Annotated in this window: 97 protein-coding genes, 9 tRNA genes and 3 rRNA genes (1 of these 109 only partly in view); 63 read left to right on the top strand and 46 right to left on the bottom strand. The window is 42.8% G+C overall.

Annotated elements, in window-relative coordinates:
- From def to PQR79_RS19650, 3 genes are all read right to left on the bottom strand, one after another.
- Nucleotides 1–394 carry the 5' portion of a peptide deformylase gene (gene def, locus PQR79_RS19640; protein WP_238107661.1) on the bottom strand. The gene continues 119 nt to the left of window position 1, outside the view, so the window shows 394 of its 513 coding nt (coding positions 1–394); the start codon lies at nucleotides 392–394; its stop codon lies off the left edge, out of view.
- A gap of 89 nt (nucleotides 395–483) precedes the next feature.
- Nucleotides 484–696: a SlyX family protein gene (locus PQR79_RS19645; RefSeq protein ID WP_238107660.1), complete on the bottom strand. Its 213-nt coding sequence runs from the start codon at nucleotides 694–696 to the stop codon at nucleotides 484–486.
- A 27-nt stretch (nucleotides 697–723) separates the two neighbouring features.
- Nucleotides 724–1689, bottom strand: coding sequence for a WD40 repeat domain-containing protein (locus tag PQR79_RS19650; RefSeq protein WP_238107659.1), 966 nt, complete (start codon nucleotides 1687–1689; stop codon nucleotides 724–726).
- Between the two features lie 167 nt (nucleotides 1690–1856).
- Between PQR79_RS19650 and fkpA the strand changes: the two genes are divergently transcribed.
- Nucleotides 1857–2612: an FKBP-type peptidyl-prolyl cis-trans isomerase gene (fkpA, locus tag PQR79_RS19655; protein WP_238107658.1), complete on the top strand. Its 756-nt coding sequence runs from the start codon at nucleotides 1857–1859 to the stop codon at nucleotides 2610–2612.
- Nucleotides 2613–2783: 171 nt separating this feature from the next.
- Here the strand turns inward: fkpA and PQR79_RS19660 are convergent, their stop codons facing one another.
- Nucleotides 2784–3749: a zinc transporter ZntB gene (locus tag PQR79_RS19660; protein ID WP_238107657.1), complete on the bottom strand. Its 966-nt coding sequence runs from the start codon at nucleotides 3747–3749 to the stop codon at nucleotides 2784–2786.
- 199 nt (nucleotides 3750–3948) lie between these two features.
- Here PQR79_RS19660 and PQR79_RS19665 point away from each other — a divergent pair, with 199 nt between their 5' ends.
- The gene (locus tag PQR79_RS19665; protein ID WP_238107656.1) at nucleotides 3949–4320 is read left to right on the top strand and encodes a YacL family protein; all 372 of its coding nucleotides are present in this window, start codon (nucleotides 3949–3951) and stop codon (nucleotides 4318–4320) included.
- Nucleotides 4321–4381: 61 nt separating this feature from the next.
- Here PQR79_RS19665 and PQR79_RS19670 read toward each other — a convergent pair whose 3' ends face one another.
- Both PQR79_RS19670 and narQ read right to left on the bottom strand, forming a co-directional pair.
- On the bottom strand, nucleotides 4382–5011 hold the full coding sequence (locus tag PQR79_RS19670; protein WP_238107655.1) for a response regulator: 630 nt from the start codon (nucleotides 5009–5011) through the stop codon (nucleotides 4382–4384).
- On the bottom strand, nucleotides 5004–6719 hold the full coding sequence (narQ, locus tag PQR79_RS19675; RefSeq protein ID WP_238107654.1) for a nitrate/nitrite two-component system sensor histidine kinase NarQ: 1716 nt from the start codon (nucleotides 6717–6719) through the stop codon (nucleotides 5004–5006). Before narQ ends, PQR79_RS19670 begins: the two co-directional genes overlap by 8 nt.
- Nucleotides 6720–7000: 281 nt before the next feature.
- Between narQ and nrfA the strand changes: the two genes are divergently transcribed.
- The 5 genes from nrfA (at nucleotide 7001) to PQR79_RS19700 (ending at nucleotide 12335) form a co-directional block, all read left to right on the top strand.
- A complete protein-coding gene (nrfA, locus tag PQR79_RS19680) occupies nucleotides 7001–8395 on the top strand; it encodes an ammonia-forming nitrite reductase cytochrome c552 subunit (RefSeq protein WP_372940756.1) in 1395 nt (464 codons plus the stop codon).
- A gap of 347 nt (nucleotides 8396–8742) precedes the next feature.
- Nucleotides 8743–9081 carry a P-II family nitrogen regulator gene (locus PQR79_RS19685; protein ID WP_238107652.1) on the top strand — a complete coding sequence of 113 codons (339 nt, stop codon included), beginning with the start codon at nucleotides 8743–8745 and terminating at the stop codon, nucleotides 9079–9081.
- 10 nt (nucleotides 9082–9091) lie between these two features.
- Nucleotides 9092–10342, top strand: a complete 1251-nt coding sequence (locus PQR79_RS19690) for an ammonium transporter (protein ID WP_188918098.1) — start codon at nucleotides 9092–9094, stop codon at nucleotides 10340–10342.
- A 380-nt stretch (nucleotides 10343–10722) separates the two neighbouring features.
- Nucleotides 10723–10998, top strand: coding sequence for a hypothetical protein (locus tag PQR79_RS19695; RefSeq protein WP_274408630.1), 276 nt, complete (start codon nucleotides 10723–10725; stop codon nucleotides 10996–10998).
- Nucleotides 10999–11114: 116 nt separating this feature from the next.
- Complete coding sequence (locus tag PQR79_RS19700; protein WP_238107650.1) at nucleotides 11115–12335, top strand: tetratricopeptide repeat protein; 1221 nt, start codon at nucleotides 11115–11117, stop codon at nucleotides 12333–12335.
- Between the two features lie 232 nt (nucleotides 12336–12567).
- On the opposite strand, the gene PQR79_RS19705 is transcribed toward PQR79_RS19700, so the two are convergent.
- Entirely contained in the window at nucleotides 12568–13431 is an 864-nt protein-coding gene (locus PQR79_RS19705) for a transporter substrate-binding domain-containing protein (RefSeq protein WP_238107649.1), read from the bottom strand.
- A 391-nt stretch (nucleotides 13432–13822) separates the two neighbouring features.
- Between PQR79_RS19705 and aroG the strand changes: the two genes are divergently transcribed.
- Entirely contained in the window at nucleotides 13823–14878 is a 1056-nt protein-coding gene (gene aroG, locus PQR79_RS19710) for a 3-deoxy-7-phosphoheptulonate synthase AroG (RefSeq protein WP_238107648.1), read from the top strand.
- Nucleotides 14879–14915: 37 nt separating this feature from the next.
- Here aroG and PQR79_RS19715 read toward each other — a convergent pair whose 3' ends face one another.
- A complete protein-coding gene (locus tag PQR79_RS19715; RefSeq protein ID WP_238107647.1) occupies nucleotides 14916–15092 on the bottom strand; it encodes a hypothetical protein in 177 nt (58 codons plus the stop codon).
- Between the two features lie 350 nt (nucleotides 15093–15442).
- Here PQR79_RS19715 and PQR79_RS19720 point away from each other — a divergent pair, with 350 nt between their 5' ends.
- Together PQR79_RS19720 and PQR79_RS19725 are read left to right on the top strand one after the other, a co-directional pair.
- Nucleotides 15443–17236, top strand: coding sequence for an ABCB family ABC transporter ATP-binding protein/permease (locus tag PQR79_RS19720; protein WP_238107646.1), 1794 nt, complete (start codon nucleotides 15443–15445; stop codon nucleotides 17234–17236).
- A 263-nt stretch (nucleotides 17237–17499) separates the two neighbouring features.
- On the top strand, nucleotides 17500–17718 hold the full coding sequence (locus PQR79_RS19725; RefSeq protein ID WP_238107645.1) for a hypothetical protein: 219 nt from the start codon (nucleotides 17500–17502) through the stop codon (nucleotides 17716–17718).
- Between the two features lie 761 nt (nucleotides 17719–18479).
- Here PQR79_RS19725 and PQR79_RS19730 read toward each other — a convergent pair.
- Nucleotides 18480–19967, bottom strand: a complete 1488-nt coding sequence (locus tag PQR79_RS19730; protein WP_238107709.1) for an FMN-binding glutamate synthase family protein — start codon at nucleotides 19965–19967, stop codon at nucleotides 18480–18482.
- 194 nt (nucleotides 19968–20161) lie between these two features.
- Between PQR79_RS19730 and PQR79_RS19735 the strand changes: the two genes are divergently transcribed.
- The 6 genes from PQR79_RS19735 (at nucleotide 20162) to PQR79_RS19760 (ending at nucleotide 26703) form a co-directional block, all read left to right on the top strand.
- Nucleotides 20162–20761, top strand: coding sequence for a DUF5610 domain-containing protein (locus tag PQR79_RS19735; protein ID WP_238107643.1), 600 nt, complete (start codon nucleotides 20162–20164; stop codon nucleotides 20759–20761).
- A gap of 133 nt (nucleotides 20762–20894) precedes the next feature.
- Nucleotides 20895–21644, top strand: a complete 750-nt coding sequence (locus PQR79_RS19740; RefSeq protein WP_238107642.1) for a ferredoxin--NADP reductase — start codon at nucleotides 20895–20897, stop codon at nucleotides 21642–21644.
- A gap of 190 nt (nucleotides 21645–21834) precedes the next feature.
- Nucleotides 21835–22842, top strand: a complete 1008-nt coding sequence (locus PQR79_RS19745) for a Fe(3+) ABC transporter substrate-binding protein (RefSeq protein ID WP_238107641.1) — start codon at nucleotides 21835–21837, stop codon at nucleotides 22840–22842.
- Between the two features lie 73 nt (nucleotides 22843–22915).
- Complete coding sequence (locus tag PQR79_RS19750) at nucleotides 22916–24547, top strand: ABC transporter permease (protein ID WP_238107640.1); 1632 nt, start codon at nucleotides 22916–22918, stop codon at nucleotides 24545–24547.
- Nucleotide 24548: 1 nt separating this feature from the next.
- The gene (locus PQR79_RS19755; protein ID WP_238107639.1) at nucleotides 24549–25583 is read left to right on the top strand and encodes an ABC transporter ATP-binding protein; all 1035 of its coding nucleotides are present in this window, start codon (nucleotides 24549–24551) and stop codon (nucleotides 25581–25583) included.
- Between the two features lie 181 nt (nucleotides 25584–25764).
- Nucleotides 25765–26703, top strand: coding sequence for a Dyp-type peroxidase (locus tag PQR79_RS19760; RefSeq protein WP_238107638.1), 939 nt, complete (start codon nucleotides 25765–25767; stop codon nucleotides 26701–26703).
- Nucleotides 26704–26768: 65 nt separating this feature from the next.
- Here PQR79_RS19760 and argR read toward each other — a convergent pair whose 3' ends face one another.
- Nucleotides 26769–27239 carry a transcriptional regulator ArgR gene (gene argR, locus PQR79_RS19765; RefSeq protein WP_238107637.1) on the bottom strand — a complete coding sequence of 157 codons (471 nt, stop codon included), beginning with the start codon at nucleotides 27237–27239 and terminating at the stop codon, nucleotides 26769–26771.
- 224 nt (nucleotides 27240–27463) lie between these two features.
- The gene (locus PQR79_RS19770; RefSeq protein ID WP_238107636.1) at nucleotides 27464–27880 is read right to left on the bottom strand and encodes an META domain-containing protein; all 417 of its coding nucleotides are present in this window, start codon (nucleotides 27878–27880) and stop codon (nucleotides 27464–27466) included.
- Nucleotides 27881–28002: 122 nt separating this feature from the next.
- Between PQR79_RS19770 and PQR79_RS19775 the strand changes: the two genes are divergently transcribed.
- Genes PQR79_RS19775 through PQR79_RS19785 form a run of 3 tightly spaced genes read left to right on the top strand, consistent with a single transcriptional unit; the run spans nucleotide 28003 to nucleotide 29150 of the window.
- Nucleotides 28003–28221 carry a hypothetical protein gene (locus PQR79_RS19775; protein ID WP_238107635.1) on the top strand — a complete coding sequence of 73 codons (219 nt, stop codon included), beginning with the start codon at nucleotides 28003–28005 and terminating at the stop codon, nucleotides 28219–28221.
- A gap of 3 nt (nucleotides 28222–28224) precedes the next feature.
- Nucleotides 28225–28791: a GNAT family N-acetyltransferase gene (locus PQR79_RS19780; protein WP_238107634.1), complete on the top strand. Its 567-nt coding sequence runs from the start codon at nucleotides 28225–28227 to the stop codon at nucleotides 28789–28791.
- Complete coding sequence (locus PQR79_RS19785) at nucleotides 28788–29150, top strand: hypothetical protein (protein WP_238107633.1); 363 nt, start codon at nucleotides 28788–28790, stop codon at nucleotides 29148–29150. Before PQR79_RS19780 ends, PQR79_RS19785 begins: the two co-directional genes overlap by 4 nt.
- 16 nt (nucleotides 29151–29166) lie before the next feature.
- On the opposite strand, the gene PQR79_RS19790 is transcribed toward PQR79_RS19785, so the two are convergent.
- Both PQR79_RS19790 and metK read right to left on the bottom strand, forming a co-directional pair.
- Entirely contained in the window at nucleotides 29167–29745 is a 579-nt protein-coding gene (locus tag PQR79_RS19790) for a hypothetical protein (protein ID WP_238107632.1), read from the bottom strand.
- Between the two features lie 68 nt (nucleotides 29746–29813).
- Entirely contained in the window at nucleotides 29814–30965 is a 1152-nt protein-coding gene (metK, locus tag PQR79_RS19795) for a methionine adenosyltransferase (RefSeq protein ID WP_238107631.1), read from the bottom strand.
- A 540-nt stretch (nucleotides 30966–31505) separates the two neighbouring features.
- On the opposite strand from metK, the gene tkt reads away from it, so the two are divergent.
- The 9 genes from tkt (at nucleotide 31506) to PQR79_RS19840 (ending at nucleotide 42724) form a co-directional block, all read left to right on the top strand.
- Nucleotides 31506–33500, top strand: coding sequence for a transketolase (gene tkt / locus PQR79_RS19800; RefSeq protein WP_238107630.1), 1995 nt, complete (start codon nucleotides 31506–31508; stop codon nucleotides 33498–33500).
- Between the two features lie 185 nt (nucleotides 33501–33685).
- Nucleotides 33686–34705, top strand: a complete 1020-nt coding sequence (epd, locus tag PQR79_RS19805) for an erythrose-4-phosphate dehydrogenase (protein ID WP_238107629.1) — start codon at nucleotides 33686–33688, stop codon at nucleotides 34703–34705.
- A gap of 80 nt (nucleotides 34706–34785) precedes the next feature.
- Nucleotides 34786–35961, top strand: coding sequence for a phosphoglycerate kinase (locus PQR79_RS19810; RefSeq protein WP_238107628.1), 1176 nt, complete (start codon nucleotides 34786–34788; stop codon nucleotides 35959–35961).
- A 147-nt stretch (nucleotides 35962–36108) separates the two neighbouring features.
- On the top strand, nucleotides 36109–37173 hold the full coding sequence (gene fba, locus PQR79_RS19815) for a class II fructose-bisphosphate aldolase (RefSeq protein WP_160053528.1): 1065 nt from the start codon (nucleotides 36109–36111) through the stop codon (nucleotides 37171–37173).
- A 186-nt stretch (nucleotides 37174–37359) separates the two neighbouring features.
- Nucleotides 37360–38700 (top strand): MATE family efflux transporter, encoded by a 1341-nt coding sequence (locus tag PQR79_RS19820; protein WP_238107627.1) that lies wholly within the window; start codon nucleotides 37360–37362, stop codon nucleotides 38698–38700.
- A gap of 136 nt (nucleotides 38701–38836) precedes the next feature.
- Nucleotides 38837–39577 (top strand): DUF481 domain-containing protein, encoded by a 741-nt coding sequence (locus PQR79_RS19825; RefSeq protein WP_238107626.1) that lies wholly within the window; start codon nucleotides 38837–38839, stop codon nucleotides 39575–39577.
- 337 nt (nucleotides 39578–39914) lie between these two features.
- Nucleotides 39915–40619 (top strand): hypothetical protein, encoded by a 705-nt coding sequence (locus tag PQR79_RS19830; RefSeq protein ID WP_238107625.1) that lies wholly within the window; start codon nucleotides 39915–39917, stop codon nucleotides 40617–40619.
- Complete coding sequence (locus tag PQR79_RS19835) at nucleotides 40612–41205, top strand: hypothetical protein (protein WP_238107624.1); 594 nt, start codon at nucleotides 40612–40614, stop codon at nucleotides 41203–41205. Before PQR79_RS19830 ends, PQR79_RS19835 begins: the two co-directional genes overlap by 8 nt.
- Nucleotides 41206–41272: 67 nt before the next feature.
- Nucleotides 41273–42724 (top strand): hypothetical protein, encoded by a 1452-nt coding sequence (locus PQR79_RS19840; protein WP_238107623.1) that lies wholly within the window; start codon nucleotides 41273–41275, stop codon nucleotides 42722–42724.
- Between the two features lie 34 nt (nucleotides 42725–42758).
- On the opposite strand, the gene PQR79_RS19845 is transcribed toward PQR79_RS19840, so the two are convergent.
- The 6 genes from PQR79_RS19845 to PQR79_RS19870 form a co-directional block, all read right to left on the bottom strand.
- Nucleotides 42759–45005 (bottom strand): PAS domain-containing protein, encoded by a 2247-nt coding sequence (locus tag PQR79_RS19845; protein ID WP_238107622.1) that lies wholly within the window; start codon nucleotides 45003–45005, stop codon nucleotides 42759–42761.
- Nucleotides 45006–45074: 69 nt separating this feature from the next.
- Entirely contained in the window at nucleotides 45075–45683 is a 609-nt protein-coding gene (locus PQR79_RS19850) for a TatD family nuclease-associated radical SAM protein (RefSeq protein WP_238107621.1), read from the bottom strand.
- Nucleotides 45684–45819: 136 nt separating this feature from the next.
- Nucleotides 45820–48972 (bottom strand): efflux RND transporter permease subunit, encoded by a 3153-nt coding sequence (locus tag PQR79_RS19855; protein WP_238107620.1) that lies wholly within the window; start codon nucleotides 48970–48972, stop codon nucleotides 45820–45822.
- Nucleotides 48973–48974: 2 nt separating this feature from the next.
- Nucleotides 48975–50168 carry an efflux RND transporter periplasmic adaptor subunit gene (locus tag PQR79_RS19860; protein ID WP_238107619.1) on the bottom strand — a complete coding sequence of 398 codons (1194 nt, stop codon included), beginning with the start codon at nucleotides 50166–50168 and terminating at the stop codon, nucleotides 48975–48977.
- A 429-nt stretch (nucleotides 50169–50597) separates the two neighbouring features.
- Nucleotides 50598–51818: an ATP-dependent RNA helicase SrmB gene (gene srmB, locus PQR79_RS19865; RefSeq protein WP_238107618.1), complete on the bottom strand. Its 1221-nt coding sequence runs from the start codon at nucleotides 51816–51818 to the stop codon at nucleotides 50598–50600.
- Nucleotides 51819–51871: 53 nt separating this feature from the next.
- Nucleotides 51872–52600, bottom strand: a complete 729-nt coding sequence (locus tag PQR79_RS19870; protein ID WP_238107617.1) for a tRNA1(Val) (adenine(37)-N6)-methyltransferase — start codon at nucleotides 52598–52600, stop codon at nucleotides 51872–51874.
- A gap of 774 nt (nucleotides 52601–53374) precedes the next feature.
- On the opposite strand from PQR79_RS19870, the gene brnQ reads away from it, so the two are divergent.
- The 4 genes from brnQ (at nucleotide 53375) to recJ (ending at nucleotide 58484) form a co-directional block, all read left to right on the top strand.
- Nucleotides 53375–54700 carry a branched-chain amino acid transport system II carrier protein gene (gene brnQ, locus PQR79_RS19880; RefSeq protein ID WP_238107616.1) on the top strand — a complete coding sequence of 442 codons (1326 nt, stop codon included), beginning with the start codon at nucleotides 53375–53377 and terminating at the stop codon, nucleotides 54698–54700.
- Nucleotides 54701–54767: 67 nt separating this feature from the next.
- Complete coding sequence (xerD, locus tag PQR79_RS19885) at nucleotides 54768–55721, top strand: site-specific tyrosine recombinase XerD (protein ID WP_238107615.1); 954 nt, start codon at nucleotides 54768–54770, stop codon at nucleotides 55719–55721.
- 124 nt (nucleotides 55722–55845) lie between these two features.
- Entirely contained in the window at nucleotides 55846–56574 is a 729-nt protein-coding gene (gene dsbC / locus PQR79_RS19890; protein ID WP_238107614.1) for a bifunctional protein-disulfide isomerase/oxidoreductase DsbC, read from the top strand.
- A 185-nt stretch (nucleotides 56575–56759) separates the two neighbouring features.
- On the top strand, nucleotides 56760–58484 hold the full coding sequence (gene recJ, locus PQR79_RS19895) for a single-stranded-DNA-specific exonuclease RecJ (RefSeq protein ID WP_238107613.1): 1725 nt from the start codon (nucleotides 56760–56762) through the stop codon (nucleotides 58482–58484).
- Nucleotides 58485–58864: 380 nt separating this feature from the next.
- Here the strand turns inward: recJ and PQR79_RS19900 are convergent.
- Both PQR79_RS19900 and PQR79_RS19905 read right to left on the bottom strand, forming a co-directional pair.
- Nucleotides 58865–58940: transfer RNA gene (locus PQR79_RS19900), tRNA-Phe, on the bottom strand.
- Between the two features lie 437 nt (nucleotides 58941–59377).
- The gene (locus PQR79_RS19905) at nucleotides 59378–60139 is read right to left on the bottom strand and encodes an outer membrane protein assembly factor BamD (RefSeq protein WP_238107612.1); all 762 of its coding nucleotides are present in this window, start codon (nucleotides 60137–60139) and stop codon (nucleotides 59378–59380) included.
- 123 nt (nucleotides 60140–60262) lie between these two features.
- On the opposite strand from PQR79_RS19905, the gene rluD reads away from it, so the two are divergent.
- The 3 genes from rluD to clpB all read left to right on the top strand — a co-directional run bounded on the left by rluD (nucleotide 60263) and on the right by clpB (nucleotide 64703).
- The gene (gene rluD, locus PQR79_RS19910) at nucleotides 60263–61237 is read left to right on the top strand and encodes a 23S rRNA pseudouridine(1911/1915/1917) synthase RluD (protein WP_238107611.1); all 975 of its coding nucleotides are present in this window, start codon (nucleotides 60263–60265) and stop codon (nucleotides 61235–61237) included.
- The gene (gene pgeF, locus PQR79_RS19915) at nucleotides 61237–61977 is read left to right on the top strand and encodes a peptidoglycan editing factor PgeF (RefSeq protein ID WP_238107610.1); all 741 of its coding nucleotides are present in this window, start codon (nucleotides 61237–61239) and stop codon (nucleotides 61975–61977) included. Before rluD ends, pgeF begins: the two co-directional genes overlap by 1 nt.
- 152 nt (nucleotides 61978–62129) lie before the next feature.
- Nucleotides 62130–64703: an ATP-dependent chaperone ClpB gene (gene clpB, locus PQR79_RS19920; RefSeq protein WP_238107609.1), complete on the top strand. Its 2574-nt coding sequence runs from the start codon at nucleotides 62130–62132 to the stop codon at nucleotides 64701–64703.
- A gap of 250 nt (nucleotides 64704–64953) precedes the next feature.
- On the opposite strand, the gene PQR79_RS19925 is transcribed toward clpB, so the two are convergent.
- Complete coding sequence (locus PQR79_RS19925) at nucleotides 64954–65394, bottom strand: DUF4124 domain-containing protein (RefSeq protein WP_274408632.1); 441 nt, start codon at nucleotides 65392–65394, stop codon at nucleotides 64954–64956.
- A gap of 98 nt (nucleotides 65395–65492) precedes the next feature.
- Between PQR79_RS19925 and pssA the strand changes: the two genes are divergently transcribed.
- The 9 genes from pssA (at nucleotide 65493) to PQR79_RS19970 (ending at nucleotide 75855) form a co-directional block, all read left to right on the top strand.
- Nucleotides 65493–66341: a CDP-diacylglycerol--serine O-phosphatidyltransferase gene (pssA, locus tag PQR79_RS19930; protein ID WP_238107607.1), complete on the top strand. Its 849-nt coding sequence runs from the start codon at nucleotides 65493–65495 to the stop codon at nucleotides 66339–66341.
- 927 nt (nucleotides 66342–67268) lie between these two features.
- Nucleotides 67269–68811, top strand: a 16S ribosomal RNA gene (locus PQR79_RS19935).
- Nucleotides 68812–69360: 549 nt separating this feature from the next.
- Nucleotides 69361–72254 (top strand): 23S ribosomal RNA (locus tag PQR79_RS19940).
- Nucleotides 72255–72392: 138 nt separating this feature from the next.
- Nucleotides 72393–72508: ribosomal RNA gene (rrf, locus tag PQR79_RS19945) — 5S ribosomal RNA — on the top strand.
- Together the 16S, 23S and 5S rRNA genes form the textbook arrangement of a ribosomal RNA operon.
- Before the next feature lie 936 nt (nucleotides 72509–73444).
- Nucleotides 73445–73521: transfer RNA gene (locus PQR79_RS19950), tRNA-Trp, on the top strand.
- A gap of 511 nt (nucleotides 73522–74032) precedes the next feature.
- Nucleotides 74033–74341: an ArsR/SmtB family transcription factor gene (locus PQR79_RS19955; RefSeq protein WP_238107234.1), complete on the top strand. Its 309-nt coding sequence runs from the start codon at nucleotides 74033–74035 to the stop codon at nucleotides 74339–74341.
- Nucleotides 74342–74411: 70 nt separating this feature from the next.
- Nucleotides 74412–74657 carry a thioredoxin family protein gene (locus PQR79_RS19960; RefSeq protein WP_238107235.1) on the top strand — a complete coding sequence of 82 codons (246 nt, stop codon included), beginning with the start codon at nucleotides 74412–74414 and terminating at the stop codon, nucleotides 74655–74657.
- A gap of 15 nt (nucleotides 74658–74672) precedes the next feature.
- Nucleotides 74673–75161, top strand: a complete 489-nt coding sequence (locus PQR79_RS19965) for a nitrophenyl compound nitroreductase subunit ArsF family protein (RefSeq protein WP_238107236.1) — start codon at nucleotides 74673–74675, stop codon at nucleotides 75159–75161.
- Nucleotides 75154–75855, top strand: a complete 702-nt coding sequence (locus PQR79_RS19970) for an aromatic aminobenezylarsenical efflux permease ArsG family transporter (protein WP_238107237.1) — start codon at nucleotides 75154–75156, stop codon at nucleotides 75853–75855. Before PQR79_RS19965 ends, PQR79_RS19970 begins: the two co-directional genes overlap by 8 nt.
- 82 nt (nucleotides 75856–75937) lie before the next feature.
- Here the strand turns inward: PQR79_RS19970 and PQR79_RS19975 are convergent, their stop codons facing one another.
- Entirely contained in the window at nucleotides 75938–77221 is a 1284-nt protein-coding gene (locus PQR79_RS19975) for an arsenic transporter (RefSeq protein ID WP_238107238.1), read from the bottom strand.
- A gap of 677 nt (nucleotides 77222–77898) precedes the next feature.
- Between PQR79_RS19975 and PQR79_RS19980 the strand changes: the two genes are divergently transcribed.
- The 3 genes from PQR79_RS19980 to rimI all read left to right on the top strand — a co-directional run bounded on the left by PQR79_RS19980 (nucleotide 77899) and on the right by rimI (nucleotide 79817).
- Nucleotides 77899–78897, top strand: coding sequence for a permease (locus PQR79_RS19980; protein ID WP_238107275.1), 999 nt, complete (start codon nucleotides 77899–77901; stop codon nucleotides 78895–78897).
- A gap of 106 nt (nucleotides 78898–79003) precedes the next feature.
- Nucleotides 79004–79375 carry a DNA polymerase III subunit psi gene (locus tag PQR79_RS19985; RefSeq protein ID WP_238107239.1) on the top strand — a complete coding sequence of 124 codons (372 nt, stop codon included), beginning with the start codon at nucleotides 79004–79006 and terminating at the stop codon, nucleotides 79373–79375.
- Nucleotides 79362–79817: a ribosomal protein S18-alanine N-acetyltransferase gene (gene rimI, locus PQR79_RS19990; RefSeq protein ID WP_238107240.1), complete on the top strand. Its 456-nt coding sequence runs from the start codon at nucleotides 79362–79364 to the stop codon at nucleotides 79815–79817. Before PQR79_RS19985 ends, rimI begins: the two co-directional genes overlap by 14 nt.
- A gap of 87 nt (nucleotides 79818–79904) precedes the next feature.
- Here the strand turns inward: rimI and lipA are convergent, their stop codons facing one another.
- From lipA to leuS, 14 genes are all read right to left on the bottom strand, one after another.
- Nucleotides 79905–80870, bottom strand: coding sequence for a lipoyl synthase (gene lipA, locus PQR79_RS19995; protein WP_238107241.1), 966 nt, complete (start codon nucleotides 80868–80870; stop codon nucleotides 79905–79907).
- A complete protein-coding gene (gene lipB / locus PQR79_RS20000) occupies nucleotides 80870–81520 on the bottom strand; it encodes a lipoyl(octanoyl) transferase LipB (RefSeq protein ID WP_238107242.1) in 651 nt (216 codons plus the stop codon). Before lipB ends, lipA begins: the two co-directional genes overlap by 1 nt.
- Before the next feature lie 83 nt (nucleotides 81521–81603).
- Nucleotides 81604–81870, bottom strand: a complete 267-nt coding sequence (gene ybeD, locus PQR79_RS20005; RefSeq protein ID WP_238107243.1) for a DUF493 family protein YbeD — start codon at nucleotides 81868–81870, stop codon at nucleotides 81604–81606.
- A gap of 136 nt (nucleotides 81871–82006) precedes the next feature.
- Complete coding sequence (locus PQR79_RS20010) at nucleotides 82007–83218, bottom strand: serine hydrolase (RefSeq protein WP_238107244.1); 1212 nt, start codon at nucleotides 83216–83218, stop codon at nucleotides 82007–82009.
- A 127-nt stretch (nucleotides 83219–83345) separates the two neighbouring features.
- On the bottom strand, nucleotides 83346–84164 hold the full coding sequence (locus PQR79_RS20015) for a septal ring lytic transglycosylase RlpA family protein (protein ID WP_274408634.1): 819 nt from the start codon (nucleotides 84162–84164) through the stop codon (nucleotides 83346–83348).
- Nucleotides 84165–84174: 10 nt separating this feature from the next.
- Nucleotides 84175–85167, bottom strand: a complete 993-nt coding sequence (gene mltB / locus PQR79_RS20020; RefSeq protein ID WP_238107245.1) for a lytic murein transglycosylase B — start codon at nucleotides 85165–85167, stop codon at nucleotides 84175–84177.
- Between the two features lie 14 nt (nucleotides 85168–85181).
- A complete protein-coding gene (gene rodA / locus PQR79_RS20025) occupies nucleotides 85182–86303 on the bottom strand; it encodes a rod shape-determining protein RodA (protein WP_238107246.1) in 1122 nt (373 codons plus the stop codon).
- Nucleotides 86285–88141 (bottom strand): penicillin-binding protein 2, encoded by a 1857-nt coding sequence (gene mrdA / locus PQR79_RS20030; RefSeq protein ID WP_238107247.1) that lies wholly within the window; start codon nucleotides 88139–88141, stop codon nucleotides 86285–86287. The genes rodA and mrdA overlap by 19 nt, the downstream gene beginning before the upstream one ends.
- 127 nt (nucleotides 88142–88268) lie before the next feature.
- Entirely contained in the window at nucleotides 88269–88739 is a 471-nt protein-coding gene (rlmH, locus tag PQR79_RS20035; RefSeq protein WP_238107248.1) for a 23S rRNA (pseudouridine(1915)-N(3))-methyltransferase RlmH, read from the bottom strand.
- On the bottom strand, nucleotides 88739–89068 hold the full coding sequence (gene rsfS / locus PQR79_RS20040) for a ribosome silencing factor (protein WP_188919691.1): 330 nt from the start codon (nucleotides 89066–89068) through the stop codon (nucleotides 88739–88741). The genes rlmH and rsfS overlap by 1 nt, the downstream gene beginning before the upstream one ends.
- Before the next feature lie 88 nt (nucleotides 89069–89156).
- The gene (gene nadD, locus PQR79_RS20045; RefSeq protein ID WP_238107249.1) at nucleotides 89157–89792 is read right to left on the bottom strand and encodes a nicotinate-nucleotide adenylyltransferase; all 636 of its coding nucleotides are present in this window, start codon (nucleotides 89790–89792) and stop codon (nucleotides 89157–89159) included.
- 16 nt (nucleotides 89793–89808) lie between these two features.
- A complete protein-coding gene (holA, locus tag PQR79_RS20050; protein ID WP_238107250.1) occupies nucleotides 89809–90843 on the bottom strand; it encodes a DNA polymerase III subunit delta in 1035 nt (344 codons plus the stop codon).
- A complete protein-coding gene (locus tag PQR79_RS20055; protein WP_238107251.1) occupies nucleotides 90843–91337 on the bottom strand; it encodes an LPS-assembly lipoprotein LptE in 495 nt (164 codons plus the stop codon). Before PQR79_RS20055 ends, holA begins: the two co-directional genes overlap by 1 nt.
- A gap of 145 nt (nucleotides 91338–91482) precedes the next feature.
- The gene (gene leuS / locus PQR79_RS20060; RefSeq protein ID WP_238107252.1) at nucleotides 91483–94074 is read right to left on the bottom strand and encodes a leucine--tRNA ligase; all 2592 of its coding nucleotides are present in this window, start codon (nucleotides 94072–94074) and stop codon (nucleotides 91483–91485) included.
- Between the two features lie 120 nt (nucleotides 94075–94194).
- On the opposite strand from leuS, the gene PQR79_RS20065 reads away from it, so the two are divergent.
- A complete protein-coding gene (locus PQR79_RS20065) occupies nucleotides 94195–94695 on the top strand; it encodes a zinc ribbon-containing protein (RefSeq protein WP_238107253.1) in 501 nt (166 codons plus the stop codon).
- A gap of 15 nt (nucleotides 94696–94710) precedes the next feature.
- On the opposite strand, the gene PQR79_RS20070 is transcribed toward PQR79_RS20065, so the two are convergent.
- From PQR79_RS20070 to miaB, 6 genes are all read right to left on the bottom strand, one after another.
- A complete protein-coding gene (locus PQR79_RS20070) occupies nucleotides 94711–95001 on the bottom strand; it encodes a DUF6482 family protein (RefSeq protein WP_238107254.1) in 291 nt (96 codons plus the stop codon).
- 142 nt (nucleotides 95002–95143) lie between these two features.
- The gene (gene lnt / locus PQR79_RS20075) at nucleotides 95144–96706 is read right to left on the bottom strand and encodes an apolipoprotein N-acyltransferase (protein WP_238107255.1); all 1563 of its coding nucleotides are present in this window, start codon (nucleotides 96704–96706) and stop codon (nucleotides 95144–95146) included.
- Between the two features lie 3 nt (nucleotides 96707–96709).
- Nucleotides 96710–97588, bottom strand: a complete 879-nt coding sequence (gene corC, locus PQR79_RS20080; RefSeq protein WP_238107256.1) for a CNNM family magnesium/cobalt transport protein CorC — start codon at nucleotides 97586–97588, stop codon at nucleotides 96710–96712.
- Between the two features lie 45 nt (nucleotides 97589–97633).
- Complete coding sequence (ybeY, locus tag PQR79_RS20085; RefSeq protein WP_238107257.1) at nucleotides 97634–98101, bottom strand: rRNA maturation RNase YbeY; 468 nt, start codon at nucleotides 98099–98101, stop codon at nucleotides 97634–97636.
- Complete coding sequence (locus PQR79_RS20090; RefSeq protein ID WP_238107258.1) at nucleotides 98098–99162, bottom strand: PhoH family protein; 1065 nt, start codon at nucleotides 99160–99162, stop codon at nucleotides 98098–98100. The genes ybeY and PQR79_RS20090 overlap by 4 nt, the downstream gene beginning before the upstream one ends.
- A gap of 161 nt (nucleotides 99163–99323) precedes the next feature.
- Nucleotides 99324–100748: a tRNA (N6-isopentenyl adenosine(37)-C2)-methylthiotransferase MiaB gene (gene miaB, locus PQR79_RS20095; RefSeq protein WP_238107259.1), complete on the bottom strand. Its 1425-nt coding sequence runs from the start codon at nucleotides 100746–100748 to the stop codon at nucleotides 99324–99326.
- Between the two features lie 430 nt (nucleotides 100749–101178).
- Here miaB and PQR79_RS20100 point away from each other — a divergent pair, with 430 nt between their 5' ends.
- The 11 genes from PQR79_RS20100 (at nucleotide 101179) to PQR79_RS20150 (ending at nucleotide 106807) form a co-directional block, all read left to right on the top strand.
- Nucleotides 101179–102396: an FAD-dependent monooxygenase gene (locus PQR79_RS20100; RefSeq protein ID WP_238107260.1), complete on the top strand. Its 1218-nt coding sequence runs from the start codon at nucleotides 101179–101181 to the stop codon at nucleotides 102394–102396.
- Between the two features lie 151 nt (nucleotides 102397–102547).
- Nucleotides 102548–103135 (top strand): aminoacyl-tRNA hydrolase, encoded by a 588-nt coding sequence (gene pth, locus PQR79_RS20105; RefSeq protein ID WP_238107261.1) that lies wholly within the window; start codon nucleotides 102548–102550, stop codon nucleotides 103133–103135.
- A 78-nt stretch (nucleotides 103136–103213) separates the two neighbouring features.
- Nucleotides 103214–104305, top strand: a complete 1092-nt coding sequence (gene ychF / locus PQR79_RS20110; protein WP_238107262.1) for a redox-regulated ATPase YchF — start codon at nucleotides 103214–103216, stop codon at nucleotides 104303–104305.
- Nucleotides 104306–104507: 202 nt separating this feature from the next.
- Nucleotides 104508–104584, top strand: a tRNA-Met gene (locus tag PQR79_RS20115).
- A gap of 43 nt (nucleotides 104585–104627) precedes the next feature.
- Nucleotides 104628–104712, top strand: a tRNA-Leu gene (locus PQR79_RS20120).
- 45 nt (nucleotides 104713–104757) lie between these two features.
- Nucleotides 104758–104832: transfer RNA gene (locus PQR79_RS20125), tRNA-Gln, on the top strand.
- 24 nt (nucleotides 104833–104856) lie between these two features.
- A tRNA-Gln gene (locus PQR79_RS20130) sits at nucleotides 104857–104931 on the top strand.
- Nucleotides 104932–104936: 5 nt separating this feature from the next.
- Nucleotides 104937–105013: transfer RNA gene (locus tag PQR79_RS20135), tRNA-Met, on the top strand.
- A gap of 106 nt (nucleotides 105014–105119) precedes the next feature.
- Nucleotides 105120–105204: transfer RNA gene (locus tag PQR79_RS20140), tRNA-Leu, on the top strand.
- Nucleotides 105205–105258: 54 nt separating this feature from the next.
- A tRNA-Gln gene (locus PQR79_RS20145) sits at nucleotides 105259–105333 on the top strand.
- A gap of 448 nt (nucleotides 105334–105781) precedes the next feature.
- Entirely contained in the window at nucleotides 105782–106807 is a 1026-nt protein-coding gene (locus PQR79_RS20150; RefSeq protein WP_238107263.1) for a patatin-like phospholipase family protein, read from the top strand.
- Nucleotides 106808–106869: 62 nt separating this feature from the next.
- Here PQR79_RS20150 and PQR79_RS20155 read toward each other — a convergent pair whose 3' ends face one another.
- From PQR79_RS20155 to lolB, 3 genes are all read right to left on the bottom strand, one after another.
- Nucleotides 106870–107817, bottom strand: coding sequence for a ribose-phosphate pyrophosphokinase (locus tag PQR79_RS20155; RefSeq protein WP_188926474.1), 948 nt, complete (start codon nucleotides 107815–107817; stop codon nucleotides 106870–106872).
- Between the two features lie 91 nt (nucleotides 107818–107908).
- Nucleotides 107909–108781 (bottom strand): 4-(cytidine 5'-diphospho)-2-C-methyl-D-erythritol kinase, encoded by an 873-nt coding sequence (ispE, locus tag PQR79_RS20160; RefSeq protein WP_238107264.1) that lies wholly within the window; start codon nucleotides 108779–108781, stop codon nucleotides 107909–107911.
- 42 nt (nucleotides 108782–108823) lie between these two features.
- A complete protein-coding gene (gene lolB / locus PQR79_RS20165) occupies nucleotides 108824–109435 on the bottom strand; it encodes a lipoprotein insertase outer membrane protein LolB (RefSeq protein WP_274408529.1) in 612 nt (203 codons plus the stop codon).
- 236 nt (nucleotides 109436–109671) lie between these two features.
- On the opposite strand from lolB, the gene hemA reads away from it, so the two are divergent.
- The 4 genes from hemA to PQR79_RS20185 all read left to right on the top strand — a co-directional run.
- Nucleotides 109672–110922, top strand: a complete 1251-nt coding sequence (hemA, locus tag PQR79_RS20170; RefSeq protein WP_238107265.1) for a glutamyl-tRNA reductase — start codon at nucleotides 109672–109674, stop codon at nucleotides 110920–110922.
- A 14-nt stretch (nucleotides 110923–110936) separates the two neighbouring features.
- Nucleotides 110937–112022 (top strand): peptide chain release factor 1, encoded by a 1086-nt coding sequence (gene prfA, locus PQR79_RS20175; protein ID WP_188919643.1) that lies wholly within the window; start codon nucleotides 110937–110939, stop codon nucleotides 112020–112022.
- A 9-nt stretch (nucleotides 112023–112031) separates the two neighbouring features.
- Nucleotides 112032–112886, top strand: a complete 855-nt coding sequence (gene prmC, locus PQR79_RS20180; protein ID WP_238107266.1) for a peptide chain release factor N(5)-glutamine methyltransferase — start codon at nucleotides 112032–112034, stop codon at nucleotides 112884–112886.
- Between the two features lie 110 nt (nucleotides 112887–112996).
- Nucleotides 112997–113296, top strand: a 300-nt coding sequence (locus PQR79_RS20185; RefSeq protein WP_274408636.1) for a SirB2 family protein, incomplete at its 3' end; no start/stop codon positions are given.

Genomic DNA, 113296 nt, shown 5'->3' on the forward strand with positions numbered 1-113296 from the left:
GTTGTTGAAACTCGCCATTAAGTGATTGGTACTGCACTTCAATTTGTTGGTGGCGCAAAATCGATAAGCGCTGCCCAGGAATCGATAAGCAGCCCTCTATCCCGGCCTCTGTAGCGGCAGATACGGACAAAATTTTGGGGTTAATCACCACTGTTGGCGCCATCGAAGGGGCGTCAGGGTATCGTTCATTTGGGTTCGAGGCCATTATAAACATGGCTGCTCGACTAAACACTTGTGTTGCAGCAATACCGACACCGTTAGCCTGTTGCATTGTGGATAACATATTATGGGCTAACGAGGCTAATATATCATCAAACACCGTCACAGGCTCCGCTGTCAGCGTGAGAATATCATCGCCTGTTGTGGCTATGGTGAGGTGTTGAGTCGATTGCATGTGCACCTGCTACGTTAAGAATAAAATGATGGTCAATATTGCAAATTCATCTGTTAACCAACCCTTATTGCAACAAAGCTAAGTAAGACTTAGTAGTGCGGAGGTGGCGTTTCTTCTGCTTGCGAAGCCATATTACTTGGCTCCATTGCCTGTAATTTATTAACCATTAATATCATTTGCTGTTGTTGCCTGGCAACTAAAGCATTGAGCTTTATCACTTCTTGGTTAAGTTCTTCAATAGTGATGTCTTGGAACGAAAGTTTCATTTCAAGATCGTCTATCTTCTGTAACACCTGCTCCATTTGGGCCTCTATTTGTCTCTGTTATTACTACCAATATTCAATTAACCCTTGGCTACTTATACTGACGACAGTGCCTTGGGGTGTCATTGCGGCAGAGTATACTACAGCGCCCCTGTTTTGGGAGTTTTTACTGAGTTGAACTTGCCAATGTCCCGTTTGTTTGCCTGAATTAACTTGCCATAAAAAGATCTCTTTTGACGGCGTGCCTGTGAGTAAGTGTGTATCGTTTTTGACAAAACGAGCTGCCGAAAAGTTCATTTGACGACGTTTTATATCGAGTTGGCTAAGCGAGTCGCCCGAGTTTGAGTTCCACAGGTATGCATTGCCGGTGATGTCACCTGCAAAACTTAAGCTACCGGTGTTGTTAATTAATACCTTGGTGATCCTTGAGTCCATTTGCCACTGCTGCATTGGCTGACCTGTTTGGCTATTCCACAATATGACTTTACCATCATTCCCTCCACTAAGAGCCGTTTCACCGTCGGCGGTAATTGATACGCTATTCACCTTTTCTTGATGACCTAAAAACTGAATTAAGCGATTTTTTTGTGGTGATAATGACATTACCGAACCATCAACAAGGCCCACTAATGTTTGGCCATTATTGGCGATAGCAACACTTTGCGCATAAGAAGGCAGAGACCACCAACCGACTGAGCTACCGTCATCTAAACGCCAAATCGCTAATGAGTCACTGCTCATCGTCGCGGCAAAGGTATTGTTAGCCGATATTGCTGTGTCAATGACGTTACTGGTGTTTTCTTGTTTACCTTGAAGCCATTGGTAAGAGATGCTCGGGCCGGTTAAATCCCAAACTTGCACACCATTGTTGGCTGTGCTGACGAGAGCAATTGTGCCATCGTCAGATAAGCTGGCACTGTAACTGGCATCTGTGGTGAGTACCATTATCTTATCGGCGGTTGGCTGACAAGCTGATAACAACGCCATACAAAGCAAAATTGACCAAAAAAACAGCATTGGAAGCCGTGTCATGAACTTGCCCCTTGAATTATTGTCGTAAACCCTGTGATATAAGGTCGACCCAATGGTATAACCCCATTAACTAGTATAAAGTGGCAAACGAACATGACCACTAAAACATCTCATAGATTGAATGTATTAGGTTATTGTAACCACTAAAGGATGCTGAGGAAGCTTTAATGAAATCTATTTACAAATTATCGTTAGTTGCATTAGCTGTTGTTGGATTGACTGCATGTAACCAAGAACAAGACGTAGCACAAAAGAAAGTCGAGCTAACAACAGACGCTCAAAAAGAAGCATACAGCGTGGGTGGTTCAATTGGTAAGTACATGTCTGGTCACATTAAAGAGCAAGAAGAATTAGGCTTTACTGTTGACCGTACCATGGTTATCAAAGGCTTTAGCGATGGTTTAGGCGAAGAAATGCAGTTGACCGAAGAAGAAATGCAAACTGTATTACAAAACCTAGATAAAAAATTAAACGACAAGCGTTTAGAGCAAGCTGAAGCATTAGCGGCTAAAGCGGTTGCTGAAGGCAAAAAATTCTTAGAAGAAAACAAAGCTAAAGAAGGTGTAACGACCACTGAGTCAGGCTTACAGTACGAAGTGCTTGAAGCGGGTGACGGTGAGAAGCCTGCGGCAGAAGACACTGTAGAAGTTCATTATCGCGGTACGTTAATTGACGGTACGGAGTTTGACAGTTCATACGCTCGTGGTGAAACCGCTAAGTTCCCACTAAATCGCGTTATTCCTGGCTGGACAGAAGGCGTACAGCTTATGCCTGTCGGTGCTAAGTATAAGTTTGTTATCCCTTCAGAGCTTGCATATGGTGAACGCGATACTGGGACGATCCCAGCTAATTCAACATTGGTTTTTGAAGTAGAACTCGTGTCTGTTGAAAAAGCCGCTGCAGCTGAAACTGAAACAAAATAATCAGCTAGCTTGATTTCGGTGTTAACGCCCGAAATACAGAGTGAATAGCAAAAAAGGACGCATCGCGTCCTTTTTTATTACTTATCCAGAGTTCAGATTACTTATTTGCAACTGTAGAGGCAGTTAAGCTCAGCGTTGTTAACGAAACTGACTGTAATCAATATCAACCAATTACAGCCACTTTAAGCGATAAAATAGATACATTTGCAATGCAATTAGGGCAATAAGACCACCACAGAATGCCGCAAATGCCCAGTTGGTTTCAGCACCTGGAATGCCGCCGATATTGACGCCCAGTAAGCCAGTTAAAAAACCAAGCGGTAAAAAGACTGCTGAGATTAATGATAAAAAATACAGTCTTTGGTTCACTTGTTCAGACTGTTGAGATTGCAATTCTTCTTGGGTCACACTGGCTCGGTCACGAATGGCATCTAAATCTTCAATGACGCGTATTAAGGTTTCATGAATTTCGCGCAAGCGTAGTTTATCGTTATCGTCAAATAGCTCGCTGGTTTCATGTAACATCCGCGAAAATGCTTCGCGTTGCGGTGCGAGGTAACGACGTAATACCACCGTTTGCCTGCGCAGTTCAGCAATGTCTGTACGTAGGCTTTTGTTTACTTGGGTGACAACGCGCTCTTCTAACTCATCGAGCTGTTCTTCTAGTTTACCAATAAATTCAACTTTTCGTTGGGTTAAGCGCTCACAGATGGCCATGATAAAGGCTGCAGTGTCGATTGGCCCCTTACCTTGAGTAATCGCATCGGCAATATCGACAACCGATTGCAATTGACGTTCGCAGGTCGATACGATTTTATGCTCTTCAGCATATATGCGTATTGCGACCATATCTTCAGGATCTGAATTCGGGTTTAAGTTGACTCCGCGCAGCGCTAACAGCACCCCCTTACTTGAGTTAACCACTCGTGGGCGAGTGTCTGTGGCCAACAAAGTATCTGTTTCAACACGATCGAGACCTGAATTAAGGATCCATTTACGGGCTTTAGGTTCACGGTAGCGAAGGTGAAGCCACAGTAGGCCATCTTGTGGCTGCCACTGCGCAACTTGTTCTTCGGTAAGCGACTGGCCAGCATTTGGTCCAGTGAGTAGTAAGCTATAAATAAAACCAGTATTCATTGTTTATTATTCCAAGTGTTCGCTATGTCAGCAATTTGCGCTAATGTTGAGTGCTGAACTAAGTTTATAACGTTTATCGCTGATAAACCGTATAAAGCGATTATTTATAGACTAAAAATGTCAATTGGATTAGATAACAAGCAGCAGGTTTGAATTTCATCGGTTAAAATAGAACTAACGCTAATTACAGAGCAATATTATGGAATATCAATTTCGTCGCAACCGCCTAGAAGGGACGGTTTTTGCAGAGTTTAGTATGGATCATGAAGTACTTGGTCGCTGGTTTGCTGAAGAGCTTGGTGATGATAACAGCCGTGCTAACCATATCCTTACACAAATATTGTTAATCAAAAGCGGTAGCACCAATCACTGGCGGCATATCGGTGCCGACTTAACCATTGATATCGACACCGAGCAAGTGCGAGTTTTTGCCAACGTTATCGATTTTGAAGAAGAGCATGAATTAGATGATGCAATGAACTTGTATGACGCGGAGTCAGAGTCCTACTGCGGTTTAGAAGATTTTGAATCGGTATTGCAAAGTTGGTTAGCGTTTATTAATCAGAAATAATATTTACCCCACACTCAATTGGTGTGGGGCATCAAGTCATACTAAAACTAGCCTGTAAGCGTTATTGGTTTAAATAACGGACGGCCATTTCGGTACGCGACTTCGCATTGGCTTTACGCAGTAAGTTTTTAACGTGCACTTTTACGGTACCTTCACTGATGTGCAAGTCATCTGAAATCATTCGATTACTCTTGCCTTCCGCCAACTCTTGTAATATCTGTAGCTCACGTGGGGTGAGGTTTTCAATCCAGGTGTTATCATCGGTGGCATTTTTTAACTCGTAAAGATAGGCTTCAACTTCGTTGCTGATAACACGGTGCCCTAACATGGCTTTTTTAAGCTGTTCGAGTAATAAATCTGGCTCAGTGTCTTTGAGTAAATAGCCATCAGCACCTGCGCGCAGTAATCTAACGACATCTTGCTTAGCATCGGAAACGGTTAAAATTACTATTCTCGCGGTAACCCCTTCTTGGCGCATCGCATTCAGCGTGTCTAAGCCTGACATGCCTTTCATGTTCAAATCGAGAAGGATGATGTCTGGCTCGTCATCAGCTACAGCAGTGAGGGCTTCTAAACCTGTGCCAGTTTCACCAAAAAGTAAAAAATCGCTGTCTGAGGTGATCAGTTGGCAAATACCTCGGCGTAACAAGGGATGATCATCTACAACAAGTACGGAATACGGCTTACCCATTTAAAGGCTCCTGTTGAGGTGGAAAGCTAAGTGTAACGGTGGTGCCGCCATGCAGATTACTGTCAAATGTCACGACGCCATGTAATTTATTGGCTCGCTCATGCATGATGCCGATGCCAAAATGTTGATCGCGCTCTTGTAAATGTGACACACCAATACCGTCATCGCATATTGCTATCGTTATCATAGCACTATTTTTTAACTGGCAATCTACCACTATATGGGCAGGCTTAGCATGTTTGATTGCGTTAAGTGTTGCTTCGCGGATCAATTGTAAAATGTGAATATGTTGCTTAGCTTCTAATAAGTGTGCTGACAACTTGTAATTGAGTTTAATATCAACGTCGCTTTGCTGACGAAGCTGATCAAGCATGACTTCAATCGCTTGATTCAAATTGGGTTCTTTTATGGTTAATCTGAACGTGGATAATAACTCGCGTAATTGCACATAGGCAGTACTTACTCCTTCATTTATCTCCACTAACTGTCCGTCCACTTCAGGACTGCGACAGCTCTTATGTAGGCTTTTTTTGAGCAAACTGACCTGGATTTTTAAAAATGACAATAATTGGCCAATTGAATCATGCAGTTCCCGAGCAATCACTGCACGTTCTTCCATCAATGCCAGCTGTTGACGCTGCTCTGTGGCATTATGAATCGTAATAGAACGGGTGAGCATCATGGCAAAGTTTTCAAATAACTGCCGATTCAGTTGTTTATCGGAAATAACATCTAAGTAACCTAATTGAGTCTGTTCAATGATCAATGGGAATTGAACCGAGCTGATGTTGTTTTCTTCGGGCCAACCGTCTTCTGCTTTGATGACATCGTGAGAGTCATCTTCATGCTTAATAACGAGCCTGATAAAGTCTAAATCTTCATAATATTTCAATTGATTTATAGCAGATTGTAGCGCTTTGTAATCTAGTTTGTCAGCATGCAACATCACAAGGTTATCGTATAAAAACTTAAGTTCATTATTTGCTCGAGTTAATGCATGGGTTTTATCGTTAACTTGTCCTTCTAAATCTTCATATAAATCGGCCAATTCAGAGGCGGTTTTTTGTAATGCGTTACCCAGTGAGGTGAGCTCAATATAATCCGTTTTAGGCACCTTAACTTTAAAGTTACCTTTTGAAATGGTTGCTGCGCTGTCCATTAATAATTGCAGCGGTCTTACAACGCGTTTTCGGGTAAACACAACGGCCAGAACGGCTATAGCTAATAAAATCACTAATCCAATAATCTGAATAATAACCAATAACTTAAGTTTGAATGCCGCAAAAAGTTCCATTTTTAATACTAGCGTATCAATGGTATCAACAAAGTCTTTTAATGACGCCGAATACAGGCGAGCATTGCCCGCTTCGACATAGGCCCGCATGACTTGCCACTTATCAATGACGAGTAAATATTGCTCAGTTAATTCTTGTGGACTATACCAAGCTAATGTTCGTTTTAACGGTTCAGAATTAAGGGTGTTTTCAAACTCGATGATTTTTTCTTGAGCATTAATACTGCCAGCATTTGTAAATAACAGTAGGCGATAACTTTGCATGCGCATTGAACCTGAAGCATTAATGCCTTTGGCATCATCTAGGCTAAAGGTTAAGTTAACAATAGAAAACATCGCTAGGCTTGATGACAGTAGAATGAGAACTAGCATTAAGCCTAAAATGGTTGAGGTAAGACTGCCTCGTGTAAACATAAAGCCCTACTTTGCATGAAATTTATTAAAAAGATTAGGATAAGACAAAAGTATGGTTTCATCCCCTGTCCAATAGTGTGTTCTACATTAGGTGTACCTGCATTACATTAGCCAGTTAACGGAACTGTGAGATACATCCTGTTTACATGTTGATCTGGCGCAAACTTTCTTCGCTATACCCCATTGGAGGTATGTCTAAATTTCAGATTAATAGCTACTTTTGACCTTGGAGATGTCGTGGTTATTAAATTAAATATAATGTAACACGGAGATAAAGGGTGATGAAGATGAACGCAAAATCAATTGCACTCAGTGCCGTTATCGCTGCAAGCTTTATGGCTGCTGGCGCAATGGCGAGTGATAAAACTGAGCCTCGTAATGAGGTATATAAAGATAAATTCTCAAATCAATACAACAGCTGGCATGCAACAGCAGAAAGCGAAGAAGTTGTTGATATGCTGGAGCAAGTACCTAGCTTAGTCGTTTTGTGGGCTGGTTACGGTTTCGCAAAAGACTATAACGCACCGCGTGGCCATATGTATGCTGTTACAGACGTAACCAATACATTACGTACAGGCGCACCAAAGAATGCTGAAGACGGCCCAATGCCAATGGCATGTTGGAGCTGTAAAAGCCCTGATGTACCTCGTGTCATTGAAGAGCAAGGCGAAGATGGCTACTTCACAGGTAAATGGGCTAAAGGAGGCCCAGAAATCGTTAACGCACTTGGTTGTAGCGATTGTCACGTAAAAGGTTCACCAAAATTACGTATGTCTCGTCCATTCGCTGAACGTGCAATGACAACATTAAATAACCCATTTGATAAAGCTTCTCGTCAAGACAAGCAGTCTATGGTGTGTGCTCAATGTCACGTTGAATACTACTTCGAGAAAACAGAAGACCGTAAAGGCTTTGTTAAATTCCCTTGGGATATGGGTACTACCGTTGAACAAATGGAAGCGTACTACGACAGCATGGAGTTCTCTGACTGGACTCACGCAGTGTCTAAAACACCTATGCTAAAAGCACAACACCCAGGTTATGAAACTTGGCAGTTAGGTGTACACGGTCAAAACAATGTAAGTTGTGTTGATTGCCATATGCCTAAAGTGACTAATGACAAAGGCCGTAAATATACCGATCATAAAGTGGGTAATCCATTTGATCGCTTTGAAGAAACCTGTGCAACTTGTCATACTCAAAGCAAAGAGTTCTTGGTTGATTTAACGCATAAACGTAAAGCGAAGGTTCAAGAGCTTAAAGCTCGTGCTGAAGCGCAATTAGTGAAAGCTCACTTCGAAGCAAAAGCTGCTTGGGATGCGGGTGCAACTGAAGCTGAAATGAAGCCTATCCTTATGGATATTCGTCATTCACAATGGCGTTGGGACTATGCGACTGCATCACATGGTGTAACTGCTCATGCTCCTGATGAGGCATTACGTATTTTAGGTACTTCAGTTGATAAAGCTGCAGATGCTCGTGTTAAGTTAGCTCAGTTGTTAGCAACTAAAGGTGTTAAGCAACCAATCGCTTACCCAGACACATCAACTAAAGCTAAAGCGCAAGCAGCATTGGGCATGGATATGAAAACCATGAATGCTGAAAAAGCTGAATTCAAGAAAACACTGGTTCCTCAGTGGAAAGAAGAAGCTAAAAAGCGTGAAGCGACTTACTAAGTAACTTGCTACATTAAACAACTTATGTGTGAACCATAAGCTGTTATCTCCAATAAACCGTCCTTTTTAAGGGCGGTTTTTTAATTCAACCTTGCGCACAAACCTTCATCTGCTATCCATTCTAAAAGTGTCTATAACGGCGATTTCTCTTTGTTCATAATGCGCACCAAAATGGGGCGCTATGATTTTTACGCTGCACTTTGTTGGTGCTTTTGTAAGCAGCTAAATTGGCGGGAATTATTTAAATTTCATATTAAACAGTACCTTATAAAACTGGCCTGATGATTGAATTAGTTAGTTCAACAAATCAATAACAACTACATTTTTTCACACTTTTGGAGGTCGGGATGAAACTCGTCAGCGCTATCATCAAGCCATTTAAATTGGATGATGTCCGTGAAGCAATAGCAAGCATGGGCATTGAAGGTATGACCGTTACTGAGGTTAAAGGATTTGGTCGTCAAAAAGGACACACTGAGCTTTATCGCGGTGCAGAATACCAAGTCGATTTTTTACCTAAAGTAAAACTTGAAATTGCCACCAAAGCAGAAAATTTGGAAATGCTCCTTGAAGCGATTACCAAAGCCGCTCATACCGGCAAAATTGGTGATGGCAAAATCTTTGTGACAGATTTAGAACAAGCAGTCCGCATCCGTACGGGTGAGCTTGATAACGAAGCATTATAAGGGGGCGATTATGGAAGAGTTAACAAAATTAGGGCTTACAGTAACTGAATTACGCTTTGCATTAGATACTTTTTACTTTCTAATTTCAGGCGCATTGGTGATGTGGATGGCGGCAGGTTTTGCAATGTTAGAAGCAGGGCTTGTGCGTTCAAAAAACACGACAGAAATTTTAACTAAAAACGTGTGCTTATATTCAATCGCTTGTGCGATGTTCTTATTAGTTGGCTACAATATTATGTATGTAGACAATGCTGAAGGTGGCTTCATTCCTTCGTTTGGTTCGTTAATTGGCTCACAAGCTGATGGTGCTGACCATGCATTAGAATCTGACTTCTTCTTCCAGGTTGTGTTTGTTGCAACGGCGATGTCAATTGTTTCGGGTGCGGTAGCTGAGCGTATGAAGCTTTGGGCATTCTTAGCGTTTTCTGTTGTGATGACTGCGGTAATTTACCCCGTTGAAGGTTACTGGACTTGGGGCGGTGGATTCTTATCAGAAGCAGGTTTCTTTGACTTTGCTGGTAGCGGAATTGTGCACATGGCTGGTGCAGCTGCAGCAATCTCTGGTGTATTACTGTTGGGTGCTCGTAAAGGTAAATATGGCGCAAACGGTCAAGTACAACCAATCCCAGGTTCAAACTTACCAATGGCAACACTAGGTATGTTCATTTTATGGATGGGGTGGTTCGGCTTTAACGGTGGTTCTCAGTTATTAGTGTCAGATGCTGAAAACGCAACTGCAGTGGCTAAAATCTTTGTAAACACTAACTCAGCAGCGGCCTTTGGTGCTATCTCTGCACTAATCGTATGTAAGGTTGTATGGGGTAAAGCTGACTTAACCATGATTTTAAACGGTGCATTAGCAGGTCTTGTTGCTATTACTGCTGACCCATTATCACCTTCATTCTTAATGGCTGCTGTGATTGGCTTAATTGCTGGTGGCGTGGTTATCTTCTCAATTATAGCCTTTGACCGTGTTAAAATTGATGACCCAGTGGGTGCGATTTCAGTGCATGGAGTTGCGGGTTTCCTAGGGTTAATGTTAGTGCCTTTATCAAATGCTGACGCTAGCTTTGGTAGCCAGTTATATGGCGCTGCGGTTATCTTCATCTGGGTATTTGCTGCATCATTACTTGTATGGTTTGTATTGAAAATGACCATGGGTATTCGTGTAACAGAAGAAGAAGAATACAACGGTATGGATGTGTCTGATTGTGGTGTTGATGCTTATCCTGAGTTTGTGAGTGTTAAATCTGCCGGATAACTCATTTTTACGATACGTTAAAAACAGAACCTTTGGGTTCTGTTTTTTTTTGCTGTTTGAGCCTGTATTCTGTTTAAGTTACCCCTCTTCATTTGTGCTAAGTGCTGTGGGTGTAGATTTACTGCTGCCATCTCAAGCAAAGTCTATGGAGCTTGAATAGGATTTTGGCAAAATGCGCATTACTGTGCTGATAAATTCGCCCTTCGGGGGGGCGTCACAAACCCCATTACGGCTTCAAATGACTTTGATGTAGAATGACTACAGCTGCAGTCATTTTCATTGTACTGGGTCTAGTGACGCAGCCTAAAATAGATCACATTCTAATAAGGATTGGTATGACACATCGTTTGGGATTGATCATTTTGATTATGGGGCTATTTATGAGCTCTGTAACTGAAGCTGGCACCGTTGTTGTGCGTAAATCATCGCAGCCGTTTGATGCGTTTGCTGTGCGCGACGAATTGCAGCAACAGCATGAGTGGCAGGAGCTTTTTCGTCAGCAACAACAAATATCCATTTTGCAATCTTTACCCCTAACCTGTATTGCTGTCAAAGGGGCTTTTTTGTACTTCAATTGCGGTCAGCATCATTATCGCCCTTATCAATATCAACACCAGCAGTTATTTATTGAGATCGACTCGACTCAAGGACATTAGCTATGTTGGCCTATTTTAGCCCTGTTTAATCACTCCCCCAAGCGGTGCATTTGTGGCTGAAAACCAGTCTATTGACTACGCTTTAAGGTAGCTTAATTCTATCTGAGGCTTGAATCATGTTGGCTTATCACCCAAGCAGGATCGCAAGTAAGGCATTATGCCTATCCCAAAAAGGACTTCAATTAACGGTTAAATTATTATTTATTAGCGTATTAATCTGCCTTTGTGCTTGTCAATCAACACAATCTAATGTGCAACGTATTGATATTAACACCCTGTTTTACGATGATTACTTTACCCCAGTATCAACCATTGATACCGATGATATATATCAACTACCTGAAACATTTGTTGCCAAGTTTAGACGTCAATATTTGGCTGAACATACACTGAGAAGCCAAAATATACTGCCCAATGAATGGTTAGCACAATACATAGGTGCCGCCGAGGGTGGTTTTGAATATCGTGACCATTACACTCGATCCGCTAGAGAAACTGTCGTTAATCGCCAGGGGAACTGTATGTCTTTGGTGGTGCTGTCTGCAGCTTTAGCTGAGGTATTAAACGTGCCGGTTGAGTTTTATGATATTGACGTCGAACCCATTTGGGATCGCCGTGGTGGCTTTTTTTTGGTCAATGGTCATGTCAATTTAAACTTGATGCCTCCTGAAGATAGTAAAACCGTATTGCTTAGGGGCTCAAAAATGCTTGTGGATTTTTTACCTGAACGTTCAGTGAGGGCTTATCAAAGTAAGCGGGTTAATAAGCGGCAATTATCAGCAATGTATTTTAACAATATTGCCGCAGAAGCCTTGGTTAAAAACGACTATAACCAAGCGTATGCCTTAGTTAAAAAAGCGATTATGTTAAACCCTGAATTTGTTGCAGCGATAAACACTTTGGCGGTGATTTATCGTCATAAAGGGTATGAAACAGAAGCAGAACAAGCCTATCGAGCTGCATTACAAGTCAATCCGCAAGATTTATCAACCTTATATAATTTAGCGCTAATTTTAGGTGAGCAAGATCGGTTAACTGAGTGGGCTGAAGTGCATAAAGTATTAGAGTTGGCCAGAATTAATAACCCTTTTTATTACTTTGATATGGCGCAGCAAGCGTATTTTGATCGACAGTATCAAGATGCTCTTATGTGGTATAAGCGTGCAGTTGAAAAAGCAGACTACCGCCATGAGTTTTATTTTGGTTTATCGAGAGCGTATTGGGCAACGGGTGAACAGAGGCTTGCAGAAAAAAACCTTAAGCGAGCGTTAGCACTGAGTGATGTGGATAATAAACAGCGTTATCAAAGCAAGTTACAAGCCATGCGCCAATATTAGCCAAGGTTATCAGTGCGCTAACAGTGACTTCGCATGAGTTTAATTATAAAAATGCTCAATAGGTGGCTCTTTTGCGTTGAGCTTAATATGTACGCTGATAAATTCGCCTAAAATAGATCACATTCTAATAAGGATTGGTATTATATGTGACGCTTCTTAACCATGACAAACAGACACTAATATTGCTGCATATCAGGGTTTACGTTGAGGTATTATCTTGTTTCGTGAGGGATTATTTGGTTAAGCGGTTGGCTTGTTGTGCAGGTTGATAGCTGTTTTGTTCAGCTAAACTAAGAATTTCTTGATAATGGTACGATTGCTTTAAAGTCGTAATGGCTTGGTCTAGGACTGCGGCGGTGTGTTTGTCGTGACAGGCTATCTTTCTTTCTGCTGGGGCAAACAAGGCGACTTCTGTCACAGCTTGGCTTGTATCGAGCTTTTTTTGCAATAAATGGCGGTAATACTCAAAAATACGTCTCTCAAGTACTACCGATTGAATATGGCCATTAAATAGCATTACAACTTGGCTTTTTTGATTGGATATTTCACTGTAAAGCGGGTTTTGCACGGATATTTCGCTAAATTCTTCACCAAGGTACTTGGCAGCATTTTGAAACCCTAACATCGAGATGGATTTAAGATCTTCAATTTTGTGAATATTTAGCTTGTTTTTAGTCAGATAAAATACGCTATTTTGATATTCAATTAAGCTTTGAGTATAAAACATCCCTTCAACATGGTCAGGTGTATTAATCATGCAATCAATTCTCTTGGTACTCACCAAGCGTTGAGCGCGTAGATTAGGAGCGTGAACAAGTTCTGTCATCGCAATATCACTTAGTTCAAGCGCTGTGACTAATAGCTCATATTGTACGCCTTGAGATTTATTGGCAAAAAAATACGGTGCAATACTATTGCTGGTTGAAAAGCTGATTTGGGTGATATTGGGCAATGAAGCTTGTTGTAGGGTTTGGGCGTGATGTTCGACTAAGATATGAGGGAGTTCAGACGGATCGCTAATGATGTCATCTGCCGTAGTGGTTAGACAGATAAATAAGTTAAGCGTAACTAGCAAAAAAATGATGCTGTATTTCAAACGTTAGATTTCCTATTGTGTTGTCCTTGTCTGTTATCGTCGATGTTTATCAGGTAGATAAGTTTTGCATATACCGATCATTACTGGGTTTGATACGGTGTGATAACCTATTCCTTGTCCAGTGCGAAAACGCATTTTGATTTACATCAGTATGGTTCATCAAATGTCTTGCATCAAGTGCACTTTTATTTTAGGTGGTAACCTCCCATTTTATATCGGCATAGTTGAGTAATACTTGATTGATTTGTCGATTGATACTGGTTAAATTGAACTTTCGTGTTCATTTTCCTGATGTACTCTACTCATTTTTATATCACTTTTATGAATTAACCCATTTATTTCAATCTATTGAATAAGCGATATTATAGATTTTGCCGGAGTTGTAACCACTATGTATTATCAAAATGACGATATTCGTATCGATGAAATAAAAGAATTGCTACCACCTATTGCAATTCTTGAGCGATTTCCGGCTAGCGAGAATGCATCTGCGACCGTATATAACGCCCGTAATAACATCCATAATATTCTAGCTGGCAAAGATGACCGTTTATTAGTGATCATTGGTCCGTGTTCAATTCATGACCCTTTGGCTGCACTAGAGTATGGTGAGCGTTTAAATGTTTTACGTGAGCAGTATAAAGATCAGCTTGAAATTGTTATGCGTGTTTATTTTGAAAAGCCGCGAACAACAGTGGGCTGGAAAGGCTTAATTAACGATCCATACATGGACAATAGCTATCAATTAAACGATGGTTTACGCACTGCACGTAAATTATTGGTCGATTTAAATGAGTTTGGTATGCCAACCGCGGGTGAGTTTTTAGATATGATCACACCACAATATGTTGCCGATATGATGTGCTGGGGCGCCATTGGTGCACGTACAACAGAATCTCAGGTGCATCGAGAGCTGTCTTCAGGGCTCTCTTGTCCGGTTGGTTTTAAAAATGGTACTGATGGTACGATTAAAGTGGCGATTGATGCGATTGGTGCGGCTAATGCACCTCATCATTTTCTTTCGGTGACTAAGTTTGGTCATTCGGCGATTGTGTCAACGAAAGGTAATCCAGATTGCCATATCATTCTAAGAGGCGGTCGAGAGCCCAATTACAGTGCTGCGCATGTTGAAGATATTTCAGCGCAACTGAAAAAGTCAGGCCTTGCAGATAACATTATGATTGATTTTAGCCATGCCAATAGCAGCAAGGACTATAAAAAACAAATGTTAGTGGCTAAAGACGTTGCTGAACAAATATCTGCTGGCAACCAAGCCATTTTTGGGGTGATGGTTGAAAGTCATTTGGTTGAAGGTCGCCAAGACTTAGTTGATGGTGTTGAATTATGTTACGGCCAAAGTATCACTGATGCCTGTATTGGCTGGGACGATACGGAGCAGTTATTGGCCACGTTGAATCAAAGTGTGGTTAATCGTCGCAAAGGTTAATTAATACGTGCGAACAAAATAAGGCGCTAAATGCGCCTTATTTTTTTTCCTGCTGTGCTAAATATTCGTTTGCTTTTGCTAAGCTGCCAAATGCAGATATGAGATTGTTGCGGCCTTTGTCTTGTAATTCAGGGTTCCCTGATTCAATCATCATCCATACCCAAGTTTGTATTAATTGTAATGGTGGGTATTGAACTTTCGTGCTATCCAACATAAAGCATCCTTTAAACGGGTAAATCGTTGTTTGTGAATTACCCAAACAGTCGTTTATTTATTCCTGAAGAGTATCAAATAATATCTGTAGAAATAACTCTATTTAGACTTTAAAAGCTAAAAATGACCAAAAAAAAATAAAAAGTAGTATAAAAGTGTATGCTATTTTTTGTTTTGTAAGTCTAAAGTTTTACTTGTCATAAGATTAAAGAATAAAAATATTGAGATGATTCAGTGCTTATTCCAGTAGATTGTGACGTAAGTCTGATAAGAAAATGCTTTATAATAAGACAATACTGATTAACCTCATGATCATATTGCCACGTTAAGCGGCCTAACATTGGAGTAACGATGAGACCTTCTGCGTATTTTGAAGGCCCTGTAGGGAAACTGAACTGGCATGTTTTACAATTATTGTGGCCATATCTAATTGAGTTCAAAGGTCGAGTTTTGTTGGCAATGTTATGTTTGGTTATCGCTAAACTCGCCAGTGTCGGCTTGCCATTTATTCTAAAAGATCTTGTGGATACCTTGGACACGTTAAGCGTTGAACAAGCTCTCGCAGTGCCATTTGGGTTGGTGATTGCTTATGGTGCAATACGCTTTCTTAATGTCATCATTGGTGAAGTACGCGATACGTTGTTTGGCCGTGTAACAGAGCGTGCTATTCGTCGTCTTGGCTTGGCTGTGTTTGAACATTTACATCGCTTAGATCTTGATTTTCATCTTGATCGTAGAACCGGTGGTTTGTCGCGAGACATTGAACGCGGTACTAGTGGTGTGAGTTTTTTAATGCGTTTTATGGTGTTCAATATTGTGCCGACGCTGCTCGAGATAACACTGGTTATTGGGATTTTCTTTTTTAACTACGGCATTCAATTTGCGCTGATTACGTTTGTCTCAGTGATTGCTTATATCGGATATTCGATCAGAGCAACTGAATGGCGTACCGGTTTTGTGCGTGATGCAGCAAAAGCGGACTCGCTTGCCAATACCCGTGCCATTGACAGTCTTTTAAATTATGAAACCGTAAAATATTTTAATAATGAGTCTTATGAGTCACAACGCTACGATAATGCACTGGCTCAATGGGAAGTGGCTAAACGTAAAAACCGTTTGTCACTCCTAGCGCTAAACGGCGGGCAGGCGCTCATTATTGCTATTGCTATGACAGCGATGATGGCATTAGCTGCTCACGAGGTTTCATTAGGTATGATGACCATTGGTGATTTTGTATTAATTAACGCTTTTATGATGCAGTTATTTATTCCACTCAATTTTTTAGGGTTTGTCTACCGTGAAATCCGAGGCGCTTTGGCTAATATTGAACGTATGTTCGACATTATGGCTAATGTGCCACAAGTCGAAGACCAAGCAGGTGCTTCAACCATTAGCCCAAGTATAGGGGCAATAAAGTTTAATAATGTCAGCTTTCACTATGATCAAAGACCAATTCTAAAGCAGGTGAGTTTTGAGGTTCCAGCGGGTAAAAAAATAGCCGTGGTTGGAGACAGTGGTGCAGGTAAATCGACCATCATTAAACTTTTGTTTCGTTTTTACGATGTCAAAAGTGGTTCAATTACCATTGATGGTATCGATATTCGACAATTGACCCAATTAGCGTTACGCCAAGCGATTGCTGTAGTGCCGCAAGATACGGTGTTATTTAACGATTCAATCTATGAAAACATTCGCTATGGCCGGCCTGATGCAACAGAAGATGAAATTAAACAAGCCACTGAATTAGCACATTTGAGTGATTTTATTGATTCATTACCCGATAAAGGTAATACCAAGGTGGGTGAACGCGGGTTGAAACTTTCTGGCGGAGAAAAACAACGGGTTGCAATTGCCCGTGCGGTGTTAAAAGGCGCACCGATTTTAGTGTTCGATGAAGCAACATCATCATTAGACTCTCGCTCTGAACAAGCGATTTTAAGTGCTTTGCGCGATGCAGCAAAAGGGCATACGAGTTTGGTCGTTGCGCATAGGTTATCGACCATTATTGATGCCGACCAAATTGTGGTGCTCAGTAAGGGTTGTATTGTCGAGCATGGAACTCACAGCAGTTTATTGGCTCAACAAGGGTTATATGCTCGGTTATGGCATATTCAACATGAGCAGAGCGACCCACTCAGCCAATAATTTCTTAATTATCAAACTAGCTTTTGATGTGTTTTATATGTTTATTGTTACAATTATAACAAATGATTATTTTGACGATCTACAATAAGGTCGCTAATCTATAGCGCTGCGAGTTGTTAAATAAGGCATGTACACTTATATTGCTACTCGACACCTAGGCTTAAATCTGAACTAGTTGGTTATCCCACCGCTTAAATCCAAGCTGAGATTCATGTAAATATTGATCAATCTTTAAGGTACAAAATGATGTATGGAGGTGACTTATGCATAATATTACGTTGATAGCGGCGTTAGAAGGCACCCGACATCAGGTGAAGACAGATTGGTTTGCTATTATGGCAATGTTAAAGCAACGCAATATGTCCGATGATGCCATCAGTATTGTGTATAACGATTTATGTGCGGGGTTAAGGGTAACGACTCGAGGTTTAACATTGGCCAAAATGACAGAAGAACCTCAAGATCAAACCATTTTAAAGTAATTAACTTGCTTAATACCAATCGTTTTGTAGGTGTTTATGAATCGATGCTGATCATATGTGAAATCAATGATGCATTAAAAACTAACGAATTCAAAATAGAGTGGAGTTAACGTTGTATGGGCTGGTAGTAGGCAAAGTGCAATTTATAGACAAACTAAAGTGTAGCTATGTAGCAATAGCTAAAGTAGGACCACCTGAAGTTTAAACTATTTTTTTCTCCAGCCAATACATACCATCTTGATCAACGCTGCAGGCGAAGGATCGAGAGTTAAACGTTTGATTTTTCCGTGCTCAAAACAGACTAACTCGCCTTCGATCTCAATCATGCGATCGCAGTTTCGACAACTAATACTTAAGCTTTTTTCGTTAACGGGGATGTTATCCGCTTCAGTCTTTAACATATAACCCTTAATCCACATTTGTTCCTAAATCACATCAAAGTCATTTAATGTGATATATGTCATATTCCATTCTACACCTTATTCATGATTTCAGCAAAGCGATCCTGAGAGATTCATGACTATATTCACTATCTCTTTCGTCTAGGTTAATTTGATTATGGCTAATCGAAAAGTGGTAGGAGTGATCTGTCGATGAGCCAGTCAGTGGTAAATAAAGAATATTAATTACTAACTTTTTCAACGGTCTTGTTCGCATTGGCAAACAAAGTCATATTTAATGCACTGGAGACTATCGTATTGATAAGCTCCATTTATCGCCTCATCATTAATAGGTATAAACTCTTATCTATACTCACTTTTTTATTCCATATGTCGATAATGTTTATCTAATGTCACAGCCACTCCGGTACTTTGAACAATACGAGCGTGATGACGTGTTAGATATCTAGGGTCGACAACACCGCATGAGTGAGCAATCATGGTTAAATCGTAATGTAAAAAGTGGTTATAATTTGCAACACGAGCCGATTTATTTTTAGGATCCAGGCCTTTTTGCAAGCGAGTGTTGTGGGTTGTTATGCCAGTGGGACAAGTATCTTTATTGCATTGCAGGGATTGAATGCAGCCTAAAGCAAACATGTTACCTCTAGCTGAAGCAATAAAGTCAGCTCCCGTGGCCAATGCCCAAGCAACATTAGATGGCATGACTAACTTACCGGTTGCGATGATTTTAATACGCTGTTTTAAACCGCGCTCGTTCAATAAATCAACCAACAATGGCAAGCTTTGTTTTAATGGTAAGCCGACATTATCCATCAATGCTTGAGGCGCAGCACCTGTGCCGCCGTCTGAGCTATCGAGAGTAAAAAAGTCAGGCGCAGACTCGATTCCACGTCGCTCTATTTCATCACATAATTCGCTTACCCAGGTAATGTCACCTAAAACGGCTTTAATGCCTGTGGGCTTACCGGTGATATCGCGAACTTGGTTTATCATGTCGAGGATATCGCTTACACCTTTAAATTCAACATGACCATTAGGGCTAATGGAATCCTGCCCGAGAGGAATACCTCTAATGGCGGCAATTTCTTCAGTGACTTTAACCGCAGGTAAAATTCCGCCTTTACCGGGTTTTGCACCTTGGCTTAATTTTATTTCAAACATTTTGACTTCAGGATGGGCTGCTATGTCTGTCAACTTTTGCGAGTCTAGATGGCCTTGTTCATTGCGCACCCCGTACTTTGCCGTGCCGATTTGAAACACTAAATCACAATGCCCTTTTAAATGGTACGGGCTCAGCCCACCTTCACCGGTATTTAACCAACAACCAGCTTTCGCGGCGCCATGTGATAATGCCGTTATTGCTGGGCGTGATAACGCCCCAAAACTCATAGCAGAAATATGACAAATCTTCTCAGTACTATAGGGGTGTTGGCAGTTGGGACCAACTGTTACTGCTATCGGCTGATGTTGTTCATGATCACTAATGGGGAAGGCCGAGTTCATAAACATAACTGTGCCAGGCTTGTCTAATACCTGGGTTGAGCCAAAAGCGATAGTACGATCAACATTTTTGGCTGCACGATATACCCAACTACGTTCGGCGCGGTTGAAAGGTAATTCTTCGCGGTCTTGAGAGAAAAAATATTGTCTAAAAAATTCACCTTGTTTTTCAAATAAATATCGAAAGCGGCCAATAACAGGGTAGTTGTGGCGAACGGCCTGCTTAGTTTGAAGTTTGTCGGCGATGTACATGTAAATAACGGCAATAAGCAATAGCCAAAACAGCACTAAAAATAAACCTGAAAACAAGTCTATCCCCCACATAAACCAATGTTGTTGTCCCATGCTACGGTCCTTAATAAGCGTATCTATTTCTACAATATTAGTCGTGATGAGTTTGAGCAAGTTAAATTGATGATATTAATCAGTAGACTAAATTGACTTACCACGGCATGGCCTAAAAAGATCATCACAGCACTTTAGAAATTACCAAACTGGTCGATAATTAAGCTATCGGTCATTGCACGTGAGCCAAAGTTATGGATATTAAGACAACCAATAGCACGAGTGTCACCACTCAAAGTAGCACTCAAAACACAATCAATCAGCAAGCGACAAAAAGCAATGCAGCAGAACCTAAATTGACCAACAACCAACTTAGCCGCCAAATGATGAATAACTCGATTTTAGCTGCCCAAGAAGAAGTGAGTATTGCCGCAGGAGATAAATCGATGGCATTGCTTTATCGTGCTGCGATTGAAGCCATCAATGAGGAGCTTGCCCCAACCATGGGGGAAAATGCGGTCCAAAAAAACGCTGAAGAAGGTATTGATTACTCGCCTGAAGCTACCGCCGAGCGCATAGTCAGTTTTGCTACTCAATTTTTTTCGGTTCATCAGCAGCAAAATCAATCGATGGGATTTGAAGAGCAGGTCAGTAGTTTTATGGTTAAGATTGGTGATGCCATTGACCAAGGCTTTAAAGAAGCCAGTGACATTTTGTCTGGATTGAAAGTATTAGAAGGCGACATTGCAGATGGTGTAGACCAAACCTATGAATTGATTCAGCAAAAACTGGCGCAGTTTGCACAAGATAGGTTAGAGGCTAATGCCGCTAAAACAGAGACCAAAGAGGCTTAACCTTACGTCATGATATTGATGACTTTATCTAGACGTTGCAGTAGATATCATAAATAAACTTAGACTATTAATTAAGCAAATATCTGTATAGATTGGTATTATTATTTATCGCCAATCTAAAAGGATAACCGCCATGTGGATTAACGGTACTGTACTCAAACGCATTGATTGGAATGACAAATTATTTTCTTTGCGTATCAAAGCTGACATTGAACCTTTTATAGCAGGGCAATTTATAAAGCTAAGCCAAAAACGTGACGATAAGCGTGTAGCCCGAGCTTATTCCCTCGTTAACCCACCCGGCACTGATTATGTTGAAGTGCTCGCTGTGGCGGTTGAAGAGGGGCAACTTTCTCCCGTTCTACAAAGTCTAACTCCTGGTGATACAGTCGAAATTACCCCCAAAGCCATCGGGTTTATGACACTAGATGAAATCCCTCAAGGCGCCTTACAAGGCAAACATTTGTGGTTTTTAGCGACAGGAACGGCTGTCGGGCCGTTTATTTCTATGTTGGCCACAGATGAGCCTTGGGAGCGGTTCGAAAAAGTGGTGCTTGTTTATGGTGTTAGACTCGCCGAGGATTTAGCTTATCTTGATACCATTAAGCAGCTTCAGCACACATACCCACAACAATTTATTTTTATCCCTATCGTGACCCGTGAAGACTTTCCTGATGCATTATCTTGCAGGATCCCCGATGGAATAACCAGTGGTCTAATAGAGCAAAAAGCGGGTTTAGATATTAATGCAGAACACTCACAAGTGATGATTTGTGGTAATCCAGGGATGATTAGTGACGCGCAAGCCGCATTAATCGAAAAGGGGCTGAATAAAAACTTACGTCGTGTTCCAGGGCAAATCACCGTTGAAAAGTATTGGTAATTTTCATTTTTAACCAATGAATCTCAGTATTAAAGCTAGATTATTTTACAATCTGTTGACTAAAACGTCGAAAAGATCAAACAACACTTGCTCAATATGTGACGTTTATTTATCATTGTATGTAATTGATAATCGTTATCACTTACATTCTAAAGGGCTTATTTAAGCTTGTTAACAGGAGAGTGCCACAATGAAATTGCTCAATAACGTCGTATTGTTAGGGTTAGCCGGTATGACATTTTCTGCCACAGCAGCCGATCCACTGACCGTTTATTCTTATCGCCAAGCATTTTTAGTTGAGCCCATCCTAGCAAAGTTTACTGAACAAACCGGCGTTGACGTCAATGTGGTGTTTGCTAAAGATGGCATCGCAGAGCGTATAGCACGTGAAGGTCGCTTATCTCCTGCCGATGTCGTATTAACCTCAGATTTTTCGCGTTTAATGGAATTAGTTGAAAAAGATTTGGTTAGCCCAGTTAATAGCCCTGCTATTGATGAAAATATCCCTGCGCAATATCGCTCACCTAATCACGATTGGTACGCATTAACCATGCGAGTACGTAATGTATATTCTTCAAAAGAGCGTACTGGCAAAATAGATATTGATTATCAAGATTTAGCTTCAGAGCAATACAAAGGCAAAATTTGTACTCGTAGTGGTAAGCATCCTTATAATATTGCACTTGTTGCATCGATGATTGCCCATGATGGCGAGGCCAAAACTAAAACTTGGCTAGAAGGCGTTAAAGCTAATTTAGCCCGTAAACCGCAAGGTAATGACCGCGATCAAGTGTTGGCGATTAAAGAAGGCTTATGCGACATCGCCATAGGTAATAGCTACTATTACGGTAAAATGATGATGGATAAAAACCAAAAGAGTTGGGCAGAAGCGGTTTATATTAACTTTCCAAATCAGCAAAACCGAGGCGCGCATATCAACGTATCAGGTATGGCGTTAGCAAAGCATGCACCTAATAAAGATAACGCCATTAAATTGATGGAGTTTTTAACTTCGAATGTTGCCCAAGGTATGTATGCTGAAGTGAATATGGAATATCCAGTGAAAGCGGATGTTGCGCCATCTAAGCTTGTGGCATCGTGGGGCGACTTTAAAGCCGACTCATTGCCTGTTTATAAATTAGCAGAAAACCACCAAGCAGCAATTAAGTTATTAGATGAAGTAAAATTTGATCTGTAATTAAGTGCAGTTTTTTTAAGTATCAGCGCGTTGTTAAATGATAATAACGCGCTGAATCAATTCGGTAGACTTTATGATATTAGGCTTAACCAGAAGCTGGTCGCTTATTGGTTATTTGATTACTGCAGTATTATTGTTACCGCTACTTGCTCTTATTGTTCAGGCTACTCAGCCAGACGAGGCGGTATTCTCCCATCTGTTTAACACGGTATTACCTACCTATATTTACAATAGCTTGCAGTTAATGTTACTCGTTGGAGGTGGTTCACTGGTTATTGCCCTCCCAGCAGCTTGGTTTATTGCCCGTTGTGAGTTTCCTGGGCGGCGTTATTTTCAATGGTTATTGTTATTACCCCTCGCCATGCCAGCTTATATTGTTGCTTATGTTTATACCGATATGCTTGATTATGCAGGCCCTGTGCAGCGTGCAATGCGAGCATGGTTTGAGTGGCAAACACCGCATGATTATTACTTCCCCGCTATTCGCAGTATTGGCTGTGCAGCGATTGTGTTGTCGTTGGTATTATTTCCGTATATCTACCTGCTGGCTCGCACTGCATTTATGGAGCAATCGTCTCACTTTTTACATGCCTCTAAAGTGATGGGCTGTGGGCCTTGGCGGAGCTTTTGGCGATTAGCATTACCCATGGCGCGTCCTGCGCTTGCTGTTGGGGTTGCGTTAGTGGCAATGGAGACCGCTGCCGACTTTGCCACGGTAAGTTATTTTGCGGTACCGACGTTAACCACGGCGGTTTACGACACATGGTTAGGTTATGGTAGTTTAACCGCTGCGGCTAAGTTGTCGGCCATTATGCTATTGGTGGTATTTAGCATGGTTGGGGTTGAGCGTTTTGCTCGGCGTAAACAGCAATTATTTCAAAAACAGTCGAAAATGAGTGAAGCCGATAGATACCAATTAGCGCCAGCCAAAGCATGGGCTGCGTGGAGCTATTGTATGGGTTTAATAGCGATATCATTTTTACTGCCTTTTGTTGTGCTGTGCACATACGCGGTTGACTACTTTAGTGAAAGTTGGGATGACCGTTTTTTGCAGTACAGTATTAATAGTTTATATATAGCGGCTATTGTGAGCTTTATCTGTGTGGCTCTGGCGGTTGTGTTAATGTTTGTTAGACGCGTGAGCCCGCGCCGAAGCGATCAGCTTGCCTCACGATTGAGTAGCACAGGCTATGCATTGCCTGGCACGGTTTTAGCTATAGGTGTATTGGTTCCGCTGACTTATGCTGACTTTGCTATTAATGACTTAATGGCGTGGTTTGGCGCTAAAGGCCCTGGGCTATTGTTTACAGGTAGCGTATTTGCGTTAATCTTCGCATTTTGCGTGCGCTTTATTGCGATTGCCATTGGTAGTCTAGAGAGCAGTTATAAACGTATTTCACCATCACTTGATATGGCAAGTATCACGTTAGGCCAATCACCTCGACAGTTGTTACGCAATGTCCATCTTCCATTATTGCGTAAAGGCATGTTTACTGGCGCATTATTAGTGTTTATTGAAAGCATGAAAGAATTACCTGCAGCATTGTTGCTTCGCCCTATTGGGTTTGAAAACCTCGCCACGAATGTCTTTCAATTTGTCTCAGATGAGAAACTAGAGCATGGCGCTTTAGCCGCAATTGTTATTGTGTTGGTTGGGCTAGTACCATTGATTTATTTGAACCGTTCGTTGGAGCAATCACGCTAACATGTCTACTTTATCTATTCAGAATGTCACCAGTGATTACCAAGGACAGGTGATTTTAAAGCAGTTAGATTTAACCCTACAGCAAGGCGAAATCGTCGCGTTATTAGGTCCCAGTGGTTGTGGGAAAACCACATTGTTAAAAGCGATAGCGGGGTTACAGGCCATCAGTGAAGGCAGTATAAGCATTAATGGTCAGGTGCTCAGCGGTAATGGGGTTTTCGTTGCCAGTGAGCAACGAGGCGTGGGAATGATTTTTCAAGATTATGCTTTATTCCCTCATTTAACGGTTGCTGAGAATATTTTATTTGGGGTTAAAGGCTTAAATAAGCCTGAGCGCCAAACAAGATTAGAGGACATGCTTGAACTGGTTAAGTTAACTGGGCTTGGGGAGCGCTATCCTCATGAACTCTCTGGTGGGCAACAACAACGAGTGTCTATTGCGCGGTCTTTGGCATATGAGCCTGAACTTATGTTACTTGACGAGCCTTTTTCCAATATTGATGCTCAAGTGAGGCATGAGATGATGCTAGAAATTCGCGCCATTTTAAAACAGCGCAATGTCAGTGCTGTGTTTGTCACTCACAGTAAAGACGAAGCCTTTGTATTTGCCGATCAATTAGCATTGTTTGAGCAAGGCCGAATCGTGCAACATGGTGCTGCAGAAATCTTATATTCACATCCAAACAGCCACTACGTTGCCGACTTTTTGGGTACTACAAATTACCTGGATGTGACGGTAACTGCAGAAAAACAAGTGGATTCACTTCTAGGGAATGTCATTAGCACGACATCCTTACCTTATGCTATCGGTTCTCAAGGGCAGTTATTATTAAGGCCACAGCAAATTCTGCTACAAGCTGATGACAATGGTGACGCTGAAATTATCGACAGGCGCTTTTTAGGATCGGTTTGCCATTATCATATTATGCAACATGGGGTGTTTTTGGAAGTAAACAGCCCAATGATGAATTTTAGTATAGGGCAACGAGTTAAGTTAATTATTCCGCAGCATTCATTGGTGGTTTTTAGTGAATAATTATCATTTTAGTTGATGATAATTTACCATCATATGCAGTTATTGATTTAAATGTGAGAGTACATCAAGTAATTTGTTTGTAATTAAGCTAAAGTGATTTGGCTTATCAAATCAAACATGATCAAATTGTTAAGTTATAAGCATTTAGGCCGACAAACAGTATTAAGGTGGATGAGTTAATATGGGTAACCAAGTTATGCCTCGTGAACAATTAGGGATTTGCGCGGAAGGTAATTTACACAGTGTATATTTAATGTTTAATGCCATCGATGGCGTAGAAAAACAGTTACGCCCTTCAATTGCCAATGTGGCGCAATACATTTATGAACTCACGGACCAATATGCCGACAGTGCTTTTAACGGATTTGTGGGAATTGGCGCTAATTTTTGGGACACATTTTATCCTCAAGCCCGCCCAGCATTGCTTAAACCGTTTCCTTCAATGAATGAAGGCAATCGTGATGCCCCCGCAATGGAATACGACCTTTTTGTCCATATTCGTTGCGATCGTTATGATATTTTGCACTTAGTGGCTAATGAAATTAACCAAATGTTTGAAGATTTGGTCGAACTTGTTGATGAAGAACGTGGCTTCCGCTTTATGGATAGCCGAGATTTAACCGGTTTTGTTGATGGCACTGAAAACCCTAAAGGGCGTCATCGTCAGGAAGTGGCATTAGTCGGTAGTGAAGATGCAGAGTTTACTTCAGGCAGTTATGTTCACGTACAAAAGTACAAGCATAATTTGAGTAAATGGCACCGTTTGCCACTTAAAAAGCAAGAAGATATATATGGCCGTACCAAGGTTGACGATATTGAATATGCCTCAGACGATAAACCGCTTACAAGCCATACCAAACGGGTAAATTTAAAAGATGACCAAGGTAATTCGCTTGAGATTTTACGCCAAAGCATGCCTTATGGTTCGGTAAAAGAGCAAGGGTTAGTGTTTATTTCAGTGTGTCGTACACCAGAGCATTTTGAGAAAATGTTACATAGCATGGTTCATGGTGATGCTCATGGTAATCACGACCACTTAATGCTGTTCACTAAAGCCCTTACTGGGTCTTCATTCTTTGTGCCATCACTTGATTTTTTAACTCAATTTGATGATGCATAGGGCTCGATTATACAATAAAAAAGCAATGCCATGGCATTGCTTTTTTATTCAGTCTACTTGTTTTTTTATTCGCTATAGTTAAATAATGATTTAACAGTTTCTAGTGTATCATCAATGGTTTTGATACTAGCTGGGCAGATAAAAATAGTATCATCGCCTGCAATTGTACCTAAAATACCTTCTGGTTTACCTATTGAATCAAGTAAACGGGCAATCAATTGTGCTGCACCTGGGCTTGTACGTACCACAATCATAGCTTGGTTGTGATCGACGTCTAGTACTAGGTTTTTCAATGGGCTGCCAGCAGTAGGCACCCCTAATTCAGCTGGAAGGCAATATACCATCTCTTGCTTGGCATTGCGGGTACGAACCGCGCCAAATTTACTAAGCATGCGCGACACTTTAGATTGATTAATATTACCGAATCCTTCGGTTTGTAGCGCATTAACAATCTCGCTTTGGCTTCCAAAACGCTCTTCTTTTAGAATCGCTTTAAAGGTTTTTACGAGCTCATCCTGATTTTTTGTCGCTGGCATAGTGAAAATTCATCTTATCGTTGTTATATAAAAAATTTATAATTGTTATTCAAAAAACGAGTTCATTTTGAATAGATTGCCTGATTAAGTCAACAACGAATCAGATTTCTTGAATAAAAATTCATTTCAAAAGTGGAACTTTATGCTGACACTTTAAATCTTGCCGTGGACGTATTGTAAAGCAGGCTGGCCGACTTACCTCATGGTTTGGATGATTTGTTTCGTTAGCCAGTGTGTTTGGTCAATCGCAGCAATGTATCACCGTTGGCAGACATTAAGTTAAGCTTACCATCTGAAATATCAACGTGTTTTACTAATGAGATTGCTTGCATTAATTTAGCTTCTTGCGCCATAAGAGCATCAATACAGGCTTTCATGGTTGCGCCTTGCGTAGCAATTTGTAATCGACTGCCTTGTTGAACATAATGCCCAAAAAATTGATTACAACTATTATTGCCGCTTAATTGACCATTTTGAGAAAAGACAATATTGGCAGGACTGTTGTAAATGGCCGGTGTATCGACGACAACGTCAACATTCCATGTGCCAAGTAACTGTTCCTGAGTGACGATTTGGGGTTGAGTTTGACAGGCGCTAAGGCCTGAAAGCAATCCTATGGCACAAAGAATAGGCTTTATCATACGGCGAATACTCCTATAATAAAAAATAGCGATTATTCTACTACTGCTAGGGGGTATTTAGGCGGATAATGGTCATTTTTATTGGTTTAATTAACACGATTTAACCTGTGATGAGTATTCATATGATCAAACTGCTAAAAGTACTGCATTTTATTGGCATCCTTATGTTATTAGCTGGGGGGTACTTGTATTTGCAGACTGATTTCACTCAGCAAGTGAGCGGTATGTTAATGGTCGCATCCCTGATAGGGATTGGCACGCTAATTATGTCACCTTTGCCTGTCGCACTGGTGTTTGAGTGGGCGCGAAAACAATCGACATCAGATAAGCCAGAGGAGTAGCTATTGTTATTCACTATCCGAAAAGGTGCATTAATTGACGCCGCAGCTATTGTGCAATTAGAGCGTAAGCATATTAATGACGAGCTGAGTAAGCCTGTTGCAGCGTTGCATGCGCATTCGTTTACGCTTAACGAGGTCAAAACGTTAATTAATCATCACTGGCTGGCGGTTGCAGAGGACCAAGGGGAAATTATTGGTTATGTCATCGCGACTAAATGGGCGTTTTTTTCCTCTCAACCCTTATATCGTCATATTATTCAAAAGATTAAGTTTTCTGATTTAGATGGCTGCGCATTATCGACCACAAACACCTGCCAATATGGGCCTGTTTGGGTTCATCCGTCTTTTCGAGGCAAAGGTGTGTTTGAAGCCTTAGTCAATGAACTTAAGCATCAGGTAAAAGGGACTTATCCGTTTATGGTTACGTTTATTTCGGCTGATAATGTACGTTCACTTGTTGCCCACAAAAACAAAGCGGCTATGTATCTGCTTGAAGATTTTACATTTGAACAGCGTGATTATCAGTTACTGGTTACTCACACTGATCAATCTGCTGAGGCAAATTCATGAGCATGAATTTTGAAACTCTGTTTAGTCCCTATTTAACCTTGCGGTTGGCGGCTTTTGATAATATGAAGTTAATTGCAGCGGTGCTAAGCGAGGCTGGTGAAGTTTATCAATGCGTAGAGGCTAATCTGTTAGTAGACACTTTCAGTGAGCAGCGGAATCGAGGCTATTTTGTGCAATGGGGTGATCGTTGGTTATCTTGTGGGTTAACTCACTCTTATGCATCGCCGATTGTATTAATGACGAAAATTGATCTTGAGCAGATTGATGTGGCCTCGGTGACTTTGATAACTGTGCCTGTGATGTCAATGCAGCAAGTGGGTTTTATGTGTATTGAAAGCGCCCACTTTGATCATTGTTAAGTTAATTACGTTCGCTTTAGAGGGTGCGGCATAGTTGCATTATAACTAAGGGGCGTTTATCACTATGGTAACGCTGATACAGTTGGAGAATATCTGCGGGGATTTGATTGGTTTGCTGTGGTGTAACTAAATTAAATTGCTGCTTTTGGTACAAGGGCTGTAGTGTTGCTTCTGTAAATAAAAAGCACTTTCTATCTATTAAATAAGGATTTATAAAGGCGAGCAAGTCGTTGGCGATACCTTTCGCGCGAGAGTCTGGCTCAACGAGCATGCCGTTGAGCAGTTGAAATTGCCCTACAGGTTTGATTCTGACTGCTGCAATAATGTTAGCGGGTAAATTTAATATCTTGTTTGTGCCAGTTAAGGTTTGTCTTGTACGCACTTGTGGTGTTGATGGTGACTTATTGTCAACCAAAGCCGGAGTATGATATTGCCAAATGACTGCAACAGACTCTTTCACGGATACCCTTGCATAGGGCATATGTTGACGGTAAAAAAGCTTTAGCGCTGACCACTGTTTTATTTGAGCTAGGCTGTCAGTACAACCTGTACTTCCACTCAATAGGTGGGTATCTATCCAGTCAGCTTTAATCATAACTATTTACTGTATTTCTATTAACAAAAAACCGCCTTAAGGCGGTTTTTTTGGTAATGCAGGGTTAATTATAAACCGGCATCTGCACGTAATATTTCTGCTTTGTCTGTCGCTTCCCAAGGGAAGATATCACGACCAAAGTGACCGTAAGCTGCAGTTTGTTGATAGATAGGGCGCGCCAAATCTAACATTGCAGTTAAGCCATATGGACGCAATTCGAAGTGTTGACGTACTAACTTAATCAAGACTTCTTCAGACACTTTACCAGTGCCGAAGGTTTCGATGCTGATAGATGTTGGCTCTGCAACACCAATAGCGTAAGACACTTGCAGCTCACAACGATCAGCAAGACCCGCTGCAACAATGTTTTTAGCAACATAACGTGCTGCATAAGCTGCGCTACGGTCAACTTTTGATGGGTCTTTACCAGAGAAAGCACCACCACCATGACGTGCCATGCCGCCGTATGTGTCAACGATGATTTTACGACCAGTTAGGCCACAATCGCCAACCGGACCACCAATCACGAAGCGACCTGTAGGGTTAATAAAGTATTTCGTGTCTTTATTTAACCACTGAGCAGGTAATACTGGCTTGATGATGGTTTCCATTACCGCTTCAATCAAATCAGATTGAGTGACGTCTTCACGGTGTTGAGTTGATAACACAATGGCATCAATACCGATAATTTTGCCTTCATCGTAAGCAAAAGTAACTTGGCTTTTTGCATCTGGGCGTAACCAAGGTAATGTGCCATCTTTACGCACTTCAGACTGACGCTTCACTAATTTGTGAGCATAAGTAATCGGTGCTGGCATTAATACGTCAGTTTCATTGCTGGCATAACCAAACATTAAGCCCTGGTCGCCTGCGCCCTGTTCTGCAGGATCGCTTCGGTCAACACCTTGGTTAATGTCTGGCGATTGCTTACCAATGGCGTTTAATACTGCACATGAGTCTGCATCAAACCCCATATCTGAATGGGTATAGCCAATTTCACGCACGGTTTTACGGGTAATTTCTTCAATATCGACCCAAGCAGAAGTGGTGACTTCGCCGCCCACTAATACCATGCCTGTTTTGACATATGTTTCGCACGCAACACGAGCTTTAGGATCTTGCTCAAGGATTGCGTCTAATACCGCATCAGAAATCTGATCGGCGATTTTATCTGGATGACCTTCTGAGACCGACTCAGAGGTAAACAAGTGCTTTGCCATAATTGGAAAATCTCGTTGGTTGCATTTGAATATACGTCTAGACGTCTATTTTAATCGAAATCGAAATCGATAACACCCCCCTAATACGAATTTAACCTAAGAATTGTGCAATACATCAGCAATATAATTTACCCAGTGGGGTTTAGTGATGAGTAAAAATAGGTTAATTGATTGAATTATAGTTAATTAATGAGTGTGTTGATTGCTTTTGCTGTCTGTAGGATGGTCAATGTGGGGGAATATTTTTTGCTAATAATGTGATTTTAGTAGTGAAAATAAACGGCCTATTTAATCGAATATCCTCAATAAATCATGTCAGTGTCAACAAATCATTACTGCCCACAGAGCAAGATATCGACAGTCGATTTATTGCAAAGCTCAGTTAAATCGGTAGGGACATGCAAACCCGCGTACAACAAAGATCATCGTCAGAGCACATAAAAAACAACTGGAGAAATTTTAATTTGCGTCCCATCGCCTAGTAGGGGAAAATGCCTATCCACAATTGCCGTTAGATCTCACAAACAAGCAGGAGAGAGCATGTCTTCTCGTAAAGTACTCGCTAATGCCATTCGCGCCCTAAGTATGGACGCGGTTCAAAAAGCTAACTCTGGTCACCCTGGTGCACCAATGGGGATGGCTGATATCGCAGAAGTGCTATGGAACGATTTTCTAAAGCATAACCCGACTAACCCAAACTGGGCTGATCGCGATCGTTTCATTTTATCAAACGGTCACGGTTCAATGCTTATTTACTCTTTACTGCATTTATCTGGTTATGAATTACCTATTGAAGAGCTAAAGCAATTCCGTCAGTTACACTCTAAAACACCTGGCCACCCAGAGTTTGGTTATACTCCTGGTGTTGAAACCACAACGGGTCCTTTAGGCGCTGGTATTAGTAACGCTGTAGGTATGGCGATTGCTGAAAAAACCTTAGCAGCCCAGTTTAACCGCCCAGGCTTTGATATTGTTGACCACTACACTTATTGTTTCTTGGGTGATGGCTGCTTAATGGAAGGTATTTCTCACGAAGCCTGTTCATTAGCGGGTACCTTAGGTCTAGGTAAGTTAGTGGCATTTTGGGATGACAACGGTATTTCTATTGATGGTCATGTTGAAGGTTGGTTCACAGACGATACACCTAAGCGTTTTGAATCATACGGCTGGCATGTGATTGCGGGTGTTGACGGTCATAACCCTGAAGCGATCCGTGCCGCAATTGAAGAAGCTAAGTCAGTGACTGACAAGCCATCAATGATTTGCTGCAAAACCATTATTGGTTTTGGTTCACCAAATAAGTCTGGCAGTCATGATTGTCACGGCGCACCATTAGGTGATGCTGAAATTGCTGCAGCACGCGAATTTTTAAACTGGCCACATGCACCGTTTGATATTCCGTCTGACGTTTATGCTGGTTGGGATGCTAAACAAAAAGGTGTGGCTAACGAAGCTTCATGGAATGATAAGTTTGCTGCATACCAAGCTGCGTTCCCAGAGCTTGCTGCTGAATATGATCGCCGTGTATTAAAAGGTGATTTACCTGCCGATTTTGAAGCCAAGGCACAAGCGTATATTCAAGAGTGTCAAGATAAAGCGGAAGGTATTGCCAGCCGTAAAGCATCACAAAATGCTATTGGTTTCTTTGGCGCGATGTTACCAGAGTTATTAGGCGGCAGTGCTGACTTAGCCGGTTCAAACTTAACGCTGTGGTCTGGTTCAAAAGGGATTCAAGATGATCCTGCTGGTAACTACATTTATTACGGTGTTCGTGAGTTTGGCATGAGCGGCATTATGAACGGCGCATCTTTGCATGGTGGTTTTATTAACTATGGCGCGACCTTCATGATGTTCATGGAATATGCACGTAATGCGGTACGTATGTCAGCATTAATGGGTATCCAAAATATTTTCGTTTATACCCATGACTCTATCGGTCAAGGTGAAGATGGTCCTACTCATCAACCTGTTGAGCAACTTGCAAACTTACGTCTAACGCCAAATATGGCAGTATGGCGTCCATGTGATGCGGCTGAAACCGCAGTGTCGTGGAAGGCGGCTATTGAGCGTCGTAATGCACCCACGTCATTAATCTTTAGCCGTCAAGGTCTTAAAGCTCAAGCGCGTACCGCTGAGCAATTAGCTAACGTAGCTAAAGGTGGTTATGTATTGTCTGATTGTGAAGGCACTGCAGAGGTGATTTTGATTGCTACCGGCAGTGAAGTGCAATTAGCGATGGACTCAGCAGCAGAGCTCACTAAGCTTGGTCAAAAAGTGCGTGTGGTTTCAATGCCATCGACAACTGAATTTGACAAGCAAGATGCAGCTTATAAAGAGTCTGTATTACCAAAAGCGGTCACTAAACGCGTGGCGATTGAAGCGGCTCATACTGATTTTTGGTATAAGTATGTTGGTTTTGAAGGCGGCGTTGTGGGTATGACGACCTTTGGTGAGTCTGCTCCTGGTGGTGATTTGCTTAAACATTTCGGCTTCACTGTTGATAATGTAGTAAAAACTGTCCAGTCTTTAGGATAATCGCTTGCCATTAAACACTTATCTATTAAGTGTTTAATCTGTATAATAACGACCTGCAATGCAATTGTAGGTCGTTTTTTTATGTTTGCAATTTCACAAAAATAATATGCTAAGTCACTCATGTTTAGGCTTTTTATATAACTGACTTAATAACATGTGCTTAGGTTAATTACTCTGGACCCTAAATGATTCGAGTTGCAATTAATGGATATGGTCGAATTGGCCGCTCAATTCTTCGTGCATTGTACGAGTCGGGTAAACGCCAGCAAATTCAGATTGTCGCGATTAATGAACTCGCAAAACCTGAAGCCATTTGTCACCTTACGCAATACGACACCACCCACGGACGTTTTAAGCACACCGTCCGCCTCGATGGTGACAAGCTGTTGATTGGCGATGACAATATCCAATTATTTAATCAAGCAGAGGCGAGCTTATTGCCTTGGCGCGATCTTGATATTGATATTGTATATGAGGCCACTGGTAGCTTAATTGACCGTCAAGCTTGCGAAGCGCACATTCAAGCTGGCGCAAAACAAGTGTTGATTAGTCACCCATCGTCAGCTGATGTGGATGGCACTATTGTTTATGGTGTTAATCATGATTTGCTGCGCCCAGAACACACTGTCATTTCAAATGCATCGTGTACAACCAATTGTATCGTGCCGGTTATCGATGTACTTGATCGGCATTTTGGGGTTAAAAGCGGCGCTATAACCACTATCCATTCGGCAATGAACGATCAACAGGTGATTGACGCTTACCATGATGATTTACGTCGTACGCGAGCTGCAGGGCAATCTATTATCCCTGTAGACACCAAATTAGCCCGTGGTATCGAACGTATTTTGCCTCACATGCAAGATAAATTTGAAGCGATCTCAGTAAGGGTTCCCACCATTAATGTGACCGCAATCGACTTATCTGTCACTCTTGATAAAAAAGTCGATATTGAACAGATAAACAAAGTATTAGAACTTGCTTCAAACGGCAGTTTTAATGGTATTTTAGGCTATACTGACGAGCCGTTAGTGTCGTGTGACTTTAACCACGATCCGCGCTCAAGTATTGTCGATGGCACTCAGACTCGGGTCAGCGCAGGCCATTTGGTCAAATTATTATTATGGTGCGACAACGAATGGGGTTTTGCTAATCGAATGCTCGATACCAGTTTAGCAATGATCCAAGCTAAACAAGTGCAATAGCTATCAATCAATTTATCTGTAATGGGTATTAAACCGGTTACATCAAAGTTTTGTTTTTAACTTAAAAGGAAAGGCTAATTATGGCAATTATTAACATGACAGATTTAGATCTACAAAATAAGCGCGTGCTTATTCGTGAAGATTTAAACGTACCTGTCAGTGACGGTGTGGTGACCAGTGATGCGCGTTTACGTGCGTCTTTGCCAACCATTCAACTCGCACTACAAAAAGGCGCCGCCGTGATGGTGATGTCGCATTTAGGTCGCCCGACAGAAGGCGAATTTAATGCTGAGTATTCAATGCAACCCGTGGTCGACTATTTAGCAAAAGCATTAGATTGCCCAGTGCGTTTAGTCAGTGACTATCTAGATGGTGTCGATGTTAACGTTGGTGAAGTAGTGGTGTTTGAAAACGTCCGTTTTAACCTTGGTGAAGGTAAAAACGATGACACATTAGCCAAGAAAATGGCGGCATTATGTGACGTATACGTTATGGATGCCTTTGGTACTGCGCACCGCGCTCAAGCATCGACCCACGGTGTCGGTGTGTATGCTCCTGTTGCGTGTGCGGGCCCTTTACTCGCGCAAGAATTAGATGCATTAGGCAAAGCGTTGGATAACCCTGCTCGCCCAATGGTGGCCATTGTCGGTGGGTCAAAAGTATCAACTAAGCTAACCGTGCTTGAAAGTTTATCAACGAAAGTAGATCAACTGGTAGTGGGTGGTGGTATTGCTAATACCTTTATTGCTGCTGCCGGCCATAACGTTGGTAAATCGCTGTTTGAAGCTGATTTAGTTGAAGAAGCAAAGCGTCTTGTGGCTAATGCGCAAAGCCGTGGTGGCGACATTCCGGTACCAACGGATGTGGTCGTTGCCAGTGAGTTTAGTCCAACGGCCGCGGCAACACTTAAGTCAGTGACTGATGTGACAGACGGCGATATGATTTTTGATATCGGTCCAGATAGCGCAGAAGCGTTGGCAAAAATTATTGAGCAAGCCGGCACCATCGTCTGGAATGGGCCAGTAGGTGTATTCGAGTTTGATCAATTTGGTGAAGGCACTAAACGTATCGCGCAAGCGATTGCTGAGTCAAAAGCATTTTCTATTGCGGGCGGCGGTGACACGCTAGCAGCGGTAGATAAATATAACATTGCTGACAAAGTGTCTTACATCTCTACTGGTGGTGGTGCTTTCCTTGAGTTTTTAGAAGGTAAAGAATTACCCGCAGTGGCAATGCTTGAAAAACGTGGCGCCTAAGTTCACGTCTTAAGTTATTGTAACTACAATATAATTATTATAAAAATGCGCTGTTGTTGCCTAAAGGAAATGGGTAGTAGCAGCGTTAAAAATCCGTCCAAACGATAGCGACCTAGGTGAGCAATCACCCTATTAATGGAGAACAAAATGGCTCTTATCTCTCTACGACAACTGCTTGATCATGCTGCTGAGCATGGTTATGGCGTCCCTGCATTTAACGTAAACAACCTTGAACAAATGCGTGCCATTATGCAAGCGGCTGAAGCGACTGACAGTCCTGTGATTGTGCAAGCATCTGCCGGTGCGCGTAAATATGCTCGCCCACAGTTTTTAAAGTACCTGATGGCCGCTGCCCTTGAGCAGTATCCTGATATTCCTGTGTGTATTCACCAGGATCACGGTACCGATCCTGATATTTGTCAGCGTTCAATTCAGTTAGGCATGTCATCTGTGATGATGGATGGCTCGTTAATGGCTGATGGTAAAACTCCGGCATCTTACGAATACAACGTCGATGTCACTCGCCGTACCGTTGCATTTGCTCATGCATGTGGTGTGTCAGTTGAAGGCGAAATCGGTTGTTTAGGCAGTTTAGAAACAGGCCAAGCAGGCGAAGAAGATGGTGTGGGTGCATCTGGTATTTTAAGCATGGATCAAATGCTTACAACACCAGAAGAAGCCGCTCGTTTTGTTGCTGACACTCATGTAGATGCGTTAGCGATTGCGATTGGTACTAGCCATGGCGCATACAAGTTTAGCCGTAAACCTACTGGTGATGTGTTACGAATTGACCGTATTAAAGAAATTCATGCGCGTATTCCAAACACTCATTTGGTTATGCACGGTTCTTCATCTGTACCACAAGAGTGGCTGCAAATCATTAACCAATACGGTGGCGAAATTCCAGAAACTTACGGTGTGCCATTAGAAGAAATCGTCGAAGGTATCAAGCACGGTGTGCGTAAAGTGAATATCGACACCGATTTACGCTTAGCGTCAACCGGTGCTATCCGTAAGTTCTTAGCTGAACATCCTGCTGAATTTGATCCACGTAAATTCCTAAAAGCATCGATGGAAGCAATGGCAGACATTTGTACTACTCGTTACGAAGCATTTGGCTGTGCGGGTATGGCGTCTAAAATTAAGCCTAAGTCTCTGCAAGCGATGTATAAAGCGTATCAATCTGGTGAGCTTGATCCAAAAATCATGTAAACCAAATTAGCGAATATTGTTATTCAATGGTCCACTGAATTCAGTGGACCATTTTTTTGTAAATAAATTACGAAAAAATGTTGTTTTTTTAAACGTCATCACGCATGATCTGCGCCCTAAAAATGTCATAGTTTATTGCTATAACCCTATCTAGAACGCAATTTTAATTTCACAGTAGAACTCGCAATGCATTCAAGTTCAGACAAGCCTTTATCCTTATTTTCATTAACTTGGCCACTATTTGTTGATTTTGCGCTGCATTTTTTAACCGCAGCCATTAACACGTTTATGATCAGCCATGTGTCATATCAAGGTGTCGCCGCTTTATCGGTCGGCAATATGGTATTTGAACTGGCGATTACGTTATTTAGTTTCGTCAGTATTGGTGCAAGTGTGGTGATCACTCAGTATTTAGGCTCGCAAAATAAATCAGCTGCCAGTGCAGTGGTTTATTCGTCTATTGGGTTTAACTTTTTGGTGGGGTTGGCGGCGGCTGCCGGTATTTTATTCGGTGCTAGCACCATTTTGAGTTTAATGAATTTGCCTGCTGAATTAATGGCTGATGGTAAATTGTATCTAAACATTGTGGGTTTGTGTCTTATCCCTGAAGCCATGGCAATGTGCTTAGCGGCAGGTATGCGTGCTCATGGGTACACTCAGCAGGCTATGTGGGTCACATTGTCGATGAATATCATCACCTTTGTCGGTAACTTATTATTACTGTATGGCTGGTTTGGTATACCACAAATGGGCGTTGCTGGTGTCGCCATTAGCACTGTTGCGGGGCGATTAGTCGGTATGACAATGATGGCAGTGTTGTTTGTACGCTATACCGGTATAGAGATACATATACCAAGCATATTGCGTCCAGAGACAAAGATGCTTAAAAAAGTATTCCATATTGGTTTACCTGCAGCAGGTGAAAACCTGTCGTGGATGCTGCAATTTATGGTGGTTACATCGTTTGTCGGTTTAATGGGCGATAAGGCTCTTGCTGCGCAGTCATTATATTTCCAAATTTGTATGTTTATCTTGTTGTTTGGCCTCTCTATTGGCATTGGGAACGAGATTATTATTGGCCACATGGTTGGCGCTAAAAAGCTTAAAGCGGCAGAACATCAAATGTACCGTGCCTTAAAGTTAGGTTTGATGGTGACTACGGTTGTTGCATTATTTGCTGCTGTTTTAGGCCCAAACTTGGTCGCTTGGTTTACTGATGAAACCGACATTGCCTTATTAGTCGGCCAGTTATTCATACTCACTTTATTGATGGAGCCTGGGCGCACGTTCAATCTTATTGTGATTAATGCCTTAAGAGCCAGTGGTGATGCTAAGTTCCCATTTTTTATGGGCTTGTTTTCTATGTGGTGTATTGCCGTGCCTGGCGCATATGTATTAGGAATTCATTACGAACTTGGGTTGATAGGCATTTGGGCTGCACTCGCATTGGATGAGTGGGTTAGAGGGTTAGCGATGCTATGGCGCTGGCGAAGTGGCCGTTGGCAATCGAAAAGCTTAATTGCTTGATGAACATGTAAATTGTTTCATATTGATTGAGATCACATTTTTTTCAATTTAACATCGAAAGTGGTAATATGCCTGAAAATTTAGACAAGATAGCCATCTAAACGATTTTTAAGTCGTAAATAAAGGACGAAATGACATGAAGAAACTGCTACTTACCGCAGCTATTACACTCGCCATGCCATTTGCAGCACATGCTGGAAGTGATTTTGTTGAAGGCGATGCCACATTTGCTGGCGAAGCTGAGTTAGGCGCTACGTTAACAACCGGTAATACTGATACCTCTTCGTTAAAAGCACGTTTAGCCTTAAAGCAAGAACTAGGCAACTGGGAAAACCAGTATGTGTTAGAAGGGTTATATAAAGAAGATACCGAAGAAGTCACTGCTAAACGCTACTTTTTAGGTGTACAGGGCGATTATCAAATTAATGATATTAGCTACCTGTTTGCTAACACTAACTATGAAGTCGATCCATTCACTGGTTATGATTTTACCTCTACAACCTCAGCGGGTTACGGTTATCGTTTTATCGATACCGAAAGAATGTCTTTAAAAGCTGAGGCTGGTCCTGGTTATATTTATCAGCAGCTTGACGATGAAACCGCACTAGCTGAAGGTTATGACAGTGATGACAGCGTCGTGGTTCACGCCGTGGTCGACTTTCAAACTAAAGTCGGTGAATCATCTAAGTTCCAGCAAAAATTTGTGGCTGACTGGGGTGAAAAATTAGATGGACGCTCTGAAACCTCGTTAACTGCTAATATTATTGGGGCATTAGCGATGAAGTTTGCTGTGATTGTTCGTTATAATAGTGATCCGCTTGATGACAAGAAAAGCACTGATACAGAAACCAACATGACATTGCTTTATTCATTTTAAGTCAATGTCATCCCGAAAAAGCTGGCTTAGCCAGCTTTTTTTATGTCCGTGTTTCGAGAGAGTAGAGACGTTGTGCGTGTCATTACGATTTTTACCTGCAGACATAGCGAAGAGCATGGATGTAGTTGGCATTATTCGCTTTGTTATGGTTCAGTGATACATAGCTCATAAAACCGTCATATTCGAGGGGCTGTTCACGTAATAACAATCTTATTAGCTTGTTTTTATGGCATTTATTCGAATTCGCATAGGTTTAGGAGTATACTTTTTTTATCAGTAGCGACGCTGAGACAGTACCATGCAAATAGGATGTTGTTGGTTTGATAAAGAGCGACGTTTGTTAACTGATCAGGCAAAATCGACTCAGTGGCATTTGAACGATCATGAATATTGGGTGCTAGAGCAATTAGTTCTGCATCGGGGCCAAGTTGTGCCATTAACTACGCTTCAAACCGTAGTGCTTGACAGCGGTGCCCATCAATTACCACATAACGAGCTTGTCAGCATTATTTATCATATTATTGATTACTTATGCGCCAAACATTCTAACCTTGTAGAATACATCCCACAGCAAGGTGTCATTCTTTATCCCGCCACGCAGGGTAAACATACCAAAATACTCGACTTACCTAACCGCTTACTGTCTTGGGGGCAGTATGGGATTATTATTGTGGCATTATTGGTCGTGCTACTGTTTGTGCTATCGAACCTTAATCCCCCATTATTTGCCAAAGCCGACGTTATAAGACAAGTGCTCACAGCAAATGGGCAGATGGTGCAATTATCAGTATTTGATAATCAATCGCCACAAGATGCTATTTTGCATGCCGACTGCTTATCGAATCAACTACAAATGTGTCATGAGGTTCGCTGGAACGCTATTAGCGCCGCGATTTCTACTGATCGCCATTATGTTAGCTTTATTTTGAGCCAGTCGGAGACGCAATCATTACAGTTTAAAAACATTAAATTAGCTGTAGATGATATGCATTCGCCATTTATCACTCAAGAATGGCTTCATAAGGTGCTTATTTGTGGCTAATAGGATAGGAGTGAAGTGGCGAAAAAGAGCGCGGCGATTATTGCAATCAAAGCGGGGCAAGTTGTTGTTTGTATTAACGTGGGTGTTTGTCTTATTTGCCTTAACTCATGTGCTTGAATATTTTGTTCCTCCGCATCAACAATGGCATTTGTCTTGTCGTGCCGATGGCTATTTTGACCCGCAACAAGCTCAGATAACGTCCTCAGTTGTTAGTGAATTATTGTTAACCTTCACACTTGAATATCAAGATGCTGCCTTACGTTACCATTTGGGTAATGAGTCATTACCGGCCGAATCGATTGTGCTGCAAGGAAATGTGGTAAAGGTCGATTTTGGCGCCTTAAATTACGCATTACAAATGCAACTAAAAAGTAAAAAGTTAAATAATGACAGTATGTTACTTGACTATTTGTTAAATGAATTAGCGGTAGGTGAATCACAACTCCTTGAGGGTGATTTATTGCCATTGCAGGTGCAAATCCTTAATGCTAATGATGATCAATTGCGGGCAACCTTAACGTTTATACCCAGTAACAGCATATGGTCTTGTGAGATAATCCCGGCAGTTCTGCCTCAGCCACATTGAATAAATTCATCTTTAGGTTACTATCGATAACATCGATGAAACTTTAAATGGTATGTAAGTTAAAACAGTGGCAAAAGTTAAAGTAAAACAAGAAGAAGCGTTATCAATTAAATTTAGCCATCAAATGGCTCCAGGGGATCAGCGTACATTTGATTTGTACTTCTATTTGCCTACAGAGATGGGGATCGGTTCACACACCCTCGATGAAGAAGAATATTATCATAGCGGTATTTTAGGCCGTCGTTCATATTACTCTAAAGGTTTGCACCTGCCGCTGGTTCAATCACGTTTCATTAGTTTAAACAAACGGACCATGGAAGAGTTTCGTTTATATCTTAATTTATTTGCCTATCAATTTGCCGTCGCCATTGAGACTGATGGTAAAGAGCTTCGCCAAAAAAGTGATGCCAGTGAGTTTTATTTGGCATTAGACGAACTGTGTGATGTGGTGTTGCAATTACTTAAAAAATTTCGTCGTAATGAACCGAGCGATCCAAAGTGGAAGTCGTATTTTGAGCACGCAGATAATTACCTTTCGTGGTTTTGTGAGCAGCAATTACTTAAAATATTAGCTCATTCGCCTCGCAGCTCAGACTTTAGTGAGGTAAAAGATAAAGCTTTGGATTTATGTCGTAGCGAAAACTATTATCGCGAACAAGTGTGTAAATACAATTCGATGCAAACCCAGCAAGATGCGAATCGGATATCGAATAAAATGTTGTTGCTGCGACGCCTTATCCAACAAGGCGTGGTATTAAAAGAAGAGCTAAAACCACTTGGTGTTGGGCTAAAAAAGTTTGTAACAGGCCTTGCAACCGGTTTGGTGATGCTTGTCGTGTCGGCATTAATTATTAAAGCCCAGGGCTTTTTTAATGGCCTAACCCTGACCCTAGTCCTTACATTGGCGGTAATTTACGGATTCAGGGAAATCTTTAAAGAAGACTTTCGTAACGCAATGTGGCGTTTTATTCAACGCGGGCGTCCACGTTGGAGCCGTATTTTACGTGACACAAGCACACAAGCTATTGTTGCTAAACAACTGGTTTGGCTTGAGTTTATGCGTTCGCAAGACATTCCAGATACCGTGTCTGAAATCATGAAGCATCGAAATAGCCAAAACAAGGTCGACTCGACAGTGTTGCATTACCGTATTGCGACTAAAGTGGCGAATAAACCCTTTGAGGCCGGATATTCTGAAATTCAAGAGCAAGTTAACTTTAGCTTAGTGCCATTTGCTCGTCATTTAGAACGTGGCAAAGCCAAAATCTACAAAGAGTCTGACGGTAATATCAGTAATGAATCTGTTGAGCGTCGCTATCAAGTCAATCTTGTTGCAGTGTTACGAGATGGCAAGCAACAGCCAGAGTATGCTCGCTTTAAAGTCACGATGAATCGCTCAAGTATTGTAGAAATTACCGAAAGTAAATTGCCTGATAACATCCAGCCTTTTACATCTGAAGCTGACAGCAATTTAAGCGAAGAGACTCAAGTCGTTGATCACCAACAGGTCGACCCCTGATCCAATTAACCATAGACCAAGGTTCGGCTTATGGTTAATTGAGGTGGTCGGTATAGGTTGGCCGGGTAAACGCTTGGCAAATGCTTTGGTCCACGGACTGCTTAGCACGCTTTAGCGCAATTTCAGCATTAGCCAGGTATTGCTCTAAACTTTGTGGTGACATGTACCCTGCAATCCCAATATTTATCCCTTCAGCCAGTTGGTTTTCGGTTAAGCGGTGCATCACATTCATTGCGTATTGATATGCATTGGTGGCATTGGTATCTGGTAATAAAACAACCAATTTACCGAGTTGCCACTGGGCAATTTGATAGTTAAGCGGTAATTCGATTAACAACTGCAATTCAATGTCTTTTTGGCGTTTTTCTAACTGGCTCATGTTGCCCATGTTACTGAAAATACCTTCGGGGTTAATGTCCATGACTAATAAACTCGATTGAATTTTAGTTTGTTCGTTGAGGTTATTAAAGTGATGTTCTAACTCCGTTAGTCGCAAAACAATGGCGCTACTGTGGCCAAACACATTACTGCTATTGTGTACTGCTACCGTGGGGGCAGTCTCTTCAAAAGTACAAATTAAGTACTCAATATCACCATCAAATGTAAGTTGTCCTGCCAAGGTTGTTTTTAGGCACTGATTATAACGGCTTTGGGTAAACGGCATGATTTGCGCAGTCCATTCACCCTGTAAGCTAATTTGGGCGCAAATGTTTTGCCACTGGTTTTTAAGCTCATCGCCCAATAAATCGGTGATCGGGATATCGGTTTCACCATTGAGCGCCATCAGGTGATCGAACTGACTATTGCATTTAATCAATTTTCCGTTTGAGTCTGTTAATGCTGTGGCGACGGCGCTGTCGCTCAATAGTTGGTACAAATATGCTTGGCGTTGGCTGTCATATAGAATGGTAATATCTTCAAAGGTAACCAACCAATATGACTCTTTGCTATTGGGGCATAACTCACTTCTTATATGGGCTTGTAACGTGCTATTAACACTTTCAATGTTCACTTCTCCTCGCCATTGTTGGTGGTGTGCTAATGCTTCTTTAATTTGTTTAAAGCGATCGTTATCGAGCTGCAATACTCGCTGGAAATTACGGTCGGTTAAGGTATCAACCGACAAGGCAAGCGCTTTTGCTGCTTTAGGGTTGGCGCTGCTTATTCGGCCGCTGTCATTCACTATCAAACAGCTTATTTCACTGTTAAATAACCCTTGGCTTAACTGTAAACTATTGAGTTTAGCTCGGCGCTCAAGCACAAACAGATGTCTTAATACGATTAAGGCCGATGCCAGTAGAGCGATTAACGCGCCAGCAATCAAAATCACCATACGCCATTCGAGGTAACGGGCGGCAATATCATCGTGACGGATATACGACAATAAAAAGTATTCTCTTTTGGTTTCGTATTGGCTGGTCAGCTCAACTTTTAAATAAACAAAGGTGGCATCGTTACTGTAAAACTGGCCAAAATTGTTCATTGCCATTTCTTTCCATAAATCTGGATAGGTTTGCTTAAGACTAGACCCTAATGAGTCAGGCATATTGCTTAAAGGCTCAGGTTGATTTGCTCCTGCGTACAAAAATCCTTGAGTGTCGAGTAACAACATGGGGGAGTTTTGATTAAAAAATGCAGGCTTAATTGATTCAAGTAATTTGGTGATTGAGTTGTAAGTGACTAAGTAACCTTTGATGCTTTGGTCGGGGTTTTCTATCCAAGACAATTGATAAAAGTAGGGTTCAAGCAGGCCATCTATTGGTGTGAATGACATGGGCGATGTGTAAATATCGCGGCCACCCATATTGCGGCTAGAACCTAGCAGTGTGGCTGGCAGTTGCATGTTGTCGAAACTGTCTGTGGTTGAAAAGCGTAAGTTTCCTTGTGGATCGTACAGAGACAAGCCTAGTAGCTCAGGAATATTCTGTGTGAGCGAGCTCCAACTGTCGATGACTTTACGTTGTTGTACTTTTGAAGGTTGTTGCAAATACTGCCTAAGTAATTCGGCTTTAGAAAAGGTTTGAGTTCTAAATTGTAGGAACGCGACTTTATCCGAGGCCAACGAGGCAACAGTTTGTAGTTCACTGTAGCGTTGATCTGCCCAGTCTTCTTGTAAACGGCGCTCACCTAAATTCACAACCATGTTGGTGATTATAAACACCGCAATGAGCAGAATAATTAATTGGCTGAGCAGCGATAAAATGTGCTGCTGTGACCATCGCGCTGCTTGTGATGAAATTAATAACGGATTAGAAGAGCTTACTACTTTGCGTTTAAACATTGAGTTACTTTTTTAGCATTCACTTATCAGCAATACTAGCATGAAGGTGCAGAAGGAAGCATGTCTAGTTTAGCCAATCTTATCTAATTCTCGTTGCTTAAATTGAGTGCCGTATTGTTCAGCAATTGTGCGGCAACGGTCTATATTAACGTTTTCCAAACCGTTTATGGCCGTGACCTGTACTTGCGCAATATATTTCGGTGCTAACTCAATAAATTTAAGCAGCGCTTCGTACGAGTTTGCGAGCTTAGGGCGGCAGTGTTGTAAATAACCTTCTGGAGTGTCGGCATTGAGTGAAATCGATAAGCTGTCTACACACTGGCTTAACTCCGGCAGGATATTACGGCGATGAAAATGATTGCCTAATCCGTCGGTATTGACTCTTACTTTACCGCCACGGGCTTTAATTTCTTTTGCGACTTGTAATAAACAGTTCAAATTTAATGTTGATTCGCCAAAGCCACAAAAAACGTACTCTTCAATTTGTGTGACATCGCCTAATAACGGAATGATGTCTTCTGCGGTGATGGGTTTACTTAATGATAAGTCGTATTCATGCACCTGTTTTGAACCATTGTGTTTTGGACAAAATTGGCATCGTAAAGTACATCTAGCGGTAATGTTGAGATAACGATGATGACCAATATCGTAAATTAAGGTGGGCTTTGTTGTACTCATAATAATTGCGGTGATTAGATTAACATTGGCATATTGTAACGAAATAAGCGTAGTTGCTTTGTTGTTTGGCTCGCATAAAGCATAAAAAAGCAGAGCGAATATTGCTCTGCTTTTTTGCTCGTTGGCTTAAGTGGTGTTAATGCTGATCTTCTGAAGCCAATGGTTCTGCAGTCGTTTTAGGTTGCCACCACCAAATAAAGAATCGTCTTAATACACGTTTAAAATCATCTAAAATAATGTACAAAATCGGTACTAAAATCAGGGTCACCACGGTTGAGAATAAAATACCAAACGCGAGCGATGTTGCCATTGGGATAACAATTTTAGCCTGTAAACTGCGTTCCATGATAATGGGCACTAAGCCAACAAAGGTTGTTAACGAGGTTAAAATAATCGCTCTAAATCGGTAACAGCCCGAGTCAATCGCCGATTGCATTAACGACTTGCCTTGTTCACGTGCGCGGTTAACAAAGTCGACTAAAATCAGTGAGTCGTTTACCACGACGCCTGCTAACGCCACAATGCCGCATAAACTCAAGATACTCATTGATAACCCAAGAATAAAGTGACCGAACAAGGCGCCAATCATGCCAAATGGAATAACCGACATAATGATTAATGGCTGGGTGTACGACTTAAGCGGAATCGCCATTAAGGCGTAGATGGTGAACATGGCAAAGAAAAAGCCTTGTGCCAAACCTAGCATTGCATTTTGCTCATCTAAGCTGCCGCCATCTAACGCTGAAGCTACTTTAGGGTATTGTGCGGTTAATTCGGGTAAGAAGTCTTGTTGAATTTCTGCCACCACTTTTGATGGTTCAACATTGTTTTTATTTACATTGGCGCTGATGGTAATTGCTCTGCGGCCATCAACTCGAGTAATTGAGGCGTAAGACTCACCTAGCTCGATTTCTGCCACGGTAGAAAATGGTACCGCTACACCTGAGGGGGTGCGGATGAGCATGTTTTCAAGGTCGCCAATAGTACGGCGCTGATCAAGCGGGTAACGTACCATGACTTTAACTTCTTCTTTATTACGCAAGATCCGTTGAGCTTCATAACCATAAAAGCCATACCGCACCTGGCGTGCTAAGTCTGACAATGTTAGCCCTTGTGCTTCAGCTTCTGGGCGGATGTTTAACCGTATCTCATGTGAGCCAGATGAGAAGTTATCGGTAATATCAAACACACCTTCGTAAGTCGCTAATTTAGATTTAAGCGCTTTGGATGCCTCAGACAGTTGGGCTAAATCACTAGAGGTTAAGCGGAACGATAAATCTCCACCGGCATCGTTGGTGCTGGCATTAATCGTTAATTTTTTAACCGATAGCAGTTCTGGCAATTGCTTGCGCCACTCTTGTGCAATAGAAACGCCGTCGACTTCGCGGTCTTCACCTTTTGTCAGCTCGGTAAATACAAAGGCACTGCTGCGCGAGCTAAGCTCAATATAGCTGTGTTTCACCATTGGGTAACCGTATTGGTCTTCAAGTTTGGTGTTCATTTTGTATAACGCATCTTCAACTTGTTGAAGCACTTTTAAGGTGTTTTCTTCTGAGCTGCCTTCTTCCATTTCAAGCTGAACTTGAATAAAGTCTGACGGAATATCAGGGAAAAATACCCAACGCACTTTACCGCTTTGTACGAGCGCCAGCGATAAAATTAATACACCAATAAATACCGCCACCACGCTGTAACGCACTTTAATGCAGCGTTCTAAAAAGTGACGATATTTGTTGTGAATAAAGTGCTGTAACCATTCGTTCAACGCAAATTTTATTTTTGAAAATAGATGGGTAGGGGCGGTCCTTTTTTTGATTTTCATGTGGGCTAAATGCGCCGGTAGAATCAGCTTTGATTCCACTAGCGAAAATGCTAAACATAAAATCACGACCATGCCGATGGATTTCCAGATAACCCCCATAGGACCCGATACCATAATCATCGGGATAAAGGCGGCAATAGTGGTCAAAACCCCAAAAGTGGCTGGCATTGCTACATTTTGCACCCCTTTAATCACATTGTTTAGGGAGTGGCCATTTTCTTCGAGTTCAGTGTAAGCACTTTCGCCGATGACAATGGCATCGTCGACCACTATCCCCAGCACCAGAATAAAGGCGAATAAGGTCAACATGTTGATAGACATATTGAAAGGCTCAATAGGCATTAATAGCATGGTGCCCAAAAAGCATACCGGTAACCCCAACATGACCCAAAATGCGAGTTTAAGGTCTAAAAACAAGGCTAAAATAATAAATACCAACAGTGCGCCATAAAACATGTTTGACAACATCATGTTTAAACGGCCTTGCAGGTAGTGTGTTAAGTCACCCCAAGTATCCAGTTCAATGTTACTTGGTAGGGTGAGTTTGCGCTTGGCGACATAGTCTTTAACTTGAGAGGCTATATCTAAAGCATTTTGGTCATCAATACTGGCTATTTCTATCACTGCTGCCGGTTTGCCATTAAAACGGGTGTATTCTAAACGCTCTTCAAAATCATCATTAATGGTCGCCACTTGTGGCAACATTATACGACTACCGTCTGCTCGAGTTGTCACTACTATTTTGGCAAAGTCATCGGCATTGTAGGCCTGACCTTTGGTGCGCAATAAAATATCGCCATCTTGAGCTCGAATCGCGCCGCCGGGTAAGTCGATAGATGAGTTCTGTACGGCTAATGCAACTTGGGTAAAGGTGATGCCATACTCACGCAGCTTATCTTCAGAAAGTTCAATGCCAATTTCGTAATCGCGCACACCATTCACTGTTGCACGTGTGACTGCAGGCAAATCGGTAATATCATCACGGATTGCTTTAGCCATTTCTTTCATGTCATGTAGATTCATATCTCCATAGACAGACACCCAAATCACGCTGTTTTCAGGTTTTATTTGGTAAATGTTGGGTTTTTCAATGTTGTCAGGGAAGGTCGCAATCGCATCGACCCGCAGTTTTGCTTCGTCGAGCACTTGCTGTACATCGTAGCCGTCTTCAACTTCAATGGTTACTGAGCCAACGCTGTCACTGGCAACTGATGTGACCTTGTCAATGCCGCTGATGTCTTGAATCGCTTCTTCGATTTTGATGTTAATCCCTTCTTCAATTTCTTGTGGCGCTGCACCGGGGTATGCCACATTGATATTGATTAGGTTTAATTCAAAAGTAGGAAACACTTCTTTATTAATGATAAACGTACTAAATAAACCGCCGATAAGCAGTGCTGCCATGAGTAAGTTTGCCGCGACACTGTTGCGGGCAAACCAGGCAATTATTCCTTTATTGGTATCCATAATTATTCACCTGCTGTCGTAGCAGCTTCTGGGGGCGTATCTGTGCTAGTGGGTTCTTCACCCAATATTTTCACTTTTTGCCCTGAGCTTAAGCTGTTGACACTGGTCGTTGATACTCGCTCATTGGCTTTAAAACTGCCTTTGATGTAAAGCGTATCAACGTCTGAGCGGATAATATTGACCTGACGCATTTCGATGATGTTGTCTTGGGTCACCACTGCCACTTGGCCGTTACGGACAACATGGCGTGGCAATGTGACAACATCATTAACGGTGCGACCAGTGATAACAGCGTTAACAAAGCTGCCGTATTTAAGCGGTAATTGATTTGAGGTGTTGGTGTTACGAAGATAAGGGTCGCGAATTTCGGCCACCAGATACACCATGCGAGTTTGTTCATCAATCACGTTTTCGCTACGTACAATCGAGCCTTGCCATGTGGCTTGTTTACCGGCAAGTTGAGCTGTGAGTGTTACGCTGGTGTCTGGGTTTTCGACAGACTCAAGGTAGGCGAGCTCTTCGTTTGTGAGCGGTAATCTAATTTCAGCGATGCTGGTATCGTATAGTTCGCCTAGATTAGTGCCCAGTGTGACGTATTGGCCTAAATCGACATTGCGCGCTTTGATGATGCCGTCAAAAGGTGCACGGATAACAGTACGTTCTAAATTACGCTGAGCTCGTGCTAATGCTGCTTGGGCATACTTGACGTTAGCCTGTTCTTTTTTTAATTGCGGGATCCGCAATCCAAGTTCTGGTGGCAGCCCATTACCAAAATCTTTAAATTCTACTTTTGCGACTTCGCCGCGCGCTTTTTCTTCGTTTAATGCGGCAGTGGCTTGTGCGAGTGTGGCCTCAGCTTGGATTAAATCGGCCTCATAGTCTGAGGGTTCAATAATGGCCAGTTGCTCGCCTTTTTTTACCACGCCACCGGCAACAAAGTTTGCTGAAATGCTTAGCATGCGCCCTTGGACTTCGGTGACTAATTGCGTTTTGTATTTGGGGTTAACCACACCGTATGACGGTAAGTTCAGTGATAAGGTTTGTGGCGTCACGGTTTGTACATCAACAATAGGAATGTTGATGGGTTCATCTTTTTGCTCTGGAGCTTCCTGGGTATTAATTAATAACCAGGCCGCTGCAGCAAACACTGCAATAATAAAGAGTGGTGACAGTCTTCTTAGAATTGTTTTTATCATTTCTATTGCGTATCCATGCTTAAATAAGACTAAAGACAGTTAACTACGTTGGTTAACATGTTCATTCAGATTCATTTTATTACTCATCGTTTATAAATTAACAGAGTCTTGGGCTTAGCTAAATAGTTTTATGTAAATAAAATGTTTCTAATTTTTAGTTTGTTGCCTATTTTGCGATTGAATCTAAATAAATCGTAGTTATTGGCATAAATAAATGAAAGTGGAAGCTTGTTGAGTTGTAATTATTCCCTTTTAATCAATGTATTAGGTCACGCCTTTGGGGTGGGTGTTTTTTGCGCTAAAATTGACATTTCTTGACACTTTTTGCCGTATCGCGTCTAGTTAATTGTGATATATCTCACTTAGGCAATAAAAAAAGCGAATTATTTAATAATTCGCTTTTTTTATTGGAGAGCATAGTGTGAAAAATTACTTTTTCTTATTCTTTTTAGACTTCACTTTGGCATCTTTTGCATTGGCTTTTTTCTTGCCTGGCACCTTTGCTTCTTTGTGCTTAGGGCGAAGCTCTTCAATCACACGACGCTTGAGTGGCAGTTCGATATAACGCTCAATTTTAGACACAATACGCATGTCATGCGCTTCAACTAACGAAATTGCTGTACCTTTTGCGCCTGCGCGTGCTGTACGCCCAATACGGTGAACATAGGCATCAGCAGAACGTGGCATATCATAGTTGATGACATGAGTGATGTCGTCAATGTCGATACCGCGAGCTGCAACATCGGTTGCGAGTAATACGTTTACTTCGCCTTTTGAGAACTTACCTAATGCCTGGAAGCGTTTTTTCTGTTCCATATCGCCGCGCATAAACGCACAGGGAATATTGGCTTTTAGTAATAGCCCTTCAAGACTGGCAACGATGTCACGGGTTTTAACAAATACAATGGCACGTTTAACGTTTTCTTGGCGTAAAATATGACTCAGTAAGGCAAATTTATGAGCGTTGTCATCGGCAAGGTGGATCCATTGATGCACTTTGGCTTTTTCGCTGCGTGGCGATTCAACATCGACAACGACAGGATCGTTTAATAACTCACGCGCAAAGCGGTTAACGCCGTTGCCCTCAAGTGTTGCCGAAAATAACATGTTTTGCTTACGACCTTGGGCTTCAATGGCAATCGTTTGTACCACAGATGAAAACCCCATATCGAGCATACGGTCAGCTTCATCGATGATCAAAATTTCAACTTCAGTAGCATCAAACTTATCTTTATCTAGGTATTCCATTAATCGGCCTGGTGTGGCGATCAATATGTCGATGTTATCTTCTAACGCTTCTTCTTGAGGGCCGTAAGGCACACCACCAGTAATGATGGCGATATTAAGATCAAGGTCGGTTGCTAGGTGGCAAGCATAGCGATGAATCTGGCTGGCAAGTTCGCGTGTTGGCGTTAATACCAAAATACGTGCTTGCCCCTCAAAGCGGCGAGGAAAGTCGATAAGATGCTGTAAAGCAGGCAGTAAAAAACTGGCTGTTTTACCGGTGCCGGTTGGCGCACGCGCTAAAATATCCCGCTGATCCATGGCCAATGGAATGGTTTGTTGCTGAATAGTGGTAGGGGTGTTGTGTCCCATGGCCTTGAGTGACTCTAATAAGCTAGGGTCGAGCTGGAAATCTTCAAATTGCATGCGCTGGTCTCGCTGAAAAATAGTTGAGTATTATAGCTGACCTAATGAGCAGGCTAAAGCTTTAAGTAGAAAGGGCGGCATAAATCTATCATCGTGTCGCTGTATCCCCCTTGTTTATTGCGAATAGCCATTTGCAGATACTGAGTTTTCTCCGTAGTGTCTGTGGCATGTTTGAGCACCAGTATCGAACGATTTGGCGATTTTCCTTCAGCGCTAATGATTTCGAGGTGCTTGGCAACAAAGAGTGTGTGCCCTTTAAGCTGTTGAATAAAACTGGCTAAACTCTGTTGTGGCAAAATAAGACTGGCGTGGCCATGTGGCGCAAGTAATTGGCTAATCGCGTGCTGCAATTCTGCAAATGACAAAGTGTTAGTATGTCTTGCATCGGCACGGGCACTATTTTTGGCTTGAGTGCCTTGTTCAAAGTACGGTGGATTGCAAATAATATGGTCGAATAAAGATACAGGGATGAGGCTTTTTTGCTGTAGAAAGCCCTGAATCGAACCTTGATACACTTGTACTTTATTGGCCCAAGGGCTTTGCTCAACATTATGTTTACAGGCATTGGCTGCTGCAGAATCGAGTTCGACTGCAGTAATTTGTGTGTGTTCTAGGCTGCGTTGTGCAGCCATTAAGCTCAATAATCCGCTTCCTGCGCCAATATCAAGAATATGACTTGATTGGGTGAGCTGTGCCCATGCGCCAAGAATAACGGCATCGGTGCTGACTGCCATACCACATTGCTCATCGTCGATATGAAATTGTTTAAACGTAAAAGGCATAATTTAGCAGTGGCTATTGGGTTAATGTGAACGTTACGGCTGATGGTAATCGTTTTGAGTTAACGTGTCGTGAGTTAATTGACGCTTGGGTCAGTTGATCTTTGCCGGTTGAGTTTTGTTTGAGTTAAAACACGTTTTAATCGAGTCGAATGGATTGATACCTAGTCATCTGAGCAACTCTTTAATTCATAAAGCGTCGTTCAACAAAGAGTAAAACGTTTTTAGCCGAACCCTTCGGGCAGCGTTTGTTGGCCATTTTTACTGCGTTATCGACTTTTTATCTAGAATAACGACACCTCAAAGCCTCTGCCATGCAATTGTATATGTGCGTAATAGACAACAATTCGCTGCAAAAATAACCTTGAAAGATCAACTGCCCCTAGGATAAATCGTTGAGCTTTTGTTATCAAAATTTAAACTAAAAAAGATAACTTGGCGATTATGTACACAAGTCTTGACATAAATGCATTACAAAAACGTTATTTTCGTTATTTTACTTAGCAAAGCTTGTGTCTATTAATGATGTTTGGTATTAGTTTGGCCGTTTTAGTTCAGTTAAATGGTGTAAAAAGTCTAACTGTAGCTATTTGGGCAAGGATGTAGCTGATAAAAATAGGACTAGATGTTCATTTTATATCATTTCACAGCAGAATTTAGTATTTAAAAGTGTATTTTTAACTTTACAAAAAGTGGGCGCGTTCAGTTCAGCAGTAGCTAATTTTGGCGTAATCAATTAGGTTTGTTAAAAAACATAACAATAAAAAGAGGCAAGTAGTGCAAACAACCAAGATGAGTTTGACGGATACGCTAGGGTTAGGCTTTATGACTTTCGCGTTCTTTTTAGGCGCAGGAAACTTAATTTTTCCTCCTTTTGCAGGCATGTTAGCTGGCGAAAATATGTCTTTTGCGATGCTCGGTTTTTTGATTACCGCCGTGGGGATGCCATTGATTGGTCTCATTGCCGTTGCCAAAGCTAATGGTAAAGTTATGGCACTGTTACCCGCGTTTGCTGCCACCGCATTGGCTGTCGCTATTTACATTATTATTGGCCCTGCATTTGCCGCGCCGCGTACCGGATTAGTGGCGTTTGAAATTGGCGCTAGACCCTTTATTAGCAATCCAGATGCAGTAATGATGTTAGCGGGTAAAGAATTCAATATCGCACAATTAATTTACACTTTAGTGTTTTTCTCTATTGTGATGTTTTTGTCTTTATTTCCAGGCAAGTTACTGGATAACGTGGGCAAGGTGTTAACCCCTATTTTGATTTTACTATTAGTCAGTTTAGCCAGTTCAGTGATTATTTTACCTGGGTTTGAAGTCAATCAACCGGTAGGTGAATACATCAATAGCCCATTAACGAAGGGGATTATTGAAGGCTACAACACCATGGATACCTTGGCTTCTTTAATGTTTGGTATGTTGATTATTGACTTACTGCGTAAAAAAGGGGTTAACGATACAACAGATCAAACCAAGTATTTAGTTCGTGCAGCCTTTATTGCCGCTGGCGGATTAGCATTTGTTTATGTGTCGTTATTTTATCTTGGTGCATCGGCCGGTGATTTTGCGATTGGCGCTGAAAATGGCGGCCAAATCCTCACAAACTATGTGACTCATCATTTTGGCAGTATCGGCACGTTAATGCTGTCGACGGTAGTGACCCTTGCTTGCCTAACCACGGCGGTTGGTTTGGTGACAGCGTGTGCCGAGTTTTTTAATGAGTTAATGCCTAAATTGTCGTATAAATTATTGGTTGTATTGTTAAGCGCAATTTGTGCCACGGTCGCTAACGTGGGCTTGTCACAATTAATCAGTGTCAGTATTCCGGTGTTGATGACGATTTACCCAGTGGCAATTGCCTTGGTGTTAGTGACATTTTTAACTGAGCGTTTTGTTCGTCCGGCTTTTTCACACAGAGTGATTTTAAGTGTAGCGTTATTTTTTGGGATTTTTGATGGTTTGCAAACCGCAGGCATGGACATGAGCTTCTTGGACTTCATGCCACTGCACGCTGAGGGTATGGCGTGGTTATTACCGACAGCTCTGACCGCCATGGTGTGTTTGTTTTTACCCAAAAAACGCCTTTCTGCCGCGTAACCTTTTGGGGGAAATAGTCTAAAATTCATAATGTGAAGTGAATAAAGGCAAACAATAAGACGGCGTTATGATATTTTATCTAACGTCGTTTTTTTACCTTGCTAGAGATTTTACTTTGGTTAAACCTGCATATCAGCCTAACCCATTAATTAACCAGTTTTTAGATGATTTATGGTCTACAAAAGGGTTAAGCGATAATACCTTGGCTTCGTATCGTACCGACTTACAGCACGTAGAACGTTATGTGTTATCGCAAGGGCTTGATTTATTGCGTGTTGATCAAGGCTTACTGCGTGACTATTTGAATGCTCGTTTTGAAGAGCAGTTTGCTAAAAGCAGTACCGCCAGATTATTGAGCAGTTTACGACGTTTTTATGGCTACTTATTGATCAAGCAACTAATTAGTGAAGATCCTACCGCCTTGATTAAGTCACCTAAATTAGCACGTCAGCTACCTGACTCATTGTCTGAGGCGCAAATAGACAGCTTACTTGCAGAGCCGAATGAGGATGATCCGATAGAATGTCGTGATAAAGCCATGTTGGAACTGTTATATGCCACAGGCCTTCGTGTTACTGAGTTGGTGAGCTTAACTATGGAGCAAATAAGCTTACGCCAAGGGCTTGTGAGAGTGGTGGGCAAAGGCGGTAAAGAGCGTTTAGTGCCCTTAGGCGAGTTAGCGGTAGCTGAAGTTGAGCAGTACATGCGCTTTGCTCGTGGCGAATTATTGAATATGAAGCAATCTGATGTGGTGTTTCCATCAAGACGCGGAAAAATGATGACTCGGCAAACGTTTTGGCATCGGATTAAATTGTATGCGGCAAGAGCTGGGATCCAGTGCCATTTGTCTCCGCATACTTTACGTCATGCTTTTGCAACTCATTTGCTCAATCATGGCGCGGATTTACGTGTGGTACAATTATTACTTGGCCACAGTGATTTATCGACAACCCAAATCTATACCCATGTGGCAAAAGTGCGCTTGCAACAGCTTCATAGTCAGCACCATCCTCGTGGTTAGTGTTATTGATATCAAATCCTTACATTTAAGCGTTTGAGTATTTGTTGCGTTCATTTAATTAAATCTGTAAGTTTTGCTTACGAAGTCGGGTCTATTCAATCACCCGTGTCAATTAGGAATTATCATGAAGTTAACTAAAGCAATTGTCCTTGTTGCTAGCCTTGTCATTACGCCAATTTTGTCTGCAGCTACAGCAACGGATGTGTCAAATGAATCAGCTTTAAAACAAAAGCTTACCGAGACTTTAGGGGTTAATGTGGCAAAAGTGCAACCTTCTCCTGTTGATGGTTTGTACCAAGTGTTCACTGACCGTGGTGTGTTATATGTGACTAAAGATGGCAGTAAATTATTTCATGGTAATTTATATGATTTAGATCATGACATGAAAAATCTTACTGAGCTTGCGTTGGCGGCTCCTCGTTTAGAAATGCTTAAACCATTTGAACAAGATATGTTGGTTTATAAAGCCAAAAACGAAAAGCACGTAGTGACTATTTTTACTGATGTTGATTGTGGTTTTTGTCGTAAGTTACATAATCAAATGCAGGGTTATAATGATTTAGGCATTACTATTCGGTATTTAGCTTATCCACGTGCTGGCATACCTTCTGCTAATGCCGATGAAATGCAAGCGGTATGGTGTGCAAAAGATCCGTTACAAGCGATGACAGAAGCCAAAACAGGTGGCAATGTTAAATCGGCAAGCTGTGATATCGATATAGCCAAGCAGTTTCAGCTAGGTCAGGCATTCGGTGTAACAGGAACACCGGCAATAGTGTTAGCCAATGGCGTGATGGTACCAGGTTATCAACCACCTGCTGACTTACTGCGAACAATTGAGTCAAACTTATAATTCATAGTCGTCAAGTAAGTCGTTATTGCGTAATATCTAAGGTGAGCTCCGGCTCACCTTTTTGTTATTTAACTTTTCATCTCAATCCACGTTAATAAATGAATCAAACCAAGTAAGGCGTCATTTGATTATCATTTAATAACTTGAGCTGAGTGGTTTACTCATTGTTCGAATAAGGTTGTCTCTTGTCACACAAAATAGTCCGTCGTCCACAAGTTGATGATTCACACTTACCTGCGTCATTACCACCATTTTTAAAGCAGCTTTATGCTCGTCGTGGTGTCACAGAAACAGACTGCGAATTAGTGCTCACCAAATTACTTCGCCCAGAAACCATGAAAGGCTTGTCTGAAGCCGCAGTGTTCATCGCGGATGCAATGGCTGCTAAAAAGTCGATTTTAATCGTTGGTGATTTTGATGCCGATGGGGCGACATCAACCAGCGTGTGTATGTTGGCATTAAAGATGATGGGCGCGATTAAGGTGGATTACTTAATCCCTAATCGTTTTGACTATGGCTATGGCCTGAGCCCCGAAATTGTTGCCGTTGCCTATTCTAAATCCGCAGATGTATTGATTACTGTCGATAATGGTATTTCATCTATTGAAGGGGTCGCAGCAGCCAAGTTATTAGGCATGCAAGTTGTGGTCACAGACCATCATTTACCTGGGAAATCGTTGCCTAATGCTGATGTGATAGTTAACCCAAATCAACCGGGGTGTGAGTTTGCCAGTAAATCGATTGCTGGGGTTGGTGTGGCTTTTTACTTAATGTCAGCTTTACGGGCAGAGTTACGTAAACGAGATTGGTATCAACAGCATCATATTAGTGAACCGAACCTTGGCTCTTTATTGGATATTGTGGCGTTAGGGACTGTAGCTGATGTGGTTTCACTTGATGCTAATAATCGTATTCTAGTTAATGCTGGCTTACAGCGGGTGAGAAGCGGCCGTTGTCGCGTTGGCATCACGGCGTTGTTAGAAGTGGCTAAACGAAGCCCAGATAAAATTGTGGCCGCAGATTTTGGTTTTGCTGTTGGGCCTCGGTTAAATGCAGCTGGACGTTTAGACGAAATGTCGCTTGGGGTTGAAACTCTGTTGTGTGATGACATCATGCGAGCCAGAAGGATGGCTGCCGAATTAGACGGTTTAAATCAAGAGCGTCGTGAACTTGAAACTGGCATGCAGCAAGAAGCGCTTAAAAGTTTGCAGCAGGTATCGCTCAATGAAGATGATTTACCCTGGGGCATTGCCATTTTTCAAGATGATTGGCATCAAGGTGTGATTGGTATTTTGGCATCGAGAATTAAAGACCGTTATCACCGCCCTGTGATTGCGTTTGCCGATGCGGGTGAGGGCGAAATTAAAGGGTCGGCACGTTCAATTAAAGGCTTGCATATGCGTGACTTGCTCGAGCGTATAAATAGCCAGCACCCGGGAATGATCATCAAATTTGGTGGTCATGCTATGGCGGCGGGATTATCGCTTAACGCAGATGCATTTGAACCGTTTAAACAAGCTTATGATAATGCCGTACGGGATGTTCTTGAGTATGAGCAATTGACCGGTGAATTGCTTTCCGATGGGGAGCTACCTGCTGAGTTAATCAGTCTTGATACCGCATTTACTTTACGCAATGCAGGGCCGTGGGGGCAGTCGTTTGAAGAGCCATTGTTCGATGGCGTTTTCAGGGTTGTCCAGCAACGTATTGTTGGAGATAAACACCTCAAATTACTCGTGGAAACCCCTTGTGGCACCTTAATGCTCGATGGTATAGCATTTAATATTGATCTCGCTATTTGGCCAGACGCCACGATTCAACAAGCAAGGATTGTTTATAAGTTAGATGTGAATGAGTTTCGTGGCAATCAAACGGTGCAGCTAATGGTCGATTACATCGAGCCGATGTAATGAGGGAGACCGCATTAGTACAAGGATGTACTGACCTTATATCATTGCGCGTTAGTAAGTGATCTCTCAGCGAGAATTTAAAAGGGCTTAAACAAGGCGAATGACTGAATGAATAGTTTTTCTCTTTCGAAGTCATGCAACGCAGTGTAAGCAACTCGCCACAAAGGAATGCCCCAGCCGCTTTTGCTTTACGTTCTCGCTATTTGAAAGGGAACAACCATGACTACATAGCGACGCCTTAATCAAAAACCGCTGGACGCATTTACAGTGGTCACTTATTAATGCGCAATGGTATTAATAGAACTGAAAACAAAAAGGCCTCGCAATGCGAGGCCTTTTTGTTAATCTTTTATTAGTCGCGTTAGCCACCAATGTAAATATGGTGCCCGAACCCGGAATCGAACCAGGGACACGAGGATTTTCAATCCTCTGCTCTACCGACTGAGCTATTCGGGCGACGGACGCAATTTAAAGGGTTTTGGCCTGTTGAGTCAACTTGTTTTTACTATTTATCTTAAAAATCGATTTGTTTGGACGTATTTTATCCGTATCGGCGTTAATTTATTCATTTTGTTAATATCAAACCTGATTAGAATGCGAGCTATTTTAGTTAGTCGTCGTTTAGTTGCATCAACGTCATTTGAAGCCTAAATGGGGGGCGAAGGGCGAAATTATCAACGTGATCTTCTTTAGGGGCTGTTGTCGGGCGCACTATGCCCTCAAAAGGCTGTCGCGAATTCTGCACTAATAATGTTCGCTAAAGAGCACTCTCTCATGCGGATTTGTATCACTGCCCGCAAGTTGGTTTTGCACTCAAAAAGTGGTTTGCCATTTTTTACATCTATAAAAAAACGCTCCGAAGAGCGTTTGATTCATTCAATGATATGCAATCACTAGTTAGTGAGCATTTTATTGTTAGGGAAGTTTGCTCGCATCACCATTTTTATGTGTTCTTGGAGTTTTTCTTGACCTAATTCTTCGTATGCTTCAGACATGATTTCTAAAGCACGTTCGGTTGCTGGTGTACCTGGGAATTTTTCCATCACAGTTTGCGCGCGAATTGCTGCTGCACTCCAAGCGTTCATTTTGATATAATACTCGGCTACCCGAATAGAATATTGTGCTAAACGGTTTTTCAAAAACTGCATACGGTGTTGCGCATCGGCAGCATATTTACTATTTGGGTATGATTTAATTAAGCGGTCAAAATCTTTAAATGCATCTTGAGCATTTTTAGGATCACGATCAGTACGATCGATATTCATTAAATCGTGAAATAAATAATTATCCGCCTGCATATTGGTTAAACCGCGCATATAATGCACGTAATCAATATTAGGGTGTGTTGGGTTGAGGCGTAAAAAGCGGTCAATATTGGCAATCCCAGAGGCTGCGTCGTCCATTTTGTAATACGCATAAATCAAATCTAATTGAACTTGGGTCTTATGCGGACCAAAAGGATAACGAGAATCCAATGCTTCAAGTGAACGTACGGCTTTAGAATAATTACCTAATTCCATTGACGTTCTAGCTTGGGTATATAGCTGATCAGGCGATGCTTTTTGTGTAAATTCATCTTCTTTTGGACTGCTACTACAGGCTGTTAAAGCCAGTGAAAGTATTACTAGGGCGACACCTTGGGCAAATTTATACATACTTGAATTCAATTCTTTTTAAGTTGTTGTTAAGAATTTTTCCATTTCACGGTAAAATAGAAAACATCCGATTGTAACAGATAGCACATTCACTTTGGACCCCTAAACTGGGGTACGGTTCCTATGACACAAGAGATTAATCTAAAAAGCGAGATCACAGCAACACAAACCGGTCTAAGATTAGACCAAGCATTAGCAGGTTTGTTCCCTGACTACTCTCGTACACGCATCAAGGAATGGATCCTATCTGGTGCAGTTACTGTTGACGGTATCACAGTCGACAAGCCACGGGAAAAGGTTTTCGAGTCTCAATTGATAGAAGTTGCAGCCACACTTGAAGAAGAAGTGCGTGCGAAGGCGCAAGCTATCGATTTAAATATTGTTTATGAAGATGACCATATCATTGTTGTTAATAAGCAAGCAGGTCTAGTTGTACATCCTGGCGCTGGTAATGCAGACGGCACATTGATGAATGCCTTATTACATCATTGCCCAGACATTGAACATGTTCCGAGAGCCGGTATTGTGCATCGTTTAGACAAAGACACAACGGGCTTAATGGTTGTAGCCAAAACCGTTGAAGCACAAACTCATTTAGTTGCTGCATTGCAAGCACGTGACATTGTGCGTGAATATGAAGCGATTGTGCTCGGTACGATGACAGCGGGTGGCACAGTGGATGAGCCGATTGAACGTCATGCTACAAGACGGACACAAATGGCGGTGATTCATGGGGGGCGTCCGTCAGTGACGCATTACCGTGTGGCTGAAAAGTTCCGCGCTCATACGCGTTTGCGTTTACGCCTAGAAACCGGCCGTACTCACCAAATTCGTGTACACATGGCGCACATTGGTCATGTATTGGTTGGCGATCCTGTTTATGGTGGCCGCCCAAGACCCCCTAAAAATGCCAGCCCAGAGTTTTTTGAATTACTCAAAAGCTTTAACCGCCAGGCATTACATGCGGTGCGTTTAGAGTTAGCGCATCCATTTACATGCGAAATCATGACCTGGCATGCGCCAATTCCTGATGACATGGTTGAGCTGACCAAAGCATTACGTGAAGATACGCAATTAAATCCTATCGAGTATTTATAATGCTCCAGCACGATTGGCTTTTACCTGATAATGTCGCAATAGCGATGACGGATCGACATGGCGGATGCAGTTTAGCGCCATTTGACAGTTTAAATTTAGGGTTACATGTTGGCGATAATCAACAACATGTTTTAACTAATCGTGCTTCTTTACGCGAGCGATTATCTTTACCTGCTGAACCACTATGGCTTGAACAGGTGCATGGTGTAGATGTGGTGAATATGGCGCATCTACAACTGAGTGAATCGCCCAGTGATTTACCTATTAAAGCCGATGCAAGTTATAGCAATAAAGCCGGTGATGTTTGCGCTGTGATGACAGCAGACTGTTTACCTGTATTGTTGTGCAATCAACAAGGTACTGAAATTGCAGCAGCACATGCTGGTTGGCGTGGGCTGTGTGCTGGCATTATTGAACAAACCGTTGCACTATTTAACACACCAACAACTGAGCTTATGGCTTATTTAGGCCCTGCAATTGGGCCACAGACTTTTGAGGTCGGGGCAGAGGTGCGGGAGGCTTTTATACAAAAACACCCTTATGCTGAACAATATTTTACGGCCTATAACAATAAGTACCTTGCCGATTTGCCAGGCCTTGCGACGTTCCGTTTGTTGCAAATGGGCGTGTCACAAGTGTTTAATGCCAACGTGTGTACCTTTTCTCATTCTGATTATTTTTCTTACCGTCGCGATCATCACACTGGCCGTATGGCATCGCTTATTTGGTTAAAATCTTAACGAACTTGCCAAGTTCAAAAAACGAACAATTTTTTGATCTAGATTAAGTTTTAAGCTTGAATTTAAAATTATCGCCCCCATCTTTAAAGTAACAAATTATTCATTTCTGAATTAATTTCCCATTACATAAGTATCAGATCCTAGGAGGTTATATGAGACTCGATCGTATGACTAATAAGTTTCAAATTGCCATTTCTGATGCCCAATCATTAGCCTTGGGGCGCGATCATCAATTTATCGAACCCACTCACTTAATGATGGCGCTACTCAATCAAGATTCTGGCTCTATTCATCCATTATTAACCCAAGCTGGCATTCGTGTTAGCGCGCTTCGTTCTGCCGTGACCCAGGAGTTGGAGCGTTTACCACAAGTTGATGGTACCGGTGGCGATGTTCAATTGTCTCAAGGATTAATCCGTCTACTGAATTTATGCGACAAGCTCGCCCAAAAACGTAAAGACAAATACATCTCGTCTGAATTGTTTGTGTTAGCGGCACTTGAAAACAACGATGCACTGTCAAAAGCGTTAAAAGAGTCGGGTGCCAGCAAAGAACTCATGGAAAAAACCATTGAGGACATGCGCGGCGGCCAAAAAGTTGATGATCCAAATGCTGAAGATCAGCGCCAAGCGTTAAAAAAGTTTACCGTTGATTTAACCGAGCGTGCCGAGCAGGGCAAACTGGATCCTGTGATTGGTCGTGACGATGAAATTCGCCGCACCATTCAGGTGTTGCAGCGCCGGAGTAAAAACAACCCTGTGTTAATCGGTGAGCCTGGCGTAGGTAAAACAGCCATTGTTGAAGGGCTGGCGCAACGGATCATTAATGGTGAGGTGCCAGAGGGCATTAAAAACAAGCGAGTGTTATCACTCGACATGGGCTCGCTTATTGCTGGCGCAAAATATCGCGGTGAGTTTGAAGAACGTTTAAAAGCAGTATTAAACGAATTGTCACAAGAAGAAGGGCAGGTCATCTTGTTTATTGATGAACTGCATACCATGGTGGGCGCCGGTAAAGGTGAAGGTGCCATGGATGCTGGCAACATGTTAAAGCCTGCGTTAGCCCGTGGTGACTTGCATTGTGTTGGCGCCACAACGTTAGATGAGTATCGTCAATACATTGAAAAAGATGCAGCACTTGAGCGTCGTTTCCAAAAAGTGATTGTTGATGAGCCTAGTGTTGAAGACACTATCGCTATTTTACGTGGTTTAAAAGAGCGTTACGAATTGCATCATCATGTTGAAATAACCGATCCTGCCATTGTTGCCGCAGCAACCATGTCACATCGTTATATTTCAGACAGAAAATTACCCGACAAAGCTATCGACTTAATTGACGAAGCGGCATCGAGCATTCGTATGCAAATCGACTCTAAGCCAGAGGCGTTGGACAAATTAGAGCGTCGTGCGATTCAGTTAAAGCTTGAAGAGCAAGCGCTCAGTAAAGAAACCGACGACGCCAGCCGCAAACGTTTAGACTTTTTACAACAAGAGTTGAAAGAAGTGGAAAGCCACGCAGCTGAGCTCAATGAGATTTGGCATACTGAAAAAGCCGCTCTTGCAGGTACGCAGCATATCAAAGCGGATCTTGAGCAAGCTCGCCTCGATTTAGAGGTGGCAAGACGTGCCGGCGATTTAACTCGCATGTCCGAATTGCAGTATGGAAGGATCCCTGAGCTTGAAAAGCAGCTCGATTTGGCGTCACAAGCTGAAATGCAAGATATGACCTTATTACGCAATAAGGTTACCGATATCGAAATTGCAGAAGTGTTATCAAAAGCAACAGGTATTCCCGTTTCAAAAATGCTTGAAGGTGAGCGCGAAAAACTCTTGCACATGGAAGATGCATTACACGAACGGGTTATTGGTCAACATGAAGCCGTCGATGCAGTATCAAATGCCATTCGTCGTAGCCGTGCAGGGCTTGCAGATCCACAGCGCCCTATAGGTTCATTTTTGTTCCTTGGGCCAACCGGTGTCGGTAAAACAGAGCTTTGTAAATCACTGGCTAAGTTTTTGTTTGATACCGAATCGGCATTGGTGCGCATCGATATGTCAGAGTTTATGGAAAAGCACACCGTGTCACGCCTAGTCGGTGCACCTCCCGGATATGTCGGGTATGAAGAGGGCGGCTATCTAACAGAAGCGGTTCGTCGTAAACCGTATTCGGTTATCTTGCTTGATGAAGTTGAAAAAGCGCATCCCGATGTGTTTAACATTTTACTGCAAGTGTTAGATGACGGCAGGTTAACTGATGGTCAAGGCCGTACGGTTGATTTTAAAAATACCGTCATCATCATGACATCTAACTTAGGTTCAGATCGTATCCAAGAAAGCTTTGGTCGCGCCAGTTATGATGAAATGAAACAAAGCGTGATGGAGGTGGTGATGCAAAACTTCCGTCCAGAGTTTTTAAACCGTGTCGATGAATCTGTGGTGTTCCATCCATTGGATGCCGAGAACATTAAACATATTGCTAGCATTCAGCTTGAGCTATTGCGTAAGCGGTTGGCTGAGAAAGAGTTTGATATTCAGTTAACTGATGCGGCGTTATCGCTAATCGCCGAAGCCGGTTTCGACCCTGTTTATGGTGCGCGCCCATTAAAACGTGCCCTACAGCAAGAAGTTGAAAACCCATTGGCGCAAAAACTCCTTCGCGGACAATTGCTGCCAGGTAAAATGATTAACGTTGATGTGGTTGATGGTCAGTTAACATTTGAGCAATAAACCAACTGCGTAAAATAAAAAGGGAGCGAAGGCTCCCTTTTTATTTGAGTGTTTGCTATTTAACCTGAGTTAGGGATAAGAGATGAATTATACTATTTAAAATCAGCATATTAACCCACTTCACTTTCACGGTTGTCAATTGTTATGCTAACAAGGCGAATTGACGCGTCAATACGACTATTGTAAGCCGATTCAATGCAGATAGTAGGGCAAAGGACCGTTTGAAAGTCGTTTATTATCCAGAGTCAGGTTATTTACAAAATAACTTTACCCGTTCAGTGTTTTCGGCAATCGCAGCTTGTCTTTGCTCTTCTGTCATGGCAACGGTTTCACCGGTTTCTTTGTTCTGTTGGTTTAACTGGGTATGAGTCGTTAATACATTAAGGCTGTGCTTAGCACTTTCGCAAATTTCTACAGCTTGTTTTTGGTCTTGTGCATTAATGATCTGTGCCGACTTTTCTAAATCAGTCATCTCTTTAGTGGGTGGCGTTTTTCTTTGCGGAGTACGAGTTCCTATTTTGGCAGGTTCCATATCTTCGCTATAAATTAATGTAGCATCTACACCCTTAGGTGGCTGCTGGCTGTAATGTACTACGCCGGCTTTATCAACCCATGTATAAATGGGTTCAGCATACAAAAAACAGCTAAAGGTAATAACGATTAAACTAATAACTAAACGAAAAGTTCCCATGTGAGTTCCCAAGGCTAAAATGACCCTATGCTTGATTGTTCCAAAATATGCTATCTTGAGTATAAATCCAACATCTAAAACAATATTGTTTAAAGTGTATGCAAAATTCATCCAATCAAACAGTAAAAAATAAAGGTATTTACTTATTACCTAACTTATTTACCACAGCAGGACTCTTTTCTGGGTTCTATGCCGTGATTTCATCTATGAATGGTCACTTTGAATCTGCAGCAATAGCAATCTTTATTGCGATGATTTGTGATGGACTAGACGGAAGAGTGGCTAGACTCACTAATACCCAAAGCGACTTTGGTGCCGAATACGATAGCATGGCCGACATGGTGTCGTTTGGGATGGCTCCAGCAATATTAGTTTATAACTGGGCTTTACAAGATTTAGGTAAAATAGGTTGGCTCGCTGCATTTATCTATTGTGCATCTGCTGCACTCAGACTTGCCCGATTTAACACGCAAGTGGGTGTTGCAGATAAACGCTTTTTTCAAGGGCTTGCCAGCCCAGCTGCTGCAGCATTAATCGCCGGAAGTATCTGGAGTGGTAGCAAATATGAAATTGATCCAACAAATATTAGTTATATCGTTGCCTTTGTTACCGCCTTAACTGGGCTATTAATGGTCAGTAATTTCAGATATCACTCATTTAAAGAAGTCGATTGGCGCGGTAGAGTCAATTTCATCGTCATGCTATTACTGGTTGGCGTATTTGTTGTTGTTTCTGTCGAACCGGCGATTATTTTGTGCTTAGGGTTTTACATATATGCCTTATCAGGACCTGTTATTACAATCAAAACCATTAAAAAGTTAAAGGTTGAGCATATTGTAGGGGATGAGCCAGTTCATGCTGATAAAACAGAGCTCCAGCAGGACGCTGTAGACCCTCATGTCGAAGACAAAACCCAAGCAATGCCATCAAAAGATAATCATCAATAGAATCGTGCCCCAAATTAACTCAATAATTATTGGGTTGTATCATTATAAGTAGCGCCATTAATTCGATGGTGCTGTTGTATTAAAATTACCTATTTACGATCCCAAAGATTGTTTATGTACTATAGTTAAAGTCTGCCTGAAATTAGTTAAAGTCTGTTTAGACATCAGGCTTTGTACATAGATTGCTAAACACATCGTGACTATTCGTACAAGACTACAATGACTATTTGGCAGTACATAAAGGACGTTAACTGTAATCAATCACTTTTATGCTTGTTAATTATTTATCGATATCATCGTTATCTGCTTTAACTTACTGATCAAAGGTGGTTCATTTGCATTTAGAAACCAAAAAGAGCCGAAAATGACTGTCGACTTAGTCTTAAAAGCCCTAAAAAGTTACTTTTATGTTGTGTTTTTAACCGTTATTAATGTGTTTTGTTTGAATAGTGCTCACTTAAGCTCTTTTTAGATAAAACCCTTAAAAAAGGGGTTGCACTAAATCTTATGGTGCCTATAATGCGCATCCACTGACACGGCAGACAGCGAAAGCAGTCACCAGGTTAGGTTGAATTAAGTGCTTCAAAACACTCGATTCAACAGCGAAAAGAAAGTTTGAAAAAACACTTGACGCGAACACGGGAAAGCGTAAAATACGCAGCCCAAGCCGACGACCTAGCGTCTAAGGCGATGCACGAAACACGGCATCAACGCTCTTTAACAATCTAAACAAGAAATCTGTGTGGACATTCACAGGTATTGAGTTATTCGAAATTGTCTTCTTGTTCTTCGGAATGTAGGCAATCAAAAAATTTAACTCAATGTAACGATGAGTGTTCATAGCAATATGTACAAAAGACTTGTTTCACCTTGGTGAAATAAGCAATCAGAATTCATTGAGCTGAATCGTAAGATTCAACAAAACTTTAATTGAAGAGTTTGATCATGGCTCAGATTGAACGCTGGCGGCAGGCCTAACACATGCAAGTCGAGCGGTAACACAAGGGAGCTTGCTCCTGAGGTGACGAGCGGCGGACGGGTGAGTAATGCCTAGGGATCTGCCCAGTCGAGGGGGATAACAGTTGGAAACGACTGCTAATACCGCATACGCCCTACGGGGGAAAGGAGGGGACCTTCGGGCCTTTCGCGATTGGATGAACCTAGGTGGGATTAGCTAGTTGGTGAGGTAATGGCTCACCAAGGCGACGATCCCTAGCTGTTCTGAGAGGATGATCAGCCACACTGGGACTGAGACACGGCCCAGACTCCTACGGGAGGCAGCAGTGGGGAATATTGCACAATGGGCGAAAGCCTGATGCAGCCATGCCGCGTGTGTGAAGAAGGCCTTCGGGTTGTAAAGCACTTTCAGTAGGGAGGAAAGGGTATTGCTTAATACGYAATATCTGTGACGTTACCTACAGAAGAAGGACCGGCTAACTCCGTGCCAGCAGCCGCGGTAATACGGAGGGTCCGAGCGTTAATCGGAATTACTGGGCGTAAAGCGTGCGCAGGCGGTTTGTTAAGCCAGATGTGAAATCCCCGGGCTCAACCTGGGAATTGCATTTGGAACTGGCGAACTAGAGTCTTGTAGAGGGGGGTAGAATTCCAGGTGTAGCGGTGAAATGCGTAGAGATCTGGAGGAATACCGGTGGCGAAGGCGGCCCCCTGGACAAAGACTGACGCTCATGCACGAAAGCGTGGGGAGCAAACAGGATTAGATACCCTGGTAGTCCACGCCGTAAACGATGTCTACTCGGAGTTTGGTGCCTTGAGCACTGGGCTCTCAAGCTAACGCATTAAGTAGACCGCCTGGGGAGTACGGCCGCAAGGTTAAAACTCAAATGAATTGACGGGGGCCCGCACAAGCGGTGGAGCATGTGGTTTAATTCGATGCAACGCGAAGAACCTTACCTACTCTTGACATCCACAGAAGATTGCAGAGATGCGATTGTGCCTTCGGGAACTGTGAGACAGGTGCTGCATGGCTGTCGTCAGCTCGTGTTGTGAAATGTTGGGTTAAGTCCCGCAACGAGCGCAACCCCTATCCTTATTTGCCAGCACGTAATGGTGGGAACTCTAGGGAGACTGCCGGTGATAAACCGGAGGAAGGTGGGGACGACGTCAAGTCATCATGGCCCTTACGAGTAGGGCTACACACGTGCTACAATGGCGAGTACAGAGGGTTGCAAAGCCGCGAGGTGGAGCTAATCTCACAAAGCTCGTCGTAGTCCGGATTGGAGTCTGCAACTCGACTCCATGAAGTCGGAATCGCTAGTAATCGTAGATCAGAATGCTACGGTGAATACGTTCCCGGGCCTTGTACACACCGCCCGTCACACCATGGGAGTGGGCTGCAAAAGAAGTGGGTAGTTTAACCTTCGGGAGAACGCTCACCACTTTGTGGTTCATGACTGGGGTGAAGTCGTAACAAGGTAGCCCTAGGGGAACCTGGGGCTGGATCACCTCCTTACCTATACGACTAACTCAATACTTGGTAGGCAATAAACTGCATCCGTGCGTTTATTGCACACAGCACATCCATGTGCTTGAGTGTTCACACAGATTGCTTGTTAACTTCTTCGGAAGTAGAGCGAAAACACACCGCGAGCCGGTTAAGTGTTGTTCTTTAACAATTTGGAAAGCTGATAGTATTTAATTGCATGAGTCTGTCATGTRATTAATTACAAATCGTTTGATGCGGCACTTTATTTTAGGTGACGTATCAAACATTGAGTTCTCAAAACACTGTTTAAGTGTCTTGAATATTCTAAAAACTAAGGCGATTTCGTGTGCGAAAGTGCATGAATTATCAAAGTAAAAACCAGCTAGTTGCAATGCAACTCAAGTTTTTCTTATCTTTTGTTTAGGCAAAGGGTGAGCGCAGTTAATCGCTTATTAGGCAAGGCTTGAAGTTGAACGACGAATGAGTGTAGCAGCGCTACATGATTGAAGAGTGAAACTGAACACGCCGCATAATAAGATGAGTAACAAGCGTAAGAAAGACCCATTTGGGTTGTATGGTTAAGTGACTAAGCGTATACGGTGGATGCCTTGGCAGTCAGAGGCGATGAAGGACGTAGTAACTTGCGAAAAGCGTTGGCGAGCTAGTAACAAGCATTTGAGCTAACGATGTCCGAATGGGGAAACCCACTCACATAAGTGAGTATCTGCACATGAATACATAGTGTGTAGAGGCAAACCCGGGGAACTGAAACATCTAAGTACCCGGAGGAAAAGAAATCAACCGAGATTCCCCTAGTAGCGGCGAGCGAACGGGGATTAGCCCTTAAGTCAGTGGGGTGTTAGTGGAATGTGTTGGAAAGCACAGCGGCACAGGGTGATAGCCCCGTACACGAAAACTAACCATTGATGAAAACGAGTAAGGCGGGACACGTGACATCCTGTTTGAATATGGGGGGACCATCCTCCAAGGCTAAATACTCCTGACTGACCGATAGTGAACCAGTACCGTGAGGGAAAGGCGAAAAGAACCCCTGTGAGGGGAGTGAAATAGAACCTGAAACCGTATACGTACAAGCAGTGGGAGCGGTTCTTGAGACCGTGACTGCGTACCTTTTGTATAATGGGTCAGCGACTTACATTTTGTAGCGAGGTTAAGCGAATAGCGGAGCCGTAGGGAAACCGAGTGTTAACTGCGCGTTTAGTTGCAAGGTGTAGACCCGAAACCCGGTGATCTAGCCATGGGCAGGTTGAAGGTTGAGTAACATCAACTGGAGGACCGAACCGACTTATGTTGAAAAATGAGCGGATGACTTGTGGCTGGGGGTGAAAGGCCAATCAAACCGGGAGATATCTGGTTCTCCTCGAAAGCTATTTAGGTAGCGCCTCGTACGAACACCATTGGGGGTAGAGCACTGTTAAGGCTAGGGGGTCATCCCGACTTACCAACCCTTTGCAAACTCCGAATACCAATGAGTGCTATACGGGAGACAGACGGCGGGTGCTAACGTCCGTCGTCAAAAGGGAAACAACCCAGACCGTCAGCTAAGGTCCCAAAGTGTATGTTAAGTGGGAAACGATGTGGGAAGGCTTAGACAGCTAGGATGTTGGCTTAGAAGCAGCCATCATTTAAAGAAAGCGTAATAGCTCACTAGTCGAGTCGGCCTGCGCGGAAGATGTAACGGGGCTAAACATACCACCGAAGCTACGGGTGCATGCCATTAGGTGTGCGCGGTAGAGGAGCGTTCTGTAAGCGGTTGAAGGTGAAGGGGTAACCCACACTGGACGTATCAGAAGTGCGAATGCTGACATGAGTAACGATAAAGGGAGTGAAAAACTCCCTCGCCGAAAGACCAAGGGTTCCTGTCCAACGTTAATCGGGGCAGGGTGAGTCGACCCCTAAGGTGAGGCCGAAAGGCGTAATCGATGGGAAACAGATTAATATTTCTGTACTTCTGCTAACTGCGATGGAGAGACGGAGAAGGCTAGGCTAGCGCGGCGTTGGTAGTCCGCGTTTAAGGTGGTAGGCTGATTTCTTAGGCAAATCCGGGAAATCTTAAGGCCGAGAGCTGATGACGAGTCACTAAGGTGATGAAGTAGTTAATGCCATGCTTCCAGGAAAATCTTCTAAGCTTCAGGTTAGTAGGAATCGTACCCCAAACCGACACAGGTGGTCGGGTAGAGAATACCAAGGCGCTTGAGAGAACTCGGCTGAAGGAACTAGGCAAAATGGTACCGTAACTTCGGGAGAAGGTACGCTCTTGGCGGTGATGAGACTTGCTCTCTAAGCTGCTGGGAGTCGCAGATACCAGGTGGCTGCAACTGTTTATCAAAAACACAGCACTGTGCAAAATCGCAAGATGACGTATACGGTGTGACGCCTGCCCGGTGCCGGAAGGTTAATTGATTGGGTTATCGCAAGAGAAGCTCATGATCGAAGCCCCGGTAAACGGCGGCCGTAACTATAACGGTCCTAAGGTAGCGAAATTCCTTGTCGGGTAAGTTCCGACCTGCACGAATGGCGTAATGATGGCCACGCTGTCTCCAGCCGAGACTCAGTGAAGTTGAAATTGCGGTGAAGATGCCGTATACCCGCGGCTAGACGGAAAGACCCCGTGAACCTTTACTATAGCTTGGCACTGAACATTGAACCTACATGTGTAGGATAGGTGGGAGACTTTGAAGCATGAACGCTAGTTTGTGTGGAGTCGTCCTTGAAATACCACCCTTGTAGTTTTGATGTTCTAACTCTGACCCCTAATCGGGGTTGAGGACAGTGCCTGGTGGGTAGTTTGACTGGGGCGGTCTCCTCCCAAAGAGTAACGGAGGAGCACGAAGGTTGGCTAAGTACGGTCGGACATCGTACGGTTAGTGCAATGGCATAAGCCAGCTTAACTGCGAGACATACACGTCGAGCAGGTACGAAAGTAGGTCATAGTGATCCGGTGGTTCTGAATGGAAGGGCCATCGCTCAACGGATAAAAGGTACTCCGGGGATAACAGGCTGATACCGCCCAAGAGTTCATATCGACGGCGGTGTTTGGCACCTCGATGTCGGCTCATCACATCCTGGGGCTGAAGTCGGTCCCAAGGGTATGGCTGTTCGCCATTTAAAGTGGTACGCGAGCTGGGTTCAGAACGTCGTGAGACAGTTCGGTCCCTATCTGCCGTGGGCGTTGGATGATTGAAGGGAGCTGCTCCTAGTACGAGAGGACCGGAGTGGACGAACCGCTGGTGTTCGGGTTGTTATGCCAATAGCATTGCCCGGTAGCTACGTTCGGAATCGATAACCGCTGAAAGCATCTAAGCGGGAAGCGAGCCCTAAGATGAGTCATCCCTAGGTCTTTAAGACCTCTAAAGAGCCGTTCGAGACTAGGACGTTGATAGGCATGGTGTGTAAGCGTTGTGAGGCGTTGAGCTAACATGTACTAATGACTCGTGAGGCTTAACCATACAACCCAGATGGGTTTTACTGATACTTAGTATTAGAATGAAGCGCTTAAGCAGTGTAGAGAAACTCAAACAATCAGCTTTCCGAATTATTATTTAATGCCTAATGAAGAATTGGTGCGTTAAATAAACAATTTTTTGTCTGGAAACCATAGAGCTGTGGTACCACCTGATCCCATTCCGAACTCAGAAGTGAAACACAGTATCGCCGATGGTAGTGTGGGGTCTCCCCATGTGAGAGTAGGTCATTTCCAGACGCCTAATATACGAAAAATCCTCAGCACAGCGTGTTGGGGATTTTTTCGTTTATCTGCCTGTAAATGACCACTCGAACATGGGATATAGAGAGTACATGCGTAGCATGCTGCCATACCATGTGATAGGCCAAAATTGTCCCAACAATTTAAGGCACTTCCCACATCCTTGTGGGTCGTAGGGTGAGTTTTTTGTGTTTATAAAGCGACGCTTTATGCAAATTAACGAACGTGAAGAGCTTGCTCGTAGCTGGCCATGACAGACGCCTAATAAAACAATGAGGCCACCCCAATCGGGTGGCCTTTTTGTTATGCGATAAAGTACTTATCGTATATTCACCATAAAATAGTGTGGTCGATATACTCATATGAGAGTAGGTTATTTTCAGACGCCTAATTATCTTATTAACAGATGCTCGAAATAGTGGTGAGAAGCCCATTGCTAACGCAACGGGCTTAATTTCGTCTGGTGTTTGTGTGTTGAATTATTTGGTATTACTCGGTAATTGTATTAATTGCTTAGTTTGTAAGTTAGTTGGGCTAGCCTGCCAGAAGACAGTCTACTATCAAGGCTACTCACCCCTTGGCTTAAGTTATTACTGAACCGCAAATTAACCATAGACTACTCTGCAGCGTTCTGGATTCTGTTCGCACCCTCAAGAAATTGAGCTACCGCCGATAAACGTTGCCATACGAGGACCGACAGTATGTTTAGATAGCCTGATTATTTTCAAACTGGTCTATGTTTCATAAAACAAGTTGTCACTGACAGATTCCTCAATTAGGTCATGTTTTTAGCGGAATGGTATTAATGCGTCTTTTATTTTTCCTCACTTCACATATGCATATTGAACTGCCTGAAAAAACTGCAATTGAACTGATATATTAAAAAAGTACTTTACCTTTGGAAGGGGTTTTAGCATAATGCCCCTCGTCAACAGGGGTGTAGTTCCAATTGGTAGAACAGCGGTCTCCAAAACCGATGGTTGCGGGTTCGAGTCCTGCCACCCCTGCCAAATTTAGAAGGCCTAGCAGAAATGCTAGGCCTTTGTCTTTTCAGAATTAAAATATCTACGTCTTACCTTATTTTTATCTTGTTAATACCTTGCTCCTTTATTTCATATACAAACCGATTCAATCATTCGTCTCTCTTGTTACTCGTTTTAGGAAATCCTTCGACTGATGACTTTTCGGGACTGTGCTAGTTATCTTGATCATTTTTCCATCCCTAAAATTAAGCGAATAAGGTTTTAATTTGCTATGTTGTGATTGATTTCTCTTAGTCAGGTTCAATAGTCAATTAATATGGAATGTAAGTTACGATAACTTGTGATTTATCATTTTTATATGCGGTACCAGATTGATGATGTCATGCTCGCTACAGTGATTAAGTCAATTTGTCTCTGTTAACTCGGGGCTGTCATCACTATAGTTAGGTAACTGTCGAAAAATTATCATCGTTCGGTGCTTTGATGATGTTGTTGTATATTGATATTTCGACGTTTGATTTTAATAAAAGTTGGGTTTATGAAAGAAAGAACAAAAGTTAAAGCAAACATTTTTAAAGCGCTTGGTCATCCAACTCGTTTATGGATAGTTGAGCAACTGGCCGATGGTGAAAAGTGTGTCTGTGAATTTGTTGAAGAAGTTAACGTTGATTTCTCAACAATCTCTAAGCATTTAGCTGTATTACGTCATGCTGGTGTGGTGAGTATGGACAAGCGCGGCAAACAAATTTTTTACTCATTAAAAATGCCATGCTTGCTGAGTTCTTTAGACTGCATTGATGTTGTGTTGAATAACCAAATTCAGCATCAGATCACATTAATGGATTAATTTTTATCTTACATTTGGTCAAATGGCAAAATAACCAATTGTATGTAACATCACTAATCGGAGGACCATTATGGACATTAAAATACTCGGCACAGGGTGCACTAAGTGTCAAAAGCTTGCAGATGCAGCAACCGAAGCCGCAAAAGCACATAACCTTGATTTTCAGATAACAAAAGTGACAGATATTGCCCAAATTATGGATTATGGTGTGATGTCGACGCCGGCTTTAGTGGTTGATGATCAGGTTGTGATGAGTGGCCGTTTAGCTAGCGTTGAAGAGATTGTTGCGTTGCTTAAGCCCTATGTAAAATTCTGATCCCATGGGGGCTGTATGAATGCTAAAACCATCGTAAGGTTTTTGCTATTGAGTGTTGTTTGTCTCGGTGTGGTATTGGCCGGCTACCAGCAATTTACCGGTAAATTAACTGCCTCAGAGAATACCGCTAATGACTCTGTCAATGTGAAGCAACAATTAAAAGACGGCATTAATATTTATTATTTTCATGGTAATCAGCGATGCACTACATGCGTTCGGATGGAGGGCTTCACTAAAGACACGTTGAACCAATATTTTTCGCAACAAGTTAACGATGGCAAAGTTCAATTAAACATCGTCAATGTAGACTTAAACGAAAACCAACACTTTATTGATGACTATCAATTAATCTTTAGGACGGTTGTGATCGCAAACGCCAAGGATGGTGTTGAAACCGATTGGCGTCGTTTAGATAGAATATGGGAACTTGCTAATGATGAAGCGGCCTACCAAGCTTATCTAGCGGAAGAGATTGGCTCAATGATGAAGCATTCACATGGGTGAATGGCCAATTATGTTGATGTCGGCATTCTGGTTCGGCATCTTAACATCCATTAGTCCGTGCCCATTAGCGACAAATGTCGCGGCGATTTCGTACATCAGTAAAGGTGTTCAATCGCCGTCTAAAGTGATTTTTACAGGGCTGGCTTATACTTTAGGGCGCATGCTTAGTTACTTGGCCCTAGGCGTGATATTGGTTGGCAGTTTACTGTCGGCGGTGTCATTGTCGGTAGTATTGCAAAAATACATGAACCTGCTACTGGGGCCTATTTTAATTCTAGTGGGGATGTTTTTACTGGAGTTACTGACCTTACGCTTACAGGGTAAGGGAGATTTAATTGAAACCCTAAAAGGCAAAATTAATCCACAAGGTTATGTTGGAGCGTTATTACTTGGGGTGTTGTTTGGCTTGTCATTTTGCCCAACATCAGCGGCACTATTTTTTGGTTCGCTATTGCCTCTAGCATTGGAATCTCAGTCTAGTATTGCGCTTCCGGCTATTTATGGCATTGCTACCGGTTTACCCGTGTTGTTATTTGCAATCCTGTTAGGGATTAGCGCAAATAAAGTGGCGAGTGCCTATAACCATTTGATGACATTTGAACATTGGGCTAGAAAGATCACTGGTGGGGTATTTATTGCGATTGGTCTTTACTACGTATGGAGCAATATATTTACCCCCGTTTTGATGATGTAATATGGCAATGACATAGTATCGGCGATGGATATGACGTGAGTGAGAAAGCACTAAACGCGGGTTTTAGTGCTTTCTGTAACCGTTAGAGCGATAACCGCAGTGCAAGTGCCGCGAGCGTGACAAATAATACGGGTAAGGTCATTACAATACCGACTCTGAAATAGTATCCCCAGGTGATTTTAATGTCTTTTTTAGCCAAAACATGCAGCCATAACAAGGTGGCTAAACTACCGATAGGGGTGATTTTTGGGCCTAAATCACTGCCGATGATATTGGCGTAAACCATTGCTTCTTTAATCACACCAATGGCATCGCTACCATCAATAGACAGGGCACCTACCAGTACAGTAGGCATGTTATTCATGATGGACGATAAAAACGCGACTAAAAAGCCTGTGCCCATGGTCGCAACCCAAAGCCCTTGCTGAGCAAAACTATTTAATATACTCGATAAGTAGTCAGTTAAGCCGGCATTACGCAGACCATAAACCACTAAATACATGCCAAGCGAAAACACCACAATTTGCCATGGGGCGCCACGAACCACCTTATTGGTGTCGATGATATGGCCCTTTTTAGCCACGACAAATAAAACAAATGCACCTACCGCAGCAACTAAACTTACCGGTACGCCAAGTGGTTCTAGGCCAAAAAAACCAACCAAGAGCAGCGCTAACACGCCCCAACCGGTTTTAAAGGTGTGCAAATCGTTAATCGCCTCTTTGGGGAGGCGCAGCTTTTGTACGTCATAATTGACCGGAATATCTTTGCGGAAAAACCAATGCAACATGACTAAGGTGGCAATAATGGCTGCTATATCAACAGGAACCATAACAGCGGCATACTGATTAAACCCAATATCAAAAAAGTCAGCTGACACGATATTAACTAGGTTAGAGACAATTAAAGGCAGGCTTGCGGTGTCTGCAATAAAGCCTGCAGCCATGACAAAGGCGAGTGTTGCCCCTTTGCTAAAGCCTAATGCTAATAACATAGCGATGACGATAGGGGTTAAGATGAGCGCGGCCCCATCATTGGCAAACAACGCTGCTACACTGGCACCTAATAGCACAATATAGCTAAATAATAACCGTCCACGGCCGTTGCCCCAACGTGCAACGTGAAGTGCTGCCCATTCGAAAAAGCCTGATTCATCTAATAATAAACTGATAATAATAACAGCGATAAATGTGGCGGTCGCATTCCAAACAATATCCCATACAACGGGGATATCGCCTAAATGCACCACTCCTAAAAGTAAGGCGAGTATTGCCCCTAAAGAGGCACTCCAGCCAATGCCTAAACCCTTAGGCTGCCAAATGACTAACACTATGGTAAGAACAAAAATTGCTCCGGCCAACCACATATAACCTCCTAAAATGGTAGTTGTTACTACCGTGAATCATAAAAACAGTGTTGATAATGGTTTGCTACTGAGTGTTTATTACAGTATATGAGCAATGTATTTCACTGTGGATAATATATATGAAATTTCGCATGTACTATACGCCTGAAATCAATATAGTCAAATGTGTTGCAGCTTTTTTGTTTGTTCAACATGTTAATGATTACGGTGTTAGCGGATACAGAGTTTGTTTAATTGGTTAACTGTTTACTTGGCCAAGTGAGAGGGTGTTGTTTGGTATGTCGCTCAGTTAACTTCAACTGTTTTGCGGTTAATCGTTTGATGCTGTGTATTGACTGTTATGGATTATTTTTGGTTTAAAGCTTGGCAAAACCAATATGAAGTAATAATACCAATCAGGATAAATAAGTGCTCAGAGATTGCAGCGAGCGAGTATTTTTCCTTCAACATTTGTAACCACGTTATAAGCGATGTCAGCAGTCAAAATGATCCCATTTTTGTACGTAATGGCGTAACCAAGGGGGCGGCATTTATCTCGTTGGAGTGAGTTGTTAATTGTAAAAACTTGATCTAGAACATATGAATTTTCATATATAATCTTGATAATAGTGTTACCTAACGATTCTAGCGTATAAGCATTTTAATCATCTTGTGCTTATATTTAAGGCGGTCAAATGATGTTGCAAATTTTTTCTGATTTAGCAACGTGGCTCACTTACGGGATATTTAACTTAGATCCCAATACCAAGCTTGCTGATGCGGTTCATTTCTTTATTGAAGATACCACTAAGATTTTTGCGTTACTGATATTGATGATTTACGTCATCGCACTGGTTAGGGCCTCACTGAATGTTGAACGTGTGAGAGACTATTTGGCCGGTAAAAATCGATTTGTCGGCTATTTTATGGGTTCGGTTTTTGGCTCTGTCACGCCTTTCTGCTCTTGTTCGAGTATTCCTGTCTTTTTAGGTTTCACCTCAGCAGGGATCCCGGTTGGGATCACCATGGCTTTTTTGATTACCTCACCATTGATCAACGAAGTGGCGATTTTGTTGCTAATTAGCCTCCTTGGTTGGAAATTCACCGTGATTTATGTGGCTGTGGGTATGTCGGTTGGCATATTAGCGGGGGCATTTTTAGATGCCATTCACGCAGAGCGCTGGTTGCAATCTTTTGCGGCTAAAGCACTAGAGAGGGGCCAAGCACAAACGAATACGGGTCAGCCTAATGAGGCCACATCTGCCTCGTTGACATTAGCTGAGCGCCATCAATTTGCTAAAAATGAGATGCTAGAAATATTTGGCCGGGTATGGAAATGGGTCATTATTGGGGTTGGGCTGGGCGCTGCACTCCATGGTTTTGTTCCCAACGGCTGGATTGAAGCCCATTTAGGCAATGGTCAATGGTGGTCTGTGCCAGCCGCTGTATTGGTGGGGATTCCGTTGTATTCAAATGCCACAGGGGTTATCCCTATCATGGAAAGCCTTATTATCAATGGTCTGCCTATTGGCACCACATTGGCATTTTGTATGGCTACGGTTGCCGCCAGCTTTCCTGAGTTCATCTTACTGAAGCAAGTCATGCAATGGCGCTTATTGATGATAGTATTTAGTATTTTGCTGATTTCATTTACCTTTATTGGTTGGATATTCAATATCATTAGCCCCATGTTATAGCGGCTAAAAATGTCGTTCAGGGTGATTGCGTGTGATAGCTCTCTTTTTACCCTAGCGCTTAGCTGCTATGCTTAGCGATGAAATATTTGCTAACAATGAGAGCCTAATGGACCAATCTGCTTTTTTAGATGCAATGAATATTACTCGTTGGCGCAGTGCTGATAAGCCGATAAAACCCTATCTTGTGTTACACGATCTTGACGCGGATCTTTCAGATGAGACATTCATTGCTGATGTATTGCGGTTATTGAACGTGAAAATGGAAGATTGTGAATTTGATTGTGAAATGGTGAAAGGCCCTCAAGTGGTTTGGGATATGCGTAAAGTAAAAGTCAGACCGCGAGTGGCGTGGATTGTCAGTGCGCCTTTAAGTGAGCTACCTGTTAACCCGCAAGAGAAGCGTCAGCTTTGGCAGCAAATTAGCCAGTATCTTAATAAGCAGCAGACTACAAATGGCGGCCATAATGCACAACACTGAAGCCTATAGTGTTATTCATCTGAGTATTGATGATGTGGATGATATGGTCTCCATTGAAAACCAAGCTCATACTCACCCCTGGACTAAGGCTGTCATTGCAGATTGTTTTGGGCCTTTGTATCGAACTATCGGCATTAAGCAGCAGGGCCAGTTATTAGGCTTTGCGATTGTGCAGCAAATTATTGATGAAGCGACTTTGCTTGATATTTGTGTGGCACCAGCCTATCAAGGCCAAGGATTTGGGTTATTACTTATTCGACACCTTCTGAGCGAAGCGAAACAAGCAGAGGCTGTTGTGATGATGTTAGAGGTACGTGAGTCAAATACCTCTGCCAAAGGGTTGTACGAGAAAGTGGGCTTTAGAGAGTCCGGTCGACGCAAAAACTATTATCAAACCAGTAATGGTAATGAAGATGCGATTTTGATGGATAAGCCCTTATAAGCTTTATTTGTCGCCTACTTCGATATTGCAGACATAAAAAAACAGCGCTTAATGCGCTGTTTTTTATTGGTCAATTTCAGTAACTGGTTATTTCACTTCTTTACCTTGAGCTTGTAAGTCTGCATGGTAGCTTGAACGAACCAAAGGTCCACAAGCTGCATGAGTAAAGCCTATTTCATCAGCAAGCGCCTTTAACTCATCAAACTCTGCTGGCGGCACGTAGCGCTCAACTGGCAAGTGGAATTTAGATGGTTGTAAGTATTGGCCTAGCGTGAGCATTTCTACATTATGTGCACGTAAATCGCGTAACACTTGAGCGATTTCTTCGTTAGTTTCACCCAGACCCATCATTAATCCTGACTTAGTCGGTACATTTGGATGGCGTTCTTTAAAACGTTTAAGTAAGTCTAACGACCACTGATAGTTAGCCCCAGGACGGGCTTTACGGTAATGCGCTGGCGCCGTTTCTAGGTTGTGGTTAAATACATCAGGTGGCTCAGTCGCCAAAATGTCGAGTGCGGCATCAATACGACCACGGAAATCAGGTACCAGAATTTCAATTTTGATTTCTGGGTTTAACAGGCGGATTTCGCGGATACAGTCTGCAAAATGTTGTGCGCCACCATCACGTAAGTCATCACGGTCTACTGAGGTGATAACCACGTATTTAAGCTTCATATCTCTAATCGTTTCAGCTAATTTTACAGGCTCTTGTGCATCAGGTTTTAATGGACGGCCATGAGCAACGTCGCAAAACGGGCAACGACGAGTGCAAATTGCACCTAAAATCATAAAGGTTGCCGTGCCGTGGTTAAAACATTCTGCAAGATTAGGGCATGATGCCTCTTCACATACAGAATGTAAGCCGTTTTTGCGCAAGGCTGATTTGATATCCAGAATACGTTGATTTGATGCCGGTAATTTTACGCGTAACCAATCTGGTTTACGTAACATGGTTTCGCGCTCAGATGGCACCACTTTGACAGGGATCCGCGCGACTTTTTCTGCATCACGCAATTTAACACCTGGTTGTAATCTTTCAGGCCTATTCATTATTCTGCTAATCCTTGATGATGTGCAAGTTGTTGATAGCCCATAATTTGGCTAAAGGTTTGGATTAATTTGTCACCGGCTTCTAGCACGGTTTGTGGTCCGCCTAAGGCTTTACATTGCACCATTTCTAAACCGGCATAACCGCAAGGATTAATACGTTGAAATGGGGCTAAATCCATGTCGACATTCAGTGCTAAACCATGGAATGAACAACCTTTACGAATACGTAGCCCTAATGAAGCGACTTTTCTTTCGTTTACATACACGCCAGGTGCATCGGCTTTGGCATAAGCTTCGATATCATATTGCGCTAACATATCGACAATACTTTGCTCAATATGATTGACCAATTGACGTACGCCGATTTTATTACGTTTTATATCGATAAGTGGATAAACCACTAATTGGCCTGGGCCGTGATAGGTGACTTGGCCGCCACGGTCTACCTGAATTACGGGAATGTCGCCAGGGTTTAATACATGCTCACTTTTACCTGCTTGGCCTTGGGTAAATACTGGCGAGTGCTCAACGATCCACAGCTCATCATGGCTGTTGCTGTCACGAGTGTCAGTATAGTCCTGCATGGCATGCCAAATAGACTCGTAGTCTTGCAGGCCGAGATGGCGAATGTGCAGTGTATTTGTTTGCAAGGGCAACGTCTCCCCTAGGTAGATGGTGTGATTAATTCTTGAGTATTATACTCAAGTTTAACGCGAATGCTGACTCTTTTGAGTTACAAAACGCGTTTTACACCGTCAATAGCGGCAAGATCGGTATACGCTTTTTCAATGTGTTCTTTGCTGGTCACAGTAATTCGAATGGTCACCGAATAGTAACTGCCTTTGCTTGATGCTTTTACTGTTGGCGCATAATCACCAGGGGCAAGTTGTTGTGCTACAGCAACAACGCGATCAGCAAGTGTATCATCGGCATCACCAATCACTTTGAATGGGCATGAATTTGGAAATTCCATTACTTGGTCAAAAGTTGTATCTAACATTGGCTACTCAATTGGGTTGGCTATGACTTAAATATGGTGGCGATTATACCCGATTCAAGCCTGATAGGGCTGAAAAAATTAAAGCCGCACAAATGCGGCTTTAATTGATTGATTCAACGGTAATTTACAAATCAGTTTATTCGAACCAACTCGCAAACATTTGCTTAAAGTAATCCATTAACTTACTAAACCAGCTGCCTTCTTCAACCTCGTTTAAGGTGACGAGTGGGAATTGGGCAATGTCTTTACCATCAAGTTGAAAATACACACGGCCGACAACGTCACCTTTAGCCAGTGGTGCGGTCAGTTCTTTGGTTAACTCGAAGTTAGCTTGTAAATCTTTTGCTTTACCACGGTTGATGGTAATCGGCGTGTCGGTCATAACGCCTAAATCAACGGTTGCTCTGTCACCATACCAAATATTTTGCGTGACAAAAGTGTCGCCAGCTTTGTAAGGGGTAATGGTTTCAAAGAAACGGAAACCGTAGTTAAGTAGTTTTTTACTTTCAGCTTTACGAGCAGATTCACTCGCTGTGCCCATCACAACCGTAATTAAACGCATGCCTTCGCTTGTTGCTGATGAGACGAGGTTATAACCCGCACCAGAAGTGTGACCGGTTTTAATGCCGTCAACGTTTAAGCTTTTATCCCATAACAGGCCGTTACGGTTATATTGCTTGATGCCATTGTAAGTAAAAGACTTTTCTGAATATACACGGTATTCCTCTGGTACGTCGCGGATAAGCGCTGCACCGAGTATGGCCATGTCGTAAGCGGTGGTTTTATGATTTTCTGAATCAAGACCATGGGAGTTTTCAAAGTAGCTGTCATGCATGCCTAACTGTTTGGCCCATGAATTCATTAGGTCCACAAAAGCGCCTTCAGTACCTGCAATGTGTTCAGCCATTGCGACACAGGCATCGTTACCAGACTGAATAATGATCCCGCGGTTTAAGTCGTGTACTTTGACCGTTTTCCCCACTTCAATAAACATTTTAGATGAGTCTGGAAAGTTTTTTGACCAAGCATTTTTGGTGATGGTGACATCATCATCTAGCGAGATATTACCTTCACGGACCTCATAACCAATCACATAGCTGGTCATCATTTTAGTTAAACTGGCAGGGTTTAAACTTTCGTAAGCATTTTCTTCGGCGATAACTCGACCTGAATTGTAATCCATTAGCACATAAGCTTTGGCGGCAACACTCGGCGCATCAGGGGTTACCATCGGGGCTCGATTAGGCGTTGGACGTGGATCGGGTTGCGGAGTGGCGGCAAGTGAAGAGAATGACACGACAGATGCAAAAAGCATTGAAGTGAGTTGAGCGGTCTTATAAGTCATCATGAATTAGGCACGTCTCTAGTTAGTCGAAGAAAAGACAAAAAATTAATTTTAATAATTGTTAATGATTATACATGAGTAGACAATTATTTCGCATTAAGGTTCTTTCATTGAGCTTAAATGTACTGTGCTAAGGCACAATAAAGCTTTGTGGGTAGCCTTCTGCCTGTAATCTATCTAAGAGTTTATTTGTTAAGTGAATTTGCTTAACTGGCCCAAGTTGTAGCCTGTGTATCCCATTAGATGAACTCACCCGTGAAGATACCGCGTATTGCGTTTCAAGCTCTCTTGCCAGCATGTTGACCCGCAATTTATCTTTTGATGCGACCACCTGTATAAAATGGTTGTCATTGTCTTTGAGATCACTAATCACTCGCTGCTCAGCAGATGGAACATAAATGGTTTCAAGCTGAACTCTTGCCGTGCCCTTAGCTAACATGCCTAGGTGGTAGGCTCCCGCATAGGATAGATCGATAACACGACCATGATGAAACGGTCCCCTGTCGTTAACGCGGACAATAATTTGCTTGTTATTGTCTAGGTTAGTGACTTTGACATAACTTGGTAAGGGTAAATTTTTATGTGCTGCTGACATGGCATACATGTCATAGGTTTCACCATTTGAGGTTAAATGCCCATGAAACTTTGAGCCATACCAAGAGGCGTGGCCTTGTTCTTTAAAGCCTTTACCTGTGTCGAGTACTTTATAGCTTTTGCCTAACACCGTATAGTCGCGATTACCTTGGCGGCTGTAGGGTTCGTATTTGGGCTGAGCATTTTTTACTAAGCTAACATCTGGCGCATCATCAGGGTAACGATCATTATCCATTTGATAACGGCTTTTGCTTGCAGGATTTTTGCCCGCTTTACTCGCGTCATTTGATGAGCAGCTTATCACCAACATGCTGCACAACAAGGTGAGTAGAAGGGCGCGAATTGACATTGGCATACAGGATTACCTAGCGCTGATAGTGAGCATTAAGTTGCTCACTAAATTGATAAACGGCCATGGCATATAGTGGGCTTCTGTTGTATCGGGTGATGACATAAAAGTTTTTCAGTCCTAACCAATATTCAGAAGCCTCTGGCTGATCTAATTTGACTAAGAGTGCTTTTTGCGAAGCGTCGATATCTTGATTTTTGGCTAAACTAAGGCTCGGGCTAAGAATGTCAGAGACTTTGTAATGCAATTTTTCTTTGGTCCAGACTTTTGCCTTTGGGGCTTGGTTTGATGTGTGGTTAAGCAATAAGGCCACCGGTTGACCTTTTTGCCAACCATGTTGATGAAAGTAATTTGCCACACTGCCAATGGCATCAGCCTTACTGGTTAACAAGTCTCTTATGCCGTCCCCATCAAAATCAACGGCATAGTGGCGGTAGCTCGACGGAATAAATTGACCATAACCCATTGCACCGGCATATGAACCTTTTAAGGTGCTGTTATCGAGCTTTTCTTCTTTAATGAGCGCCATTAGGTTGGCGTATTCGCTACGAAAGAAGGTTGCTCGTGGCGGATAATAAAAGCCTAAGGTGTACAATGAATCTTGCACACGGTGATTACCCATGTAACCGCCATAGAAGGTTTCGATCCCTATAATAGCCACAATAATTTGCGGGTCGACATTAAACTCGTTTGCCGCTTTATTGATGATCGCGTGGTTTTCTTTCCAAAACGCCAAGCCTTTTTCTAGACGTTTTTCGGTAAGAAAAATCGGGTAGTATTGATACCAGGGTTTGGCTTCCCATGGTTTGCTGATGGCATCGATGATGTTTTGGTCAAAAGTTGAACCCGACAAAAACGCTTCAACTTCAGCTTTGTTTGCACCTTTGTTCACTTGTTCTGTAATGAAGGCACTTTGCAATGCTTTGGGATCATTGTCTGCTGCTTGTGCATTAACAAAGAGGCTGCAAAGCAATGTCAGGCTGGCGATTTGTAATGTTGTTCTAGCCATGATTAACCGTATCCTTATCTATCGACAAATCGTCTATGTGTTTGAATGCTCATTAAAATACCAAATCCTGTCATTAGGGTTAGCATGGATGTTCCCCCATAACTAATGAGCGGAAGTGGTACGCCTACAACAGGTAGTATCCCAGATACCATACCAATATTAACAAAAACGTATACAAAGAATGTCAGCGTGATACTGCCTGCTAATAACCTTGCAAAGCTGGTTTGTGCTTGTGAAGCAATCATTAGGCCCCGACCGATGACAAATAAATACATCGCCAGCAGTAATAAGCTCCCAATCAATCCAAACTCTTCACCAATTACCGCAAAGATAAAGTCGGTATGTCGTTCTGGCAAGAACTCTAATTGTGATTGAGTCCCATTGAGCCAACCTTTCCCCCATATTCCCCCTGAGCCGATGCCAATTTTAGACTGGATGATATGATAACCTGCACCGAGTGGGTCTTGCTCAGGATTAAATAAGGTTAATACCCGAGTGCGTTGGTAGTCATGCATTAAGAAAAACCACAAAAACGGTAAAAACATCAGCACAGCGGCAACGGCGCCGCCGACAATTAGCCAGCTCATTCCTGACAAAAACAATACAAAGACGCCAGAGGCTGCCACTAAAATAGAGGTACCTAAGTCAGGTTGTTTAGCAATCAGTAATGTTGGGATTAATAGAATCACAACTCCGCCAGCCAAGTGGCGTTTTTTCGGGGGTAACGGAAATTTACTGATATACCAAGCCATGGTGATCGGGAAGGCAAGTTTGATGAGCTCCGAGGGTTGAAACTCCATAAAACCTAAATTGAGCCAACGCTGGGCGCCTTTATTGATGGTTCCAAATAATTCAACGCCAATGAGTAACACCACCCCAGCTAAATAAATGGGTAGTGCCCAACGTCGGAGTAATTCGGGGTTAATTTGTGCAAAACAAAACATCACCCCAAGCGACAGTGACATACGCACTAATTGGCGTTCCATCATGGCAGGGTCTTCGCCACTGGCAGAATAAATCACAAAGAGGCCAAATAACATCAATAGCAAAATACCACTTAACAATGGAGTATCTATGTGTATTTTTTGCCAAAATGACTGTTGGTGTGGATGATTATTCACGGTTTTACCGCCCATTCGTCACGTAAAATATACTCGTCGAGCAATGCCCTTGCTAACGGACCTGCGTTTGCACCACCCCAGCCGGCATTTTCTAATACTACGGCCAGCACAATGCGTGGGTTTTCATAAGGTGCGTAAGCAATAATTAATGCGTTGTCGCGTAAATGTTCGGCAATTTTATCGGCATCGTATTTTTGATCTTTGGCAACACTAAATACTTGCGCTGTACCGGTCTTCATGGCTGCGGTATAGGTTGCATCGGTAAAGCGCGACTTGTCTGCTGTTTGGCGCATTGCTTCATTGATGATGTCCCAATTGCGTGGGTTTTTAAGCTCTATTGGTGGCTGCTCATCAATGGGGGTATCAATTTTTACCGTGTTATTTTTAAACGATTTTAATAGGTGTGGGGTAAAACGTTTGCCTTTATTGGCCATAATGGCTGCAGCATTAGCAAGTTGCAGCGGTGTGGTGGTCCAGTAGCCTTGGCCAATTCCTACTGAAATCGTGTCGCCATTATACCAAGGTTGATTGTAGCGCATGCGTTTCCAATCTCGTGATGGCATAACGCCATCCGACTCTTCAAAAATATCGATACCCGTGCTTTTACCAAAACCAAACGGCTCCATAAAAGTGGCCATTTTATCGATACCCACTTTGTAGACTAAATCGTAAAAGTAAATGTCACATGAGTCGACGATGGCGTGGTAAATATCAACCCAACCATGCCCCCATTTTTTCCAGTCGCGCCATTTGCGCTCAACACCGGGCATTTGCCAGTAACCAGGATCCCATACTCTGGTATGCTCGTTGATGACTTTTTCTTCTAGCCCGAGTAATGCAACATGCGGTTTTACTGTTGATGCTGGCGAGTATTGTCCTTGAGTTGAGCGGTTAATTAATGGACGTGATTTATCATTTAATAAATCAGAATAAGCTTTGGCACTAATGCCATGCACAAACGGGTTAGGGTCGTACGATGGGCTTGATACCATGGCCAGTACGCCACCGTCTCTTGGGTCAAGCGCCACTACAGAGCCACGACGCCCAGCTAATAATTCCATTGCCTTTTGTTGAAGCTTTAAATCTAGGGTGAGGTATATATCTTGCCCTGGTAACGGTGGCGTTACTTTTAAGGTGCGGATCACTCGGCCACGGTTATTGACCTCTTCTTCAAGATGGCCAGGAATACCGTGCAGTAAGCCTTCGTAATATTTTTCAATGCCTTGTTTACCAATATCCTTGGTGGCGGCGTAGTTTTTCCATTGTTGGCTTTTTTCTAGTTGTGCTTTGTCGCGGGTGTTAATTTTACCTACATAACCCAGAACATGTGTCATGAGTTCATTGAAGGGGTAGTGGCGCTTCAAGCCCGCTTCGACATAAAGCCCCGGAAATTTATATTGGTTAACACTGAATGTGGCTACTTGGTCTTCGGTTAATTTGTTTTTTATGGTCAGTGGCTTAAAGCGGCGATGATACTTAAGGGTTTCGGTGATGCTTTCGCGCTCATCAGGGGTTAATTCAATGAGCTTGTTAAGTTCATCTAATGTCGCGTTAATGTCTGAGACTTTTTCAGGAATGAGCTCAAGCGAATAATAAGGTTGGTTTTCGGCCAGTAATACGCCGTGACGGTCGTATATCAGTCCTCGGCTTGGAGCTGTTGGGACAACCCGAATACGGTTGTCGTTAGAGCGTGTTTCGTAGTCTTTATATAACACAACTTGTAAATTGTAGAGGTTATAAAACAACACGCAAAGGAGTGCAAAAACGCAGAAAAAGGTAAATAAAGCACGACGTTTAAATAACGCTGCTTCTGCGGCGTGATCATGCATGGTAATGCGCTTTTTTGGCGGCACTTATGCTATCCCCGTCGTTATCAAGTGGAAGGTTGACTGAAAAAGATCACTGTATCAGCTGATGAATATGAAAAAAAGAGTTGCATGATAATCATTATCGATTGGCCTAATTATCTATGCTCAAAGCTTATTCTCGGTGATAAGGATGGTTGTTATTAACGCTCCATGCGCGGTAGAGACTTTCTGCCACAATAACCCGCACCAAAGGATGGGGTAGGGTTAGTGCAGATAAACACCAGCTTTGGTTGGCCGCCTCTTTACAAGCAGGTGAGAGTCCTTCTGGGCCACCAATCAGCAAGCTGACATCTCTGCCGTCGAGTTGCCATTTTGTCATTTGTTCGGCAAGGTCTGGTGTTGTCCAGTTTTTGCCGGGTAAATCTAGGCTGACAATATGGTTCCCTTTAGCTACCGCCGCTAACATGAGCTCGCCTTCTTTATGCAGAATTCGGGCTATATCTGCATTTTTTCCGCGTTTTCCCGCAGGAATTTCAATGAGTTCCAATGCCATATCTCTTGGGAAACGGCGTTGATACTCCTCGAAACCTCGGGTAACCCAGTCAGGCATTTTTGTGCCAACGGCAATAAGCTGTAACTTCATTATGCGCTGTGTTCAGACCATAATTTTTCAAGCTCGTAGTAATCACGAGTTTGTTCTTGCATAACATGCAAAATAACAGGGCCTAAGTCGACTAATACCCATTCGCTGCTGTCACGACCTTCAACCCCTAGAGGTTGTACGCCAGCATCTTTAGCAGACACAATGACGTGTTCGCCGATTGAACGAACGTGAGTTTTTGATGTACCAGTACAGATGATCATGGTGTCTGTGATGGTTGACTGTTTAGATACGTCTAAAACAGTAATGTTTTTAGCTTTTAAATCATCGATTTTATCGATAACGAAATCTTTTAGTTCGGTGCCTTGCACGCGAAATACCTCATTAGTAAAAATTAACGGAGTATTATACTCAAATTCGCTGTGAATGCGCAATTAAGCTTATTTAATCAGGCCGCCGTTATCGATACAGTTGATGTTGGTCGATATATTGACGCGTTGAGGGTAATAATACTTTACTGGTATCAGCATTTTGCGCCAATTGTTGACGTATTTCGGTTGATGAAATATTAACGAGCTGACTGTTAACGTTAAATATCTTTCCGTGGGTAACGTGATTTTTTAACGCCAGTTCGTTGGGCTGTGCATGGCGAAATAGTAATTGTTTGGCCATTTCACTTTGGGCATCCATTGTCCAACCTGGGCGTTGGCATAAGGCGATATGACACAGAGAAAACAATGTTTGCCATCGATGCCACAATGGTAATTGAATAAATGAGTCCATGCCCATGATAAAAAAGAACTCATGTTCAGGGTATTGTTGTGTCAGTAAGGTCAGGGTGGTGACACTATAAGAGGGGGTGTCACGGTTTATTTCGATGTCGCACAATTCAAATTCTGGGTATTGTTGACAGACCAATTTGACCATTTCTAAACGATGATAGCTGCTAACCATGGTGCTATTTTTGTGCGGTGGAATGTGGTTAGGCATTAACCACACCTGGTCTAAGTTAAGCTGCTGTTTGACGTCTAATGCAGGATTGATATGGCCAAGGTGAATGGGGTCGAAGGTGCCACCCAATATACCAATTCGCATGTGTTGTCCTTTAATGTTAATCCGTGAGCTCGATATGTGCCAAACGCTTGTGTGCTCGAGGGTCGAATAAAATGCAAAGATGGCTGATGCCGACCCAGTCTTCAATGCCTTTTTGCTTAAGGTTTAGTTCAAGCTTAGAGGCAAAGGCGAGCATGTGTTCGATGTGGTCGAGATCTAAACGGGTCAATGCCGCTTGAAATAACGGTTTACGTTTGTCCCAAATTCGGTGTTTTCCCCACAACTGACTCAGTTGCTCACCATTGTGTTGAGCAAGCTTTAACGTAAGCAGCAAGTTAATTTCTTTAAACAATGCCCACATTAAAATGGGCATCGCAGTGCCTTCGGCTTTTAACTGCGCCAACATATGTTGTGCTTGCTTTTGATGGTTGGCCAATATGGCATCACAAAGCTGAAAAACGCTAAAACGCGATTGGTCTTCAAAGTATTGGTTAAGTTGCTCTGGGGTAATATTCTTTTTAGGGCTGAGTAGTTGCAGCATTTGCATCGCTTGTTCTGCCGCTAATAAATTACCTTCAAATAAAGTAAATAGCATGGCTTTTGCGTCGTGATGTACCGTGAGGCTGTAATGAGCGATGCGGCTGTCGAGCCAACGTTCAAATTGTTTACCTTCAGGAGTGGTGCAAGGTAAGTAAATGCCTTTGGCGTCGAGCGACTTGAACCATTTGCTGTTGGTTTGCTCAGCACCTGCTTTAGGACCTTGAACAATTAACAGCATGTCGGGATTGGGGTGTTGTAGCAAGGTTTGAAATGCAGCAGCTCCCTCTGTGCCGGGCTTGCCTTGAGGTAAGGTTAATTCAACAATTCGTCGATTGGCAAATAAGCTCATGGCTTGCCACTCTTGAATTAACTCGTTCCAGTTGAAGCCTGTTTCTTGGCTGAGTTGCACCCGCTCTTCAAACCCCTGCTTTTTAGCAGCATCAAGAATGTGTTGTTTGCTGTTTTCGAGCAGCCAAGGGTCATCACCAAATAATAAAAAACAATCAGGTAAGTTTTTAAGGTGTTGTTTTAACTGATCGGGGTAGACCCGCATTATTCTGCTCCAATAGATGCCAGGGTTTGAATAATGTAGTCGGCTGCTTGCACTCGCATTTCTTTTAGCAACAATTCCATTTCACGACTTTTTGCTAATGCGGTACGTGGATCGTCTTGATAATCACGGCGAATTTCGGTGTCGAATTCTTGTGGTTCTTCTCCCGGCAGTGTGACCGAGTAATGAACGACATAAATAAGTTCGTATTCGGCAACGTTGCCGGTTGGGTAAAGTGACAGCGTGGTGCGTTCTAATGTGTCATTGATTAAGCGTAATGTCGGAGTTTTGTCTGCGGCATTAACAAGGGTAATTCGGTTAATGCGTAAACGGTCGCGTACAAGGCGGGTTAATTCGCTGTATTCGTCGCTACTGCTTAAGTGCAGTTCGGCTAACTCAGCAGGAATTGAGTAACTGCGTTGCAGTTTAAAACCGCAACCGACAGTGGTCAGTAGCACCAGGGTCATTATGGCTAAACAGATTTTTTTGGCTAGCATAGTGAGGGGAGGCATCCTTGTATATTGACATGGTTAACATAAATAACTTACCGCTATTTTACTAGGGTAAGTTATTTTACTGCTAATAATATTACAACCTGTGAGAGTTGTTTACTCCCACAGGTTATTGCCGTTGTGGTAACGATTAGTTAGCTACAATGCTTAACAGTTTGCCTGGCACGTAAATCACTTTACGTATGTTTAAGCCTTCAGTGTGCTTTTGCACATGCTCATCGCTCATGCCGAGCGCTTCAACATCTTCTTTAGACGCATCAGCAGCTACGGTGATTTTTGCACGCACTTTACCGTTAACTTGAACCACAATCAGTTTACTGTCTTCAACTAATGCAGCCTCGTCAACTTCAGGCCAGCGGCTGTCTTCGATGTTGCTTTGGTTACCGAGCTCTTTCCACACGGTAAAGGCAATGTGCGGAACGATTGGGTAAAGTAGGCGAGTCACTGCAGAAAGCGCTTCAGCAAGTAGTGCACGGTCTTGTGTGCTTTCTTGTGGTGCTTTTAATAAGTGATTCATCAATTCCATTACCGACGCAACGGCGGTGTTAAACATTTGGCGGCGGCTAATATCATCACTGACTTTTGCAATCGTCTTGTGTAGTTCACGGCGCAGTGCTTTTTGGTCAGCGTTTAATTTGCTAACATCAAGTGCTTCTGTTGGGCCTGCGGCAACATGGTCGCTGGCCAGTTTCCAGAAACGCTTAATAAAGCGATGTGCTCCTTCAACGCCAGACTCTTGCCACTCAAGTGTCAGCTCTGGAGGCGATGCGAACATCATAAATAAACGGACGGTGTCAGCACCGTATTTTTCGACCATGACTTGTGGGTCAATACCGTTGTTTTTTGATTTAGACATCTTGCTCATACCGGTGTAAACCAGTTCGTTGCCTTGATTGTCTACCGCTTTAAGGATACGGCCTTTATCGTCTTTTTCTTCTACGGTTACGTCTAAAGGTGACACCCATACACGGGCACCTTTGTCGTTGGTGTAGTAGTAAGCATCAGCTAATACCATGCCTTGAGTTAATAACTGTTTAGCTGGCTCATTACTGTTCACTAACCCGGCATCACGCAATAACTTGTGGAAGAAACGGAAGTAAAGTAAATGCATACACGCGTGTTCAATACCACCAATGTATTGATCAACAGGTAACCAGTAGTTGGCTTTAGCCGGATCTAACATTTCATTTGCATGTGGACTACAGTAACGTGCGTAGTACCAAGATGACTCCATAAAGGTATCAAAGGTATCGGTTTCGCGCAGTGCGGCCTGACCATTGACAGTGGTTTCGGCCCAGGCTTTATCGGCTTTGATTGGGCTTTGGATCCCGTCCATTACCACATCTTCTGGCAAAATAACTGGCAGTTGATCTTCAGGTGTTGGGATAACAGTGCCGTCAGCTAAGGTTACCATTGGGATAGGTGCACCCCAGTAACGTTGACGAGACACCCCCCAATCACGCAGGCGGTAATTCACCTGACGCTTACCTTTACCTTCAGCGGTTAAACGAGCGTCGATTGCGTCAAACGCCGCTTGAAACGCTAGGCCGTCTAATTCTGGGAACGCGTCGCCAGAGTTAAATACCACGCCTTTGTCGGTGAACGCTTCTTTGCTGATGTCTAACTCGCCGTCAAGTGGCTTAATGACCGCTTCAATGGCTAAACTATATTTAGTGGCAAATTCATAATCGCGTTGATCATGTGCAGGAACCGACATCACCGCACCGGTGCCGTAATTCATTAGTACGAAGTTAGCAACCCAAATTGGCACCAGTTTACCGGTAATAGGGTGAACGGCGTTTAAGCCTGTTGCAACGCCTTTTTTCTCCATCGAAGCCATGGCGGCTTCTGTGGTGTCAGCGTTTTTACATTCTTCTAAAAACTCAGCTAATTGCGGGTTGTTTTCAGCGGCTTGTATTGCAAGTGGGTGACCGGCTGCAATGGCAACATAGGTCACACCCATCAAGGTATCAGGGCGCGTGGTATAGATATCAAAGCTTGCATCACTGTCTGCTACCGCAAAGGTCATTTCGATACCTTCGCTACGGCCAATCCAGTTACGTTGCATGGCTTTAACCTGTTCAGGCCAGCCATCTAATGTATCGATGTCGTTAAGCAGCTCTTCAGCGTAGTCAGTAATTTTAATAAACCACTGTGGAATTTCTTTTTGAACGACTTCAGTGTCACAACGCCAGCAACAACCGTCTTGTACTTGCTCGTTAGCCAGTACCGTTTCATCGTTTGGACACCAGTTTACTGATGAGGTTTTTTTGTACACTAAGCCTTTTTCATATAGCTTAGTGAAAAACCATTGCTCCCAACGATAATACTCTGGTGTACAAGTGGCAATTTCACGGCTCCAGTCATAACCAAAGCCTAATAATTTAAGCTGGTTTTTCATGTAGTCGATATTTTCGTATGTCCACGGCGCTGGAGACGTCTTGTTATTGATCGCGGCATTCTCTGCAGGCAGACCAAAAGAGTCCCAACCAATCGGTTGCAACACATTTTTACCTTGCAAACGTTGATATCGTGCCACAACATCACCTATGGTGTAGTTACGGACGTGGCCCATGTGAAGACGGCCTGAAGGATACGGGAACATAGAAAGACAATAGAATTTTTCTTTGCTTTCATCTTCAGTGACTTCAAAGGTTTTATGTTCTTGCCAGTGCTTTTGCACTAAGGCTTCAATTTCTGAGGGATTATATTGCTCTTGCATCAATCTATTTCCGGCCATGCCGCCTATTGTTTGATCTAACGCTCAACAGCGCGATTTATAACTGCATAGAATAAACCAGAAGTGATCTATTAAAAAGGTGCGTATTAAGGAGTATTACCTATGAGTGGAAAAAGTTCAGCACTATTAGCCTTATATCAATCACTATTTGAACAAGTGAAAACGACGTTCGAGCAAGATAACTCATTGACAGCTAAAAGTTTGTTTGAGTCTGTCACCCAAGGAAAAGCCTATCTACAACTAAAATCAAATGCCGATGAAGAAGAGTTAGCTTTAGTAGAAGAATTTTTAAAGCGAGACATCGCCAACTTTTTAAATGAGAAAAATGAAGATAATTTGAGTCACAGCCCGACGGTTATTGGTATTGAGAACACATTATGGCAATGGCTTAGTGAAATAACGGATAGAAGCCAAGTTGAATGGCATGAACTTTTACAAGATTTTAAGCATCATGGAGTTTATAAGTCTGGGGAAATCATTAACCAAGGTAAATTGACGTGCAATAAGTGCGGTCACGAAATGCAAATCGATTTTCCTGGGGTAATCCCCGACTGTCCAAACTGTGATAATGATGAGTTTTCACGCGAACCACTGACCCCTTAAACTGTAATAGTTCACTTAAAACTCGACTCGGTAACGGCAATGATGACTACTGCTGTTACCGATCATTTCATCATACGCCGATTGAATTTGTATCATGGCGTAATGGATCCCTTGCTGTTTAAGCAATTCCTCTGCTTGTGTAATCGAATTAAGGCTCATTAACTTGCCTGTTTTATCACGAGCACTTTTAAAGTTACCTTGCTCATCTTCTATTCCAAGTAAGTAATGATTTGAATCGGCGTAACTGATAATGGTTGGGTGTAGCGCTTGCTGACTAATGGCTGACTTTATTTCTGAGAGTTGCATAATCGCCTCCTTTGCTGTGTAAACTCTATTACGATGCTTAGGTGGATATAGTTCAATATTTAATCAATGATTAGCCTGAAGGTAAAAAAATAGGTTACCTCAATAAGATAACCTATTTATCGTAGCGGTTCATTTATGTGGATTATTTACGCAGATAATTGACCACGCCCATCAATAGCAGTAAGCCACATAATATCAGTAGCGGTAATTGACCGATTTTTCTAAACCAGGTTTCACCTCTGTAAAGCGCCACATCTGCGACCAATACGCCGGTTTCAAACTGCGCAATAGTATCTGTAATACGGCCGTGTGGGTCGACGACAGCGGTGACGCCATTATTAGTGCCGCGCAGCAGTGGCTTACCCATCTCGATAGCGCGCATTTGGGCGATTTCCATGTGCTGTAATGGCCCGTTTGATGCGCCAAACCAAGCGTCGTTTGATACCGTTAAAAGCATGTCTGTTTGATTGGTCACACTGGCTCTAACCTGCTCAGGAAAGACTATTTCATAACAAATAGCTGGCGCAATATGGTAACCCACAGCGGTAAGATTTTGTTGAGTATACTTACCCCGTTGAAACGATGACATGGGCAAATTAAAAAATGGGGCGATGGGACGCAGCAAGTCACCAAAAGGCACAAACTCGCCAATAGGCAGCAAATGATGCTTTTTAAACTCATTAGTGCCATTGACGAGGTAGTCAGCGCTCTGTTGCTGTTTTTGGTTATGGTTACCCAATACAATCAGCGAGTTATAATAGTCATCTTGCTGGTGGCTAATAATGCCGGTGATGATGGCAGTATTATTGAGGTTTGCCACTTGGTTAGCGTTTAATAAAAAGTCTTCGACCATGACTTCTGGTGCCGGTATGGCGGCCTCAGGCCAAATCACAATATCAACGCTAGATGTATCATCAAACTGAGCACGAGTGAGATCCATGTATTTCAACATGGTTGGCCATAATGCGTCAGGCTCCCATTTCATGCTTTGGGGAATGTTGCCTTGTACTAATGCGACTTTGACTGACTTTCCGCTTGGCGCGATAGGGTTTAATTGCGGTGCCGCCCATGCGCTTAAGGCCAAAATTGGGATAATAATTAAAATAGGTAATAGGCGCTTTTGCGTGAGTAACACCAATGCGCCAGCGACAATGGCGACGATAAAACTTAGCCCAAGTGCGCCAATAAAACTGGCTAGTTCACTTAATGGCCCAAGTGTTTGGCTGTAACCTGCCCATATCCAAGGGAATCCGGTTAATACCCAGCCTCTTAGCCATTCAGTTAACACCCATAACGCCGGAAATAAGCCTAAATAGACCAGATAAGGTGATAAAGCATGTTTACGTGTTTGGGACAGCTTAGTAAGCAAATAGCCACACAATGCAGGGTAAATGGCCAAATACAGCGCTAAGACAGCCATTAATGCCATCGACACGACTACAGGCATGCCGCCAAAGGTATCAATACTGACATGCACCCAGCTGATACCGACTACAAAGCAACCAAAACCAAAACTTAGCCAGTAATATAGGCTGTTTTTCGCCGTTAATGATTGGCTTTGCCATAGTGCAAAAGTCAGTGCGAGTGGGAAAGCTGCCCAGATCTCATAGGGCGCAAAAGATAACGCAGTGCTGGCGCCAGCAATAAATGCTGTCACCAGACTGACAATACTCAAGTTAGAGTATACAGATTGATTGTTTAACACGATTTAGTCGTCGAATTCTTCGCTAAGATTAGGGTCGGGTAGCTTAACACGAAGTTGTACTAAGCGGCGGTTATCTGCGTTGATGACCTTGAATTCAATATTATCGATAACAATACTTTCGTTACGCTCAGGCAAATGGCCAAAAGCGTGAGACACTAAACCACCAACGGTATCGAATTCTTCGTCGCTGAAGTGAGTACCACAAGCTTCGTTAAAGTCGTCGATTTCTGTTAACGCTTTTACCATGAATACAGTATTGCTGAGTTTTTTAATTTCGGTGTCTTCTACTGAGTTATGATCAAATTCGTCTTCAATTTCACCAACGATTTCTTCCAGAATATCTTCAATAGTGACAAGGCCTGATACGCCGCCGTATTCATCAACCACAATGGCCATATGATAGCGTTGCGAACGGAACTCTTTAAGCAGGACATCGACGCGCTTACTTTCTGGCACTACCACGGCTGGGCGGATCACTTGAGCCAGTGTGAAGGGGTCGTCAGACTGTTTAAAACCGAATTTGATCAGATCTTTAGCCAGTAAAATACCTTCGATATGATCTTTATCTTCATTAACGACAGGGAAGCGCGAGTGGCCTGAGTCGATAACCGTTTCTAACAGTTGTTCGACGCTACAGTCTATTTGAATAGTCACTATCTGTGAGCGTGGGATCATGATGTCACGCACACGAAGGTCGGAAACCTCTAATACACCTTTAATCATTTCGCGAGTGTCTTCTGTTATCAGGTCGCGCATTTCAGCGCCTGCTATGACGTCGACTAGGTCTTCGCGATTTTGAGGTTCGCCCTGAAATAGTTGGTTGATTTTATCGAACCAGCTTCTCTTGTGGGCGCTTGTACTCGGGGGGATATCGTCACTCATAATATTTTTATAAACTTGTCTATCTATCAGATAAATATCGTTTATTTATGCTTCCTTATAGGGATCTGTAAAACCTAAGCCTTCAACAAGTTGGGTCTCTAATGACTCCATCTCATCGGCTTCCTCGTCGATAATATGGTCATAACCTAGCAAATGCAAGCAGCCGTGTATGACCATGTGTGCCCAATGGGCATTTAAGGGTTTATTTTGCTCGATAGCCTCTTGTTCAACAACCTTTGCACAAATGACTAAATCACCTAAAAGTGGCAGTTCGACTTCGGGTGGCGCTTCAAAGGGAAATGACAATACATTAGTGGGTTTGTCTTTGCCACGATAAGTACTATTAAGCTGTTGGCTTTCGGCTATATCGACCACTCTAATAGTCAGTTCAACCTCTGACATGGTTTGACCAATGGCAGTGCGCACCCAAGATTCAAATTCTGCTTGTGATGGCAGGTTGGGGGCTTGGATTGCAATTTGCAGATCGAGATCTAATTTGATTGCTTGGCTCATTGGGCCGGGTCCTGTGTTTCCTGCTGTAGACGTTTTTGCTCACGTTCGCGGTAGGCTTGTTCTTTTGCTGCTTTTTCGATTTGCTCTTGTTGTTCAAACGCCTCGTAGGCTTCAACAATCCGTGCCACCACGGGGTGACGCACTACATCTTGCGCAATAAAGAAGTTAAAGCTGATTTCTGGCACTTCACTTAATACTTCAATTGCGTGGCGCAAACCAGACTTTTGGCTGCGAGGTAAATCGATTTGGGTAATATCGCCAGTGATCACCGCGCGTGAATTAAAACCAATTCGGGTTAAGAACATTTTCATTTGTTCTACCGTGGTATTTTGGCTTTCATCTAAAATAATGAATGCATCATTGAGTGTCCGGCCGCGCATATAAGCAAGTGGAGCGACTTCAATGACGCTGCGCTCAATCAGTTTTTCAACTTTCTCAAAGCCCATCATTTCAAAGAGCGCATCGTAAAGCGGACGTAAATAAGGGTCGACCTTTTGGCTTAAATCCCCTGGCAGGAACCCCAATTTTTCACCGGCTTCAACCGCTGGGCGGGTCAGTAAAATACGGCGCACTTCTTGGCGCTCATAGGCATCGACTGCGGCCGCAACGGCTAAATAGGTTTTACCTGTACCGGCAGGGCCAATACCAAAGCTGATGTCGTGGCGGGTAATATTGTGCATGTACACGCTTTGATTAGGCGTGCGTGGCTTAATGACGCCACGTTTGGTTTTAATGTGCACACCGCTGTCATCGTGTTCTTGCTCTGCTTCAAGATTGATAGCTTCTTGAATGGCTAGGTGGACGACTTCGGGTTCTAAATCTGGGGTACTGCCTTTGACTGTTTGGGTTTCGATATACAGTTGGCGCAATAAATTATTAGCATTCAAGGCATTACGTGGTAAACCAACAATGGTGAAGTGGTTGTTTTTATGAATAATCTCAACACCTAAACGACGTTCGAGCTGTTTAATGTTGTCATCAAAAGGGCCACATAATGAGGCTAAACGGCGTGTATCTGAAGGTTCTAGATACAAGTTCATGGTAGTGACTTTAGTGGTCAAATAAGGCTCCAGTGCTTAGTCGAAAACGACACAAAATGAATATGACTTGCAATATAGACAGTGTACGAGTGTCTTTATCGAATTACCATAATATGCCGGTTTTTTGGCAAAAATAAAGGCGGACTAGCCGCCTTTATTACTGCACTCACAATCAAGCTGAATTATGGCTTGTATTGGGTCACACCCAAAGCATCATCTTGTTTGTGTTTAGCTAAAATATCAGACGGACGTAGACTACGGCGTAGATCCATTTCATTTTCACCACGAATAAATTCGCCGCGTAATGAGTTGGTATATACGTCAACAATTTTCACATCAACAAAACTGCCAATATGAGTGTGTGGTGCTTCAAAGTTCACCACGCGATTGTTTTCAGTACGACCGCGAAGCTCCATTGGATTCTTAACCGACGGACCTTCTACTAAAATACGTTGTACTGTGCCTAACATTTGACGACTGTATCGCATCGCTTGTTGGGTTATACGGTCTTGCAAAATAGCTAAACGCTGTTTCTTTTCGTCGTCGCTCACATCATCGGGCAAATCAGCCGCAGGTGTACCTGGGCGAGCGCTATAAATAAAGCTAAAGCTGTGATCAAATGCCACATCTTCAATCAGTTTCATGGTGTCAGCAAAATCATCAGCTGTTTCACCTGGGAAGCCGATAATAAAGTCAGAACTGATTTGAATGTCAGGACGGGCTTTACGTAATCGACGAATGATTGACTTGTATTCGATGGCCATATGGCCGCGCTTCATTTGAGTTAAAATACGGTCAGAACCCGACTGTACTGGTAAATGTAAGAAGCTGACTAATTCAGGCGTGTCTTCATAAACGTCAATAATGTCTTGGGTAAATTCAATCGGATGGCTCGTGGTAAAGCGTAAGCGATCGATACCATCGATTGAGGCGATTAAACGCAGCAATTCTGCAAAGGTGCAAATCTCATCATCGTGAGTGGCACCGCGATATGCATTAACGTTTTGGCCAAGTAAATTCACTTCGCGTACGCCTTGTGCTGCTAATTGGGCAACTTCAAGAATGATGTCATCTAATGGGCGACTGACTTCTTCGCCACGAGTATAAGGGACTACGCAGAAAGAACAGTATTTGCTGCAACCTTCCATAATCGATACAAACGCCGTTGGACCATCAGCGCGAGGCTCTGGTAAACGGTCGAACTTTTCGATTTCAGGGAAGCTAATATCGATCACCGCTTTTTCGCCGCGTTGGATCTGATCGATCATGTCGGGTAGGCGGTGTAAGGTTTGTGGGCCAAAAATAATGTCGACACATTGGGCGCGATCTTTAATGGCTTTACCTTCTTGTGAGGCAACACAGCCACCCACCCCAATAATTAAATTAGGATTTTTGTCTTTTAAAGATTTCCAACGCCCTAGCTGATGGAAAACCTTCTCCTGTGCTTTTTCACGAATAGAGCAAGTATTAAGCAGTAGTACGTCTGCTTCACTCGCATCTTCGGTCAAGGTATAACCTTGATAGTCGTCTAATAAATCAGCCATCTTTGATGAGTCGTACTCATTCATCTGACAGCCCCAGGTTTTAATATGAAGTTTTTTACTCATCAGTGCTCGCCGGTAAACCATAGTAAAAATAGCGCGATATTTTACCTGTTGTCTGGCCGTATGGCTAGCACTAGTGCAAGGATCACTCGTTTACAATTAAATCAGTTATTAACCCTTTAAATTGTAATGTTTTATCTTTGCAATAAAACGGCTTGATTGTGTTACAAAAATCGTAAAATTTTCTGGTTTTGTTATCACCCTGTAGTAAGTTACTTTGGGCTAAATCACGATTAAACCGTAGCAGTATTTCCGTGCTTTGTGGATATAGGGCATAATCGAATGCATTTCAGTAGGTGATCTTCATGGTGTCCGCTAATCACTCGTCTAAGTGGTCCATTGATAACTCGCTTTCAGTATAAAATTGGGTTTACTGGTTTATTTTAGATTGGCGACCACACTCGCTAGATCACTTTTTATGGATATAAACACGATGCAACAAACGCCTGACACTCAAGATACCAAACACTCAACCGAATACGATGCCGTGATTGTTGGCGGGGGAATGGTGGGGGCAGCCGCTGCTATCGGGTTGGGGCAGCTTGGGTTACATGTGGCAGTGATTGAAGCGCGTGAGCCGCAAGCTTATGATCCTGAACAACCATTAGATGTACGTGTGTCGGCGATCAGTGTCGCATCAGAGCAGCTGTTGTCTCGCCTAGGTGCGATGGAAACACTACTGACCATGCGCCATGCACCTTATGATGGTTTAGAAACCTGGGAAATGGACGGTTGCTTAACCTCTTTTACCGCTGCGCAAGTGGGGCAAACACATTTAGGTTACTTCTTTGAAAACCGTCTGATACAGCTATGTTTGTGGCAACAAATTCGCCTAATGGATAATGTAGACTTGTTATGCCCTCGCAAGGTAACTCAATTTCAGAGGCAATCGGCACTACAGCGTATTAACGTTACCTTAGAAGATGGCAGTCAACTGTCTACGCGCCTGCTTGTGGGGGCTGACGGCGCTAATTCGCAAGTGCGTCAATGGTCGGGGATTGGTGTTACTGGTTGGGATTATGCTCAGTCGGCGATGTTAATCAATATTCACACCCAGACCGAGCAGCAATCCGTTACTTGGCAGCAATTTACCCCTGCGGGCCCAAGGAGCTTATTGCCGCTACCAGGTCATCATGCCTCTTTAGTGTGGTACGATGATGCCAATCGCATTAAACAATTATCGCAATTGAACAAACTGCAATTAGCTGAACAAATTAAACAGCATTTTCCTGACCGATTAGATGTAAACTTCAGTGTTGAATCGAGTGGCAGTTTTACCTTAACTCGCCGACATGCACAGCGGTATTATCAAGACAATTTAGTGATTCTTGGCGATGCCGCTCACACCATAAACCCGCTAGCGGGGCAGGGCGTTAATATTGGCTTTAAAGATGTCGACGTGTTGGTGGCGCAAGTCGCCAACGCAATAGGTAATGGTGAAACGTGGTGGCAAGCCCCCGTGTTAAAGCGTTATCAACAGGCTCGTTATTACGATAACCAATTAATGATGACCGCAATGGATGTTTTTTATGCAAGTTTTAGCAATGACTTACTGCCACTAAAGCTATTACGTAATGGCGCACTAAAACTGGCTAATATCGACTCACCCATTAAGCGTAAAGTCTTAAAGTATGCGTTAGGGTTAAATTAACCTAAGTCGGTAGCGAAACTTGTGGTTTGTTGACAAGCCATTTGAGTGCTAAAATGCCGCGTTTTGCATCAGCTGTATTTAATGCAATCCATAAAAAGGCTATAGCGCAACTGACGAGAGTCACTTGTGTGAATAAATTGACTAGGTTGTGATGAGTAACATTAAACTAATTGTTGGGTTAGCAAACCCCGGTGCTGAATACGCACAAACTCGCCATAATGCTGGCGCATGGTACGTGCAAGAGTTAGCGCGTATTTGCAATGTGCCTTTAGTGGCAGACAGTAAATATTTTGGTGTCACAGCTCGGACAATTTTGCACGGCAAAGATGTGCGCTTGTTGATCCCGACAACGTTTATGAATTTAAGTGGTAAGTCGGTCGCGGCCTTAGCTAACTTTTTTCGTATTCTGCCCGAAGAAATTTTAGTGGCTCATGACGAGCTTGATATGGACCCCGGTGTGGCTAAATTTAAATTAGGTGGTGGTCACGGTGGTCATAACGGCTTAAAAGATATTATAGCTAGCTTAGGTAATGACAAAAATTTCCACCGTTTGCGCATAGGCATTGGCCATCCAGGCGATAAAAATAAAGTGAGCGGCTACGTATTGGGCAAAGCTCCTTTGGTTGAGCAAGAGCGTATAAATGCTGCGATTGATGAAGCCGTTCGTTCAACCGAAATTTTATTTAAACAAGACATGGTGAAAGCCATGCACAGATTACATTCGTTTAAAGCAGAATAAGCTCGGCGAGTTTTGTTTTAACACCCCTTTCGACATCATTATCCAGTGGGATAATTCTACATATATAAAGGTAAGCATATGGGTTTTAAATGCGGCATTGTTGGTTTGCCAAACGTGGGTAAATCAACGCTGTTTAATGCGTTAACACAAGCGGGTATTGAAGCGGCTAACTTCCCGTTTTGTACTATTGAGCCAAACACCGGTGTGGTACCTGTACCAGACTCTCGTCTTGACGCATTAGCTGAAATTGTAAAACCACAACGTATACTACCTACCACAATGGAGTTTGTTGACATTGCGGGCCTAGTGGCGGGTGCTTCTAAAGGTGAAGGGTTAGGTAACAAGTTTTTAGCTAACATTCGTGAGACTGATGCCATTGGTCACGTTGTACGTTGTTTTGAAGATCCAAACATTGTTCACGTTGCAAATAAGATTGACCCAGCAGGCGATATCGAAGTGATTAACACTGAACTGGCATTAGCAGACTTAGACTCATGCGAGCGTGCTATTTTACGCCAAGCTAAACGCGCGAAAGGCGGTGACAGTGATGCCAAGTTTGAAGTGAGCGTACTTGAAAAAATGCGCCCAGTGTTAGATGAAGGCAAAATGTTGCGTTCATTGGATCTAACCAAAGAAGAAAAAGCAGCAGTAGCATACTTAAACTTTTTAACCATGAAGCCAACCATGTACATTGCCAATGTGTCTGAAGACGGGTTTGAAAATAACCCTCATTTAGACGTGGTTCGCGAAATTGCTGCTAACGAAAACGCTGTTGTGGTTCCAGTATGTGCCGCGATTGAGTCAGAGCTTGCTGAAATGGACGCTGAAGAGCGTGATGAATTTATGGCTGATTTAGGCCTAGAAGAGTCAGGTTTAGATCGCGTTATTCGTGCTGGATATGAATTATTAAACCTACAAACCTATTTTACTGCAGGGGTAAAAGAAGTGCGTGCTTGGACTGTGCCAATTGGCGCATCAGCACCGCAAGCTGCGGGGGTTATCCACACCGATTTTGAACGCGGTTTTATTCGCGCTCAAGTGATGGCTTACGCTGACTTTATCACTTATAAAGGCGAAGCAGGCGCAAAAGAAGCCGGAAAATTGCGTGTTGAAGGTAAAACTTATATCGTTAAAGACGGCGATGTGATGCATTTCTTATTTAACGTTTAAGCGTTATTGAGAAATAAAAGGGGCGTAAGGCGATAAAAGGTGAGCTAAGTGGGGTTATTTTGTCGATTCGGCATCCAGTTTGGTGAAGATATAGCCGAACAAGACGAATTGATGAAAATAGCGAAAAAAACCAGTTGACCTCGATAACCTGAATAAGCATAATACGCCCCGTTCCTCACCAAGAGGAATTGCAAAAAGTAGTGGCAATATAGCTCAGTTGGTTAGAGCACAGCACTCATAATGCTGGGGTCGCAGGTTCAAATCCCGCTATTGCTACCATTACTTTGCACATCTTACTCAAGATGTAAAACATGAGTGCAGTGCGGGAATGGTGAAATTGGTAGACACGCCAGATTTAGGTTCTGGTGCCGAAAGGTGTGAGAGTTCAAGTCTCTCTTCCCGTACCATTATTAGAAAGGCTGGCTTAGGCGGGCATTTCAAAAAAGTTTGATTGGGATATCGCCAAGCGGTAAGGCACCGGGTTTTGATCTCGGCATCCCCAGGTTCGAATCCTGGTATCCCAGCCACTTATTAGTTAGAAAAAAGATTATTGGGATATCGCCAAGCGGTAAGGCACCGGGTTTTGATCTCGGCATTCCCAGGTTCGAATCCTGGTATCCCAGCCATCTTTGGCAATATAGCTCAGTTGGTTAGAGCACAGCACTCATAATGCTGGGGTCGCAGGTTCAAGTCCCGCTATTGCTACCATTTTTACTAGGTAGAATGAGGGCTTACCCAAGTACTTGTTTGTTGCTAGTGAAAGTCAAAGTGTACACTTAAAAAAATTAAGGTATACTCAGAGTTAAAATTTGATGCGGGAATGGTGAAATTGGTAGACACGCCAGATTTAGGTTCTGGTGCCGCAAGGTGTGAGAGTTCAAGTCTCTCTTCCCGTACCATCAAATTTAGTCAAATAGATTTACCTTCTGTTTTACAATAAAAAAGATTTCAATTGGGGTATCGCCAAGCGGTAAGGCACCGGGTTTTGATCTCGGCATCCCCAGGTTCGAATCCTGGTACCCCAGCCATACTTTGAAAAGCCCGTCATGATGACGGGCTTTTTGCTTTTTATTTTTGACGTTTCTTTTCTTATAGGCGGTGATGCATTATACCAATCCGCATTTGAATGTGCTCTTTTAGCGAACGTTATCAGTGAGGTATTCGAGGTAGCCTTTTGAGGGCATAGTGCACTACGTTAAGAAAGACTAACAAAGAAGACCACGCTGATAAATTCGCCCTTCGGGGTTGCGTCACAAACCCCATTACAGCTTCAAATGACGTTGATGTAGATGACTACACCTGCAGTCATTTTCATTGTACTGGGTCTAGTGACGCAGCCTAAAATAGATCACATTCTAATAAGGATTGGTATCAATAGTCTTTTCCTATTAACGCAATTGATTCTATCTGTTATCCACCATCACCACAGTTGTTTAGAATTACCTTATGCAATTAATTATTGGTATCAGGTCAACTATGAACACCCAAGTCAACCCACTATTCACTTCTTCTAAGCGAGCATCAGCGCCCATGACTGCATTAATTGCTGAGGGTGGCGGTCAGCGCGGTATTTTTACTGCTGGGGTACTTGATGCGTGGCTAGATGCTGAATTTGACCCATTTGATTTATTTATTGGTACCTCAGCTGGCTCGCAAAATCTCACCAGCTTTTTAGCCAGACAAAAAGGCTATGCAAAGCGCTTAATTCGAGGATTATCACGACATAAACGCTTTTATCAGCTAGGCCGAGGTTTAGTGGGGGGCCATGTGGTTGATTTAGATTGGTACTTCGAAAAAACCACTCGCGGCAGCTTTGCATTAGACTTTGATACCGCCAGTAAAGCCTTAGGGCAGCGACAATTATTAATTACTGCAACCAATGCAAGAGATCGCCAAGGATACTTTTTAAGCCCGAGTGATGATAATAACCACTGGCGCGAACTGCTAAAGGCATCAAGTGCGTTACCGTTTCTATATAAGCAAGGTGTTAAGTTAACGCCGTGGCTGGCGTCAGATGCGGCTAATCAATCAGCAGAGTTGACTTCATCATTACAAGAAGATTTCTTTTTAGACGGTGGCTTAGCTGCGCCATTACCGGTGCGAGAGGCCTATCAGCGTGGTGCGCGCAAAATTGTGGTGATCCGCACGGTAAACGCTGATTTTCAAGCGCAATCAGCGTGGGTGCATAAGCTTAAATCGTGGATTTGTGTCTCAGGCTACTGCCCTAAAACGATTGATTATCTAGTACAACATGAACAAGCTTATCAAGAAGAGCTTGAGTTTATGGCTAATCCGCCTGCTGATGTCGAAATAGTACAAATTTTTGCTGATGATACTTTGCAAAGTAAATTGCTGGGCAGTACTGATGCTGATTTGCGCCAAGATTATCGTACAGGTATTGCTGCTGGGAATGCGTTTTTACAACGAGGCTATGAAAATGAGGTGACGCCAGTTGCCTTTACTGCTCAAGATGGCATGCAACCGCAGGCGCTATCAGCATAATCGAGACAATAAAAAACGCACTCATTGAGTGCGTTTTAGTATGCGACTAATTAACGATAATATTAGTGGCGGAACATCGCAGAGATAGACTCTTCGTTGCTAACACGGCGGATTGCTTCAGCAAGTACAGCTGACATAGTCAATTGGGTGACTTTATCCACTTTAAGCATTTCAGGGCTTAACGGTACTGTGTCAGTGACAATAACTTCATCAATAACTGAGTCTGCAATGTTTTGTGCTGCATTACCCGAAAATACTGGGTGAGTCGCATAGGCAAACACGCGGTTAGCGCCATGTTCTTTTAACGCTTCAGCGGCTTTACATAAAGTGCCACCCGTGTCGATCATGTCATCAACGATAATGCAATCACGGCCTTGAACATCACCAATGATATGCATTACTTGGGCAACGTTAGCTTGTGGACGACGCTTATCGATAATCGCAAGATCTGAATCATCTAGTAGCTTGGCAACTGCACGCGCACGTACAACACCACCAATGTCTGGCGAAACCACAACTGGGTTTTCAAGTTTTTTCGCTAGCATGTCTTCAAGTAACACCGGGCTACCGAATACGTTATCTACTGGTACGTCGAAGAAACCTTGAATTTGCTCAGCGTGTAAGTCGCATGTTAATACGCGGTCAACGCCAACGCTAGACAAGAAGTCAGCAACAACTTTGGCGGTGATCGGTACGCGGGCACTGCGTACGCGACGGTCTTGACGAGCATAACCAAAATAAGGAATAACGGCAGTAATACGACCAGCAGACGCACGACGAAGGGCATCAACCATCACGATAAGTTCCATTAGGTTATCGTTAGTTGGTGCGCAAGTAGATTGAATGATAAACACATCCGCACCACGTACATTTTCGTTTATTTGAACACTGATTTCACCGTCGCTGAAACGGCCTACAACTGCGTCTCCAAGTTTGCAAAATAAACGTTCGGCAATCTTATTGGCTAGATTTGGGGTAGCGTTACCAGCAAAGAGCTTGATGTCGGGCACTTTATGAACCTCAGGTGTTTGCTTTACTATTAAAGGCTAGATCAATTTTACGTGTTGTCACTCAAAACTGACCCAGAARNAAAATATGTTGTTAGAGTTGTTCAAGCCGCGTTAGTAACGGTGACTTATTCATCCCTTTTGCGACAAAGCCTTGCATATCGGCCGGTAATTCGGCTAACGCATCCAGGGCTTGCTGCGAATGTGTAAATTCCCCGAACACGCATGCACCTGTTCCGGTCATTCTTGACGGCGCATATTCTACCAGCCAGCTTAAGGCATTGGCAACTTGAGGGTACTTAGTTGTGACGAGTTTCTGACAATCGTTAGTCCATTGTTGAGTCAGTAAACTGTTCATGTCTAATTTAGGGGTGTTACGAGGTAGGTCTGGATCTTGGAATATGTCCTTGGTTGATACATGGACATTTGGCACGATAACTAGATACCAAGGCTCCTTGGGTTGCACGTTAACCAATTGCTCACCCACGCCTTCAGCAAAAGCTGCTAAACCATTAATAAAAACAGGTACATCCGCACCTAATGCGAGGCCGATTTCGGCCAGTTTAGATTGCGAAACATTGGTTTTCCACAGCGCATTTAGTGCAACTAATGTGGTTGCAGCATCTGATGAACCGCCCCCTAAACCACCGCCCATTGGCAGTAATTTGTTTAACCAAATATGCGCGCCACCTTTATATTGGGTGTAACGTTTTAACGATTTTGCGGCTTTTAGAATTAAGTTATCGCTGTCGGCAACAGCATCACCCAAATTAGAGTGCAGCACTAAATCGGCAGACTCAGTAACATGAAAATCAAGGTAGTCACAATGATCAATAAACTGGAATAGTGTTTGTAATTCATGATAACCGTCGGTTCGCTGACCCGTCACATGCAAAAACAAATTAAGTTTTGCTGGCGCAGGCCAACTTTTAGAGGCGGCAGATTTATGTGGGTAAGTTGAATTCATTTTATATAACTACCTTGTTATTACGTCACAAGCCGGGCAGGACTATTTACCTTTGACCTGTACAGCAGTCCATTGGTTGCTTTGAATTTTAATTTGTACATCATTACGCTTTATCGTCAATAGTTTTGGTACTGATGCACCACTTTGCTGCTGCCAACTGTTAAAACTCACATGCCAGTTGGCTTGTGGATCATCACTGATTAATTGTTTAATTGTTCCATCAGGGTTATAGCTGACAATGGTATCATTTTCACCAATCTGGCCCGTAATCCATAGTGGTAAACTGTTTAATGGAATTGACCAACCACTAATACCGGTTAATAAGTCTTGTGCGTTTCTGTCATGGTAGGTTTTGCCGTCAACCTCTAAGGTTGCCATGCCTTCATTCGTGGTTAACGTTAATACTGTTGTCCCTAATGCGGTGGTGAGACGTAAGTCATTAGCCAGGGGTTGATGAAACCAATAAAGGTTGGTGCTAAATTTGTCGTCTGCGGTTTTAACAGCAATTTTACCTTGTAACTCCCATGACTTAGCTTGTGAGGCCTCGGTGACGTCTATTGGGGTAAATGGCTCTGACGGAGTAATGCTACAACCTGTTAGTAATAGCATAGTGGCGATGATAATTAATTTGAACGCTGATACTGATAAACGCAATGGCTTGCCTAACAGTTGCTGATGATGGCGTTATGATACTGGGCTTAAGGTATGATGTAAAAATGCTTTTTTAAAATTAATGTGATTTTAATCTAACGAATTATGCAATGCCTTTATATCTAAGAAATAAAAAATTAGACATTTATTCGGTTTTGTTAAGCCAATTGTGTTTTTAGTTGGTTCAATTCAGTAGAATAGCCTAATTAACGTCACCGAAAAGAACTTGATACAGTCACATGAGCCTAGTAGCAATCGGGATAAACCATAAAACCGCCACGGTAGATTTGCGTGAAAAAGTCGCTTTCTCTCCAGACCGCATTCATGACGCCATGAAAAGCTTGGCCAGCCGCACCCGCACGGGTGAGGCTGTGATTGTGTCTACCTGTAACCGCACTGAACTATACTGTAATAATGCTGAGAAGCAGGACATTATTGAGTGGCTAGAAGAGTATCACCAATTAAATCATGACGATTTAATGCCATGCATATATGCATACGAAGAACAAGTTGCTGTTAAGCATTTAATGCGCGTGGCATCGGGATTAGATTCGTTAGTGTTAGGCGAACCGCAGATTTTAGGTCAAGTAAAGCAAGCTTTTGTCAAAGCCAAAGAAGCGGGCACGACAGCCGCGACCATTGATCGCTTATTTCAGAACACCTTCTCTGTTGCCAAAAAAGTGCGCACTGATACCGAGATTGGTGCTGCTGCTGTGTCAGTTGCTTTTGCCGCAGTGAGCATGGCTAAACATATTTTCTCTACGCTTAGCACCACTAAAGTCTTGCTCATTGGTGCAGGTGAAACCATTGAATTAGTAGCAAAACACTTAAAAGATAATGGTGTAGCGACTATGGTGGTGGCAAACCGAACCATTGAGCGTGCTCAAGCCATGTGCGAAGAGTTCAATGCGACTGCGATTACCTTACAACAAATACCAGATTTTCTCGCTAAAGCTGATATCGTGATATCCTCTACGGCAAGTCCTTTACCTATTTTAGGCAAAGGCATGGTCGAAAAAGCATTAAAACAACGTCGTCATCAACCGATGTTGTTAGTTGATATTGCAGTTCCGAGAGATATTGAAGCAGAAGTCGGTGAGTTAGACGACGCATTCCTTTATACTGTCGACGATCTGCATAGCATTATTGAACAGAACATGGCTTCACGTAAGGAAGCCGCCGAGCAAGCAGAATTAATTACTGAAGATCAATCGCACTTATTTATGGAGTGGATTCGATCTTTAGAGTCAGTTGACAGTATTCGCGAATATCGCAGCCAGAGCTTGGCGATTAAAGATGAGTTAGTTGAGCGAGCCTTGAACAAATTGTCTCAGGGCGGTGACAGTGAGCAAGTGATAATCGAGTTAGCCAATAGGTTAACCAATCGCTTAATTCATGCGCCTACACAATCGCTTACCTCAGCCAGTCGTCAAGGTGATTTGAATACGTTAGGCTTATTAAGAACTGCGCTTGGTTTAGATAAAAACTAAGGTTAGCGAGCTAAATGAAAGAATCCGTTATCCGCAAGCTAGAAGGCTTGCTTGAGCGTAATGAAGAAGTATTAGCATTATTAAGTGATGCTAGCGTGATTGCGGATCAAGACCGCTTCCGTGCGTTATCAAAAGAATATTCACAACTTGAAGATGTAGTAAAAAGCTTTACTGCATACCAACAAGCGCAAAAAGACTTTGATTATGCCAAAGAAATGCTTGAAGAAGATGATGCTGATATGCGCGAAATGGCGCAAGAAGAATATAAGCAATCAAAGCAAGCGTTAGAAACGCTCGAAGACGAGCTACAAATTTTATTATTACCCACAGATCCTAACGACGACACTAATGCGTTTATGGAAATTCGTGCAGGTGCGGGTGGTGACGAAGCCGCAATTTTTGCTGGCGATTTATACCGTATGTACTCACGTTACTGTGAAGCCAACCGCTGGCAAATGGAAGTCATGAACCTAAACGAAGGTGAACATGGCGGCTTTAAAGAGATTATTGTTAAAGTGAGTGGCGAAGGTGCTTACGGTAAATTAAAGTTTGAGTCAGGCGGACACCGAGTACAACGTGTGCCTGAAACCGAGTCTCAAGGTCGTGTGCATACCTCTGCATGTACTGTAGTCGTGCTACACGAAGTACCAGAAGCTGAAGCGATTTCAATTAACCCTGCAGACCTTAAAGTTGATACTTTCCGTGCGTCAGGCGCGGGTGGCCAGCACGTTAACAAAACCGATTCTGCCATCCGTATTACTCATATTCCTTCTGGGATTATTGTTGAGTGTCAGGATCAGCGTTCACAGCATAAAAACCGTGCCCAAGCGATGAGCGTGTTAGCTGCGCGTATTCAAGCCGTTGAAGATGAAAAACGTCGTAGTGCTGAAGAAACGACTCGTCGAAGCCTGGTTGCCAGTGGTGATCGTTCTGAGCGCATCAGAACGTACAACTATCCACAAGGGCGCGTAAGCGATCACCGTATCAATTTAACCTTATATCGCTTAAATGAAGTGATGGAAGGTGATCTCGATGCCTTGCTTGACCCTATCATGCAAGAACATCAAGCCGACATGCTCGCTGCATTAGCTGACGAATAAGGAGTAACCTTGCCTCAGTCTTCGTATTCAACTATCGCTGAAGCCCTGCAATGGGCCTATTCACAGCTGGCAGCCACCTCTGAATCTGCACATATCGATGCAGAGGCGCTGTTATTGCATTGTTTGAATAAAAATCGCAGCTTTTTATATACCTGGCCAGAAAGACAGCTCACCAGCGAGCAGTTTAAAGCGTTTAGCCAAATGGTGGCTAAACGCCAAGCAGGCTCACCTGTTGCGCATATTATTGGTGAGCGAGAGTTCTGGTCATTACCATTTATTGTCAATGACTCAACCTTGATCCCAAGGCCAGATACTGAAATTTTAGTGGAGACCGCACTCAATTTAAGCGTGCGCCACAATGCAAAAGTATTAGATTTAGGGACTGGCACCGGGGCTATTGCGTTGTCATTAGCTTCAGAGCGCCCTAAATGGCGCATTACCGCCATTGACAATGTGCCAGGCGCTGTCGAGCTTGCTAAAGCAAACCGTAATAATTTAAATCTACCTGATGTCGAGATTATTCAATCAGATTGGTTTTCTGCTGTTGAGCATCGTGATTTTGATTTAATTGTGTCAAATCCACCTTATATAGATGAAACCGATGAGCATTTGAGCATGGGTGACGTTCGCTTTGAGCCGCAAAGCGCGTTAACTGCGGCCAATGAAGGTTATGCTGATTTGTTTCATATCGCAGACCAAGCGCGTACACATTTATTAACCGGAGGGTACTTGTTGCTTGAACATGGTTATGAACAAGCAATCAAGGTGCGTGAAAAACTTATTGAACTAGGTTATCAAAACGTAGCAACCGTGCGCGATTTTGGCAGCAATGACCGCTGCACCTTGGGACAATGGGTTGGTTGATAATTCAACAAGTTAATCCCTAAATCTGCCGAACAATAACCCAAACCACAATATTGGTATGTGTTGCGCTGTTCGAGTAAACTAACACTTTTATTTTACGAGACTTAGTAATGGAAACCTTTTACAGTTTATATCCAGCGTTAAAACACACTCACATGTTGTTCGTCGCGTTAAGTGTGACATTTTTTATTGTGCGTTTTGTGCTGCATTTACGTCAGTCTCCGATTATGGAGAAAAAGTTTGTTAAAGTAGCGCCTCACGTTATTGATACTTTTTTACTACTGTCAGGCTTCACGCTTTGCTTTATGATCAAGCAGTATCCGTTTGTTGACCCGTGGATGACTGAAAAAATCATCTGTGTGGTGGCTTACATTGCATTAGGGATTATGGCACTCAAATCTAACCGAAAT

This window comes from Shewanella metallivivens (genome assembly GCF_028750675.1).
GTDB lineage: Bacteria > Pseudomonadota > Gammaproteobacteria > Enterobacterales > Shewanellaceae > Shewanella > Shewanella metallivivens.

What these genes read in the sequence shown, in the direction of transcription:
- PQR79_RS19645 (WP_238107660.1), bottom strand. Translation starts at nt 696, where the DNA reads ATGGAGCAGGTGTTACAGAAGATAGACGATCTTGAAATGAAACTTTCG.
- PQR79_RS19650 (WP_238107659.1), bottom strand. Translation starts at nt 1,689, where the DNA reads ATGACACGGCTTCCAATGCTGTTTTTTTGGTCAATTTTGCTTTGTATG.
- fkpA (WP_238107658.1), top strand. Translation starts at nt 1,857, where the DNA reads ATGAAATCTATTTACAAATTATCGTTAGTTGCATTAGCTGTTGTTGGA.
- PQR79_RS19660 (WP_238107657.1), bottom strand. Translation starts at nt 3,749, where the DNA reads ATGAATACTGGTTTTATTTATAGCTTACTACTCACTGGACCAAATGCT.
- PQR79_RS19665 (WP_238107656.1), top strand. Translation starts at nt 3,949, where the DNA reads ATGGAATATCAATTTCGTCGCAACCGCCTAGAAGGGACGGTTTTTGCA.
- PQR79_RS19670 (WP_238107655.1), bottom strand. Translation starts at nt 5,011, where the DNA reads ATGGGTAAGCCGTATTCCGTACTTGTTGTAGATGATCATCCCTTGTTA.
- narQ (WP_238107654.1), bottom strand. Translation starts at nt 6,719, where the DNA reads ATGTTTACACGAGGCAGTCTTACCTCAACCATTTTAGGCTTAATGCTA.
- nrfA (WP_372940756.1), top strand. Translation starts at nt 7,001, where the DNA reads ATGAAGATGAACGCAAAATCAATTGCACTCAGTGCCGTTATCGCTGCA.
- PQR79_RS19685 (WP_238107652.1), top strand. Translation starts at nt 8,743, where the DNA reads ATGAAACTCGTCAGCGCTATCATCAAGCCATTTAAATTGGATGATGTC.
- PQR79_RS19690 (WP_188918098.1), top strand. Translation starts at nt 9,092, where the DNA reads ATGGAAGAGTTAACAAAATTAGGGCTTACAGTAACTGAATTACGCTTT.
- PQR79_RS19695 (WP_274408630.1), top strand. Translation starts at nt 10,723, where the DNA reads ATGAGCTCTGTAACTGAAGCTGGCACCGTTGTTGTGCGTAAATCATCG.
- PQR79_RS19700 (WP_238107650.1), top strand. Translation starts at nt 11,115, where the DNA reads ATGTTGGCTTATCACCCAAGCAGGATCGCAAGTAAGGCATTATGCCTA.
- aroG (WP_238107648.1), top strand. Translation starts at nt 13,823, where the DNA reads ATGTATTATCAAAATGACGATATTCGTATCGATGAAATAAAAGAATTG.
- PQR79_RS19715 (WP_238107647.1), bottom strand. Translation starts at nt 15,092, where the DNA reads ATGTTGGATAGCACGAAAGTTCAATACCCACCATTACAATTAATACAA.
- PQR79_RS19720 (WP_238107646.1), top strand. Translation starts at nt 15,443, where the DNA reads ATGAGACCTTCTGCGTATTTTGAAGGCCCTGTAGGGAAACTGAACTGG.
- PQR79_RS19725 (WP_238107645.1), top strand. Translation starts at nt 17,500, where the DNA reads ATGCATAATATTACGTTGATAGCGGCGTTAGAAGGCACCCGACATCAG.
- PQR79_RS19730 (WP_238107709.1), bottom strand. Translation starts at nt 19,967, where the DNA reads ATGGGACAACAACATTGGTTTATGTGGGGGATAGACTTGTTTTCAGGT.
- PQR79_RS19735 (WP_238107643.1), top strand. Translation starts at nt 20,162, where the DNA reads ATGGATATTAAGACAACCAATAGCACGAGTGTCACCACTCAAAGTAGC.
- PQR79_RS19740 (WP_238107642.1), top strand. Translation starts at nt 20,895, where the DNA reads ATGTGGATTAACGGTACTGTACTCAAACGCATTGATTGGAATGACAAA.
- PQR79_RS19745 (WP_238107641.1), top strand. Translation starts at nt 21,835, where the DNA reads ATGAAATTGCTCAATAACGTCGTATTGTTAGGGTTAGCCGGTATGACA.
- PQR79_RS19750 (WP_238107640.1), top strand. Translation starts at nt 22,916, where the DNA reads ATGATATTAGGCTTAACCAGAAGCTGGTCGCTTATTGGTTATTTGATT.
- PQR79_RS19755 (WP_238107639.1), top strand. Translation starts at nt 24,549, where the DNA reads ATGTCTACTTTATCTATTCAGAATGTCACCAGTGATTACCAAGGACAG.
- PQR79_RS19760 (WP_238107638.1), top strand. Translation starts at nt 25,765, where the DNA reads ATGGGTAACCAAGTTATGCCTCGTGAACAATTAGGGATTTGCGCGGAA.
- argR (WP_238107637.1), bottom strand. Translation starts at nt 27,239, where the DNA reads ATGCCAGCGACAAAAAATCAGGATGAGCTCGTAAAAACCTTTAAAGCG.
- PQR79_RS19770 (WP_238107636.1), bottom strand. Translation starts at nt 27,880, where the DNA reads ATGATAAAGCCTATTCTTTGTGCCATAGGATTGCTTTCAGGCCTTAGC.
- PQR79_RS19775 (WP_238107635.1), top strand. Translation starts at nt 28,003, where the DNA reads ATGATCAAACTGCTAAAAGTACTGCATTTTATTGGCATCCTTATGTTA.
- PQR79_RS19785 (WP_238107633.1), top strand. Translation starts at nt 28,788, where the DNA reads ATGAGCATGAATTTTGAAACTCTGTTTAGTCCCTATTTAACCTTGCGG.
- PQR79_RS19790 (WP_238107632.1), bottom strand. Translation starts at nt 29,745, where the DNA reads ATGATTAAAGCTGACTGGATAGATACCCACCTATTGAGTGGAAGTACA.
- metK (WP_238107631.1), bottom strand. Translation starts at nt 30,965, where the DNA reads ATGGCAAAGCACTTGTTTACCTCTGAGTCGGTCTCAGAAGGTCATCCA.
- tkt (WP_238107630.1), top strand. Translation starts at nt 31,506, where the DNA reads ATGTCTTCTCGTAAAGTACTCGCTAATGCCATTCGCGCCCTAAGTATG.
- epd (WP_238107629.1), top strand. Translation starts at nt 33,686, where the DNA reads ATGATTCGAGTTGCAATTAATGGATATGGTCGAATTGGCCGCTCAATT.
- PQR79_RS19810 (WP_238107628.1), top strand. Translation starts at nt 34,786, where the DNA reads ATGGCAATTATTAACATGACAGATTTAGATCTACAAAATAAGCGCGTG.
- fba (WP_160053528.1), top strand. Translation starts at nt 36,109, where the DNA reads ATGGCTCTTATCTCTCTACGACAACTGCTTGATCATGCTGCTGAGCAT.
- PQR79_RS19820 (WP_238107627.1), top strand. Translation starts at nt 37,360, where the DNA reads ATGCATTCAAGTTCAGACAAGCCTTTATCCTTATTTTCATTAACTTGG.
- PQR79_RS19825 (WP_238107626.1), top strand. Translation starts at nt 38,837, where the DNA reads ATGAAGAAACTGCTACTTACCGCAGCTATTACACTCGCCATGCCATTT.
- PQR79_RS19845 (WP_238107622.1), bottom strand. Translation starts at nt 45,005, where the DNA reads ATGTTTAAACGCAAAGTAGTAAGCTCTTCTAATCCGTTATTAATTTCA.
- PQR79_RS19850 (WP_238107621.1), bottom strand. Translation starts at nt 45,683, where the DNA reads ATGAGTACAACAAAGCCCACCTTAATTTACGATATTGGTCATCATCGT.
- PQR79_RS19855 (WP_238107620.1), bottom strand. Translation starts at nt 48,972, where the DNA reads ATGGATACCAATAAAGGAATAATTGCCTGGTTTGCCCGCAACAGTGTC.
- PQR79_RS19860 (WP_238107619.1), bottom strand. Translation starts at nt 50,168, where the DNA reads ATGATAAAAACAATTCTAAGAAGACTGTCACCACTCTTTATTATTGCA.
- srmB (WP_238107618.1), bottom strand. Translation starts at nt 51,818, where the DNA reads ATGCAATTTGAAGATTTCCAGCTCGACCCTAGCTTATTAGAGTCACTC.
- PQR79_RS19870 (WP_238107617.1), bottom strand. Translation starts at nt 52,600, where the DNA reads ATGCCTTTTACGTTTAAACAATTTCATATCGACGATGAGCAATGTGGT.
- xerD (WP_238107615.1), top strand. Translation starts at nt 54,768, where the DNA reads ATGATATTTTATCTAACGTCGTTTTTTTACCTTGCTAGAGATTTTACT.
- dsbC (WP_238107614.1), top strand. Translation starts at nt 55,846, where the DNA reads ATGAAGTTAACTAAAGCAATTGTCCTTGTTGCTAGCCTTGTCATTACG.
- PQR79_RS19905 (WP_238107612.1), bottom strand. Translation starts at nt 60,139, where the DNA reads ATGTATAAATTTGCCCAAGGTGTCGCCCTAGTAATACTTTCACTGGCT.
- rluD (WP_238107611.1), top strand. Translation starts at nt 60,263, where the DNA reads ATGACACAAGAGATTAATCTAAAAAGCGAGATCACAGCAACACAAACC.
- pgeF (WP_238107610.1), top strand. Translation starts at nt 61,237, where the DNA reads ATGCTCCAGCACGATTGGCTTTTACCTGATAATGTCGCAATAGCGATG.
- clpB (WP_238107609.1), top strand. Translation starts at nt 62,130, where the DNA reads ATGAGACTCGATCGTATGACTAATAAGTTTCAAATTGCCATTTCTGAT.
- PQR79_RS19925 (WP_274408632.1), bottom strand. Translation starts at nt 65,394, where the DNA reads ATGGGAACTTTTCGTTTAGTTATTAGTTTAATCGTTATTACCTTTAGC.
- pssA (WP_238107607.1), top strand. Translation starts at nt 65,493, where the DNA reads ATGCAAAATTCATCCAATCAAACAGTAAAAAATAAAGGTATTTACTTA.
- PQR79_RS19955 (WP_238107234.1), top strand. Translation starts at nt 74,033, where the DNA reads ATGAAAGAAAGAACAAAAGTTAAAGCAAACATTTTTAAAGCGCTTGGT.
- PQR79_RS19960 (WP_238107235.1), top strand. Translation starts at nt 74,412, where the DNA reads ATGGACATTAAAATACTCGGCACAGGGTGCACTAAGTGTCAAAAGCTT.
- PQR79_RS19965 (WP_238107236.1), top strand. Translation starts at nt 74,673, where the DNA reads ATGAATGCTAAAACCATCGTAAGGTTTTTGCTATTGAGTGTTGTTTGT.
- PQR79_RS19970 (WP_238107237.1), top strand. Translation starts at nt 75,154, where the DNA reads ATGGGTGAATGGCCAATTATGTTGATGTCGGCATTCTGGTTCGGCATC.
- PQR79_RS19975 (WP_238107238.1), bottom strand. Translation starts at nt 77,221, where the DNA reads ATGTGGTTGGCCGGAGCAATTTTTGTTCTTACCATAGTGTTAGTCATT.
- PQR79_RS19980 (WP_238107275.1), top strand. Translation starts at nt 77,899, where the DNA reads ATGTTGCAAATTTTTTCTGATTTAGCAACGTGGCTCACTTACGGGATA.
- PQR79_RS19985 (WP_238107239.1), top strand. Translation starts at nt 79,004, where the DNA reads ATGGACCAATCTGCTTTTTTAGATGCAATGAATATTACTCGTTGGCGC.
- rimI (WP_238107240.1), top strand. Translation starts at nt 79,362, where the DNA reads ATGCACAACACTGAAGCCTATAGTGTTATTCATCTGAGTATTGATGAT.
- lipA (WP_238107241.1), bottom strand. Translation starts at nt 80,870, where the DNA reads ATGAATAGGCCTGAAAGATTACAACCAGGTGTTAAATTGCGTGATGCA.
- ybeD (WP_238107243.1), bottom strand. Translation starts at nt 81,870, where the DNA reads ATGTTAGATACAACTTTTGACCAAGTAATGGAATTTCCAAATTCATGC.
- PQR79_RS20010 (WP_238107244.1), bottom strand. Translation starts at nt 83,218, where the DNA reads ATGATGACTTATAAGACCGCTCAACTCACTTCAATGCTTTTTGCATCT.
- PQR79_RS20015 (WP_274408634.1), bottom strand. Translation starts at nt 84,164, where the DNA reads ATGCCAATGTCAATTCGCGCCCTTCTACTCACCTTGTTGTGCAGCATG.
- mltB (WP_238107245.1), bottom strand. Translation starts at nt 85,167, where the DNA reads ATGGCTAGAACAACATTACAAATCGCCAGCCTGACATTGCTTTGCAGC.
- rodA (WP_238107246.1), bottom strand. Translation starts at nt 86,303, where the DNA reads ATGGGCGGTAAAACCGTGAATAATCATCCACACCAACAGTCATTTTGG.
- rlmH (WP_238107248.1), bottom strand. Translation starts at nt 88,739, where the DNA reads ATGAAGTTACAGCTTATTGCCGTTGGCACAAAAATGCCTGACTGGGTT.
- nadD (WP_238107249.1), bottom strand. Translation starts at nt 89,792, where the DNA reads ATGCGAATTGGTATATTGGGTGGCACCTTCGACCCCATTCACCTTGGC.
- holA (WP_238107250.1), bottom strand. Translation starts at nt 90,843, where the DNA reads ATGCGGGTCTACCCCGATCAGTTAAAACAACACCTTAAAAACTTACCT.
- PQR79_RS20055 (WP_238107251.1), bottom strand. Translation starts at nt 91,337, where the DNA reads ATGCTAGCCAAAAAAATCTGTTTAGCCATAATGACCCTGGTGCTACTG.
- leuS (WP_238107252.1), bottom strand. Translation starts at nt 94,074, where the DNA reads ATGCAAGAGCAATATAATCCCTCAGAAATTGAAGCCTTAGTGCAAAAG.
- PQR79_RS20065 (WP_238107253.1), top strand. Translation starts at nt 94,195, where the DNA reads ATGAGTGGAAAAAGTTCAGCACTATTAGCCTTATATCAATCACTATTT.
- PQR79_RS20070 (WP_238107254.1), bottom strand. Translation starts at nt 95,001, where the DNA reads ATGCAACTCTCAGAAATAAAGTCAGCCATTAGTCAGCAAGCGCTACAC.
- corC (WP_238107256.1), bottom strand. Translation starts at nt 97,588, where the DNA reads ATGAGTGACGATATCCCCCCGAGTACAAGCGCCCACAAGAGAAGCTGG.
- ybeY (WP_238107257.1), bottom strand. Translation starts at nt 98,101, where the DNA reads ATGAGCCAAGCAATCAAATTAGATCTCGATCTGCAAATTGCAATCCAA.
- miaB (WP_238107259.1), bottom strand. Translation starts at nt 100,748, where the DNA reads ATGAGTAAAAAACTTCATATTAAAACCTGGGGCTGTCAGATGAATGAG.
- PQR79_RS20100 (WP_238107260.1), top strand. Translation starts at nt 101,179, where the DNA reads ATGCAACAAACGCCTGACACTCAAGATACCAAACACTCAACCGAATAC.
- pth (WP_238107261.1), top strand. Translation starts at nt 102,548, where the DNA reads ATGAGTAACATTAAACTAATTGTTGGGTTAGCAAACCCCGGTGCTGAA.
- ychF (WP_238107262.1), top strand. Translation starts at nt 103,214, where the DNA reads ATGGGTTTTAAATGCGGCATTGTTGGTTTGCCAAACGTGGGTAAATCA.
- PQR79_RS20150 (WP_238107263.1), top strand. Translation starts at nt 105,782, where the DNA reads ATGAACACCCAAGTCAACCCACTATTCACTTCTTCTAAGCGAGCATCA.
- ispE (WP_238107264.1), bottom strand. Translation starts at nt 108,781, where the DNA reads ATGAATTCAACTTACCCACATAAATCTGCCGCCTCTAAAAGTTGGCCT.
- hemA (WP_238107265.1), top strand. Translation starts at nt 109,672, where the DNA reads ATGAGCCTAGTAGCAATCGGGATAAACCATAAAACCGCCACGGTAGAT.
- prfA (WP_188919643.1), top strand. Translation starts at nt 110,937, where the DNA reads ATGAAAGAATCCGTTATCCGCAAGCTAGAAGGCTTGCTTGAGCGTAAT.